Origin of the sequence: Micromonospora sp. NPDC049240, assembly GCF_040647835.1 — a bacterium.
GTDB lineage: Bacteria > Actinomycetota > Actinomycetes > Mycobacteriales > Micromonosporaceae > Micromonospora.
In genome coordinates this window covers 1,302-92,695 of the sequence record NZ_JBEZCX010000026.1, presented here as the reverse complement: position 1 = coordinate 92,695, position 91,394 = coordinate 1,302, and the positions used below count along the sequence as shown (strand labels likewise).

The following is a 91,394-nucleotide window of genomic DNA, read 5'->3' as shown; positions in this document are numbered from 1 at the left end:
GGCCCAGGTCGTACGCGCGTCCACTCGCTGGTGGGCGGATCAGGTGCCCCGCCGCGCGGGCCACCCCACCGAGGGCTGGCTCATGGCCCCGTGACCTCCCGGCCGCAGCCGAACTGAGCATGCGGCGGGCGGGCCGGGAAAATCCCATCGCTGGCTCAGCATGTCTACGACACCGCGTTGCGCGCCTACACCACCGGCGACGTCGTCCTCGTCGACGGCATCGAGGCGCTTCCCGCGGTGGCGGACGTCAACCGGGTTCGCCGGCGCCAGCGGCGCCGCGCTCCCCCGAATCATCGACGGCGTCGTCCTGGGCACCCTTGGACTCAACCGCTGCCATATACGAAGCAGATTACTTGCTTTTTGTTTCGCGTATACGTTATCGTAAATCTTCTCCCTTCCACCTGGTACCGCCGAACCTGCGGGTCATCCCGTCGTCATCCCCACGGCACAGGCCAAAGAAGATCAACGACCTCAACCATCCGCAGACCCTCCCCGAGAGGATCCGACCAGAGGACGACCGAATGGCGAAGCGGATACTGCACAAACTCATCGACGACCTGACCGGTGACGACGCTGACGAGACCGTGCGTTTCGCCTTGGACAACGCCAGGTACGAGATCGACCTCTCCGCGGACAACGCCCGGAGGTTCCGCGAAACCCTGGCACCGTACGTCGCGTGCGGCAGGAGGACCGGCCGGAACAGCCGCACGGCCCGGCGCGCCGGCGGAGGTCGTCGATGAGCCTGCGCCCGGACGCCGGTGCGAAGCGATCATGTGCGACGGCGTGGGCGCGTCAGGGCGCCGGCGGCAGTGCGGAGATCCGGGCGAGGTTGGTCCGGGTCCCTCCGCGACCAGCCAGGCGAAGCGGCGTCCGACATCGACGGGTACCCGATGCGGGTGCCACGCCACCAGCACCGGCTGGCTGATCGGGTTCACCAGGGGATCGTCAGGAGGTCCTGGTTGGCCAGTCCGGCAGGAGCGCCAAGGGTGACTGCGTGGAACTCGCGCAGGCAGACGTCGTACGCCTCCCGGCTGAGTCCGACGTAGTGGATCAGCGGGTGACCCGCGGCCTGCCCGCAGATCAGCTCCGGGTGTCGGCGGGCGCTGATGCCTGGCGGACGGGAGATCCACGGGTGCGCGCAGAGCTCGCAGAGGCTGACCTGCTTCCGCTGGGCCAGCGAATGGGTCCTCCAGAGCACCGCCACAGCGGGCTCGTCGGTCGAAGTTCCCCGAGGCAGGTGAAGTTGGGCTTGCTTGGCTCAGGTGGTCGCCGCCACAGGTGACTCCGACCAGGCAAGAGACAGCGGCGATCCTGCACGCTGACGCGTACGGCGAAGCGGGCACCCAGGGGCACGGCCGGATTCTTACGGGCTGGATCGCATCGCCGCGTGGGCGACGCGGGTGAGGCCAGCTCGTATCCGTTGTTCGCCGAGTTCCGGCAGGAGTGTGCCTACGTGTTCGGCGGCCATGGCGGCGAGCAGGGCGTGGGCGGTGTGTTCGGGGTCGGGTGTGTGGCCGAGCAAGATTGACATGTGGCGGTGCCAGAACCGGTAGGCGCCAATCCGGTACCGCGCACCGGGTGTCGAGGTCTCTGACATTCGGACCAGGGCCAGGTGTTCCAGCAGGTAATCGAGGTAGGCCTCGATGAAGGCGGTCAGGCGTTCCTCGGCCGGCGCGCCGGGGCCGAGGGGTGGCGGCCCGTGCAGGATCGTCTCCTGCAGCACGGACTCCCGGGAGTCCAGCAGCGCCGCGGCCAGCCCTGACTTGTCGCCGAAGCGGCGGAACAAGGTGCCCTTGCCGACACCGGCGGCTGCCGCCACCTGGTCCATGGACACCGCTTCGACGCCGTGTTGGGCGAACAACCTGCCCGCGGCCTTCAGCACGGCGGCGCGGTTACGTGCCGCGTCCGCGCGCTCCTTGGCTGGTGGGGTGCGCAGGAGCTCCAGGGGCGTTGCGGAAACGGACTGCGGTCCGCTATCGTGGTGAGGCACAACCGGACTATAGTCCATATCTCTCGGAAGGTAGCGACATGACCGCACTCATCACCCGCGACGAACTGAAGGCGGCGATCGACGCCGGCTCCGTGACTGTGCTGGACACGTTGGGCGGCGAGTACTACGCCAAGCAGCACCTGCCCGGCGCCATCGAGCTGGTCCTGGCCGACGTGGAAGCCGAGGTGGCCACCCTGCTTCCCGACCGCGGCGCCGCGGTCGTCACCTACTGCTCCAACCCGGCCTGCCCCAATAGCGGACAGGTCGCCGACCGCCTCACCGCTTTCGGTTACACCAACGTGCGGAAGTACCGCGAGGGCATCCAGGATTGGGTGGAGGCCGGGCTCCCCACCGAGTCCGCCTGAGCTCTGCCGAGGGAGGAGCAAGGTCGAGCGCCTGCCCTCCCTCGGCAGTCACGCACACGCGCATCGTCGGTCGCACGAAGCCCGTCAGGCACTCAGGGGCACGAACCGCACGGATGGCGAGCCCGCCCCGCCGCGGCAGGCCACGGATCCGCGGCCTCGACGTTCCCGACCTCGACATGGAGTTCCGCGGCGGCCTCGTCATCGAGAAAGTCGGCGACCGCGCCCTACGTCCATTGGGAGACCTCGACCGCCCGACTGCCGGCCGGGCGCACCACCGGGCCGGTGTCCTCGCCGACAGGCGCGCACCCGCCGCCGGGCGCACACCGGCACGGGGCCAAGGGCCGCAGCGCCGCCGAACGACAAGCCAGATCCCGCCACCGGCGGCACCGCCGTTGACCTCGCCTCCCACCTACCGGGAGACCACGAGAAACGACGAAGTGGCGCCCCTGTAACCCGCTCCCGTGCGGCAGCCGCCCAGGTACGGTCCTAGATCAACTCCCTGGTGCTGCTCGTGGTCTGGAACTACGGACGGGCCAGATCGGCTGGGCAGGGCTCAACGTCGGCCGTCGGGTCGGTGCACGGTGAGTTCGCCGTACGCCTTGAGTCGCGCGGCGAGGTCGCCCGGCGCGTTGCGCAGCGTGGCGTCCAGGAAGGCGACCGTGGTGGCGAGGGTCATGCGCAGCGCGCCGGTGCGACTCTGGGTGCCCACGAGCGAGGGGACCGGCGGCAGGAAGAGTGGCGCGTCGGTGAACGTCAAGTGCGCCGATCCGGGAACGACGAGCAGGTAGCCAGTCGAGGTGCCGAGGTTCAGCACGTGTGTCAATTGGGGAAGGTAGGTGGGGTTCACCGCCGGGTCGACCGGGTGGGCAAGCGCCAGTACGGGCTGGTGGAACGGCTGCGGGTGGGGATCGTGGGGGGCGCCGTCGATGTCGATGACGGCTGCGAACCGGGCATCGTGCCGGGCGGCCAGCAGGGCGGCGGCTCCGCCGACGGAGTGGCCGGTCACCGCGGCCCGGTCGGTGTCGAGGCGGTCGGTGAACGGCCCCCGGATCTCGCCGCGGTCGAGGCGGCCCAGTTGGGTCAGCACGAAGCGCAGGTCGGCGGCGCGGATTGCCGTCCAATCGTCCACGCTCCGTCGGTCCACGGCATCGTCACCGGTGGCACCGACCCGGGTACGGACGGTCGTGCCGTCGGCGAGGACGACAGCGGCGGAGTCGTACGGATGGTCGACGCCCACGACGACATAGCCCCGGCTGGCCAGTTCCTCGGCCCACGCGGTGTTCTGGGTGCGCACACCGCCGAGCCCTGGCGAGAACAGCACGACGGGGAACCGCCCGCCGGTGTCGGCCACGGCCGCTTCGGGCACCGACCAGGTCCGGGCGTCCGCGGCACCATCGAGCAGGAAGCCGGGCGCGCCGAGATAGTCCGCCAGGGCACCGAACACGACGTGCGCCTCGTGCGCGGTGCGACCGCCGTACCGGGCCCGCTCAGCGCCCACGGCGCTCGGGCGCGCCGGATACCACAGCTGCACCACGACAGCGCGGCGGTCGTCTGGCGCGGGTGTGGCGGTCTCCGGGCGGTCCGGGTCGGTCCACTGCAGCACCGTGGTGCCGACCGCGAGCTGCCCCGACGGTCGCGGGAAAACCGGCACGGGCAGCGCCCACACCGCAGCTGGCCCCGTGGCGATGAGCCCCAGACACACCACCGTTCCCGGTAGCGCCAGCCACCAGCGAGCCCGCCACGCCGGCCGTCCGTCACGCCCTCGCACCAGCGCGGGCACGGCGAGCGACAGCATCACGGCCGCACAAACAAGAACCGGCACCAGTTGCCACCGCACCCCGACGACGGCGAGCACCACGGTGGACGCCGCCACCACCGCCGCGGCACCGATCGTGGTCGGGCGGCGGCAAGCGGGCGGCAGCCAGCGGGCAAGCACCAGCCCGACAGCACCGAGCACCGCGATGATTTCCGGCAGCGACATTCCGGGGCCCTGGATCGATTCGGTCACCCCGCAACCTTCGGCCCAACGGCCCGGCGGCCACATCCGTCTCAGGTCCCCGGTCCGCGTACGACTCAGGTCGCACCCCGACCGGGGACCGTCGTTCAGAGGTCACACCTGAGCCCGGCTCGGCTGGGCCCCGAGGGCTGTCTCACTGGGCAAGCCTCGGGCCGATGACCGACGGGTGCCAACGGGATCGTGAGGAGGCTGCGGGGCCCGGCGCGGCGTGACGGACGTACCGGCCCGTTATGGGTCCGGGCAGTCGAGCCAAGCGCGTTTCCGTAGGGCAACTGCCCTGCGTGCGTGAGCAGCACAGGTCGGCGAGACCTGGAAACCGAAACGCCACGCCGGCTTGCCTCCCTCACGAAGCGGCAGCGTGCGGCCTGGTCAGGCGTCCTCCCGGTGCTGCCGGTTGGACGAGACGGCCGACCGGAACATCACGGAACGCCATACCGGCAGTTCAGCCGCCCGCTATCAGACTCGGGAGTGACCGTGCCCACCCACCATTCAGTGACGACCTCGCGTTTGAGCGCCCTCGCGCTGCCGTTGATCTGCCTGGCGCAGCTCATGGCGACGCTGGACGTCACGATCGTCAACCTGGCCCTGCCGGCCGTGCAGACCGAATTCGCCTTGTCCAACGCGTCGCTCGCCTGGGTCATCGACGCCTACACGCTCACCTACGGCGGGCTGCTGCTGCTCGGTGGCCGCGCCGGTGACCTCTTCGGGCACCGGCGGACTCTGGTCGTCGGGGTGCTGCTGTTCACCGCGTCGTCTCTGCTCGGCGGCCTGGCGCGGGACGAGTCGGTGCTGCTGGCGGCGCGCGCGATTCAGGGCCTCGGCGCCGCCCTCGCGACGCCGACGACGCTGTCGTTGATAACCACGCTCCATCCGCCCGGGCCGCGTCGGAACAAGGCGATGATCGCGTACGGTGCGATGGCGGGACTCGGCATCACGCTCGGGCTCGTCCTTGGCGGCATCCTCACGGAGGCGGCGTCGTGGCGTTGGGTCTTCCTGGTCAACGTGCCGATCGGCCTGCTTCTCGCCGTCGCCGCACCGAAGGTGCTGCCCGACACCGCGGGACGCCGGCGGCGACTCGACCTCCTCGGCGCTCTGTCGGGCACCGCCGCCTTGACCTCGCTGGTGTACGGAGTGATCCGGGCCGGTGGCGAAGGCTGGGACGACCGCGCCGCGCACGCCGCGCTCGTGCTGTCGGTCCTGCTGGTCGGCGTGTTCGTGAAGGTCGAGCGAGCAGTCGCAGAGCCGATGCTCCCGCTGAGCCTGCTACGACACCGCACACGCCTCGGCGCCTACCTGATCGCCATGCTGCTCTTCGCCTGCCTCTACCCTTCCTTCTTCTTCCTCACCCGCGCGCTGCAGGACGTCTTCGCGCGACGGCCCATGGAAACCGGACTCCAATTCCTCCCCATTGGGGTGGGCGTGCTCATCTTCGCCGTGGCCACTCGCCGTTTCGTGCCGGTCTACGGCGCGCGCCGGATGGTCGTCGGCGGTACGGCAGCCGCCATGCTCGCCGCGCTGTGGCTCGCCCAGCTGGATGCGGGCGACGCCTACGTGACCATGCTGCTGCCCTGTCTCGTCGGGCTGGGCGCCGGGGTGGGCACGACCTTCGTGGCCAACGCCGCTGCCGCGATGACCGACGTGCCCGAACACGAGACGGGCATCGCGTCAGGGCTGCTGAGCACGTTCCAGGCGGTCGGCGGCACGGTCGGAGTCGCGGTGCTGGCGTCCGTGGCGGCCAGGGTCACCGAGGACCAGGTCGCTGATGCCACCGCCCTGGGCCTTCCCTCTACGGCAGTGATCCAGGATGCGGTGATGTCGGGCTTCGCCCGTGGGTTCGTACTGGCCGCCGTGCTCGCCGGGCTCGCCTGCGCCGTCGCGATCTATACCTCTCCCGGACGCTCGACAGGTCTCCGCGGTCCGGCACCTCGGCGACAGCCCGTCGCGGTGCTCGACGACGACCGAGGTTAGGTCAACGCCGCCGGTAGGACGAGGAGGGCGAACCGGATCACTCGCCCGGCCAGGCATGCGGCGGCGAACTCGCGGCGCCGGAGGCCCGCGGTGCCGGCAGCGAGGCTGACGACGGCCAGCGGTGGGACGCCGACCGTGGCGGAGGCGAGCACCGTCGGTAGGGCGGTGCGTCGGCGGGAGAGCCAGCGCTGGATCCGCCCGGCCCAACGGGCGCTCCCGGCCGCCGCGCGACCTGATCGGCTCCGATGTGCGAGTTTCTGGGCGAGCCGTCCTGTTCCGCGACGCACGGCTTCGAACAGGAGTAGCTTGCCGGCGGTCTGCCCGAGCGCCAGGGCGAGAACGGCGACCAGGGCGTGGCTGCCACGGTGTCCGGCGACGACGGCGTAGGCCTCGGCGTTGACGACCGGGACGAGGGCCGAGGCGAGACCGTACCCGAGCGCCAGCACCGCCTCGACGAGGACGCTCATGACCGGCCGTCCCGGTCGAGCAGCCGGACCATCGCCGCGGCCGACCACAGCTTGACCGCGACGACGGCGACGGCGACCGCCAGCGCGAGCCGGTACTGCCCGAACGCGACGGCGCCGATGACCCCGGCGGTGTTGGCGGCCTTCGCCACGGGCGACCAGTTCACCGCCCACACCCGCCGGTCGATCAGGTGGAAGTAGTTGGGGCTGAGCACGGGCCAGCACAGAAACGCCAGCGACAGCATGGTGTCCAGCACCAGGAACGAGAGCAGAAACACCACGGCCACGACCGCGACATCGGGCACGAGTGAGACCAGGCCCGCGCCGAGCACGGCGGCGCAGGCGCGGTCGCTCACGATGTCCAGGACCGCCCCCGCCCGGGTCTCCTGCCCGAGCCTGCGTGCGGCCCAACCGTCGAGCACGTCGCCGAACCAGTAGATGCCGTACGCCACCGACAGCAGGACGGCGGAGCCGGCGACGACGGCGGCGACACCGACGGCGACAGAGACGACCGTGCGGATGGCCGTGATGTAGTTGGGAACCGTACGGAGCGGGCCGACGGTGACAGCGGTGCGGGGCTCGACAAGCGTCACCTCCGCAGCGTCGTACGGTGAGCGTTCCGGACGGAACGTGCCGCGGTGCCGATCCGGCCGCGGGAGCGGCACCGGGGTACCGGCCGGTCTGGTACCGGGGTACCTGGTCGGATTCGGGCCGGATCGTCGAAACTATGCAGGTGAGGACCAGGAATCGGGAAGGCTTGCGCGACCCTGGACGAGTACGCTGGCTCGCGTACGGCGCGGCGGGCTCGATCATCGCCGTCGTGGTCACCACCGTCGAGGGGGGCTTGGCCGTGCCGGCGGGTTGGGCGCGGCTGGTGCTGCCCATCGGCCTTGTGGCCATGGCGCTGCGGCCCCGGTACCGGGCCCTGGTGTTCGCGGTCTGCGCCGCGTTCGTGGTGGTGGTGAGCACCGGGGAGTCGGTGCAGTTGGGCCTCGCGGCCGCCGGCCTCGTGTTCGTCTCGACCTGTGAGGACCCGGCCCGGCGTCCGTGGCTGGGGTGGGCGGGGGGCCTGGCCGGCGCCTTCGGCGCCCTGGCTGTCGCGCTGCTTGACCAGCGTGGGCTGTACGAGCAACCGATCGGCTTCGTGACGGCCGGATACCTCCTGGCGATTCTGTTCCGGTCGTGGTCACGCGGCTATACCCTGACCCGGGAGGCGGGCGAGCTACGCGGCCAGGCAGCCTGGCTCGAGCAGCGGACGAACCTGGCCCGCGAGTTGCACGACGTGGTCGGCCATCACGTCACCGCGATGGTGGTGCAAGCCGAGGCGGGCCAGTTCGGTGCCGACCCGGGGGCGGCGCTGCGGGCGATCGCGGACAGTGGCCGTACCGCACTGAGCGAGCTCGACACGCTCGTCGTGCACCTGCGCGATCCGGACGCGGCGATCGCGGTGAGCGCGCCGCCACGCCTGTCCGACATCGACGAGCTGCTCGCGCAGCCGCTGCGTCAGCAGGGCGTGACGGTGCGGGTACGTCTGGATCCCGAGCCAGGACTGGACGAGCTCGGCGTGCTGACCATCTACCGCATCGCCCAGGAGGCCCTCACCAATATCGTCCGCCACGCGAAGGCCACGACCGCCTGCGTCGAGTTGGTCCGCATCGGCGACCGCGCCCGCCTGCGGGTCAGCGACGACGGCATCGGGCCGCCCCCTGCGCCCACGCGCGGCTCGGGCCTACTCGGCATCGAGGAGCGCGTGCGAGCCCGCGGTGGGAGCTGGGAGCTGGGCCGACGACCGGGCGGCGGCACCATCGTTGAGGCCACCCTGCCGGTGGCGAAACCGTGATCCGGGTGGCGATCGCCGACGACCAGCAGCTGATCCGGGACGGCTTCAGCCTTATCCTGCGTTCCCAACCCGACATCCAGGTGGCCGCCGAGGCCGCCGACGGCCGGCAGTTCCTCGACGCCGTACGCCGCGACTCCCGCATCGACGTCGCCCTGGTCGACATCCGCATGCCCGTGCTCGACGGTCTGCAAGCCACCCGCGAGCTGGCCACGATCCCGCACGCCCCGGCCGTGATCGTCGTCACCACCTTCGACGACGACGCCTATGTCCTGGACGCCATCGCCGCCGGCGCGCGGGGCTTCCTGCTCAAGCGGGGCAGCGCCCGCGACCTCATCGCCGCGGTGCGCACCGTCGCGGCCGGGGAGGCGATCCTCTCCGCCGAGGTCACCGGCGCGGTCCTCGACCGGGTACGCACGACCGGGCCGGCCACCCGAGTGGAACTGGCGGCCTACCACCTGACCGCCCGGGAGACCGACGTGCTCGCCCTGATCGGTGCCGGACTCAACAACACCGAGATCGCCGAACGCCTACACCTCTCCATGAGCACCGTCAAGACCCACGTCACCAACGTGCTGGCCAAAACCGGCAGCCGCGATCGCGTACGAGCCGCCATCCTGGCGATCCAGGCCGGCCTCTTGCCCTGAGAACCAGCAGCGGCCCCGCTCGGCGCCACAACGCCCCGGCCGTTCGTCGCTGGCTGGCCACGCCGCTCCGCTTCTACCGCCTTCTCACCCCGCTATCGGCATCGTGGCTCGACCTCGGAGCGCACCGGTTCGCCGAACTGGCAACTGCAAACGCCGCCGATCCGGCCACCGCGGACTGACGAGTCTCAAGCCGAGTCACCGAGACTCAGGACTCGAGGTGGGCGCGGCTGCTTTCGTCCAACATCGGGCACCTCCTCTGGAGCGGAATCGTAGACGAAGACCGCGCCCCTTCTGTCGCACGACACCTCATGGGTACTCGACTCTTCTCTGGATGGGGTGTTCGTACACCCGCGACCGGGCATCAGTCCTACAACCCGATCGGGTACCACGTCGGCACGGTCTGGCCGTTCGACAACTCCATCATCGCGTGGGGGCTCAGACGATATGGGTTCAAGCATGAGGCGGCGGAGATCGCGAAGGCAATAATTGATGCGGCACCCCTTCTTCAAAGGTCGGCTTCCTGAAGCGTTCGCCGGTTACGAACGTAGCCTCACCACCTATCCCGTTGAATACCCGACGGCATGCAGCCCTCAGGCATGGTCAGCAGGAGCCCCACTGCTCCTGATCCGCGCGATTCTCGGCATGGAACCGGATGGTGAGGTCCTGACGGTTGATCCCGTGCTGCCACCGGGCTTCGGCAGCCTGGAACTCGGTGGAGCCCCGGGCAGATGGGGCCGAGTTGATGTCCGGGCGTGATGCAGTCCGCGCCGTATTGGCGTTGGCGTAGCTTCCTCCCGCGACACGTGGTCGTCTCAGTGCGGGCGACAGGCGCCGCGGCACCCGACACGTCGTCAGGTACCGCGTCGCCCGGCAGAGGTGAGCCTCAGCCTCCGATGATCTGGTGGCCTACGGGGCCGCTGACGTTGCCGAGCACGTACCTCTTGTCCAGTGCCGAGCACGAGGAGTTGCCGTCGGGGATGTCCGGGCAGCCGGCGGCCTCGATCGTCACCGCCTTGATGTCGTAGTAGTGGTTGGTCTCCATGGTGAACGTGTAGGGCGTGCCCGTGTAGCCGTTGGGTCCGCACGTCCCGCCGGAGGTCCATTGCGGGTCGAGGCTCGTCTTTCTCTGCCACGCGCCACCCGTGGTGAGGTCGCGGGTCCAGATGCTGACGGTCCACTCCGACGGCGTGCAGTTGTAGAGCACCACCGACTTGTAGCCGGCGCCGGGTGTCGGGGTCGGGGTCGGCGTCGGCGTCGGCGTCGGGTTCGGCGTCGGCGTGGGCTCACCGGTGCTCGGGAAGCCGGAGCAGCTCAGGTTGTCGCAGTGGGCGAGCTTCGGGCGATCGGTGTCGCCGTCCTGGTAACTGATGATCGGCAGTCCGTCCGCCCCGATGAGGATCGAGTTGAGACTGCCCTGGTCTCCGCCGTTCTCCACCGTGTAGGTGTTGGCCGAGGTGCATCCCTGGTCGGCGCACTTGACGACCTTCAGGTCGTTCCCGGGAGCCTTGAACGAGGCGATGACCGTCCGGTCGTCGCCGAACGCAAGGCCGATCTCCCCGGTGACCTCGCCGCTGGGCACGAGCACCTTGCGGTCACCGCTGACGCAGAATCGGAAGTTGCAGCGGCGGATGACGAGTTCCGACAAGCCACCGGCGCCGCGCTGCGTCCACGCGACATAGGTGAGGTCACTCGCGTTGTCCCGGGCGACGGCGACATTGTCCACACCGCCGGTCGGGCCCGCTTCCGCCTGGATGTTCTCGAAGGTGTTGCACGCGACAGTCTTGCATCGCGCGAGAATGAGGTTGAACTTGCCCTTGTAGAAGAAGTTCGGGAGCCCGTCGACACCGTTCTCGACCTTCAGCGACGGAATGTAACCGCTGGCAAGCCCGGTGTTGGTGACCGTCGCGCCGGTGCAGGAGGCGTTGTTGCACCGCGCGACCTTGAGAAGCTTGTCACCGCTGCCGGGGGCGTTGGTGTACACCACGACCGGCAAGCCGTCGCCGCTGATGGTGAGGCCGACCTCCTCCGCCAACGGTTCGCTGTCGTCGATCACCGAGATCGTGCTGGCGGTGCAGGCCACGTTGTGGCACTTGGCGACCTTGAGCACCACCGGCTGCGTGCTGCTGAGCCACTGCGTGAAGGCGATGACGGGCAGCCCGTCCCAGCCGGTCTTCACCGCCACCCACCGCAGACCGGTCACACCCCCGACAGCGGTGCTGGTGCTCGTGGTACAGGCGGCATCGTTGCAATGCGTGGCACGGAGGGCGCTACTGGCATTCTGCACGGTCAGTGGCAGGCCGTCGAAACCGATGGTGCTGGCGACCCTCGACACGGTCTGCGGCGAGTCGACGGCGCGGACGCTGCCCCCGGCGCGGAAGGGCGGGGTCACGCCTGCGGGCATCTGGGTCCACGTCGACCATCCCCCACCGGTCAACTGCTGCCGGTAGAACGCGTCGCCGTTCGTGCTCACGCCGACGACCATCACCCGACCGTCGATGCTGGCGTCCGCGCCGACGGACCGCAACCGGGTGGAGTGACTGATGTTGGCCCAGCGTGACCAGCCGCCGTCAATCTGGTAGCGGTGGAAGACGTCGCCCTGCACCGAGGTCGCGAACAGCTCCAGACGTCCCGCCCCGTTGCGGGCCACGGCGACGGAACTCATGTTCCCGTCGAACAACGCCCAGCCCGACCACCTGCCGTCGGTCTGCTTCCACTGGTGGTACACCATGCCCTGCTTGTTGACGCCGAACACCTCGAGGCGTCCGTCGGCGTTGGTCTCGGCGGCGACCGAGACGAGTTGGCCGTCGAACGTCTCCCACGGGGCCCACTCGTTCGCGTTCAGCCTCTCCTGCGAGCGGTGGAACACCGTGCCTGACGCGTTGGTGCCGAACACCTCGAGGAGCCCGTTGCCGGCGCGCGCGACCGCGATCGAGTTCAGGTTGCCATCCAACTGGGCCCAGTTGGTCCACCCGCCGTCTCGCTGCCACCGGTGCCAGATGTCACCGTCCTTGTTCAGGCCGAACAGTTCCAGCGCCTTGTCCTGACGGGCCTCCACCGCCAGGGATCGAACCTGCCCGTTGAAGGCGTTCCAGCCGGTCCACTGGCTACTGCCCGGGGTGGACTGCCAGCGGTTCAGCGCGGTGTCGTAGGCGTCGGTGAGGAAGAACTCCATCCGGCTGTCGGAGTTGGCCGCCAAGGCGGGTGTCCTCGACGCAAAGCTGGTCGACAGGTCACCGCTCACCGCGCCGGCCTGCGACGGCGGGAGCAGCGACAGTGCCGGAACCGCCGCCAGAATGCCGACGGCGGCGGCGACGACGCTGCGCCACTTGGGCATTCGCCAGCGGTCCCCGCTGACGTTTCCTCTTTTCATGCTTTCCCAATCTCTCAGGGTCTGTCATGCGGTCTCGCGTTCCGCCTGGTTCCGGTGACGTTCCACTACCACGCGGTGTGGGACTGCCCGGTCCGCCGGTGAGACGCCGCAGACGGGCCCGTCCGCTGGCCGGCTGGTGGGGAAAGCACGAGGCAGGCGCGGGTCGCGGCAGAGGTTCGGCGAGTGTGCGTGCTCTCACCGCTCACCCGGGAGCCACTTCACGTCGCGCAAACCGCTCTCAGGGACGCTCTTGCGTCAGCACCCTTGCCAGCTCGGTCCGCGTGGTGACGCCCAGCTTGCGAAAGGCAGAAGTGAGGTGAAGTTCGACCGTCCTGGTCGTCACGTACAGCTTCTGCGCGATCTCCTTGTCGGTGAGACCGTGCACCGCCAGGTCGGCCACTCTCGCCTCACTCGGAGTGAGACCGCGTCTGCCCGTGACGTCGCCCTTGCGGGGGCGGACGCCCACCTCGTGCAACCGTTCCGCGAGTGCGTCACGCAGTGGGATCGCCCCGCATCCGGCAGCGAGCCGGTGACCCTGCTGAAGTCGTTCGCGGGCGTCATCCGTGTACCCCAGATGCAACAGCGCGCTGCCGAGTGCGGACAACGTCTGAGCGCGGTCGAGGCGGGCTTCCGTACTGCCGAGCAGCTCCGCTGCTTCCGACAGGAGTTCTGGTCGCTTCCGGAGGGGCGCCACGGTGGCGCTCAGACGCAGGCTGCGTGCGACGGCCCGGGGCGTACCCCACGCTCGCGCCACGTCGATGAACTGCGCGGAGACATCCTCCGCCGCACGCCGCCTGCCGAGGGCACCCAGGGTGATGATCATCGGCGAGCGCCAGTCGGCAAGGATCGGGTTCTCGATGGCGAGGTTGTCACACTCGTCCCGCAGGGCGCCGGCGAGGCGGTACGCCTCGGGGATGTCGTCCTCGGCCAGCGCCAGGGCGATCAGTGCCTCACCGAACAGCCGGGTGCTGATGTCCGCGGGGCAGCGGTCCTGGACCTCGGCGAGGACCACCCGCGCGCCGGTGACGTCGCCGCTGTGCAGCAGGGCAAGAGCGAGATAGTTCCCGATGTAGGGAAGACCGACATGAATCGACGAGGTGGTCACGGCTTCCCAGCCGGCCCGGCCATCGGAGACGGCCTCGGCGAGGTGGCCTCGGCTGAGCATCAGGGCCGAGCGGAAGCACATGGCCGGTGCGAGGGCGCGCAGTGAACCGGAGCGCCGGGCGTGCGCGATGGCGGCATCCACGCTGGGCAGCGCCTGCGGTGCGTCACACACGTCCAGCACCTGCCACGCGCAGGCCAGGGTGCTCTCCGCCAGCGGATGGCGGATGAGCACATCGCCGGCAACGGCGCGCTCGGCGCGTCGCTGAGCCGACCGACGGTCGTTGCGGCAGGCATCCCAGACCGACAGTGCGGCGTCGCGCATCAGCCCGCCGTCGCTGTCGTCACCGGACAGGTGACGTTGCGCTTCGATCATCTGCGCCAGGCCGAGAGCATCGCGGGCCGGGTAGGCGGCGTCGATCATGCAGGATTCCAGCCCCTGCCGCGCGGACGTCGAGATGCTGCCGTCTGCCAGCGCCTCCCGGCAGACGGTGACCGCCTGCGCCGCGTGGCCCGCGAAGAACTGGGCTCCGGCCAATGCCAGGGCGGTTCGCGCTCGTGTCTCGGGATCGGTCTCCAACGCCAACCCGGCAGCCAAATGCCCCACCGCCGCACCCGTATCCACCAGAAACTCCGCCATCCCCAACCGCGTCAGCACACCACCCCGACCCTCACCCAGATCCTCCTCCAACAACCGCCGCAAAAACGCCACCGCAGAATCCACCGCACCCCGCACCAGACACACCCGCGCCGCCTCACCCAACACCCCCACCGCATCCACCTCACCCCCCCACCCCGCCGGCACCCGCAACAACTGCGAACCCGCACCCACCACATCCCCCACCCGCAACGCCACCCCCGCCGCACGCACATGCAACCCCGCCCGCACCCCCGACCCCACCCCCTCATACACCGCCTCACAAATCAACGGGTGAGCGAACCCGAAGCCGCCTGCCGTCTCAGTGACGTAGGCGCTGTCGCGAAGGATGCTCAGCCCTTCCACGACCTCCTGCGGCCGGGCCTGCGCGACCTGGGCCAGGGCGTCGACCGAGGCGCCGTCGCCCACCACCGACAGGGCCTGGGCCGCTACCGCGGCAGCGGACGGGAAGTAGTCCAACTGGGTCCTGACCAGCATCGAGATGACCGGCAAGCCGGCCTCCAGTGCCGACGCCGGGTCCTGTCCGCTGGCCACGGCGCCGTTGATACGTTTGGCGAGTTGCCGCAGCAACAGCGGGTTTCCGCTGCTGAGCCGACGGCATTGGGCTGTCACGGGATCGTCGGGAGGCATGCCCGTCAGCGCGTTCAGAAGGCGCGCCGAGCCAGGGGCGGTCAGCGGCGCGAGGATGTGGGTGACCGAGGCGAAAGCCGACAGCAGAGGCTGAACCCGATGGTCGTCGCCCTTGCGGAGGCCCATGACCAAGATAATCGGTAGCGCTTCCAACCGGGCGCTCAGATAGGCCAGGAAACGCACCGACGGCACATCCAGCCATTGGAGATCATCCACGATGAGCGCGACCGGAGCGTGTTCTGCCACGTCGGTGACCAGCCAGTAGAGCGAGTCGAGCAGGGCGTACTCGCCGACGGCGCGCTCTCCACCTACCTGGTCCCAGCCCAGCAGCGCCTCGCGCGCCAGCGCGCTGCCGGCCGATGCGGAACGGCCAGACTCGCGAGAGGCACGCGTCTCGCCGTGGAGTAGGTGCCGGACCCCGGCCCAGGCGGCGTCGCTCTCCCCCGGCCATCCACCGACACTCATGACGGTGAAACCGCGCTGCCGGGCCCGCCCCTCGGCGTACTCCAGCAGAGAGGTCTTCCCCATTCCCGGGGGCCCCTCGAAGAGCAGAACAGTGCCGGCAGAGGCAGCCGCGGCCCGCATCGCCTCATCGATCAGACCAGTCTCATGATCACGGTCGACGAGTTCGTCCCGGCCCTCCCCGCCTGCGTCCGGTGCGGCTGCCAGCTTCCCACTGAGGGAGGCTGTGGTGCCCGCGGCGGTGAGGTCGAGTTCGGGTGCGTGCCGGAGTATCGCCGTGTACAGCTCGTTCGTCGCCACCTGCGGCCCGGTATCCAGGTCCGCCGCGAGAGTTCGTTTGAGGCGCTGGTAGACCGACAGCGCGTCGCTCTGCCGTCCGCTGCGGTAGAGGGCGGTCATGAACTGCCGGTGCAGTTCCTCGTCGAGCGGCTGCTGCTCGATCGCGTGTGCCAGCTCGGCCACGAGTTGATGGTGCTCGCCCAGTGCGAGCCGGGCCTCGACGAGAGCGTTGGTGGCGGCCCGGCGGATGCCGTCGAGGCGTACGGCCTGGTCGTTGAACCAGGTGAGGTCCCGCAGATCACTGAGGGAGGGGCCGCGCCAGGCGGCGAGCGCGTCCCGCAGCTCGCCGACGACCTTCGCGGGATCATCGGCGAGCATCGCGTCGTGGATCCGCCGCTCGGCGAGTTGCAGGTCGGTGAACTCATCGCCGAGCTGGAGTACGTATCCGGAGTCTCTCGCGAGGATCAGACCGCGTAGCGCGTACTCCCGGCGCAGATGCGTCAGGTGGCTCTGCAGCGTGTTCATCCTGGTCGCGGTGGTCCGACCCGGCCAGGCGATTTTCAACAGCCGCCGTGAGCTGACGACGTCACCGGGTTGCAGGGCGAGCGCCGCCAGCAGGGCGCGTCGCCGTAGGCCACCGACGGGACGAGGCGCGCCGTCGACGACTACCTCCAGGGTGCCGAGAAGTCTGACTCGACTTACCGGTGGTTTGAGCACCTCCACCACCTCACAGCTGTCGCGGCGTCAGGAATGATGGCTCGCCTCGGCGTCGGTGATATGCGGGTCCACATCAGGCCTACTGGTATCGCCTGTCGTCAATTCCGGCAGGAGCCGAGGTTTCCGAGTCCGACGCGCGTGATACCTGGGCCAGTTGCCCACGGCCGGAGACGCCGAGCTTCCGGTATGCACTCGTGAGGTGCGTCTCGACCGTCTTCAGCCTGATGAACAGGCTGTGTGCGATCTCGCGGTTGCGGTGGCCCGCCGTCGCCAGTTCGACGACACGCCTCTCGGCCGGCGTCAGGCGCTCCGAGCGGCCTCCCTGCTCCGTACGAACGCGGGTGCCCAGCAGGCGCAGACTGCCCGCGGCATCGCGAGCCAACGCTTCGGCGCCGCACGCGACGGCGATCTCGTGTGCTCGGCGCAGGTGCTCACGCGCCTCCATCGGCGACCCCGTCTGGCGCATCGACTCACCCAGCCGGTGGAGGGACTGGGCCAGTTCCCATCGGGCTTCAGCAGCCTGGAAATGCTTCGCCGCCTCGTGCAGGAGTTCCGTACGCCGCCGCGCGTGCTCCACGTCAGCCATGGCCGCCAAGGACCGCCCGATGGCCCGGGCGGTGCCCCAGGTGGTAGCCGAACCGATAAACTCCTGGGCCGTCTCCAACGCCTCGTCTCCCCGGCCGAGATCGGTGAGGCAGCGGATCATCAAAGTACGCCAGTCCGGATCCACCGCGTTGGTGATGCCGCTGACGCGGCACTGGTCCCGCAGGGCGATGGCCCTGGCCAGGGCGAGGGTCGTCCTGCCCTGCGCAAGCAGCAGGCTTGCCTCCGCGTACGTCCTCAGTCCGTTCGTGACATCAAGCGCCGGGCCATCCTCCAGCTGGGATCGGATGGTGTCGGCGGCGTCCACATCACCTCGCCGCAGGAGGGCGATCATCAGATGGCTGCCGGCGAGGATCTTGCCGAGTCGCAGTTCGTGCCGCACTGCCTGTGCCCAACTGAGGCGCAGGTCGTCGACAGCCTCGCGTACGTCGCCATGGGCCAGCAGGACGGCGCCCCGATGGCACCTGGCCAGCGTCTGCCCCCACCGGGAGCCGATCGTCTCGACGTGGGTGAGGAACGCGTCGATGGCGGGTAGAGCCTCCGGGGCGTCGCACGTCGTGAGTACCTGCCAGGCTCGCGCGGCAGCGTGCACGGCGAAGGGCTGTCGGCCCAGATCGGCTGCCGTCGCCACCGCGCTCGCCCGCCTCAGGGCCGAGACGCGGTCGTTTCGAAGGGCAGCGTGGACAGCCAGCGCGGCCTGCAACATCAGGTCGCCGGCCGTCGAGCCCGGCGGACGGTCCCGCCACTCCTGCACAAGCGGCTGGATGTGCGGAAGGTGACGAGCGGCGATGGCGGTGTCGACGATCATGGCCTGTAGTGCGCGGTGTGTGCTGCTGAGCGGGTCAGGGCTGTGGGGCAGGGCGTCCTGTGCCACGTGCATCGCCTCGGCGGGCTGACCGTCGGCGTGCAGCGCCGCAGCCAGTGTCAGGGCGGTTCGCGCTCGTGTCTCGGGATCGGTCTCCAACGCCAACCCGGCAGCCAAATGCCCCACCGCCGCACCCGTATCCACCAGAAACTCCGCCATCCCCAACCGCGTCAGCACACCACCCCGACCCTCACCCAGATCCTCCTCCAACAACCGCCGCAAAAACGCCACCGCAGAATCCACCGCACCCCGCACCAGACACACCCGCGCCGCCTCACCCAACACCCCCACCGCATCCACCTCACCCCCCCACCCCGCCGGCACCCGCAACAACTGCGAACCCGCACCCACCACATCCCCCACCCGCAACGCCACCCCCGCCGCACGCACATGCAACCCCGCCCGCACCCCCGACCCCACCCCCTCATACACCGCCTCACAAATCAACGGACGCGCCAGCGCGAACCGCCGACCACCGTCGCTGGCAGCCACCAGCTGATTCGCTCGCAGCGCAGCCAGGTGGTGCATCGCCTCCGCGACATCGATCCGAGCCGTCGCCGCCACCGCCTCGGCCCCGGCCGGGCCCCGCCACACCGCCAGGGCCTGCGCCACACCGGCTGCTCCCGGCGGCAACTGGCGCACCTGCGCCTGAACCAGGCGTCGTACGCTCGCTGCGCCCCGCTCCACCCCACGTTCGTCACCGAGGTGACGGCCGAACTCCCGGACCAGAAGCGGGCTACCGCCTGTCAACTCATGACACTGCTGCGCCAACTCTTCACCTCCATGGCCCAGCACAGCAGCACAACCATTCACCGACAGGGGCGCCAAGACCCGCGTGAACCGGGCAAGCCCAGTCAGGGCCTGATCGATCTCCGCCGCGCCCGGCCGCGATGTCCCCAGCAAGACCATCGGCAGGCCGCAGGCCCGCGCGGCGAGGTAGGCCATCAACCGCACCGAAGGAAGGTCGCACCACTGCAGGTCGTCAAGGGTCACCAACAACGGCCCCCGCTCACACGACTTGACCATCAGCCGATAGAGCGCATGGATTTCCGAGCGTTCCAGGTCCGACTCGGGCTGACGTCCCGGCGGTGTCGGCAGCTCGCCGTGCGCATCGGAAGCAGGTGTTTCCGCGGAGAAGCTGAGGGGGCCGAACAGCGGGCCTTCGAACAGTTGACGCGCGCATCCCCAGTCATAGGTTGTCTCCAACTGCCGACCGACGGCGGCGGCGAGGTTGAACCCCAGCTCTCGGGCCCGAGCCCGCGCGTGTCCCAGCAGCGCCGACTTGCCGATACCGGCTGGACCCTCGAACAACACGACCGAACCGGTTCCCGCGCGCGCCTCCGCGAGCGCCCGCTCCAGCAGGCTCATCTCCGCCGCGCGCTCCACCAACGCCCCTTCCCGCGCCGCGGGTCGCGCCACTACGCGCCCCGCACCGGCAGGCTCGGTCGTCCCCGGAAGAGTCAACGCCTCGTCATGACGAAGGATCGACGACTGCAGCCCACGTAGCACCGGCCCGGGATCCACTCCCAACTCGTCGGCCAGCCGACGTCGCAGCCTGCCGAACACGGTGAGCGCGTCACCGGGCCGACCGCACCGGTACAACGCCACCATCAGCTGTCGATGCAGTTCCTCGTCGAAGGGATAGCGTTCCGCGAGGTGCTCCAGTTCTCCCACCAGAGCGCCGTGCTCGCCCAGCACCAGACGCGCCTCCGTCAACGACGACAGAGCCCCCCGCCTCACCCCGTCCAGCCGCGCCGCCTGATCCGCGAACCAGGTCAGATCCGCCAGCCCGGCCAGGGCGGGACCACGCCACCAGCCCAGTGCCGACCTCAGCAACCCGGCCCGGCGCGCCGGATCCGCCTCCTCCGCGGCGCGTCGAAGCAGCTCTTCCATCACCTCCACGTCCGTACATGCGGTGCCCAGGTCGAACAGGTAACCCGGAGCACGGGCCAGGATCGCCTCCCGTAGACCCGGCTCGCGACGCAACGACGAGACGTGACTCTGCAGTGCGTTCAGGGCGGTGACGGGACCGCCGCCGTTCCAGACGACATCGATGAGGTCGTCCGCGGAGACGACCTGCCGGACCTGCAGCGCCAACGCCGCCAAGACCGCACGTTTGCGTAGCCCGGCGACAGGCCGGTGCAGCCCGGCCGCAACCACCTCGATCGGGCCCAACAGCCGGACCCGGACGTCAGCGCGCATGTCCGTCCTCGGCTTCGGCCGCCAACCGCGGCCACGGCCACGCGGTCGGTTCGCGCCTCTCCATGCCCCATCTGCCCTGACGCCGACAACCGCGGTGCGCGACCTCGCCGCGCCGACAGACCGGCCCCGTCGAGGGCGACATCATCCGGCTCGTATCCATCAGTCAAACCGCCGAACCCGCTTGCGTCTGGAGGAGATCAATACCACTTAGCCCGCCGTCCCGGCGTTGACGCCATGGAAATTCTACGCCCGATCTGCGTCTGCCCATTCGACGCAGAACCTTTCGGACAGTATTCAAAGGGTCGAACGAACATCAAAAGCCCGTCGACTACCGGCCGGTCACGAAAGGCCGTCAGGTGCTGCCGTCAGCCAGCGACCGCATACCTACCGGCGTCGGCCAACTGTTCGGCCGACAGCACGTCACCCCTGCCATCCTTCAGCACGACCATGTTCATGAGATGGGCCAGTGCCCTGCCCCGCCGCGCCGAACCCGCCTCGGCGGAGGCCGCCGACGGCGCCTCCGGACCGGACTCCGCGGACTCGCCGAACGGTCCGTCGAAGCCCTGTTCTGCGGCGATGACATCGAGCAGCATCTCGGCCTCGGTTCGTCTGGCGATCGCCGCCCGCAGCACCGCATCGACGTCGTCCTCCGCGATGTCCTCGGCTGCCAGGTAGTCCTCGAGGGCCACCCCGAGGGCACCCAGCGAGTGCGAGATGTGCCGCTTCTGTTCGTCCAGCAGCCGCTGCACGAGGTCGTCCGGTGCCGTGATGCCGGCCCTCGCGGCCGCCAACGCCACCGCCTTGTCGTAGGTTGCCGCCCGGTGCCGGGCGGCGGCCCGCGCCGCCAGCCGCCGCGCCAGCGCCGAGCGCAGCTCGTCGAGGGTCTGAAAGTCACCCATCACGCCGGCGAAGGCGTCGTTCAGCTCCGGCAGGGTCCGGCTGGACACCTGCGTGACCGTGACGGCCAGCTCGGCAGCCTGCCCGCGGTACCGGCCACCGACAAGCGTCGTCGTGAAGGTGGTGGCCTCACCGGCACTCATGCCCAGCAGCGTGTCGTCCAGCCCTTCGAGCGCATGCCCCGCACCGACCTCGTGCACCACACCACGCCACTCACCCCGCTCGATGTCGCGCCCACCCACGGTGGCGTGGAGGTCGACGGTCACGAAGTCGCCACTGCGGGCCGCTCGGTCCAGCGGCGTCAGGATCGCCGCGTGCTCGCGAAGATGGGCCAGATACCCCTCGACGGTCCTGTCGTCGGGTACCGCATCGACGGTGACCTCGAGCCCCGTCAGTTCAGTCACCGTGACGGCCATCCGAACCTCGGCCGTCACGGCGCCCTGCCCGGCCTCGTGCACGTGGATGTCGGGCGGACGGCACAACGTGAGGCGATGGGTGCCGAGCAGGTCGCTCAGGTGAGCGCGGATCGCTTCGGGATCGGAGCAGGGCACCACGACCCGGATCGCCCTCGCGGAGAGCCATTCGATGGTGCTCATGGAATACATGTCCTCTCGTGAGATCCGTCGACGCTGTGCCGTTCGCGCGTCGCCTCAGTGGACGCGTTCCCTCACGTTCCATCGCGGAGGCACGATCTCGGGCGCTGTCCGCCGGCTCGGATCCCGTGGAGGAGCCCGAGGATGATGAGAATCGCGGTGACTACGCCGGTGCCGGCGAAAGCGCGGGCGAGACCGACCTCGAGCAGCATCACCTCACCCGAGGCAGCCGCGACGGCGATCGCAGCCGGTCCGGGGGTTCCACCGGCCGCCGTCGCCACCCGCGCGAGAGTCGGGTGGGGTGGCGTGTCCGTGACCAGCCACATCTGCTGCTCGTCGTACAGGCAGTCGACAACCTTGACCAGTCCCGGGACGCGAAGGGCGAAGGTCGGGCCGGCCGGCGGCACCCCGCTGACCAGCAGACCCTCGTGCATTGAGCCGGAGGTGCTGGCGAGCGGATACCACGACCCGATGCGGCTCTCGCGCGGCGGTCCCACGGGCGAACAGCGCTGCTCGGTGATCCAGTTCAGTCGAACTGTTGGTGATTCGTGCGTCTGCATTGTTGCTCCTCACAAAAGAGTCCTGGACGGACGACGGTCATCTGCGCGCACGGGTCGTCGTAGGGGTGTGTGGGGCCTCAGCGACCCGTCAGCTGAACTTCAGCGGGCTCTGGGACCGTTCTTGCAACCCGCAAGAACGCGGCGCAGCGGTCGATGACGGTTGCGCGACGGCGTCTCGACCGGGAGATGGCGAACGGCGAGCAACTCCCCCCGTGTTCTCGCCGTTTCCGCCAGGAGCGTGAGACGCCGAACGACGGCATATTCGACCCTCACGCTCCTGGCGACCTGTCACCTCGGCATGTAGCAACAGCGCATGCCGGTCCGCACATAGGAACGAAGATGGTCACCGATCACCGGATCCACGGCGGTCGCCTGCGCGACCGCACGCCTGATCGCCTTGCCGACCGAGATGCGCGCACGCTCGGCGGCATCGGCGAAGTTACGGGTACGCCCGCCCAACCCGGTCACGGCCGCAAGTTCGTCGATGAGCCAGCTACGCTCCGCCCTGGCCCGCTCGGCTCGGACGAGGTCGTTGTTCGCCTCGTGTTCCTCGATGGCATCGTCGAGTTGGGACAACCTGGCCTTGTAGGCGCGCTTCGCGGCCTCGTCCAGGACAGGCTGCGACGAGCCGGCCGTCAGGCTGCCGTTGACCGACTCTGCTGCGGTGCCCGGGCCGGCGGCCAGCTCCACCGCCGAGATCTCGAACCCCGGGTTGGCGATCAGACTGGCAAGGTAGATCATCCCCTTGCTGCCGTCCAGCACGGCGAGGTGGTCGCCGAGCCGCAGATGCCAGCGCAGTCCGCGCCGCTCACAGCTGAGCACTCCGGCTGCTCTCCCGACGGCTGTCACCGGTCGCTGCGCTATGTGCTCCACCGATCGAGGCAGCGCCATCGCCAGCCGCTCAGCCTCCTCACGGGCCAGGGTGAGCAGCTCATGGGCCCGCGTGTGCTCGCTCTGTCGCCATAGCACCTCGGCCAGCCGGGCGCGCGACAGCAGCACTGCAGGCCAGTGCTGAAGCGCGTGGTTGGCGTGCACGGCGGCCTCGAGGTGTGCGACGGCCTGATCGTCGCGCCCCATCGTCAGTGACGCGACGCCGAGCGCGTGTTCGGCCGATCCGAAGCACGCGATCCCCATGCTCGCCATGATCGGCAGATGCGCGAACGGCCGTAGCTGGTCGTAGGCGGCGGCTGCCGTCTTCGTGTCGCCGAGCAGATTCGCCGCCTCGATGACGCCGTACATGGTGGCGAGCCAACTGCTGGTCATCGGTAGCTGGCTCCATGAGGCGCCCGCGAGCCGGGCCAGCGAGCCACGGGCGAGCCGCTCGTCGCCGGCGCTGGCAGCCGCGACGGCGAGCGCCGCCAGGTGTGAATTGTCGACGGTGCTCAGCAGCGGCGAGTTGACCAGTTCGCGCAGAGTGGGGATCAGCTCCGCCAGGTTGCCCCGATACCAGTTGATCGCGATCATGTGGGCTCCGAACCAGCCGATCGAGTCGATGTCGCCCACCGCCTGCCCAGCTTTCGCGCAGGCGTTGGCGTGTTCCTCCGCGGCCGCGAGGTCGCCGGAGCGAATCGTTCGCATCACCTCCATGGCCTGCACGATGAACCCGACCGCCGCATGTGGCCTCTCCTGCAGCATGCCCTGCAACTCCCGCAGCGAGCGCTCGGCGTGGCTGTCGGCAGCGAGCAGCAGGTTCGACGTACGCCACAGCAGGCCGATCAGCAGGTCGCCGCGTCGCCCGGTGCGCAGGCTCGTCTCGATCAGTTCCTCGACGAGCCGCATGCGCAGGTGGGCCTCATGGGGACCCATCACACAGTGATGGGCAAGGCTCAGCGCCTCCGCCAGCGCCACCGGATCCTGCAACCGTCTCGCATGCTCCACCGCAGCGAACACCCGCTCGTGCGCTCCTGCGCGGTAGTCGGCTTCGGCGGCCAGCCGGGCGCGCAGCCGAACCGCGAGCGGCGAGTCGTCGTCCACCAGGTTCAGTGCGCGGCGCAGGCGCAGCTCGGTCAGCGCCGCCGTGGCCGCGCCGCGGTGCTCGTGCACCCAGAGGCCCCCGTAACCCACGGCGGCCAACGCCTGACTCGGACCGTCCTGCTCGCGTTCGGCCGCGGTGAACGCCCGGTCGAACCATTCCCGGCTGGCCTGGAGGTTGCCGTCGTGGTACAGGGCACGAGTCCCGTTGACAAGCGTCGCGTGCAGCTCATCAACGACGGGACGGGGTTGTGTCGGGAGATGGCCGGGCGCCGCGGCGAGGGCCAGACGGCTGCGGTCGGCCAGCTGGGACGACGGCAGACGGGCGATCACCGGAGGTCCTCCTGCAAGTGAGGGTGATACATCAACAGTCCGTTCGGATGGTGCGGGCGATCGGCAGACGCGGAGCGAAAGCCCAACCCGGGGGCCAATGAGGAGGCTGCGGACAACCGCTTCAGGGCGCAGCCGCGGGGACCCGGCCCGCGCGGGTCACCGGGCCGGAGACGCGGCAACCGTCGCGCCGGCCAGATCGACGTCAAACAGCTCTTGCGCTCACGGTTGTTGGCCGCTGGCAGTCATGACGTGTGCGCGCGCCGGGCTGAGGCCGAGGTGATGGGACGTCTGCGGTGGTGCCATGAGGATCTTCTCCAGCGGTGGAGTCGCGGCCGCCCTCACGAAATCCCAGAGGAAGGGATCTTGCCGGGCCGGCCCACGATCATTATTTCAATGCACCCTTGCTCAGCACGCTGAAGTCGCGCTGACGTACCGCTGAGGGGAATTCGACCCTGATGGGCGCTTCATGTCCGGCTGTCCCGAAGTCGGGGCAGCGCGCCGTGCCGCTCCGCCCGGGACAGGGGGCGACCTGGAACCGATGAGCTCTGGGCGTTCCGACTCGTTCCGGCCGCAACCTCGGACGCCCCATCCGCCACCGCCCTACAATCCCGGGCAGTTGCCCGTCAGACCGGAGGATCGACATGACCCCCCACGTATCGCCGCAGCCCGATCCGTCCGGTCCGACCGACCTCGACCTCGTACGTCGGATCTACGCCATGCTCGGCTCGGCGGGGGCCGCGGCCGCGGGCGCGACGACAGCCCACCCGGACATCAGCGTGTACCAGTCCGAGCAGTTGCCGTGGGGCGGCCGCTACACCGGCCGCGAGGGCTTCCAGCGCTTCGCGCAGGCTCTGGGCAGCGCGCTCGACAGCCGCGTGGAGATCGAGGAGCTCTACCAGGCGGGCGACCGCGTCGTGCAGAGCGGTCGGGCTCGCGGTGTGGTGCGAGCGACCGGCAAGCCGTTCGAGGCGCGTGAGGTGCACGTCTGGCAGATCCGCGACGGCCTCGTGATCAGCCTGGACATGTACGTCGAAACCGAGCCGATTCTCGAAGCGCTGCGCACCGACTGATCACCCACCGCCCCGCTCAGCGGAACAGGTTGGAACGCACTCCGAGCCGACGCATCGGCAACACTCGGAGGAAAACGTGCCCCTGTCCCGTCGGAATCTGCTCGCCGCTGGCGGCCTGGGGGTGATCGCGGCCGCGCTGGACCCCCTGGGAATCCTGCGCCACAATGGCGCCCCGGCTACCGCCGCGAGCACCCACGAGGTCGTCACGACCCTCACCCGGACCGTCTCGTACCTCGTCACCGAGGATTACCACCCTGTCGCCGAAGGTCCCGGAGAACCTCACGTCGTCCGCGACGATCTCGCCCTCTACCCGCAGCCCGGCTACAAGCGACCACTCATCGCGTTCGCGCAGATGAGCGACATGCACATCATCGACGACAAGTCGCCGGTGCGGGTCGAGTTCCTGGACGCCCCCGACGACGGTCACCAGTGGGGCACCGCCAGCGCGTACCGGCCGCAGGAGATGCTCTCGGCACACATGAGCGACGCCGCGATCCGTGCGGTGCAGAAGTTCGGCATGGGTCCGGTGACGAACCTGCCGTTGGCCTTCACCGTCGTCACGGGCGACTCGATCGACAACTCCCAGTACAACGAGCTCCGCTGGTACATCGACCTGATGGACGGCAACCCCGTCCGTGCGAACTCGGGCTCCCCCACCAAGGAGGAGGGCGTCTCCGGCGACCAGTGGCCGCCGCTGCTCGACTACTGGCACCCCACCATGCGCGAGTACGAGGATGCCAACGGCACGCTCGACCGCTACTACATGGGTCACGCTCCCGGCTACACGCGCGTTTTTCCCAGCCTGCCCAGCCTCTTCGCCAACGCGCGTCGGGAGTTCCAGGCGCACGGCATACGCATGCCGTGGTACGCCGCCTACGGCAACCACGATGCCCTGGTCCAGGGCAACGCGCCGAAGGACGCCCCGGGTCTCGGCTTCCTGAGCGCCATGGCGGTCGGTGACCGGAAGCCGACCAAGCCCCGTGCACCGCTGCCGAGCGAACCCAGTATCGGGTTCGGCGTCCAACTCCTGTGGGACGGCCTCGAGAGCGAGGGGGTGACGCCTGATCCCGACCGGCGCCTCCTGGAGCGGGCACAGTTCGTGCAGGAGCACTTCCACACCACCGGCCTACCTATCGGACACGGCTTCACGCAGGGCAGCGACCTGACGTACTACGAAATTCCAGCCCTCGCCGACGACCGACTGCGATTCCTGTGCCTGGACACCAGCCGGACGCAGTGGCCCGGCCCGGACGGCGCTATCGACGGCGACCAGTGGCAGTGGCTCGTCTCGAAGCTGGAGTCCTACAGCTCGCGCAATCTGAAGTTGTGGCTCCCCTTCCAGCCCATCGACGGTCCCGGCCAGCGGATCACGGTGCAGACGCGCCCGAACGTGGACGACAAACTGATCGTCGTCTACTGCCACCACACGCTGGACACCATCTCCAACGACTTCGACTATCCGACCGGCACCCCGTTCATGAACGGCGACCAGCTGCGAAGTCTGCTCCTGTGTTACCCGAACGTCATCCTGATGGTGGACGGGCACACGCACACGAACCGCATCCTCGCCCACTCCCGGCCGCAGGCGGCTCGCCCGGACAGCAGTTGGCGAGGTGGCTTCTGGGAGGTGACCACCGCCTCCCACATCGACTGGCCCATCCAGAGCCGCCTCATCGAGGTCGCCGAACAGGCCGGCACCATCTCGATCTTCACCACGATGATCGACATCGACGCGCCGCTGCAAAACGGTGGCGATCTCAGCAGCCCGGCCGGTCTGGCCTCGCTGGGTCGGGAGCTGGCCGCCAACGACCCGCAGGCCAAGCTGGAAGACGGCAAGCTCGCCCGGGAGGGCACGCCCGCGGACCGCAACACCGAGCTGCTGGTGCAGGCACCGTTCCCGATGACTCCCGCCTACGGATCCCCACTGGCGGCCGCGCCCAACACCTCCGGCGTGCTGGAACTGGTCGCGGTCAACCGGCGGGACGAGGTCGTGCGTGCCACCCAGACCCCCGGCGGGTGGTCCCCGTGGGCTCAGTTCGACGGGGCGCTCCGCTCGGTCACCGCCGTGCAGACAGCCGCGCTCACCACCCAGATCTTCGGCATCAACCGAGGCGGTGAGCTGTTCAGCCGCGCCCAGCGCACGACCGGCGGCTGGAACGGCTGGGTGAGGATCGACAGCGCGCCGCTGACCTCGGTCGCCGCAGGCTGCAACGGCGACGGTCGGCTCGAACTCATCGCCACCGACGCCGACGGCCAGATCTGGCAGACCACCCACACGAGTCCCACCGACACCACCTGGAAGCCGTGGGTCCGGTTCGACGGCGAACTGCGTCAGGTCACCCTGACCCGGCTCAAGGACAAGCGGCTGGCACTGTTCGGCGTGAACGCGGCGGGCAAGGTGTGGCACCGCTGGCAGCAGCCGACCGGCGGGTGGTCGAGCTGGATGGATCTGAGTCTGGGCACCCCGGTGGCCTCGGTCGCCGCCGCCACCAACGGCGACGGACGTCTCGAACTGTTCGGCGTCGACCGGACGGGCGCCATCCTCCACCGCTACCACACCAGCGCCACCAACCCGACCTGGACGAGCTGGGAGCCCTTCGGCGGTGTGATCGGCACCATGAGTCACCTGGCCGCGACGACCACGACGGCCGGGATGATGGAGGTGTACGCGACGGAACGCACCCGAGTGGAGGGCACCGGCCAACTCGGGACGCTGTGGCGGCGTTACCAGACCGGCTCGGGGTGGTCCGCCTGGACCCGGATGGCCGAGCCGGTGGGACAGTCGGTCACGGTGCCGAACATCGTCGGAAAGATGCTCATCGACGGGAAGAACGCCCTGCTGAGCGCAGGCCTGCTGTTGGGCGCGCAGGCGCCGTCGTCGGTGCCGGACCGGTACGACAGCGGTCGGGTCCTGTCCCAGAACCCGAGGGCCGGCGAGCAGGTCCCGGGCGGCACGGCGGTGAGCGTCGTCTACGGCGAGTACTCGGGCGGAAGCCGCTAGACCTCACGCAAGTCCGACCGCGGGCCGCTCCCCTCCGGGGAAGCGGCCCGCGGTGCGTGACACCGAGATGAGGGCGGTGGGGTCCTCTCGGCCCCACCGCCCTCGGATCCTCAGCTGCTACAGGCCGCTGCCGGAGTTGTAGAACCTGACCTCGACGTCGTCCTCACTCACGATGTCGTTATCGAGCACCAGCACGGCGACGTCCGATTCGGCTCCGCTGTCCCACTCGTAGCGGCCCAGCGTCAGACCTTCGATCTCGTCGTCGTCGGACGGGTCGAAGTCGACCACGCGACGTCCGCCGTACGCGCCGTTGGCCAGGTCGTAGGCGCTGATGTCGAAGGTCGCGTTCGACGTCAGGTACAGGTGGCCGCCGGCGGAGATGTGGCCGCCCTGCACCTCCTTGATCTCCCGAGACAGCGGGATCGACCGCAGCCAGCGGTATCCGTTGGCCGGGTCGTACACGTTGATCCGGTCGACGGCCTTGATGGGCTGGTCGCTGCGCCCGAACGCCGAGCTGTAGAGCAGACCGTCCCGTGGATTGATCGCGACCCAGGGAATCGAGGTGCCCTGCGGCCGGTACCCGTCCGCGCCGAGCGGGCCGATGAAGTCCGTACGCATCGTCTCCGGATCGACCACCCACACGTTCGCCGGTTCCACGGCCACCACGATCCGCCGTCGCACGGGATCCCAGACCGGGGGACCCAGGTGGTTACCGCCGTTGGCGGGCAGCGCCAGGTAGCCGACGACCCGATCGTCACCCTGGGGGAAACCCGGCCCGAACTTGTAGAGCCGGCGGTGATCGGAGTCGTTGCTGCCGACGTACCAGTTCACACCGTCCGTGGTCAGGCCCTGCGCCTCCTCGGTCCAGTCCTCGTTGCTGAAGTCCACCGTCGTGGTCGCGCGCCAGTTCGACGGGTTCGACATCGGCGGCGCCGGCGGTAGGTCGCCCTCCAGGGCAGCCCACGCCGACCAACCGCCGGCATCGCTCTGCCATCGGTGCCGGACGTCGCCCTGGGCGTTGACCCCGATCAGCTCGATGCGACCGTCGTCGCGGCGATCGGCGGCCACCGACTGCAGGCTTCCGTCGAGCGTCGCCCACGCCGACCAGTTGTTCGCCCCGGCGGTCGTCTGCCTGCGCTGCCACAGCTCGTCGCGGCTGTTGGTGCCGATCAGCACCAGCGAGCCGGCGCGGTCGCGCGCGACCGCCAGCGACGCCAGCGTGCCATCGAGTGAGGCCCAGGCCGACCAGCCGGCGGCCTGCTGCCAGCGGTGCCAGATCTGGCCCTCGGCGTTCAGCCCGAACAGCTCCAGGCGGCCGTCCGCGTTGGCCTCCACCGCCACGGACCGCAGCCCACCGTCCAACCGGGCCCAGGGCGACCACGTCGTCGACCCGGCCGCAGTCTGCCACCGGTGCCACACCTGGTCGTTGGTGTCGGTGCCGAACAACTCCAGGCGGCCGTCGGCGTTGCGGCCCAGGGCCAGCGAGCGGTACGTGCCGTCGAGCCCGGACCAGCCCGACCAGCCGTTGCCCGCCTGCCGCCGGTGCCAGACCCGGCCCTCGGCGTTGACACCGAAAAGCTCGACGCTGCCGTCCTGGTTCGCCTCCGCCGCCATCGAACGCAGTGTGCCGTCCAGCGACGACCACGCGGTCCAGGTCTGCGCGTCCGAGGCGGACTGCGTGCGCACGCCGAGGTGGTCGGCGCCGTCCCTCCCGAACAACGTCAGCCGGCCGCTCGCGTCCCGGGCCACGGCCAGCGTGCCGTGCCCGAGAACCCGGTCGGTAGCGGCGTGCGTGGCAGCCGGCACCATGGTCACCGCAGCGGCCAGGACGGTTACCGCGCCCAGGACCAGCGACCCGAGGCGACACGACCCTCGGATGGACTTCCTCACCCTGTCTCCCTTTCTAGAAACGCATGGAGAGCTGACCCGGAGCCACCCCCGGCGGTTCCGGCGCGGCTCCGGGCCAGCCCGGAAAGTGGTCAGCCCACGGTGGGGTGCACGGTTCCGTTCGCCGTCACGTCGCAACGGCCGTCACCGTTGCGGTCACCGAATGCCGTCACCTTGTCGGCCGTGATGGTGGACTGGCGCAGGTGGTGCCAGCCGAGGGTCGCGGACTGGTACCACCAGTTCGCGCCGGACGCCAGGAAGGTGTCGTTGGTGCCGTCGCCGTCGAAGTCGCAGACATTGGACCTGGTGCCGGTCGTCGCGCTGAACCCGAAGGTGTTGGCCGAAGCCTGCAGTCCGGTTTCGTTCTGCACCATCGCCGCGTCGTCGAGCGCGTTGCCGAACTCCTGCCGGTGCGTGAAGACGTTGTTCGACACGTACATGCCGATGCTCGGCGTACCGCGCAGCTTGATGCCGGTGCCCGCGCTGTAGAGGATCGTGTTGTACCTGATGTCCATGAACTCACCGGCGAGTCCGCAGTTGTAGCTACTCAGGCCGCACGAGTCCCGGGCGTGCATGTCGATCATGTGGGTGTGGTAGACGTCGGTGTTCCAGCCGCCGTTGGGCAGGACCAGGTTGTTGTACATGCGGTAGCCGCTGCCCTCGCGGCCGTCGCCGGCCACCGCGTGCCGGTTCCAGTCGAACACGTTGCGTTCGATGAGGGCGAACCCGCCATTGCGCACCGCGACGCCGTACCCGCCCCCGTGACCGCCGCCAAGAATGTCGCCGGTCTGGTGCTGGTTGTGGTGCATGTAGTTGTCCACCACCCGGACCATGCTGGCGGGGTCGTCGTCCTTGCCGAGCCGCCCCTGGCCGTCGTCGACCAGGACGGTCGAGCCGCGCCAGCCGTACAGCTCGCTGTGGTCGATCTGCACATTGCGGCTGGAGAAGATCCGGATGGCGTCGCTGTCCTCCTCCTCGGTCTCCGCGGGCTCCTCACCCTGCCCGCCGTCGAGGCGGATGCCGCTGATGCGGACGTTGTCGGAGGTCACCTGGGCCGGGTCGTGCCCCAGTTGGAACAGCACCCGGGGGAAGGACGTGGTGAACAGGCGGGGACCGCGTGGGTGCACCGAGGTGTCACCGAGGATCTGCACGCCGGCCGCGATACGGATGAACTCGCGGCCGCTGAGGTCCAGGTTCACGTCGCCGACGATCTTGATGATCGCATGGGGAACGGTCACCGCGTTCGCGAACAGCTCGGCCTGGGTGTTGTGGGTGATCCAGTACAGCGGGGCGAGGTCACCCCCGAGCGTGGTGAAGTCCGACCAACCGTCCTGCTGCTGCACGCGCACCAGGCTCTCGCCCGCGCCGTTCATGACGACGTGCGCGATCCGCCCGTTCGCGTCCGCCTCCGCCGCCATGGCGCGCGCCTGGCCGGGCACCGAATCCCAGCCCGTCCATCCGGCGCCGCCCCTGTCGATCTGCCGGCGGTGCCACATCTGCTCGGCCGCGTTGGCCCCGAACAGCTCCAGGCGGCCGTCCGCCGCCTTCGCCACGGCCAGCGACTTCAGCGTGCCGTCGAGCTTGGCCCACGCCGACCAGCCGGCGGGGCGGGTCTGCGCGCGGTGGAAGATCTCACCCGCGTCGTTCAGGGCGAACAGCTCGACCCGGCCGTCCTCGTTGGTCTCCGCTGCGACGGTCCGCATCAGGCCGTCGTTGAACAGCGCCCACGGTCCGAACGTGTGCGACCCGGCGGTCGTCTCGGCCCGATGCCAGACCTGGCCCAGGTTGTTGGTGCCGAAGAGTTCCATCCGGTTGTCCTGGTTGCGGGCCACGGCCAGGGACGTCAGCTCGCCCTCGATCGAGGTCCAGGGCGACCAGCCGCCCGCGGGAAGCTGCCACCGGTGCCAGATCAGGCCCTGGTCGTTGATGCCGAACAACTCGACGTGGTTGGCGCCGTTGCTCTGGGCAGCGACCGAGCGCAGTGACCCGTCGAGCTGGCTCCAGCCGCTCCAGGCCGAACTGGGCCCGGACTGCCAGCGGTGCCACACCCGGTCGGCACCGTCGGTGGCGAACAACTCCATGGCGCCCAACGCGTTCCTGGTCAGCGCCGGCGTACCGAGGTCGAAGCTGATCGGCTCGGCGAGGGCCGGCGAGGCGGGCGCGGCGACCACCGACACGGCGGTCGCCACCACCATCACCGCAACCGCGGCCCAGCCCGTACACCGTCTTGCCGAACGTGCCGAGCCACGGACCCTTGCCCGCAGACTTGTCATCATTGCCTCCTTGAGCCCGGCGGGCGTCCACGCGCCCCCGGCTGTTGTGCCTGTCTCAGGGACGGCGTGACGAGGCCCTCGGAACAGTGTTCCGAGGGCCTCGTCACGGTTGTCCTCGCTCACCCAACCGACGTTCCATCGCGTTCCTCGGCGGCGGGTGCCCAGACGGGCGTCGGGCGTCGCCCATCGAGGAAGGTCAGGCGGTCGGGCCCGGCCTAAGGCCTGATCTTGAGACCGTTGTCCAGCGCGGCCCAGCCACTCCAACCGGAGGCGGTCTGGTGGCTACCGGACACCTTGCCCGCAGCGTCCACCGCGAACAGTTCCATCCGGCCGTCGGCGTTGGACCCGGCCGCGACGCCGTAGTAGGTCCCGTTCAGCTGGCTCCAGGACGACCAGCCGTTGCCATCGGCGCGCTGCGCCCTGGTCCACAGCATCCCCTGCGCATTGGTGCCGAAGATCTCCAACCGCTGCTGCGCGTTGCGAGCCACCGCGACGGTCTTCAGTGTGCCGTCGAGCCGGTCCCAGTTCGACCAGCCGCTGGGAAGCATCTGCCAGCGGTGCCAGACTTCGCCCGCCGCGTTGAGCGCGAAGACCTCCACGCGGCCGTCGCCGTTCGCCTCGGCGGCCACGAAGCGAGCGGTCATCCCCAGGGTCGACCAGTTGGACCAGTCGCTGGTCGTGTTCTTGGTGTTCTGCCAGCGGTGGCTGACCTGGCTGTCCTGGTTCGTGGCGAACAGCTCGAGGCGACCCGCGCCGTTGCGTGCCACGGCGACGGACGTGAACGGACCACCCAGCGACGCCCAGGCCGACCATCCGCTCGCGGTCTGCCAGCGGTGCCAGAGGGTGCCCTCCTTGTTCACGCCGAACAGTTCGAGCCGCCCGTCGTCGTTCTTCTCCACGGCCATGGACCTGAGCTGTCCGTCGAGCTGAGACCAGGCGTTCCAGGTCGCCGATCCGGGCTGCTGCTGCGCGCGGCAGTGCACCGAGTCGTGGATCGAGGCGCCGCACAGCCGGACGAGGCCGTCGCCGCCGGCCGCCGCCGCGATCGAGGATCCGTTGGCCGGGCCGGGGCCCCGCAGCGAGGCCAACGCCGCACGCGAGGTCGGGTAGCTGCTGACCTCGATGGCGCGGTCCCGTGCCTTGCTGTAGTCGAACGCCGGAAGCGGGTCGCCGCGTCGCAACTCCGTGGTGACGAAGTCGTAGCCGTCGTGGTTGAAGGCGGTGCAGCGCAGTTGCACCTCCACCGGCTGCGGATTCGGGTCGACGGGCCGGTCACCCCACAGCGGCGTCGCCCCGCACGTCGGTTCCAGCCGCTCCATGTTGCGCTGGTTCGCCGCGATGAGTTCGTCCTTGAGCAGGTTGGTGCTGAAGCCGGCGTTCGCCCGGGCGAACAGGGCGATCGGTCCGACCGTGTTCACCGCGAATCCCATGACATCGACAGCGGCCCGGTTGTCCACCACGTTGATGTACGCCCTGGCCTTGGCCACACAGTCGGTCGCCTGGACAGCGAACGCCTGGGCGTTGTCGGGGCTGAGCGCCTCGAGGTCGGCGAACGTGATCACCGCGTTGCGGGTGCAGGTCTCCACGTCGGCCGCCGCGATCTCACCGATCTCGTCGAGCACCTCGGCCACCTGCTCGCCGACCTGGGCGATCGATGCCTGCAGCTCGTTGACCGCCTGCTCGAGCGTCATCTCGTTGCCCAGCAGGGTCTTGTAGACGTCGTACGCGGTCTTCGCGTAGCCGGCGTACTTGCCGTACTCCTCAAGCTTGTCCAGGGTGTCCGCCCGGGCGGGCTGAGCCACCGTGAGCGCCACCATCGTGGCGACCACCGCCGTGGTGACGCGACGTGCGCCTCTTCGCACTTCCGACGATTTCACGTGTACCTTTCCATGGTTTCTGCATGGGTGATGCCGGTGACTGACGTCCGTCACGCGGTGTTCGGTCGTGGACGACGCGTTCCATGGCGTTCCTCTTCTGCCGGGACCTCGGCTGGCAGCTGGGCCAGTTTCCGCACGCATGCGACGTAGGTCGCCTGCGACGACTGCACCTGGGGTCGCAGGATCGACACGGCCCAGGTGAGCAGGGGACGCACGCCGGCGAGGTCGCCCATCGCCTCACGACAGAGGGCAAGGTTGTAGAGGGTGGGAGCGAGGTCAGGATGGTCTTCACCCAGGCAGGTCACCTTGATGCTCAGCGACTCCTGCAGAGCGTTGCTCGCCGCCGCCACGTCGCCCTCGCGGAACATCAGGGACCCCAGGTTGTGCAGCGTGACGGCAACCTCGTGATGCGCGGGACCGTACTCGCGGCGGTGGTGGTCGAGGCAGCTTTCGAGCAGCCGTCTCGCCTCGTTCCACGAGCCGCGATCGATGAGGATCGCCGCCAGTGCCGCGTCGTCCGCGGCCAACGCCCGCCTGTCGACCTGCGTCTGGCCGGTCCGGACGGCGATGCCCAGCCGCGCCAGCCGCTCGGCGCGTCCCAGGTCCCCTCTGGCGTGCGCCACTCCGGCCTGATTGTGCAGCACCGCGGCGAGGTCACCCGCCCTCGTCGGCGTCCTGGACAGGAGTGCGAGCGACCGGTCGTAGAGGTGCTCCGCCTCGTCCAGACGACCGAGATACTTGAAGAGCATGCCCAGCTCGTTGAGCAGCACCACAAGCATGTCGCGGTCACCGGAACCGGCCTCGAGTGCCTCGATCGCGGTGGACGCCGTCGAGGCCGCCGAGGCGTAGTCGCCCTCGGCCGCCTGGCGACGGACGGCGCGCAGCGCGTTGTCTGCCTTCTGGTCCACTGCTGTCTCCTCGGCAGGCCGCGTATGACGACGTGCCGGCGGACCAGGTCCACCGGCACGTCGACGTTCACGGTGCTTGGGCCGCTAGGCCTGTCCGGGTGGCCCGGCCGGGTGCGGGCCGATATAGAGCCCACCGGCGGCGGTCGGCACGGCTTCGGTGGCATCGCCGGCGGATACGGCTACCGCGCCGATCGCCAGGGCCAGGGCGGCGACGCCGGTCAGCACCGCCAGGTACATCCTCGTCATGACTTCACCTCTCCTCTGCTGTCGGAATCGGTTACAGCAGGACCTGGTTGTGGTTCTGACCGCACGCCCAATCCGGGCACGAGTCTCGGAGGGCCTGCGTCCCCGCCTCGACGGGAGAGGTGTCACCCACATAGGCCGCGACTGCGCTCGCTCCGAGCAGCGCCGCGAGAATCAGGAGGCGGGGGAACCGCCTCACCCTGTCTTCGGCGGAGTGCGGTGGCGTCTTCACTAACGGCTCCTTCCAGGCACGTTGCGTCTCGCGGGTATGCCGTGCCGGTCCGTTCCAGCTGGTTCCCACCAGCGTCCGGTCCGCCGGTGCGCGGATGCGCTACGGCCCGGCCCCGGTCATCCCGAGCGGCGATCGCCGAGCTGCGTCACAGCAGCGCGCAGCGGAGCGGACGCCCCGTGGGTCAGCGGCTCCCCATGCCCGAAGCAGGCGATCTCGACATCCAGGTCGGCCTGCCGCCTCATGGATTCGGCCGCCTGCTCCGGATCGACGTTGAACACCCCGAGGATCACCGTCCCGTCGGGTAGTCGCGCGATCGTGTCGCCGGTGAACAGGACCCTTGACCGGGGCAGATGGAAGGAGACGCTGCCCGCGGTGTGCCCGGGCACCGCCACCGCGACGGCCGGCTCCCCACCGAGATCGATGACGTCACCGTCGTGAAGCCGGTGGTCAACCACCACCGGGGCGGCGGGTTGCGGGGGCTTCCCGCCGTGGACCTCGTCCCAGAGGCGCTGTTCCCAGTCGGTCAACAGCGGCGGCCGGACCTGCTCATGACCCTCGAGCACCGGGGTGTCCGCCTGATGTGCGTAGACCGTCACGTCCGTCCACGTCGTGATCTCCGCCGCCGAGCCGGCGTGGTCGACGTGATGATGCGTCAGTAGGAGGCGCCGCACGTCGGCAGGTCGGTGACCGAGGCTCCCGATCCCCGCCGCGATGGCGGGTGCCGACCCCGGAACCCCGGAGTCGATCAGCGTCAGCCCGTCCGCACCACGCCACAGGTACGCGTGACCCACGGGAAAGCGGAACATGTAGAGATTCGGTAGCAGTTGCATGACGTCCACAACCGGCGACGATATCTATACGGACCCTTACCGACAAATGCGAGTACCCTTTCTCGGCTTACAGCGAACGAAAGCATCGATCGGCGGTAGCCGAACCCGTCGGACGGAACGGCGTGGAACAGGATGGAACGCGGCAAGGACAGGGCTCGTGTCGATCATTGCGATCGGGATGATGCGTCGGCCCCCGTTGTGGGCGGGCGCCCGACGACAATCAGTGGACTGCGGTCATCCCCGCGATACGCGAAATTGCCCGGCTCCCCGTCTTGCCATTAGCGGAATCGCATGTACCATCTGGTACATGAATTATGGAGAGACGATCATCACCACGGCGACGACCGCGGCCGCCTGGGCGGCGGTGGCGGACGTGACGGGCTGGCCCGAATGGACGGCCTCCATGACGGAGGTGGTGCCGCTCGACCGGCCGACACTGGGCCTGGGCAGCCGGTTCCGCATCCGCCAACCCGGCTTCCCCACGACCGTGTGGCGGGTCTACGACCTGCAACCGGGTGTGTCGTTCGCCTGGGAGACGCACGCGCCGGGGGTGCACACCTTCGCCTATCACCGGGTGGAGGCCCAGCCCGACGGAACGACCCGGATCAGCATCGGCATCGAGCAGAGCGGGGCCCTCGCCTGGCTGGTCGCCCTGCTGACCGCGTCGCGGACGCGACGGTACCTGCGGATGGAGGCGGCCGCGCTGAAGGCGGCCGCGGAGTCAGGGACCATCCCGTCGCCCGCCCCTACCGACGAGGCCGCCGGGGACACCATGACCGAAGGGGTGCGCCGCGCCGGTGGCTGGTGATGCCCGGGAGTCGCTGCTCGACCGCTGCGTCAATCTTCTGAAGGAGGGCGGGTTCAGCCAGCTCAGCCTCCGCGAGATCGCTTCCGGCGCGGGCACGAGCCATCGCATGCTGCTCTATCACTTCGGCAGCCGGGAGGGCCTGCTCACCGAAGTCGTCCGACGGGTCGAGGCGGAGCAGCGCGCCGCGCTGGCGGCCCTCGCCGCGGAGCTTGACGACCCGGTCGAGGTGAGCCACCGCTTTTGGCGGCGCCTGGCCGACCCGGCCCTGGCGCCGGCGGAACGGCTGTTCTTCGAGATCTACGCGCACGCCCTGTTCGAGAAGTCCTGGACCGACTCATTCCGCGCCTCGGTCATCGCCGCCTGGGCGGGCCCCGTCGAGGAGTTGTTCACCCACTTCGGCTGGGCCGGCCCGGAGGCCAGGCGGCGGGCCCGGTTGAGTCTCGCCGCGACACGTGGCCTGTTGTTGGATCTGCTGATCACCGGCGACCGAGACGTCCTGGATGCCGCCGCCGAACTGTTCGCCGAGCTCATCACGGCCCGGCCGCCGACCGGGGCGTGAGCCCGCAGGTTCCGGTGAGCGTCCGCTCACGCCCGTGCCGGTTACGGCGCCGCGAGCCTCGGCACTCCGACCGGTGCTTCATCCCCATCTCGTTGCCGATGGATGACCTGCCGAATCGTGCCCTCAGCGGCTGCCCGCGTACAGGTTCTGCCACCGCCACAGCCTGACCCGCGAGATGGGCATCCGCCGGGGCGGACGCCCATCCACCGCAGTTGCCTGACCATCCTGGCGATCGAGGGCAGCCAGAGCGCTAGCCGAACGACGATGCGGCCAGGCAGTACACAGGGAGCCGCACGGCACAGACGGCCGTGGTCAGCCCTCCCACTCCTCGAATTGTCCCCAGCCCCAGTCGACGCCGTACTGCATCTGACCGACCAGGTAGGCACCCCTCGTCAGGTTGAGAATCCGCTGACCACACTCGTGGGGCACGATCCGCCACTCATACACAGGCGTGGCCGACCACACCAGATTGATGCCCCACTCGCGCACGCCGTACTTCAGGTAGCCTCCCCCCGGCATGTAGATCGCGGCATTCGTCTCCGGGGTGACCCAGCCGTCATCAGGCAGGCCCTGGCCGAGCACGGTTACCCGCGACTGAGGCCACTCGGTCGGGATGATGTTGATTCCCTTGGGCTGGCTGCCGTACTTGTAGGCGTTGTCGCCGGGTCCCTCGCTTATTCTCATGGGCCCGTAGCCCCCACTCCAGGTGGGAAGGCCGTGCCAGTACTTGCCATCTGCCGCCTCGCAATAACCGGGGCCGTAGCTGCCGGCCGCCTTCGCAGGCACGGCGGGCAGTGCGGCGATCACGGCAACCACCGCCACGGCACCCCACCGCTTCAGCGCCATCATCACGCTTTCGCTCCTATAGTTCCGTCACCATCCGACGAGCTGCCGGTGGACAAACACGCCGCTCCTAGTACCGGACGGGCCCGGGACCCCACCGCAGCATCGGCCCCTCGCCGGTGTCCGGACCCATCGCCAGATACGCATCAATGGACGCATCAGGCGTGCCGATGTTGTGAACCAGTTGATCGCCGGACGATCCGGCCGGCTCGATCAGCCACTCGTACACGGGGGTGCTGGACCAGACCAGCCCGATGCCCCACTCCCGGGCGCCGTGCTTCAGATATCCGCCGCCGGGGAAGTACAGGGCGACCCTGGTCGTCGGCGTGATCGGCGCATCACGGGCAAGCCCCTCGCCGTACACATAGATCTGCGACCTCGGCCAGTCGGTCCACCCGATGTTGATCCCGTATCTACGGGTCTCATAGTGCAGAGAGTCGTCGTTCTTGTATGCCTGTCGGGCAAGGTTTCTCATCGGCCCGTAGCCCTGGCTCCAGGTGGGAAGGCCGCGCCAGTGGTAGTCCAGGTCCGAGGCCGTCCAGGCCGGCCCGACCACTGGCGCTTCGGCTGCCGTGGCTGCCGGCTGCGTCACCGCGAGCAGGACCACTGCAACAGCCGCGGCCAAGCCCAGTCGCATTCTTCTCATAAGATCCTTTCAAGGTTTCGTCACCCTGCTCCGAGGACGTTCCAGGCCGTTCCGTGACGCGCCCGGTGGTCCTCATCGACACCGCTGCGCCGAGAACGGCCGACCGGGCTCGAGAATCGCCGCCGCCGACCCCGCACCCGAGGTCGTCCTGCCGATCAGACGGACACCCCGCCGGAGGTTTCCTCACCCGCTGCCAAGTGCCTCGGTGGGAGGCATGCGGGCTGCTCGGACCGCTGGGTAGATGCCGGCGACCGCACCGATGGTGATCGTCGAGCCGATGCCCGCGACGATCGCCCACCCGGGTGTGACGGGAGGCCACTGCTGGAGGGAGGCGTAGGTGATGGTGATGGCGGCTCCGAGCACGGCGCCGGCGCTGCCACTGAGGGTGGACAGCAGCAGAGACTCCGTCAGGAACTGGAGGCGGATCTGGCCGCGGGTGGCACCCAGCGCGCGGCGTAGGCCGATCTCGGCCCGTCGTTCGAGCACAGAGATGATCATGATGTTCGCGATGCCAACGCCGCCGACGAGCAGTGCCACCGCGCCGAGGCCGAGCAGGAGCCCGTTGAAGGCTCGTTCGGTGGCACGTTTCGCGGTGAGGGCATCGGACGGTCGGGAGACGACGACCTCGTACGGTGCGGCCGGGTTGGCGGTCACGGCGAGCACATCGCGCACCGCGGTGGTCCCGGCGGTGTTCAGTTCCCGCAGCAGAGAGGCGATCCCTTCGCCCGCCGCAGTGTCCAGATTGCCGGTGGGTTCGTCGGCCGCCCTCAGATCTGTATTTCCACACCACCCCAACCGAGTTCCCGCCAGATCGAGCAGCTCCCCATGCCGGGTCGTCCGCACCACCGGCGACAGTCATCGGGACGCCTTCGCGGCAGCCTGGCCAGCCTCCCCACCGCGCACGACAGCCGGTGAGCAGATCATCCACCCCTGCTCACCGGCCCTCACCAGCCGTTGGTGTCGCTATGGTCGGCGATTCGCGAAAGCAGAGAACGTGTAGCGTGCGGCCGACCCTGGGGGGCCCAAGGCAGGTGCCGGCCCGGAAGGCGGTGAGCCCGTACGGCTGGCGAAGGGCGGTGACCGGTCGATAGCCCGCTCGTCGACCAGCATCCACTTGAAGAACCGCTGTGGTCCCTTGTGCTTGTTCAACACGGTCGACGCGGATCCCGGCCTCGATCATCCACCCCCTGGAACCGCCTCCACCTGCGCCCGCGTGCGCGGCAGCGAGGAGGTAGTCGTAGCGAGTGGTCTCCGGGTAGTTCCCGGCCCGCAGCGACCGGTCCCGGTCGCGGAGGAACCCGGCCCAGGCCCGGGACAGTCCCGAAGTCCAGGATCCATGCCGAGCAACAAAACGAGGGTTACCGCAGGTCGCTGACCTGTGGAAACCCTCTCGCTGTCGGGACGGCCGGATTCGAACCGACGACCCCTTGACCCCCAGTAGTCCGGTGGCCCAGCGGCTTGCTCACTCACGTTTGTCCAGGTCGCTGCAAGCATAAAACAGCCGAGTAAAGGAGCCGTCGTAGCGCTCCCACCACGTTTGCCTTCGGGTCTGCTGCACCGATGGGTGACAGTCGTAGTCACGCGGCCTGACTGGCCGGCGGGTTCATGATGGTCTCGTACTCGATAGGGGTCAACCGGGACAGGGATCGTTGGCGTGTGCAGCAGACCCGTATTCAGGACCCTGCTGCTCTGATCCCTTGACGTCAAGGAGACGTGCTGCTCTCCGCCCGTCCTCAGCCTCGCCGACGCACGGAGCCCGGCATCCGGTGCCGGATCCACACTCCCGCCGTACACGCCGTCATTCCCGTTCCCGGGCACCGCCGGGTGTGGATACCCCATGAGCTCAGATGGCGATGTGGGTCAACCGCTCGGTTATCTCGGCGCCGGCGACCTGGATGAGGGCTCGCGCAGCCGCCTCCGCGCGGTCCGGGTCCGCACCGGCGATGGCGTCGACGATGTGCCGGTGGGAGGAGACGGCCTCGTGACCGAGATGGTCCGGCATGAGATGCAACGACTCGCGGGCCTTCAGCGCGGCTTCGATGGCCCCGCTGATCTGGGCCAGCACCCGGTTACCGGCGCCGGCCAGCAGCAGGGTGTGAAACTCGATGTCGGCTCGGGTGAAAGCTTGCGAATCGTTGCTCCGGACGGCCTGCTCCATCTCGTCGCAGCGGTCGGCAAGTCCCTTCGCCCGCGTGTCGTCGCTGCTCTCGGCGCAGCGGCGGGCGGCCATCGGCTCGACCGCCGCCCGCAGGTCGAGCAGGTCCCGCAGTTGCGACTCCCAGCCCGGGCCCTGTACCCGCCAGAGGATGACATCGTGGTCGAGCAGGTTCCAGCGCTCGACCGGCAGCACCCGCGTCCCGGTCTTGGGGCGGGCCGCCACCATGCCCTTGGACTCGAGCACGCGGAGGGCCTCCCGGACGACCGGGCGGGACACCCCGTAGCGGGCACCGATCTCCTCGGGAACGATCTGCTCGCCCGCGGCCAGGTCGCCGGAGACGATGCTCAACCCGATCGTGTGCACGACCTGTCCGTGCAGGCCACGCGGAACCGCTGGTTCCACCGACATCAGTCACTCCCCTGGGTGGTTGTACGTCCATCGTCCGGCATCACTCGCCGGCGTTGGCAGCGGCCCCGCCGTGGCCCGTCGACGAACCTCACGCGAACCTCACCCCGAGACCGCCGTCGACCGCCCAGTTCGCGCCGGTGACGAACGCGGCCTCCGGGGAGAGCAGGAACGCCACCACCGTCGCGACGTCGTGCGGCGTGCCCAGCCGCCCGAGGGGTTGCACGGCGAGCGCCTTCTCCTCGGCCTGCGGATCGGCGTGCTGGGCGAAGTACTCGTCGACGAGGGCGGTGCGGATGTAGCCGGGTGACACGGCGTTGACCCGTACCCCTCGCGCCGCCACGTCGAGCGCGAGGCTGCGGGTCATGCCGACCAGGCCCGCCTTCGCGGCCGCGTACGGGAACATGCCCGCGCAGGTGAGTTCGGCGTGCAGCGAGGCGATGTTCACGATGGATCCGCCGCCGGCGGTGAGCAGGCTCGGCAGCACGGCCCGGGACATCAGCCACGCACCCTTGAGATCGACGTCGAACACCCCGTCCCAGTCGGCGACGGTCATGGCGACAGCATCGGCGTAGGAGTTACGTCCGGCGTTGTTGACCAGACCGGTGACCGGTCCGAGGGCATCGGTGACCGCGTCGACCGCCCGGGCGACGGCCTTCTCGTCGGTGATGTCGGCCGTCACCGCGTGGACGAGGTCCGGGTGACGTCCGGCAAGGACGGCGGTGGTGTCGGCCAGTTCGTCGGTGGACACGTCGACCAGGCCGACGGCTCCACCATCGTCCAGCACCACCTCGGTGATGGCGCGGCCGATGCCGCGGGCCGCGCCGGTCACGATCACCACCTGCCCGGCCAGTCGTCCCTCACGCATCGTGGCTGCCTTCCTGTGCGGCACGGAGCGCGGTGCGCAGGGTGGCGACCCGGTTCTTCGCCTGCTCGGCGCCGCCGGTGGTCAGCGCGGAGCCAACACCGACGGCGACCGCACCGGCGCGAATCCAGGCGGCGGCGTCGGCCGGCGCGATCCCACCGGTGGGGACGAGCGGCAGGTGCGGCAGGGCGACCCGCAGTTGGGAGATGTCCTCGGGACGCCACCGCGACGCCGGGAAGACCTTGATGAGGTCGGCTCCGGCGGTCAGCGCGGTCAGCATCTCGGTGGGCGTCGAACAGCCGGGAACGGCGAGCACCCCGTGCCGGCGGGCGGTCGCCACCACGTCGTCGGCCAGAGCGGGACTGACCAGGAGTTGGGCGCCGGCTGCCACGGCGGACCGGGCGCCCGCCGCGTCGAGCACGGTGCCGGCACCGATCAGCCGGTCAGGGTACGCGGCACGCAGCCGGGCGATGACCTCCAGCGCACCGGGCGTGGTCAGCGAGACCTCCAGCACGCCCAGGCCGGCGTCCAGGATGGTCCGGGCTGCCGCGAGCGCGGAGTCCGGGTCGCTGTCGCGGACGATGGCGATCACCCGTTCGTCGGCGACGCGGGACAACAACTGCCAGGTGTACGGCACGGGCGCTCCTATCGGTTCACGGTGCTGGTCGGGTCGGCGAGCAGCCGTTCCACGGTGGCGGGGTCGGGCAGCCCGGGCAGGTCGCCGTGCGCGGCGACCACGCAGGAGGCGACGGTGTTGGCGTAGGTGAGGCTCTGCTCCGGGGACCGGCCGCGCAGGGTCGCGGAGATCCAGCCGGCGGCGAAGGCGTCACCGGCGCCGACCGGGTCGACGGCGGCCACGGCACGCGCCGGCGCGTGCCGCCATCGGGCGCCGTCCGTGACGCGGGCACCCCTGACGCCTTCCTTGATCACCACGAGGCGGGGGGCGGCTGCACGTAGCCAGTCGGCGTCGAGGCCGATGTCGTGCAGTTCCTCTTCGCCGGCCAGCACGGTGTCCGCCCGGGGTACGAGTTGGGTGACCAGGTCACGCCACACCGGTGCCGGAGCGAGACGCAAGCGGACGTTGGGGTCCAGCACGACCGGCACACCGTGGGCGTGAGCGATGTCGACGGCCTTCTCCACGGCCGCGCGCGCGTCCGGGGAGAGCGCCGCGGTCAGTGCGGTGACGAAGAGCATGCCGGCGGCGCGAACGAGGGCGGCGTCGACGTCGGCGGGGCGCAGCGCGGCGCCGGCGCTGCCCGCGCGGTGGTAGGAGACGGTCACCGGCCGGCCGGTGGGGGCGTCGCGCACCAGTAGGCCGGTGGGGCGGTCGTGGTCGGTGCGTAGCGCGCTGACGTCGACGCCCTCGCCGCGCAGGGTGGTGGTCACCCACCTGCCGGGGGCGTCGGCGCCGACGCGGCCGAACAGGGTCACCGGGTGACCGAGCCGGGCCAGCCCGACGGCGACGTTGCCCTCGCTGCCGGCGACGTGCCGGTGGAAGCGCACCGCGTCGGCGAGCGGCACCTGTGGTTCGGCGAGGAACAGGGCCATCACCTCGCCGAGGGTGACGACGGCTTTCACCGGACCGGCGGCAGCAGGTCCGCGAACTCCGCGAGGAACCGGTCCACCGTTGTCACCTCCTCGGCGTCCAGGCGGCGGGCGGGGTCGCGGCAGGTGGGGTGGTCGATCAGGCCTCGGCGGGCGGAGATGAGTTTCTCGGCGGCGACGATGAGTTCCACCCCCTGCATCCAGTACGACAGGTACGGCAGCATCCGGGTGTGCAGCGCGAGCGCCTCGTCGACGGCCCCGCCGTGCCAGTGCCGCCAGATCGCGACGTAGAGCTCGGTGAACGAGCAGCCGGGCTGGACGCCGGCCGCGCCGCGGCGCAGCGCGTCGGGCAGGTGCAGGCCGGCGTAACCGACGAAGGCGGGCAGCGCCGGGTCGGTGGCGCCGAGGGCGGTGATGAACGGTCCGGGTGGCACCGCCTCGACCTTGACGTAGCGCAGGTTCGGGTGGCGGCGGGCCAGGGCGGCCACCACGGCGGGATCGAGGCTGGTGCCGGTCTGCGCCGGGGCGACCTGCAGCACGACCGGTAGCGGCGCGACGGCGTCGGCGACCGCGCCGATGTGGGCGCGCACGGCGTCCGGCGCGGGGCCGAGCAGGTGCGGTGGGAGCAGGTTGATCGCGGCTGCGCCGGCGTGAGCCGCGTCCACCGCCCGTCGCACGGCCACGACAGTGGCGTGGTCCGGGACCGAGATGATCGCGGGTACGCCGTGGGCGCTGGTCGTGGCGAGCAGCACGTCCCGCAGGTCGACGCGTTCGTCGTCGGTGAGTTTGTGGAACTCGGAGGCGTAGCCGGGGAACATGACGCTGTCCACTCCGGTGCCCAGGACGTGGGCGACGACCCGGTGGAAGCTGTCGACGTCGACGCGTCCGGCGGGGTCGAAGGGCACTTCGAGCACGGGGCTGACGCCGGTGAGGCGGGGTGAGTTGTCGGTCATGGGACTCCTAGAAGGGTGCCCGGCCGGGCTCGTCGCCGCTGCCCCCGACGAGGAAGTCGAGGTCGGCGCCGGTGTCGGCCTGCTGCACGTGGTCGACGTAGAGGCGCAGCCAGCCGCGGCCGGTCGGTGGCGGTGGCGACTGCCAGGCGTGGCGGCGGGCGACCAGTTCCTGGTCGGGGACGAGGAGTTCCAGCCGGCGGGCCGGCACGTCGAGCTGGATCAGGTCGCCGGTGCGCACCAGCGCGAGCGGGCCCCCGACGGCTGCCTCCGGTGCCACGTGCAGCACGCAGGTGCCGTACGCGGTGCCGCTCATGCGGGCGTCGGAGATGCGGACCATGTCGAGCACACCGGCGGTCAGCATGGTCTTGGGCAGCGGCAGGTTGCCGACCTCGGGCATCCCGGGGTAGCCGCGGGGGCCGGCGCCGCGGACCACGAGCACCGTGTCGGGGGTGACCGGCAGGTCGGTGTCGACGACGGCGAGGTACTCCTCGATGGAGTCGAAGACCAGCGCCGGTCCGGTGTGTCGCAGCAGCCGAGGGTCGGCGGCGGCGACCTTGAGGACCGCCCCGGAGGGCGCCAGGTTGCCGCGGAGCACGGCGATGCCGGCGCCGGGGGGCAGCACCGGCTTGTCCGGCGTGCGGATGACCTCCCGGTCGTGGGACCGCACGTCGGCGCAGCCGTCGCCGAGTGGTTGGCCGGTGACGGTGGTGGTTGTCAGGTCGAGCACGTCGGCGAGTTCGGCCAGGAGCGCCGGCACGCCTCCGGCGTACGCGAATTCCTCCATCAGGAACCGGCCGCTGGGCATCAGGTCGACCAGCAGCGGGATGTCCCGGGCGAGGGTGTCGAAGTCGTCGAGGGTCAGCGGCACTCCGACCCTGCCGGCGATGGCGAGCAGATGCAGGACGGCGTTGGTGGACCCGCCGATCGCGGCGTTCACCTTGATCGCGTTGGCGAAGGCGGCGGGGGTGAGGATGTGTGAGGGTCGCAGCCCGGCGACAGCCAGGGCTACGGCGCGCTCACCGGTCTCCTCCGCGAGCGCCGCCCGGCGGGAGTCGACCGCCGGCAGTGCGGCGGCCCCGGGTAGCTGCATGCCGAGCGTCTCGACGAGGCAGGCCATGGTGGAGGCGGTGCCCATCGTCATGCAGTGTCCGGCCGACCGGTTCAGGCACTGCTCGAACTCCAGGAACTCGCTCTGCGTGACGACGCCGCCGCGTAGGCCCTCGGTCATCCGCCAGATGTCGGTGCCGGAGCCGACGTCGCGGCCCTGGAACTTGCCGTTGAGCATCGGCCCGCCGGTCAGCATGATCGCCGGCAGGTCGACGCTGGCCGCGCCCATCAGCGCCGCCGGCGTGGTCTTGTCGCAGCCGGTGAGCAGGACCACGGCATCGAGCGGGTTCGCCCGAATGAGTTCCTCGGTTTCCATGGCCATCAGGTTGCGGTAGGCCATGGTGCTGGGCCGCATGAACGGCTCGCCGAGCGACATGATCGGGAATTCGAGCGCGACGCCGCCGGCGGCGACCACGCCACGACGGACGGCCTCGGCGAGTTGCCGCAGGTGGGCGTTGCAGGGGGTCAGCTCGCTCCAGCTGTTCGCGATGCCGATCACCGGTTTTCCGGTGAGCTGCCGGCTGGTCAGGCCCATGGCCCGCAGGTGGTGTCGGGCGATGAAGCCGTTCTTGCCGGCGTCTCCGAGCCAGGTACGGCTGCGGGCCTGTCGGGTGTCGGTCATCCCTTCACCGCCCCGGCGGACATGCCGGCCACGAACGAGCGTTGCGCGAAGACGAACAGCGCGACGACCGGCACCATGGACAGCACCGACGCGGCGATCAGCAGGTGCGTCACGGGGATCGCCGGGAAGGTGCGCAGTGCGTTGATGAACACCGGGTAGGTGCGCTGGTCCTGCAGGTAGGTCAGGGGCAGCAGCAGTTGGGTCCAGCTCGACAGGAACAGCCAGATCATCAGCCCGGCCACGCCGGGCCGCAGGATGGGCAGCACCACCTTGCGGAAGGTGACGATCTCGCCGGCGCCGTCGATGCGGGCGGCTTCGAGGATCTCCTCGGGGACGGCGCTGATGACGTACTGGCGCATCCAGAAGATGCCGAAGGCGGGGGTCAACTGCGGCAGGATCACCGCCCACAGCGAGTTGAGCAGTCCGAGCTTGCTCATCACCACGTAGTTGGTGGTGAGCGACACCATGAGCGGGATCATCATGGTGACCAGCAGCAGCCGGAACAGTCCGTCCCGGCCGCGGAACCGCAGCTTGGCGAAGGCGTATCCGGCCATCGTGGCCAGGTACGCGCCGCCGACCGTGACCACGACGGACACGATCAGGCTGTTGTTCACGGCCGGCCAGAAGTCGGGGTTGGCCAGCAGGAGGCGGTAGTTCTCCAGGGTTAGCTTGTCCGGGACGAAACGCTGCTCGTTCTGCAGGATGTCGTCCTTCGGCAGGAACGACGTACTGACCAGCCAGTAGATCGGGAAGACGCTGAGCAGGGCGAGCAGCCAGAGCCACCCGTTGGCCAACACGGCGGCGGCGCCGGCCCGGCGGCGTCCGGTGGGTCGTCGGGCCGGCGCGGTGACGCTAGTCATCACGGCTCGCTTTCAGCTGGATGAGCGACGCGACGAAGACCAGCGCCGCGATGGAGTACGAGATGGCCGAGGCGTAGCCGAGGTTGAAGAACTCAAAGCCCTGCTTGTACATGTAGACGCCGAGGGTGAGCCCGGCCTGCGCCGGTCCGGCCTCTGAGCCGAACAGCACGTACGGCTCGTCGAACAGGTTGAAGATGCCGATCGTGGACATGATCGTGACGAAGACGAGGGTGGGCTTGCTCATCGGCACGAGCACCCGCCAGAAGGTCTGCCAGGCGTTGGCGCCGTCGACGCGGGCCGATTCGAAGACGTCGCGGGGTAGCGCTTGGAGGCCGGCGAGGTGAATGGTCACGTTGTAGCCGAGCCATCGCCAGATGACCACGAGCGACAGCACCGGTAGCGCCGTCGACGGGTCGTTGCGGAGGTCGACGATGGGCAGGCCGAGCCGCGCGAGGATGATGTTCGGCAGGCCGAACACCGGGTCGAGCAGCAGCAGGAAGACCACGCCGACGACGACCAGCGACGGCAGGACCGGCAGGAAGAGCAGCACCCGCAGCAAAGGCTTGGCCTTCACCATGGCGCCGTTGAGCAGGTGGGCCAGGAACAGCCCACCGAAGGTGAGCACCGGCACGGTCAGGACCCAGATGACCAGGGTGTGCCACAGAGCCTTGAGGAACGCGGGGTCACCGAACAGCGCGGCGTAGTTGCCCAGGCCGACGAACTGCCCGCCGATCGCGCCCTTCCAGTCGGTCAGGCTCATGCCCAGGGAGACGACCATGGCGGCCAGCTGGAAGGCCACGAAAACGACGAAGAACGGGGCGATGAACAGGTACGCGACGCGTTGGCGGCGTCCGGGGCCACGGCGTCGGTCCGAGACGGGGAGGGGGACCCCGCCGCGCTGCGGGGTCCTCTTCACCGTGACCGGAGCGGTCACTGTGCCTTCTTCGTGTCGTCGGCGACCTGATCGAGCATCGTCTTCGCGTCCACCTTGCCGGCGAGGAAGTCCCGCAGCCGGGTCTTGAACGCCGATTCGAGCTGGTTGGTCTTCAGGTTCTCGTTGAAGACCGGTGCCGCCTCGGCGGAGGTGATGACCGTCTTGAGGAACGGCTGGTTGGTGAAGTAGGGGTCGCCCTGGTTGAACCGCTGGTCCTGCGCGGCGGGCAGGAACAGGTTCTCGACCAGCTTGCCGACCTGGTAGCTCTCCCAGCGGGAGTCCACACGCATCAGCCAGAACTGGAGGAACTTCCACGCCGCCTCGGGGTTCTTGGACTGGGTGGTGATGGCGAGGCTGGTGCCGCCGCGGATGGCGCCCCGGTTGCCGCCGGCGGTGAACGCCGGCAGTTGCATGACGCCCCACTTGCCGGACTGGTCCTTGAGGGCGCCGTTGAGGGCGAAGGAGACCGAGGCCTGCTGGAGGATGGTGGCCACCTTGTCGCCCTGGAACGCCTGCTGCTCCGCTTTGCCCGAGGAGAGGTCGTTGAGGGTGATGTTCTCGTCACGGAACCGCTTGATCATTTGCAGTGCGGCGAGACCCTTGTCGGAGTTGACCTCGACCGTGCCGTCGGTGCCGAAGTACTGGCCGCTTTCCTCGTTGAGCAGCATGTTGAAGTCGCTCATGATGTGCCCGGCGATGCCGTTGTCGTTGGCGACCGGCAGGGACATCACCATCTTGGTCTTGCCGCCGGAGGCCTGGTCGATCTTCTTGCCGGCGGCGATGTAGTCGTCCCAGGTGCTGATCGCGGCAGCGTCGATGCCGTACTTGGCGAACAGGTCGGTGCGGTAGGCGACGATGGCGGCGTCGGCCTCCCAGGGCACGGCCTGGAGTTGACCGCTGGGGCGCTTGATCTTGTCCCACTTGAAGCTGGGGAAGGACTTCTCGTAGGGCTTCAGGCAGTTGGTCAGGTCGTAGAGCGGCAGGCTGTGGAACCGTGGTGCGTCCCGGTCCTGGATCATCGACATGTCCGGCGCCCCGGCGCCACCAGCCAGCGCGGTGGCCAGCTTGGTGTGGGTGTCGGAGGTGGAGAAGTCGGTGAACGTGATGCGCACGTTCGGGTAGATCTTGTTGAAGTCGTCCAGCACGGACTTGGGCACGATGTTGTACCAGCCCCAGAAGGTGAGGTCGGCCTTCAGGTTGGGGTCGGGGGTCAGCGTTGCCGCGCCGGTGGGGTCGGCCTGCTGCTTGTCGCAGAAGGAGGCGGCTTTGGCCTTGGTGCCGGCCGAGCTGCCGCCCGGGCCACCGCCGTTGGCGCAACCACCGGCGGCGAGGGCGAGGATCGCGCCGACGGCTGTCAGCCGCAGCCGGGTGGGGGTGAGGTGCCTCATGGGTGCTCCTTGGGGGAAGGGCATCAGACTTACGAAATTACAGTATGACTATTAGGGGTGAGTCAACAGCTGGCCGGTAACGGATTGGCCGACGAACGGTCGGTCGGTCGCCCCCGACAGCAGCTCACGGGTCAGTTCCACGCCTGGCCCGTCCAGGGCGGTCAGCCGATCGGACGAGATCCGGGCGCCACTGACCGCCGCCACCACCGCCGCCCATTCGCGTCGGCGTGGGATCTCCGGACGCACGATCAGACAATCGGCGTCGTTGACCCAGAACCGACCCTGGGTGAAGGCACGACCGATGCTGGTCGCCGCGGCCGGGGCCAGCCCCGGACGGGACATGTCCCCACCGGCCGGCTCCCAGTCCAGCGCCACGTCGGGGCCGACCCGCATCGAGTCCACCAGACCCACCGAGGGGAACATCGGAGCCCCACAGCCCTGGAGGTACGTCTCCGGCCCGATCGCGTCGCGGATCAGCCGCAGCCCGTCCCGGTACGCCTGCAGTCCGTCGACGTCCGCACGGTGTCGCCGCCCGTCGAGCGCCCCGGCGAACATGAAGTCCACCATGAGGTACGAGGCGCCGTGGGCGACCCAGGTCTCCAGTACGGTCCGCAGGTACGCCGCGGCGGCCGGATGGGTGACATCCAGCGGAAAGCAGTCCTGACCCCAGTTGTGCAGGGCGACCAACGGACTGCCGTCGGGCGCCCGGACCACCCAGTCCGGATGATCATGGAACAACCTGCTCTCCGCGCCCACCAGCAGCGGTGCGATCCACAGACCGGCTCGCCGGCCGGTGTCCCGGATCCGTCCCACGAACCCCGGCAGCGAGTCGAATCCGTCGGAGAGCTCGAGCCAGTCCCCGATACCGGCCTGGAAGGCGTCGTCCACCCGGACCACCTCGATGGGCAACGCCAGGTCGTCCATCGCCCGCAGGTTCTCCACCAGGTCCGCATGGGTGAACTCGGTGAAGTAGTGGTACCAGCTCGCCCAGGCGGGCGGACAGGGCCGGATCTGCCCTACCCCGGCCCGCACGGCGTACCGGTCGGCGAAGCGGGACAACGCCCCGTACAGCCCACCGGGCCCGGGGTCCACCGTCACCTCCACCGGGCCGTCGGCGCTGACCAGCAGCCGGTCCCCGGTGGCCTCGGCACGGATGGTCGGCACGGCTCCGCCGTGGTCGGGCAGAGCCACGAGATGCACCGGAGCGTCCGGGTCCGCCTGCACGGCGAGCAGACCCTCGCCCTGGAAACCCGCCGGCGGTGCGGGCCGACCCGGCCGGTAGCCGCTGGTCTGCCGCCACGCCTGCGGCGGACGGGGCGAGCGGGCCGACGCCGGATACACCCCGGTGGGGCTCCACGACTGCCAGCCGAACTCGTAGACCCGGGCCCGACGCAGATCGGCGGGCACCTCGGTCACCACCGCGAACCGGTTCACCGGTCCGCCCCGTACCGCAGCGCGCGCGACAGGACGGTCAGTGTGGCCGAGGTGGTGGAGACGTGCGGCGAGAGCCGGACGGCGTCACCGCGCACCGCGACAGTGAGTCCGGCGGCCGTCAACCGCGCCTGCGTCACCTCGGGCGTCTCGCCCGGCATCCGGAACGCCACGATCGGACCTCGCTCGACGCGCGGCCACGAGGCGCCGCGGACCTCGGCGCCGGCCGCGAGCAGAAGGGTACGGACCTCGTCGACCACCGCCCTGAGCCGGCTGGTCAGCGCCGACAGCCCGGCCCTGGACGCCAACGCCAGAGCGGCGCCCAACCCGGCCACCGCCTCGGGATCGGTGTTGCTCATGAGCAGACGGCCCGTCTCGTCGGTCGTCTCGGCGGGCCAGTGCTCGCCGTACGGGTCGATCAGCCCCGGCCAACCGCCCAGGACTGCCGACACCCGGTCGGCCGCCTCGGGTCGGACGGCCAGCACCGCCGCCCCCCAGCCGGCGCGGAGCCACTTCTGGCCGCCGGACACCACGACGTCCGCCACGGCGAGGTCCAGTTCGTCGACGCCGTACCCCTGGATCGCGTCGACCACCAGCAGCCGCTCGGGGCCCAGGAGCGCCCGCAGCGCGGCCAGGTCACGGCGGTGCCCGGTGGCGTAGTCGACGGCACTGACGGTGAGCCCCACGACCCCGCCGTCGAGCCGCTCCCGGACCGCCGCCGGGACCAGCCGGCCGTCGCCCGACCGAGGAACCCGCCGCACCCGGGGACCGCCCCGGTCGGCGGCCCGCAGCCACGGCACCACGTTGGCCGGGAACTCCCCCTCGGGCACGAGCATGGTGCCGTTTCCCGGCAGACCGAAGGCGACGGCGAAGAGCCCCGCCGTGGTGGACGGGACCAACGCGACCGCTGACGCCGGCACGCCACACAGTGCGCCCGCCCGGTGACGGGTATCGACCGCGGTGGCGTCGAGGCGCTCCAGCCAGCCGGGCGCGGCCCGGGTGGCGTCCGTCAACGCTCGCGCGCGTGCCGCCCGGACGGCGACCAGCGGCGGCCCGATCCGGGCGAAGTCCAGGTAGCCGGTCGGCTCGTCGCACTCGGCGAGCCAGCCAGCCAGCGGGTCACCACCGGTGATGGCGGGCGTCGCGTGATCGCCGACGGTCACGCCGGGACCAGCGGGGTGGCCGTCGAGCGGACGAGCAGCTCCCGGGTGGTCCGCAGGCCCCAGTCGTCGAGGCCGCGCAGGCGGTCGCTGGCCGCCCGTACGCCGCTGTGGCGACGGATGTGCTCCGCCCACTCCTCCCGGCGCTCCACCTCCGGCCGGACGATGATGCAGTCGGGGTCGTTGTGCCAGAACCGGCCGTGCATGAACGCCCGGGACCGGCCGGACAGCAGCGCGCCGGCCTGGGACGGCTGGCTGATGTCCCCACTGGCCGGCGCGTAGTGGCTGTCCACGTCGCAGCTGACCCGCATGGCGTCCACCAGTCCGATGCTGGGCAGCAGCGGCGCGCCGCAGCCGAGCAGGGTGGCGTCCGCGCCGACCGCCTCGCGGATCATCCGCAGCGCCAGCCGGTAGTGCTCGAGCGCGCCGATCTCGGCGTGCCGTCGACCGCCCACCGCGCCCGCGAAGAGGAAATCCGCCTTGAAGTAGTCGAAGCCGTAGCCGCGCCAGGTCTCGAAGACCTCCGTCAGGTAGGCGGCGGCACCGGGATGCGTCACGTCGAGGGCGTAGAGATCCTGATCCCAGTTGTTGCCGCACCAGAGCGGTTCGCCGTCGGCACCCTGGACCAACCAGTCCCGGTGGTCGCGGTAGAGGTCGGAGCGAGCCCCCACCCACAGCGGGGCGATCCACACCCCGGCACGGCGACCGCTGGCGTGGATGCGGTCGACCAGACGGGGCAGGGAACTGAACCGGTCCGACAGGGCGAGCCAGTCGCCGATCTCCTTCTGGAAGGCATCGTCGACGGCGACCACGTCGACCGCCAGGTCGAGCTCGTCGATCGCGTCGATGTTCTCGTACATGTCAGCTTCGGTGAGCTTGGTGAAGTACTGGTACCAGGGGCACCAGACGGTCGGGTACTCCGGCTGGAAGGCGGCGCCGTGGCGGGCGGCGTAGGTCTGCGCCCAGCGAGCGAGGGCAGGCTCGATGCCGCCCACGCCGGCGTCCACGGTGTGCTCGACGGGACCGTCGGCGGTGACCCGCACGGCGGCGCCGTCCAGCTCGGCCCGGATCGACGGCATCGTGGTCAGGTCGCCGGCGGAGAAGATGTGCACCGGCCCGTCGGGGTGCGGCGCAACGGCGAGCAGGCCCTCCCCCTGCATGCCGCGCTCCGGGCCCGGCCGCCCAGGCCGGTAGGAGGTCATCTGCCACAGGGCTGTCTTGGCCCTGGGAGAGGTGTCTGACGCAGCGTAGAAACCGGATGGGCTGAAGGAGCTCCAGCCATTCTCGAACACCCGGGCGCTGCCGGGATCGACGGGAATTCGAGCAAGCTCGTCGAACGTTCCGAAGCCGTCGAGCACAGCGGTCACCACCTTCGTTGGGCCCACAGGACGGGCAGCTCGTGCCACAAGAACCGTACTGTATGACTATTGGGGTGGGATGGGCCGTTCGGGGGAGACGCCGATGACCAAACGGCCCCTCCGCGTTACGCGTCGGCGCAGGTCAGCGCCATCCAGCTCGCCGCCTTGCCCGTGAGCAACCGCGAGCAGAACCCGAGCCCCGAAGGGCGCCACCGACAGCGGGTAGCCGACCCCTTGCGGCACGGGGTCGAGCACGCATGCCACCACGTCCACCGAGGTGAACGGCCACGCCCAACCGGCTCATCGCCGACCCGGCCGGCAGCCGCACCGTCGAACGGTCCAGCGTACTGGTAAACGACAATGTCCAATTACAATTAACTGTTGACGAATTGTTTCGTTGCCCGGCGGCTATGAAGCTTGGTAAATTTGGGGTCACAAACGTTGGAAGCGAGTAGGAACGGCGTATCTAAGCACTCGGCGGCGCAAGCCCGCATTTGCAGGAACGCTCGTTTCGTGCTCACCAGATCGAGGAGTCCACCATGCCCCGCAACCGACTGCGCCAAGCGGGCCGGATTGGCATTGCCAGCCTGGCTGCCGGTGCCATGTCCCTCGCGATTGCCGCGCCCGCCTCCGCCTACTCGGTGCCGTCCAACAACTCCCGCCCCGGCTGGTACACGTTGGGCACCTACTTCGAGTCCGGGGTGTGCCTGAGCGAGATGCGTGACTTCGCGTCTCGCCCTCAGTACACCGCGTACTGGAACTACTCGACCTGCACCAATGCGTACGGCAACTTCTGGGCACTCATTTCCTACAAGTACCGGTAGCGCTCCCCGCGCTACCGGGGTTTCGGCATTGCTCAGGGCTCGACCGGGTCGGGGCCCTGAGCAATGCCGGGCTACACGCCTCCTGCGATGATCAGGTCCGGTGGTGCGACAGCCCGCTCTCCGAGGACTCCGTGTTTCGGACTCCTCGTACGCGTCTTCGACTGGCGCCTCTGATATCTGGATCAGAGGGCCGTTTTTCGTCATGCGTGCGGTGCTGAGCTGTCGTCGGGTGGACCGGTTTTCCCACATCGGTCTTCGACAAGCTCGCCCATATCTCCCTGGCAGCGCGGCGGTTGGCGATACGTCGGCCGGGTCCAGGGCCCCGCGCGACCGGGAGGCGGTCCCGCCGTACCGGCGACCGTAACCGCCGCTGGCATCCGCGGGGTGGCGACCCTGTTCGCGCGCACGGTCGCAATGACCGCTCGCACTGCCCGTACCGCTTGGCGACCGGTCAGGCTGCTACGTACGTTGCTCCCAGCCGCCGGCAGGTCGTTCCTGGTCCCACGGTCACGTGTCGGATGGCCTCCGATGTGTTGAAGCTCGTCACGGGGGCGACTGCTGGTCGGTCAGAAACCGTCGCACCGTGAGCCCGAGGGTGTTCTCGTGAGCGGCGTTCCAGACGAGCATCCGCGTGGCGGGGGCGAGATCCCGGATGGGGACGGCGGCGTGGCGCGCGTCCCCCGAGTCGGCCAACGGTGCGGGGGCGACGGCGAGGGCGACGCCCGCCCCGACCAACTCGTAATGCTCGTCAAGGTGCCGACTGCGACAACGCAGCAGCTCCGCGCCCGAGCGTGTCGTTCTGCGTCGTTGCCGGCCAAGCGTCCAATAGTGGGCCGCCCGGTCACCCACCTTCGCGTCGAACCCGAGCAGCGGCTGGTCCTTCAGCTGGGAGATCAGGCAGCTCGCCCCGGCGATGATGGAGTGACCGCTGGGCGCCAGGACCATGCGGGGAAAGCGCCCCCACGCCACGGCTCGCAGGCCACGCAGGGCGGAACGGCGGGTAGGTGACCACCCCACCGCCAATTCACACCGACCGTCGCGAACGGTCTCCAGCAGGTCGGCGTACGGATAGCGGCGGAACGCGACCCGGTCAGCCAGACCGGGCATGGTGAGGGCAGCACCCAGAGCCGTCAGCTCGTGCGAGATCCGGTCGTCCAGAATGGCGATCCCCAGGGTTCTCGGCATCCTGGTGAATCGGGTGGCGGCACGGCGGGCGCGGTTGAGCGCCCGGGCGCTGTGCTCGTGCATACGCTCGGCCTCGGACACCAGGATCTGCGCTGCGGGGGTCAAGGTGAGCTCGCCGGTGCCTCGGTGAACGAGTTCGATCCCCAGCCGGCTCTCAAGCAGGGACAGACGGCGACCGACGACTGTCCGGTGAACGTGCAGCGACGCGGCGGCGCGAGGCACCGACCGCTCTCGCTTCACGGTGCGGAGGGTCGTCAGCAGCACGGCGTCGATCTCCATAGCGCTCCCCCATCGACGTGCGGCACAGCCTGTCCGAACGGTCCCACCCATGACTGCCGGTGATAGGTCGCCGAGCCCGCAGATGGTGGCGTGCCGCCCCGCCGAGGGCGGGGCGGCACGCCAGTCACGGTGAGCCGACCTCAGAGCCGGCAGATGACCCAGTACTTGACATAGACAAAGTTCGGCCCACTGGTGTTACGGGTGCCATCGGTGGACCAGTACAGCCGGCAGGTCATGCCCTCCCGCTCCTTGCGGACCTTCAGGTCGTACGCCGGCGGGTATGCCATGTTCGTCGCCCGCTGGGCGTCGCTCGCGGTGCAGATCGTCGGCATCGAGCAGACGGCCACGCCCTCGAAGGTCCCCTCGATCGTCTCGCCCGCGCCGAGGAACGGCGACCTCGACCTGGCCAGCAAACGCGCACGCATGGTGTCCAAGGGCGGCAAGACCGAGTGGGCGTCCTGGCAGACCGGCGCCGCCATGCTGCCGCCCCGGCTACTCGCCGGCCGCGCTCGCGGACCGGTGTTCCTCGCCGACCGCAAGCCGACCCGGCCCGTGGCCACCGTCGACCGACGCGGAGCACGCCGCACTCGGCCGGCTGGCCGGACGACTGCCGCTCGCGCTGGGCTGACCGCCCGGCCGTCAGCCGGGTCGGCGACCACGAAGCCGGTCCCGGTCACGACCGCGGGCTCGTTGGGACACCGCCCCCGGGGATCACGGCGTGATGCTGAAGGTGGCGACCACCCCGTTGTGGTCGGAATTGGTGCCGCCCACGATGGCATAGTCGGTCATCCACATCTCGCGGTATTCCTCGACACGCTTCCAGAAGTAGATGTAGTCGATGTGCCGGTTGCCGTGCGTCCCGGTCCCCTTCTCGCCGTAGAGGTTGTAGCAGGACCGCAGGTTGGGCAGTTCGTTGGCCTCGAAGACCTGCCACGGGAACTTCGCGTACCCGTAGGCGCGGTCGGCGCTGAAGTCGACGTTGAGGTCACCGCTGACGATGACCTGGCCGGCGTCCTTCTTGCTGGCCGCCAGGTCCTTGAGGGCCTGGAACTGCTGTTCGGCGCAGCGGGTACGCGGCAGGTCCTCGGGCCGCCCGCCGCTCTCGATGCTGGCGTTGGCGTGCGCGTTGAGGTGGAAGACGCTGCGCCCGGTCGGCTTGTGCCGGTAGCGGACCCAGTTGTTGTACCGGGCCGGTGGCACCTCGCCCGGTCCGTTGGTGTCGCACACGAAGTCTGACCCCTTGTCGAGCACATCGAACATGCTCTTGCGGGCCAGCAGCGCCTCGTTGGCCGCCTGGGTCGGCTCGGGCGCGTACAGCCACCAGCCGTTCGCGGCGGCCCAGTCCTGCAGGAACGCCCGGCGGTTGCCCACCTCGTTGAGGCCGACCAGGTCCGCCCGGGACGTGATCAGTTGCAGGTCCTGGGTGAACTGGGCCTGGTTGAGCTCGTAGAGGATGTTCAGCGTCGCCGCCCTGAAGGTGGCGTTCGCGGCGGCGGCGGGAGCCGCCGGCACCAGGCTCACCAGTAGCACGGCCGTGCCGACGAGGGCGCCCGCGCTGCGTGCCGACCACCGTCTTCTGTGTTGCATGGGGCAATCCCTTCCCGAGGGGTGCGGACCGGCGCGTCGCGGCTCGGAAGGGGAATCGCCCGGATCGCCGCAGGCCGGGCAGCTCGGCTACCGCAGCTGCACATTAGCACCACATTGGCCGGACTGAATGGCGATTGTTGACAGCCGGGCGGTGCTACCGGCACGCTCGGCGGTGCCCACCGACACCACCCGCCGCACCGCTGTCGCGCTGAGGAGACCCATGCGTCCACGAGGGACCCGACGCCCGTTCCTGGCCGCCGTCCTGGCGGCGGTGGTCGCGGTAGGCGTCGCCGCCGCGCCCGCCGCGGCCGCCACCCCGCAACCGGTGTACGCGCCAGCCGGCGGGATCGCCGATCCCGGAGTGGTCAGACAGGGCGACGCCTTCGTCGTGTTCGCCACCGGCGGCCGGGCCCCGGCGTACCGGGCTGACACCGCGTCGGGACCGTGGACCGACCTGGGCGCGGTGCTCGGTTCGGTGCCCGACTGGGCCGAGAGCGGTGCGGTGTGGGCGCCGGACGCGGTCCATACCGCCACCGGGTGGGTGCTCTACTACTCGGCGCCGGCCAAGGGCAAGGACGGGCAGCGGTGCATCGGCGCCGCTACCGCCGACACCGCCACCGGGTCGTACACCCCGGTCGGCGCCGCGCCCCTGATCTGCCCGGGTGGCGCGCACGACGCCGACGACGCGGTGCCCGGACGGCCGGTCGCCGCCGCCGGCGTGATCGACCCGTCGCCCTTCGAGGACGCCGACGGCCACCGGTTCGTGCTCTACAAGACGCAGCAGACACCCTCGTCGATCCGGATGCTGCGGGTCGACGACACCGGCACCCGCGGGGTCGGCACCGTCAGCCGCGAACTGGTCCGCAGCGACGGGATCATCGAGAACCCGGTGCTGCGCCAACGCGGCTCCACATTCGTGCTGTTCGCCTCCCGGTACGGCTACCAGAACTGCAGCTACGCCACCGTCTATCTCACCTCCACCGACCGGTGGGACTTCCACGGCAGGACGGAGCGCCCGCTGCTCACCACCGGCGGCACCGGGATCTGCGGCCCGGGCGGCGCCGACCTCGTCCCCGCGTTGGTCGACGACGAGCAGCGGATCTTCCTGCACGGTTGGATCTGCGCCGGCACCGCGCCGTGCCGACAGCAGGCCGACGGCTCGCTGCCCAGCACCGCCCGCCGCGCGCTGTACGCCGCGATCTTCCGCTGGGACGGCGCGACGCCGCGCGTCGGCGCGTTCCTGTGACAGCCCGGCTCGACACCGCGCGGGGCACCTTTCGGTGTGCGGACGACGCGACACCGCGCGTCGGCGCGTTCCGCTGACGGCCCGGCCCGACGCCGCACGTCGGCACCTCGCGCTGACGGCCCGGCCCGACGCCAGGCGTCGGCACGTCGCGGTGATCGGGCCGCCGGGGCCGGCCCCCTTGACGGCCGCCGGCGGCCCGACCGGTGTCACTCGTCGCCCGGCCGGCCCGACCGGCGGCCCGGCCGGGCAACCACGACCGCGGCGAGGCTGAGCGCGGCAGTACCCAGTTGCAGCAGGCCGCTGAGCAGGTCGACCAGGTGGGTGAGGGGGACGGCGTCCATACTGGCCTCCGGGGTCGGTCCGCGCCGTCCGCATGGTGCGGAGGCGTCCCCCCAGGCCGGTGGCATCCACCAGCGCCACTGCCGAGTATGGCAGCACCCGCCCAGCGCCGGAATCCCGCTACGATGACCGCCGGTGGTCAGCCTCGACCGGGATGCGGCTGCGAATTCCCCCACAGCCGCCGACTGGTCCGGCCACAGAACTAGCGCTGGTCCGACAGCCGGACAAACCTGGTCCGACCACCGGACCGGATTCAAACACCAAACGTCGCCCCACCGCGCGAGGATCAACGACCACTAGCCGACGTCACCCCTACATCCAGGGAGCTAACGGCTATTGCGCCTTTCCCGACTGCGGCAAGTCCACGCCACTTCATTGACAGTCTGACCTCGACACTCCCCTAATAGGCGCCTAGGGCCTGTTTCAGGTCAGTGACCTCCAGCGTGAGGTCGGCTCCCGTCCACGCCCGGGTGGCCACCGAAGACACCTCGGGAGCCCGCTCGGCCACCACTCCCATCGACATTTATCAACCCCGTCGGTAGGGTTTCCGGTAGGAAAGTTTCGCCGTACGGGAGGTGGGCATGCCCCGACGAAAGCGCGCGAGGGCCGCCGCTTTGGCCATCGGAGCGACAACGATCGCCCTGGGCGCCACGCCGGCCCAGGCCGACCCGGTGGTGCCACGGCACGCCATCGTGCTCTGCCAAAGCGCCAGCTTCTACGCCAACTACGACTCCGCCGGCGGTCCGAGCGGCCTGAAGCGCACCCTGGTCTACGGCAACAAGATCGGCCACACGCCGGGGGCGCACCCGGTCTACAACGGGTGGGCGGCTTCCTTCGACTTCGGCCCCAACGACTGGGGCTACCTGCGCGTCGAGTGTATCGGTGGGTACGACTCGTGGTGAGCCGGCGTAGCACCCGGGTGACCGCCGGCCTGCTGGTAGCAGGCGTCGCCGCGACACTCGCCATGCCGACCCCGGCGCAGGCCGCCAACGGCACGATCGGGGACCGGGAAACGGTGTGCGCGAGTGACCTGTTCGTCCGCACTCAGCCCGTCGGCGCCTGGATGGGCACCCTCTATCAGGGTCAGACGTTCCTGGTCGAGGGTCCCCGCAGCGGCGGCTACGTCTACGGGTTTGCCTACGGTCACATCAACCGGCGTGGCTGGGTGCAGGACGGCTGGTTCTGCTGACCGTGCCTCGTGGCGGGACAGGGGTGTCCTGATCGGGCCGTGACGGCCTAGTACTCCGGCCGCACCTGCCTGATCTGAAGTCTCCGCAGTTCATCGCCATGGTTGACGCCATCCCGGTGTCGGCCGGATAGCTGCCCGCAGCAGACGTAGTAGGCGATCTCGCCGGTGCTGATGCTGCGAGGGGCGAGCAGCCAGAGCTCGCAGCCGGGCTGCCAGCCGATACGCACCGGCACCCGCGCCCACCAGTACTCACGGGGACCGTGGGCGCCGGCGCCATGCCCGAGCCGGCACAGCAGCGATCAGATCGTCGACCCGGACGATGCCCATCGCGTGGTGATCATGTCGTCGTTGCCGCGGGTCGCGACCACATGACCCACAAGAGTGGCACAGAAAATCACGCCCTTTCTGTCCGAAATCGCCTGCCGTTTAGTGATCCAGCAGCGACTACGCCACGCCGATGCAGCGCGCATACCAGCCGGTGCACAGAGAGACAGCCAAAATCGGCTCGCAAAACTACCCGAGTCAAGGGTTTCAGCAGCGCCTTAAACGGCGACAGGTTGCGCCAGGCCAATGAAAAGAGGGCTCCCGCAAGGCTGACCTGCGGGAACCCTCTCGCTGTCGGGACGGCCGGATTCGAACCGACGACCCCTTGACCCCCAGGACGATCCGCCACACGTCCACGCACGTCACGCACGCTATCCCCAAGATCAGGCCGTGCGGTCGACGTCGTGCCGCGTACCATCGCGCAGGCCGTGTGGTCCCCACTTGGTCCCCGTCGTTGCGGCCGTCCCCCAGGACCCTGCGGGTAACACTGCTGGATCCGGTGTCCCATCCCTTCCTTGGCCGGCCTCTCGACGGTGCTGGCACGAACCCAAGGGTCAAGCCTCCGCTCGGAGCCAAGTCTTGCCTGCGCGGAGCCACAGCGAGCCCTCGCGGCCCTGGCCGCACCGCATGACGACCCGTCCCGGCACCCGAACCTTCTCTCGTTCCGTAACGGCCCATGAATCCTCCACCAACTGGGCACGGATGACCTCGGTGGACCGCTTGTTGTGCTCGCGCCGGGTCAGAATCGCCTGATTCCCGCGTACGGCCAGCCCGTCGGGGGAACGAACTGGGCTCTGCCAGGTGGTTGCCTCGCCCGTTCGCGGCGTGATCCGGGTAAGGAACGTATGGCCCTCGCGGGAGCTGGCATACCACGCCAGCCAGACATAGCCGGATTCCGTGGCGGCTGCGCACCCGGCCAATGGCCATTCGGGGAGACGTCCGTCCGGCGTCCAGATGCTGCGACCTCGGCCGCTCCAGCCGGCTAGGCCTCCAGACGACTGCGGATGCCCGCCGTAGATGCCCTCATCGCCGTAGGCAGTCCAGATCGCCCCAGCGGCGTCGGTCACCAGGACGTCGATGTCGTCGCCCATGCAGAAAGAATCTTCCAGCCGCCCATCCGGTGAGTACACGACGGCGTTCGGGGCCCATGCCCCGTGCTCGTCCTTAGGGGCGCGGCCACTCACGATCAGAAGCCGGCCATCCGGCAAGAGCCCGATGTGACTGGGGCGCATCGTGATCTGGTTGATCGGCTGGCGTCGGACCGATCCGTCGACATCCCGTACCACCAAGGCCGCATCGAACGGAACGTCCGCTCCCCAACCGACCCAGCCCGCGATGTAAGGGGTATGGGTCAGGTGCCGACGGCGAACGAACAGAACCGCGAGTTCTCCTGCCGGGCCGACAGTCCACCACAGAGGCTGGCCCTTCGGGTGGGGCGCACCCGCAGATGGCCTCCACACTTGTTGCATCGCGATCGACACTTAAGCCTTGCCTCCTGGACAACCTCAGTCGATTCCGAGCAGCAGCGTACGGAACGGAGCGCCGTTGCGACAGGTGATCAACGAGGGGCCGGTGTGCCGGCCGTGCCGCGCTTGCGCGGCACCTTGATCCAGAAAACGAAAAGCTCGACAGATGACCCGGTTCGTCACCTGAAACTTGACCAGCGGTCAAGGAGCGCTACCGGGTGGCCCACTTGACCGGCGTGGTCCCCAGAACGCCAGAAAGGGCCGACCCGGTATCCGGATCAGCCCTTTGACCTGCGTCGGGACGGCCGGATTCGAACCGACGACCCCTTGACCCCCAGTCAAGTGCGCTACCAAGCTGCGCCACGTCCCGATGCCCCCGCGCGTCGTTCCCCGCGGCAGCCGGTACAGCTTAGCGCAAGATCTTCGCACCGTACGCACAGGGCCCCTCGGCGACGCACGGGCCGGCGTCACTCCCCCTAAAGCGTCCTAGGAAAGAAGCCGCCGGGGCGGGCCCCGGCGGCTTCTCCATGGCACCGCTCAGCCGTGCGCCTTGCCGCGACCGCCCGGGCCCAACTTCTTGCGCGGGCGCACCGAGATGTCGATCGGGCTGCCCTCGAAGCCGAACTCCTCGCGCAGCTTGCGCTCCACGAACCGCTGGTAGCCGGCGTCCAGCGGGCCGGTGGTGAACAGCACGAACCGCGGCGGCGCCACCCCGGCCTGGGTGGCGAACAGGATGCGCGGGGCGCGCCCGCCACGTACCGGGTGCGGGGTGGCCTGGACCAGCGCGGTGAGCCACTGGTTGAGCTGCGCGGTGGGGATCCGCGTCTCCCAGCTCGCGAGCGCCTTGCGCAACGCCGGGGCGAGCTTGTCCACCGCCCGGCCGGTCTGCGCGGACAGGTTCAGCCGGATCGCCCACGGGATCCGCCGCAGCTCCCGGTCGATCTCCTTGTCCAGGTAGTAGCGGCGGTCGGCGTCGACCAGGTCCCACTTGTTGAACGCGATGACCAGGGCCCGGCCGGCCTCCACCACCATGGTGAGGATCCGCTGGTCCTGCTCGCTGATCACCTCGCTGGAGTCCAGCAGCACCACCGCCACCTCGGCCGCCTCGATCGCCGAGGCGGTACGCAGGCTGGCGTAGTATTCCGTGCCGCTGGCCTTGCCGACCCGCTTGCGCAGGCCGGCGGTGTCCACCAACTGCCAGGTCTCGCCGCCGATCTCGACCAGGCTGTCCACCGGGTCGACGGTGGTGCCGGCGACCGAGTCGACCACCGCCCGCTCCTCGCCGGAGAACCGGTTGAGCAGGCTGGACTTGCCGACGTTGGGTCGGCCGACCAGGGCCACCCGACGCGGCCCGCGCGGCCGGTTCTCCACGATCGGCGGCGCCTCGGGCAGCGCGGCCATGATGGCGTCGAGCAGTTCGCCGGAGCCGCGGCCGTGCAGCGCCGACACCGGGAACGGCTCACCGAGGCCGAGCGACCACAGCGCGGTCGCCTCCATCTCGATGGTGGTGTTGTCGGCCTTGTTGCCCACCAGGATCACCGGCTTGGCGCTGCGCCGCAGCATCTTCACCGCGGCCTCGTCCACGTCGGTCGAGCCGACCATGGCGTCCACCACGAACAGCACCACGTCGGCGGTGGCCACGGCCGCCTCGGCCTGGGCCGCGATGGCGGCGGCCCGGTCCTTGGCGTCGGGCTCCCAGCCGCCGGTGTCCACCACGGTGAACGCCCGACCGTTCCACTGCGCGTCGTACGGCACCCGGTCCCGGGTCACGCCGGGGATGTCCTCGACGACCGCCTGGCGGCGGCCGATGATGCGGTTCACCAGCGTGGACTTGCCCACGTTGGGGCGGCCGACCACGGCCACCACGGGCTGCGGGCCGGTCGGCTCGTCGGCCTCGACCTCCGGCTCACGCAACTCCACCCAGCCACCGAAGTCGTCGGTCATGCCGAGTCACCCTTCGTGCGCGCCTGCGGCGCCCGCGAGAACCCGTTCATGCCACACCCCGCTCGGTGAGCAGGTCACGCAGGCGGGCGACGACCTCGTCGATGCCCAGTTCGGTGGTGTCCAGCACCACGGCGTCGGGAGCCTGCTGGAGCGGGTTGACGGTGCGGGTCGAGTCGAGCCGGTCCCGGCGGGCCAGGTCGGCGGCGGTCGCCGAGACGTCGGCGGCGTCCTCGGCGCTGCGCCGCTGGGCACGCGCCGACTCGGAGGCGGTCAGGTAGACCTTCAGGTCGGCGTCGGGCGTCACCACCGAGCCGATGTCGCGGCCCTCCACCACGATCCGGCCCGCCTCGGCGACCAGCCGCCGCTGCCGGTCCACCAGCAGCTCCCGGACCGCGCCCACGGCGGCCACCGCGGAGACCGCGCCGGTCACCTCCGGGCCGCGGATGTCGGTGGACACGTCGGTGCCGTCGACGGTGACCGCGTACCCCTGGGGGTCGGTGCCGATGCGCAGGTCGGCCTCGCCGGCGACCTTGGCCACCGACTCGGTGTCGGTCAGCTCGACGCCGGAGCGCAGGACCGCCCAGGTCAGCGCCCGGTACATGGCGCCGGTGTCGAGGTAGCGGGCGCCGAGGCTCACCGCCAGTCGCCGCGACACGGTGGACTTGCCCGAACCGGACGGCCCGTCCACCGCGACCACGCAACGCCCGGCCGGTACCTTTTCCTCCACCGTTGTCCTCCTCAGCCCGTACCTCGCAGGTCGTCACGGAGCGACGCCGTTGAGCGGATGGTTTCTCGTCGTCAATCATGCCCGCGCCGCGCGGGCGACCGTCGGGGGCGCGTGCGCGCCGGCCCGCGGACCGCGTCGAAGCCTACCGGTCGCCCTACCCCGGTCGTCTCCGGTCAGTCACCCACGGCCTTGAACAGGGCGGCGACCTCCGCGTTGGTCAGCCGCCGCAGCCGCCCGGTGCGCAGGTCGCCAAGCTTGACCGGACCGATCGAGGTACGGATCAGCCGGGACACCGGATGTCCCACCTCGGCCATCAGGCGTCGGACGATGTGCTTGCGTCCCTCGTGCAGGGTCAGCTCCACCTGAGCGGTTTTGCCCAGCGTGTCGACCACCTTGAACCCGTCGACCTTCACCGGCCCGTCCTCCAGCTCGACGCCGCCGGTCAGCCGCTTGCCCAGGTTGCGCGGGATCGGGCCGGCCACCTCGGCGAGGTAGGTCTTGAGCACCTCGTACGACGGGTGCATGAGCTTGTGGGCGAGGGTGCCGTCGTTGGTGAGCAGGAGCAAGCCCTCACTGTCGGCGTCCAGTCGCCCGACGTGGTAGACCCGCTGCTCCAGCCGCGCGCCGATGAAGTCGGCGAGCTCGGTGCGGCCCTTCTCGTCAGCCATGGTGGTGACCACCCCGCGCGGCTTGTTCATCGCCACGTAGACCAGGCGGACGTCGGCCTGGAGCCGCTCGCCGTCGACGTGGATCACGTCGCGTTGCGGGTCGGCCTTGTCACCGAGCTGCGCGACCCGGCCGTTGACCGTGACCCGCCGCCGGAAGATCAGGTCCTCGCAGGCCCGCCGCGAGCCCACCCCCGCGGCGGCGAGCACCTTCTGGAGGCGCTCGGCGCTCTCGTACACGGGGGCGTCGGGCTTCGGGGCACGGTCATCGCGTCGCATCGGCAAGCTCTTCTACGTCGTCGGGCAGGAACGGGGCCAGGGGCGGCAGGTCGTCCACCGAGTTGAGCCCCAGCTTCTCCAGGAACATGGTGGTGGTCCGGTAGAGGAACGCACCGCTGTCCGCTTCGGTGCCGCACTCCTCGACCAGGCCGCGACCCACCAGGGTACGGAGCACCCCGTCGCAGTTGACACCCCGGATGGCCGAGATGCGCGACCGGGTCACCGGCTGGCGGTAGGCGACCACGGCGAGTGTCTCCAGCGCGGCCTGGGTCAGCCGGACCGACTGCCCGTCCAGCACGAACCGCTCGACGTAGGTGGCGTATTCCGGCCGGGTGTAGAGACGCCAGCCACCCGCGGCGCGGCGCAGCTCGAACCCGTGCCCGGCCGAGGTGTAGCCGGCGGCGATCTCGTCGAGCATCGCGCCGACCCGTTCCGGGGCCTGCTCCAGCACCTCGGCCAGGACCAGCTCGCTGACCGGCTGGTCCACCACCAGCAGGATCGCCTCCAGCGCGCCACGCAGCTCCGCGTCGTCCAGGACGGGCGCGGGCGCCGGCTCCGGCGCCGCCCGCCGCCGCCCCCGCCTCTGGGGTACGCCGCCCCCGTCGCCGCCAGGGCCGACACCGCGGTCGACAGCCGGCCCGACGCCTGCGCCGGCAGCCGCATGAACGCCGCAGTCGACAGCCGCGTCGGCGCCGGCTCCGGGGGAGAGATCACCGTCGTCCGTCCCGCCCAAGCCCGAGATCTTGGTACGCTCGCGCCCCTCAGAGGGCGCCCCCGTACCAAGATCCGACCCAGTCGCGGCGATCTTGGAAGAATTCGGCCCCTCTGGGGGCCCGTTGCTTCCAAGATCTGCTTCGGGGGTCTCCTGCTCGGCGACGGAGGCGTCGTCCGGGGCGGGATCGGGCGGGGTGGGGCGCGCCCACGGAGGCACCCAGGCGGCAGCCTGGTCGGCCAGGGAGTCCCGGCGTTCCTCGTCGCTCATCAGGTCACTCCTGCGTCGGTGCGGACTAGCCCGCGGGCTCAGCGGCGGCAGCGGATGGTGCGACGTCAGCCGGTCCGTCGCCGCTGTTCTGGGCGACGTCGGCGGGTTCGGGGGTGTTGGTGGGTTCGGGTGCGCCCGCGTACTCGTCGACGGTCAACTCGGCGTCGCCTTCGGCCGCGCCGGTCCAGCGGACCGTCAGCTCCTCCAGCGCCTGCTCCTGCACGAACGCGACGAGGCCCTGCCGGTACAGCTCCAGCAGCGCCAGGAACCGGGCGACCACCTCCAGCGTGATCTCGCAGTCGGCGCAGAGCTGCGAGAAGGTGGCGACACCGGCCCGGCGCAGCCGCTCGGCGATGATGCCGGCGTGTTCCCGGACGCTGACCCGGACCATGTGCACGTGCGCGATGGACACCTCGGGCACCGGCTTCGGGCTCATCGCCTTGACCGCGAGCCGGAGCAGCCGCTGCGGGCCGATGCCGAGCACCAGGTCGGGCAGCGCCTCGGCGTACCGGGGTTCCAGGGTGACCGCCCGGGGGTAGCGCCGACCGCCGACCGCCTCCAACCCGGCGATGTGCGCCGCCGCCTCCTTGTACGCCTTGTACTGCAACAGTCGGGCGAAAAGCAGGTCCCGTGCCTCCAGCAGCGCCAGGTCCGCCTCGTCCTCCACCTCCGCCGAGGGCAGCAGCCGGGCCGCCTTCAGGTCGAGCAGGGTAGCGGCGACCAGCAGGAACTCGCTGGTCTCGTCCAGGTCCCACTGGTCGCCCATGGCGCGCAGGTACGCGATGAACTCGTCGGTGACCTTGTGCAGCGCGACCTCGGTGACGTCCAGCTTGTGCTTGCTGATCAGCTGGAGCAGCAGGTCGAACGGGCCGGTGAAGTTGTCCAGCCGGACCGTGAAACCGCTGGTCTCGGCGGGCCCGGTGTCGACCTCGGCGGGGTCGCCAGCGCCGTGCGGCGGGTCGAGGGGCAGCGCGGTCACCGGGAAACCGTAGTCGACGCGGTGGGCGGGTGGCGGACGCCCTACCGGTCCGTCTCGGCGGCGATCACCTCTCGGGCGAGCTGCCGGTAGTTGCGCGCGCCGGAGGAGGCCGGGTCGAGCGTGGTGATCGGCGCGCCGGCCACCGTCGACTCGGGGAACTTCACCGTCTTGGTGATGACGGTCTGGTAGACCTTGTCGCCGAACGCCTCGACCACCCGTTGCAGCACCTGACGGCAGTGGGTGGTGCGGCTGTCGTACATGGTGGCGAGGATGCCTTCGAGTTCGAGGTCGAAGTTGAGCCGCTCGCGCACCTTGTCGATGGTGTCCAGCAGCAGCGCGACGCCGCGCAGGCTGAAGAACTCGCACTCCAGCGGGATGAGCACGCCGTGCGCCACGGTCAACGCGTTGATCGCCAGCAGGCCCAGCGAGGGCTGGCAGTCGATCAGGATGAAGTCGTACTCCTTGCGGATGGTGCGCAGCACCCGGGCCAGGGCCATCTCCCGGGCGACCTCGTTGACCAGTTGGATCTCGGCGGCGGAGAGGTCGATGTTGGCCGGGAGCAGGTGCAGCCCGGCCACGTCGGTCTTGATCAGGACGTCCTCGGCGGTGACGTCGTCCTGCATGAGCAGGTTGTAGACCGACAGGTCGAGGTTGTGCGGGTTGACGCCCAGGCCGACGGAGAGGGCACCTTGCGGGTCGAAGTCGACGAGCAGCACCTTGCGGCCGTACTCGGCGAGCGCGGCGCCCAGGTTGATGGTGGTCGTGGTCTTGCCGACGCCACCCTTCTGGTTGGCCATCGCGATGATCCGCGCCGGGCCGTGCCGGTCGGTCGGCATCGGTTCCGGGATCGGCTTGCGCATCGTGTACGCGGCCGGGTCGGCGGGGCCGAGGTCGGCGCCGAGCGTCGCCTGCTGCTCACGGAGCTCCGACGTCCAGGTCTCGGCACGGTCACCGTTTCCTGCCATGTCCTCGTTGCCCCCTCCCGACGACCAACCCGGCGTCGGAGCCGTCCGACGTCCCTCGCGGCGCCGCTGCGCACCCCCGGTCCGTCGCACCTGGAGGCCCGCGCCGATGCCGACTGTACGCCACGGGCGAGCAGCACGTTCGGCAGCGGGTCGGCGTGTCGGCCGGCCGTCAGGCTGAGCCACCTTCTGTTCGCGACTGCGGGGCTCGCAACCCCGGCTCACTCCTCGCGCTCACGCGGAGCCACCTTCCGTTCGCGACTGCGGGGCTCGCAACCCCGGCTCACTCCTCGCGCTCACCCGATGGCGCGCGGATGCGCGGTGGCGTACACCTCGCGCAGCCGTTCCACGGTGACCAACGTGTACACCTGGGTGGTGGTCACCGACGCGTGGCCGAGCAGTTCCTGCACCACGCGCACGTCCGCGCCGCCGTCGAGCAGGTGGGTGGCGTACGAGTGGCGCAGCGTGTGCGGGGAGACCGCGTCCGGCCCGTCGACCGGCAGGCCGGCCCGGTCGGCGGCGGCGCGCAGCACACCCCAGGCGCCCTGCCGGGTGAGCGGCCCGCCCCGGGCGTTGACGAACAGCGCCGGGGTGCCCCGCCCGGCGGCGAGCAGCGCCGGTCGGCCCCGGGTCAGCCAGGCGCGCACCGCGTCGGCGGCGTACCCGCCGACCGGCACGAGGCGCGCCTTGCCGCCCTTGCCGCGCAGCAGCACGGCGCCGGCGTCCAGGTCGAGGTCGTCGACGACCGCGCCGACCGCCTCGGAGACGCGCGCGCCGGTGCCGTACAGGAATTCCAGCAGCGCCCGGTCGCGCAGCGCGCGGGGCGCGTCGTCGCCGGTGGCGGTCGCCGGGCCGGCGGCGTCGATCAGCCGGAGCACGGCGTCGAGCGGCAGCGCCCGGGGCAGCCGGCGCGGCGGGGTCGGCGGGCGGACGTCGCGGCCGGGGTCGGCGCCGGCCAGGCCCTCGCGCAGCGCGAAGCGGTGCAGGCCGCGTACCGCGCTGGCGGCGCGGGCGGTGGACGAGACGGCGAGCGGCGGGTGGTCGTCGTCGCCGGCCCGCAGCCGGGCCAGGTGGGACTCGACCTCGCCCGGACCGGCGGCGGCCAGGTCGGTCACCCCGGCGGCGGCCAGCGTGTCGAGGTAGCGGTCCAGGTCCCGGCGGTACGAGGCGAGCGTGTTCCCGGACAGGCCACGCTCGACGGTGAGGTGGTCCAGGTAGCTCCGGACCGCGCGGCGCAGGGCCGGCGCGGGTGTCGCGCCGGCCCGGTGCGCCTCGGGGTCGGTCAGCTCAGCACCTCGGCCAGCGGCAGCACGTCCATGCCGTGCGCCTCGGCGACCGGGCCGTAGACGACCCGGCCGTCGTGGGTGTTCAGGCCCAGCGCCAGCGCCGGGTCGCCGCGCAGCGCCTTGCGCCAGCCCTGGTTGGCCAGTTCGAGCGCGTACGGCAGGGTGACGTTGGTCAGCGCGTAGGTGCTGGTGTTCGGCACCGCGCCGGGCATGTTCGCCACGCAGTAGAAGATCGAGTCGTGCACCTTGTAGACCGGGTCGGCGTGCGTGGTGGGGCGCGAGTCCTCGAAGCAGCCACCCTGGTCGATGGCGATGTCGACGAGCACGCTGCCCGGCTTCATCCGGGAGACCAGCTCGTTGGAGATCAGCTTCGGGGCCTTCGCGCCGGGCACCAGCACCGCGCCGATGACCAGGTCCGCGTCGAGCACGGCCCGCTCGATCTCGTACGCGTTGGAGGCCACGGTCTGCAGGTGGCCCCGGTAGATGGCGTCGGCGGAACGCAGCCGGGCCACGTTCTTGTCCAGCAGCAGCACCTCGGACTGGAGGCCCAGCGCGATGGCGGCGGCGTTCAGGCCGGACACGCCGGCGCCGATGACCACGGTCTTGGCCGCGTACACACCGGAGACGCCGCCGGGCAGCACGCCCCGACCGCCGCCGGTACGCATCATGTAGAACGCGCCGACCTGCGGGGCGAGCCGGCCGGCCACCTCGGACATCGGGGCGAGCAGCGGCAGCGACCGGTCCGGCAGCTCGACCGTCTCGTACGCGATGCCGGTGACCTTGCGGTCCACGAGCGCGTCGGTGCACTCACGGGAGGCGGCCAGGTGCAGGTAGGTGAAGAGCACCTGCCCCTCGCGCATGCGGGGGTACTCCTCGGCGATCGGCTCCTTGACCTTGAGTACCAGCTCGGCGGTGTCCCAGACCTCGTCGGCGGTGGCCAGGATCTTCGCGCCGGCGGCGGCGAACTCCTCGTCGGTGATGCTGGAGCCGACCCCGGCGCCCGCCTCGACGAAGACCTCGTGACCGTGGCGGGTGAACTCGTTGACGCCCGCCGGCGTGATCGCCACCCGGTACTCGTGGTTCTTGACCTCGCGGGGGATTCCGACCTTCACGATGCAGACACCTTCCTCCGGGGCGCGGCTCACCCCCGACAGCGCGGCGCCGCGACGGCTCCGTTGCCGACGCGGTCAGGTCCCGCCGGCGGCAGTCTAGGCGCGCGGACGGCGCGGGGACGCCGACACTGTGACATCTGGTGCCCGGTGGTGCTGACGGAGTGTCAGGCATGGACCGGGCTGGCCGGTGGAGACGCCATCAGCCGACAGGACAGACTTCGGTAGATATCTTCCCACCGGTGGGGTGCCGGCGCGCGCGGAACGCGAGTGGATCACTATGGTGTCCGCTCATGACCACTCCTTACCAGCAGCACCCGTACGGCGTCTCGGACAAGAGCAAGGTCGTCGCGGGCATCCTCCAGATCCTCCTCGGCGGCTTCGGCATCGGCCGGTTCTACATGGGCGACACCAAGACCGGCGTCATCCAGCTCGTGGTCACACTCGTGACCTGTGGCTTCGGCGCGATCTGGGGCCTCGTCGACGGCATCCTGATCCTGGTCAACGGCGGCGTCGACGGCCAGGGCCGCCCGCTGCGCGACTGAGCGGCGAACCGGAAAGGGGCCGTGCGGCGTCTGCCGCGCGGCCCCTTCGTCGTCAGTTCCGATCAGCGCGGCAGCGGCGCCTGCGGGCGACGCAGCTCGGTGAAGCCGGTCTCCCGGGCCCGGGCGGCGGCCAGCAGCCCGGCCACGCAGGCCGCGTTGGTGATCTCCCCGGCCAGGACCATCCGGACCGCCTCGTCGAGGTCGACCCGGACCACCTGGAGGTCGGCCTCCTCCTCGCGGCGGTCGTGCCGCTGTGCCGCCGGCACGTCGGCGAGGTCACGGGCCAGGAAGACGCGCACCACCTCGTCCGAGAAACCGGGCGAGCTGTGCAGGTCCACGAGCACGTCGACGCGCCCCGCGGTCAGGTCGGCCTCCTCGGCCAGCTCCCGCGCCGCCGCGGCGGCCAGATCCTCGCCGCTGACGTCCATCAGCCCGGCGGGCAGCTCCCACAGGTGCCGGCCGACCGGGTGCCGGTACTGGCGGATCAGCACCACCTGACCGGCGTCGTCGAGCGCCACCACCGCCACCGCGCCCACGTGCCGGACGTAGTCGCGGGCCGCGGTGCCGCCGCCGGGCATGGTCACGTCGTCGCTGACCACCGAGAAGATCCGGCCGGACCAGACGTCCCGGCGCGCGGTCACCTCGTACCGGTGCTCGACGCCGCTCACTTCGCCGCCGCCTTCGTGCCACCGTTGCGGCCGGCCTTCTTCGCCGCGGCGGCGTCCGCCGGGCCGTCCAGGTCGACCGGGAGCTGGTCGGACTCGGAGTACGCGACCGCGGCGTCCACGAACGCGGCGAACAGCGGGTGCGGGCGGGTCGGGCGGCTCTTCAGCTCCGGGTGCGCCTGGGTGGCCACGAAGAACGGGTGCAGTTCCCGGTCCAGCTCGACGAACTCGACCAGCCGGCCGTCCGGCGAGGTGCCGGAGATGGTCAGGCCCGCCTTGGTGAGCTGGTCGCGGTAGGCGTTGTTCACCTCGTACCGGTGCCGGTGCCGCTCGCTGACCTCGGTGCTGCCGTACGCCTGGGCGACGATCGACCCCTCGGCCAGCGTCGCCGGGTACGCCCCGAGCCGCATGGTGCCGCCCAGGTCGCCGCGGCCGGCCACGATGTCCTCCTGGTCGGCCATGGTGGCGATGACCGGGTGTACGGCCTCCTCGTCGAACTCCAGCGAGTTCGCCCCGTCCAGACCGGCCAGGTGGCGGGCCACCTCGATGGTCATGCACTGGAGGCCGAGGCAGAGGCCGAGCAGCGGAACACCGTTCTCCCGGGCGTACCGGGCGGTGCCCACCTTGCCCTCGATGCCACGCACCCCGAACCCGCCGGGGATCACGATGCCGTCCACGCCGGCCAGCGCGGCGGCGGCGCCGGCCGGGGTGACGCACTCGTCGCTCGGCACCCACTTGAGCTGCACCCGGGCGCGGTGGCCGAACCCGGCCGCCCGGATCGCCTCGCTCACCGACAGGTACGCGTCGGGCAGGTCGACGTACTTGCCGACGAGCGCCACGGTGATGGTGTGGCGCGGCTGGTGCACCCGCTCCAGCAGGTCGTCCCAGCGGGTCCAGTCGACGTCGCGGAACGACAGGCCGAGCCGGCGCACAACGTACGCGTCCAGGCCCTCGCGGTGCAGCACCTTCGGGATGTCGTAGATGCTCGGCGCGTCCGGGGCGGCGGTGACCGCCTCCCGGTCCACGTCGCAGTAGAGCGAGAGCTTCTCCTTGACCTTGTCCGGGATCTCCCGGTCGCAGCGCAGCACCAGCGCGTCGGGCTGGATGCCGATGCTGCGCAGTTGCGCCACCGAGTGCTGGGTCGGCTTGGTCTTCAGCTCGCCCGACGGCGCCAGGTAGGGCACCAGCGACACGTGCAGGTAGAAGCAGTTGTCCCGGCCCAGGTCGTGCCGGATCTGGCGGATCGACTCCAGGAACGGCAGCGACTCGATGTCGCCGACCGTGCCGCCGACCTCGGTGATCACCACGTCGGGGACCTGACCGTCGGCGTCCGGGTCGGCCATGCCGAGGATCCGGGCCTTGATCTCGTTGGTGATGTGCGGGATGACCTGGACCGTGTCGCCGAGGTATTCCCCGCGCCGTTCCTTGGCGATCACCGCCGAGTAGATCTGCCCGGTGGTGACGTTCGCCTTGCCGGAGAGGTCACGGTCGAGGAACCGCTCGTAGTGGCCGACGTCGAGGTCGGTCTCCGCCCCGTCCTCGGTGATGAACACCTCGCCGTGCTGGAACGGGTTCATCGTGCCGGGATCGACGTTCAGGTACGGGTCGAGCTTCTGCATCACCACGCGCAGCCCGCGCGCGGTCAGCAGGTTGCCGAGGCTGGAGGCGGTGAGGCCCTTGCCCAGCGAGGAGGCGACTCCCCCGGTGACGAAAATGTGCCTGGTCGTCCGTGCTGAAGGGGCCAAGGCCTGCTCCCGTGTCGTCCGTAGCGGTCGTGCGAACCGCCGTGCCGATCAGACAAGTGATCACGCGATCCACGGGATTCCACGGTAACACCATCCGGACCGTGAGCCGGCGTCGCACCCGCTGTCGGCGCACGTGGGGCCCCGTCGCCCGTGATCAACTCCGGTGTGCGGGGGTGGCTGCCCCCGGCGCCGTGGCCACCGCGGTCGCCCCCGGACCCGCCGGGCCCGCGCCACCCGGACCGGATCCGTCCGACGACGCCGCGCCGCCCTCTCCCCCAGGCCGGCCGCTGTCCGGCAGCGTGCGGTCGGTGGAGTGGTCGAGCACCCGCAGCGCGGCCAACGCCGCCATCGGCACCACCAGCGCGCCGGCCGCGCCGGCCACGTCCAGCGCGGAGCCGCCCAGCACGCCGCCGAGCCCGGCGGCCACCCCGGTGCCGGCCATCGCCGCCCGGATCGCCGGATAGATGCCGAACAGCCGCATCAGCCCGCCCCACGGCTGGAGCAGCGCCAGCCAGACCAGCGCGGCCCCGGCCAGGGCCAGCACGGTCAGCGGGCTGTTCACAAGCGTCTGGAAGTTCGAGGTGCTGGACCGGTGCACGGTCAGGCCGCCGGTGCCGTCCCCGAGCGCCGCCAGGAAACGACCCAGGCTGCCCCGCTCGGCCGCCGGCCGGCCCAGGTCGACGAGCGCGAAGCCGATGGTGACGGCCAGCCCGGCCATGGTGGCCCAGGCGAGGCGGCTGACGGTCAGCCAGCCACCGCCGCAGATCGCCGCGGCCACGCTCACCCCGGCGGTGAGGGCGATCGCGCCGATCGAGTCCGCGCCCAGGTAGGGGCTGCCCACGATCACCACCGCGGTGCCGGCCACGGCCACCATCACGGTCGGCCGCCAGGTACGGCGGACCCGCTGGGCCAGCCAGCCCCCGCAGAGCAGCGACCCGGCGACGAACACGCCCAGACCGACCGTGCCCAGGCCGGCGTACCGGCCGCCCTCCAGCGCGGAGTAACCCACCACGCCGTTGAGTTGCAGCCGGGAACCGGTCAGCACGTCCACGCCGACCACCAGCGTGGCCAGCCCGGCCACCGCGCCGAGCGGCCCGAGCGTGCGGTCGTGCCCGGGAGCGAACCGGACCAGCGCCGTGCCGCCGACGATGAGCAGGGCGGTCACCGAGGCGAACCACCAGCCCGCGTGGGTCCCGCGCCACCAGGGCACCGCGTCGGCCAGCAGCGCCGCCGGCACCGCCAACGCGGCGGCGACCAGCAGCAGCTCCACCACCGCGACCACCCGCCGGGACACCGGCTCCGGCCCGTGCGGCCCGGCGAGGCGGCGGGCCCGCCGCAGCAGCGGCAGCACCGCCACCGCGAGCGCCATCTGGGCGGCGGCGAGCAGCGTGAAGAACCAGCCGGCGACCCGGCGTTGGGCCGCCGCCTCCCGGTCGGCGTCGGCCGGCGCCGTGATCGCCTCCGGCAGGTCGTCCGGCCGGTCGTCGACGGTCACCGCGGGCCGGCCGAGGAACAACCGCTCCGGCATCGGGCGGCCGAGCGCGGCGAGCGCGGTCGGGGCCAGGTCGACCAGTTGCAGGTAGCCGGCCCGGGCGGTGCTCGGCGACGTCAGCCAGCCACCGTCCCAGCCGGGACCGTCCGCGACGGCGACGTGCAGCCGCGCCGGCGTGTCGGTGTCGGAGACGCCGGCCACCAGCACCAGCGAGCGCGGCGGCCGGGCGGCGAGCACCCGGGCGAGCCGGGCGTCGGCCTGGCGCGCCTGCGCGGCCCGGACGGCCGGGTCGTCGTCGTCGACCGTGCCCACGTCGACGATGCTCAGCACGCAGGAGCCGAGCAGCTCCGCCGGGTCGTCGGGCAGCGCCGGCTCGTACCTGTCGACGCGGCCGAACGGGCGGGCGGCGGCCACCGCCGCGCCCGGCCCGACCGCCACCGAACAGCGCACCGACTCGGCCAGCGCGCCCGGCACCGCGCCCCAGGCGAGCTTCTCCTGGTTGTGGGCGACGACGCCCGGCTGGTCGGGCAGGTTCGCGCCGATCCCGTCGGGCTGCTCGACGGTCACCCCGGTGGCCGGGCAGCCGCCGGGGCGGCTGCCGTTCCAGGCCGCGAAGTTGCCCGCGCCGAGCGTCAACCAGCCGTCCACCGGGCAGGTGGGGCGGTGCGCGGAACGCACCGAGAGGGAACCGATCGCGCCCTGCTCGGCCATCCGCCACAGCGTCGGCGTGTTCCGCGGATCCACGTCGTCCCAGCGCAGGCCCGCCGCGCCGACCAGCACCACGAAGTCGGCGCTGCGCCGGGGCCCGCCGTCGTCCGGTCGGGCGGCCAACGCGGTGATGCCCAGGGCCACCACCACCAAAGTCAGCAGCACCGGGGTCAGTCTGCGCAGCATCAGCGGTTCTCCGGGGAATGCTGCGGCGTCAGCTCGGCGTACAGGTCGGCGAGCGAGGCCACGGTGTCCGCCTCGGTGGGCCAGGTCGCGGCGCGGGCCGCGCCCCGGCGGCCCAGGTCGGCGCGGCGGGCCGCGTCGTCGAGCAGTTCCCGCACCGCCGCGTCGACCGCGTCCACGTCGCCGGCCGGGACCAGCACCGCCGCGTCGCCGACCAGCTCCGGCAGGCCACCGACCGCGGTCGCCACCAGCGGCACACCGGCACGCAGCGCCTCCTGCGCGAACAGTTGGCGGGCCTCCCAGTCGCTGGTGACCACCGCCAGGTCGGCGCCGGCCAGCAGGTCCGCCACGTCCGTGCGGTGCCCGAGCAGGGTCACCGGTGCCCGGGCGGCCGAGATCCGCGCCGCCAGCGGCAGGTAGGCGGGTCCGCTGCCGGCGATCACCACCACCGGGGCGGGGACCCGGGTCCGCCACCGGGCGGCGGCGTCGATCAGCACGTCGTACCGCTTCTGCGGGTGCAGCCGGCCCACCGACAGGATCAGCGGGCGGTCGGCGGTGACGCCGAACTCGGCCCGCACCGCGGCGCGACGGCGTCCCGGCGGGGGCAGCGTCGGCGCGGCGACCGGCGCCAGCCGGGCGTCGGCGGCGCCCAGCGCGGCGGCCCGCTCGACCAGGTCGGCGGAGGCGCCCAGCGCGACCCGTACGGAACGGGCGACGACGCGCTCCACCAGCCGGGACGCCGCGCCGCGCAACCCGCCGGCGAGCACCGCGTTGTGCCAGGTGACCACCAGCGGGACGGTGGGCCGGGCGAGCGCGGCCACCAGGCCGGCGCGCAGGCCGTGCGCGTGCACCACGTCGACGGGCGTCTCCGCCAGCGCCCGGCGCAGCGCGCCGACCGCGCGCGCGTCCCCGGGGGTGGGGCTGGCCGGGATCTCCACCGGCGTGAACCGGGCGCCCGTCTGAGTGAAGTCGAACTGCTGTTGGGTGGCGGCCGGTCCGCAGACCAGCACCGACGCGCCGGCCCCGGTCAGCCCGCGGGCGACCGAGCGGACGTGCTGCCCCACCCCGCCGGTGCTGGAGGCGAGCACCAGCGCGACCGACCCGGGCCAGCGCGGTGCCGGCGAGGCGTCCGTCATGAGGAAACGATCTCCTTTCCGTCGCCCCGCTCGCCGGGGTGCTGGTCCGCCGGCGGGTCGTCGGCCGGTCGCCGGCGACGCAGCCGGCGGGTCACGGCCGCGAGCAGCGGCCGCAGGTCGCGGGCGTCGGTCAGCCAGGCGACGGCGAGGAACAGGACGCCCACCACGACCCCGGACAGCATGCCCTGCGCGAGGGCCGCGAGCGTCGTCGGGGTCCCGTCCCCCAGCCGCTCCAGCCAGCGGGCGGTGGCCACCCCACCCGCGGCGGCGACCGCGGCGGCCAGCAGCCCGGCCACGCCGGCCCGGCCGATGCCGGCCAGCGCCTGCGGGCCGGCGGCGCGCCGTACGGCGGCGACCAGCAGCGCGCCGAGCAGCAGCATGCCGGCGGAAGTGGCAAGCGTCACCGCCGGCACCCGGTCGGCCAGCGGCAACGCCTGGCCGGCCAGGACCGCCAGGGCGGGCACACTCAGCCAGCCGAGCGCGGTGGCGACCGTGGCCGAGCGGGTCTCGCCGCGCGCGTAGAGCGCCCGGGTGAGCACCGCGAACAGGCCGTAGCCGAGCAGGCCGGGGGCGAAGCCGGCGATGCCGGCCGCGGCGGTCCGCGCGTCCACCGGGTCGGGGAAGAAGAAGTGCCCGACCGGGATCGCGGTGCCGGCGAGCGCGGCGGCGCCGAGCAGGCTGAACAGCACCACCCCGCGCGCGGCCGGGGCGAGGGTGTCCCGGTAGGCGCGTTCGTCGCCGCCGGCCCGGGCCGCCACCAGCGTCGGGTACGCGGCCACCGCGAGCGGCACCGCCAGCACCGACCAGGGCAGGAAGTAGACGGTCTGGGCCAGGTTGTAGACCCCGACGTCGGCGACCCGGCCGTAGGTGACCTGGTTGAGCGTGACGACCAGGGCGATCTGCTGGGCGGTCACGGTGACCACCCCGGCGGCCACCAGGCCACCGACCCGGGCCCGGGCGTCGACCGGGAAGCGGTAGCCCCAACGGGGTCGCAGCCGCAGGCGGCGCAGCGGGATCAGCAGGGACAGCGAGAGCACCACCACGCCGAGCGTGGTGCCGCCGGAGAGCAGCAGTTCCCCGCCGCGGCCCACCTCGCCGATGCCGGCCCGCCGCCCCTCGGCGGCGGTGAAGGCGAGGTAGACCGCGATGACGGTGACGCTGGACAGCAGCGGCGCGAGCACCGGCCAGGCGAACCGGCGGTGTGCCTGGAGCACCCCGGTGAGCACGATGCCGACGCCGTAGAGCGGCAACTGGGGCGCGAAGACCCGCAGCATCCGCGCCCCGGCCGCCTGCTGGACCGGGTCCAGGCCGTGCCCGAGCAGGCCGGTCAGCGGCTCGGCGAGCAGCGCCACCAGCACCGCCAGCGGGACCAGCAGGCTCAGCGTCCAGGTCAGCAGCGCCCCGGTGGTGGCGGCCACCGCCCGCCGGTCACCCGCGGCGACGGCGCCGGCCAGCAGCGGTACGACCAGACTGGCCAGCGCCCCACCGGCGACGATCTCGAAGATGACGTTCGGGACGTAGTTCGCCACCAGGTAGGCGCCACCGAGGTCGGTGGGGGCGAGCGTCCAGGTGAACACCGCGGTGCGACCGAAGCCGGCGAGCCGGCTGACCACGGTGAGCACGGCGATGAGGGCAGCCGCCCCGGCGACACGGCCGACGGCGGCGAGGGGTGCCGGTTTCGTCACGTCAGTCGGCGAGCCGGCCCAGCTCGTCGAGGTGCCGCAACCCCGGTGTCCGGTGGATCACCTGGGTGAAGCTGACCTTCTCGCTGGCGGCGGTGAGCGCGGCGAGCACGGCCAGCACCCCGGCCCGCCCGAGCGGCCCGGTACGCGCGGCGAGGCTCACGCCGAGCAGCGCGCCGAGCGCGTTGGCGCCGCTGTCGCCGACCATCACCCGCTCGCCCAGGTCGTCGCGCAGCAGGCCGGCGGCGGCGCCGAGCGCGCCGGCCGCGATGCCGCCGTGCGGGCCGGTGGACAGCGGCGCGCCGAGCAGCAGGCCGGACTTCAGCGCCCGGCCGGGGCGCAGGTCGAGCAGGTTGACCAGGTTGGCGGTGCCGGCCACCACGCCGGCGCCGAGCAGCACGTCGACCCCGCGGCCGAACGCGCCGGCCCGCTGGCGGCGCGGATGGGCGGCGACCCGCCGGTCGGCGGCGAGCAGCGCCGCGGCGCCGAGCCCGGCGGCGCCCACCCCGGCGACCTTGACCAGCCCGGCGGTGACCCGGCCCTCGCGCAGCGCGGCGAGGTGACCGGCGAAGCCCTTGGCGGCCTTCTGCTCCGGGCGCGCGCCGACCACGTCGTCGTAGAGCCCGACCGCGCCCGCGCCGACGCCGGCCAGCAGCGCGGCGGCGCCGGCCGGCGCGCTGCCGGCGCCGAGCGCGCCCGCGGTGGCGGCGCCCACGGCCAGGGCCGGGCCGGCGGCCAGGGTCACCGTGCGGCCCCGGTAGTTGGTGCGCTCCAGCGCCGGCGCGCTCGGTGACGTGCGCACCTCCCGAAGCGCGTAGCGGGCGGCCAGCACCCCCGCGCCCACGGTCAGCAGCCGACCCAGTCTCACGCGACCCCTCCGATCCGGATCTCCCACGCGGCGCGGCACGGACCGGACGGCCCGGGCGCGATCACTCGGGCAGTTTAGGCAGCCGGGAGGCGGCGTTGTCGCCCACGCCGTACTGGCCGGCCTTCTTCCCGGTGAGCTGCTCGGCCAGGGCGAGGCTGGTGACCAGCTGTCCCTGCACGGTGTTGGCGTTGTCGACGGTGGAGATGGTCTGCGACAGCACCGGGTCGCCACGGACCACGGCCACCAGGTTGCCGCCGGTCGAGCCCATGCCGGCGACCACGACCGCGCCGGCGCGGTCGAACTGCTCGGCGACCTTCACCACCGACTCGTCCTTCTTCGCCGAGTCCTTGTCCACGTACGGCTGGCCGGTGACCAGCACCACCGCCTCGGCGGGGCCGGTGATCCGGTCCTCCGGGGTGAGGTAGCCGGCCTCCGCGTACTTCTGGAGCACGCTGCGCCGGTCGGCCTCGCCGACCGTCGGACTGCCCGCCGGGCGCTCCAGCAGGACGTTGGCCAGCAACGCGCTGGAGGTCTCCACGCCGTGCCCGTTGCCGGGCAGGTTGGCGGTGGGGGCGCTGTTCGGGCGGGCGGCGGTGACGGCCAGCTCCAGCAGGTTGTTGTTGCTGTCCGGGTTGACGAACTTGTCCTGCACGGTGACCCGGCCGGTGACGTCCGCGCCGGCGCTGCGGAGCATCTTCACCACGCCCTCGGTCTGGTCCCGGCCGCTGGGCAGCGTCAGCACCACCACCCGCCGGCCGGCCAGCTTGCCGGTCAGGACCAGCGGGGCCATCTCGCCGACGAAGTCCTCCTCGGTCTCCAGCTGCTTCTGCATGTCGTTGACCGACTGACGCATCAGCGAGTTGTCCTTGCGCAGGCCGTTGACGTTCTCCCGGAGCGAGTCGGCCACCGGGCCGTTGAGGGCGGCTGTGCCGACCACCAGGCCGATCGCCAGCGCGAGGAAGACCGCGGTCAGGGACACCACGTGGTAGCGGAAGTTGATCACGCTTGCAGCCTCTTGATCGTCGGGGGAGCTAGAAGAGCTGGCCGAGCTGGAACACGAAATTGTCCCACCATTCGGAGACCACGCCCAAATACGCCTTCCCGACGGTGGAGACGGCCACCGCGGAGGCCATCGCGGCGACCGCGGAGAGGACCAGCAGCAGCAGCGAGGATCCGGAGATGCTCTGCCGGTAGAGCCGGCTGACGCCCTTGGCGTCGACCAGCTTGCCGCCCACCTTCAGCCGGGTGAGGAACGTCGACGCCATGCCGCCGCGGCCCTTGTCGAGGAACTCCACCAGGGTGGCGTGGGTGCCGACGGCCACCAGCAGCGAGGCGCCCTTCTCGTCGGCCAGCAGCATGGCCAGGTCCTCGCTGGTGGCCGCCGCCGGGAACGTGATCGCGGGCACGCCCAGGCCGTTGACCCGGGCCAGCCCGGGGGCCCGCCCGTCCGGGTAGGCGTGCACGATCACCTCGGCGCCGCAGCGCAGCACGTCGTCGGTGACCGAGTCCATGTCGCCGATGATCATGTCGGGGGTGTAGCCGGCCTCGACCAGCGCGTCGGCCCCGCCGTCCACGCCGATCAGCACCGGCTTGAACTCGCGGATGTAGGGCCGCAGCACGTCCAGGTCGGCCTTGTAGTCGTAGCCCCGGACCACGATCAGGCAGTGCCGGCCCTGCATCTGGGTCTGGATCTCCGGCACACCGACGCCGTCGAGCAGCAGGTCGCGTTCCTGCCGGAGGTAGTCCATCGTGTTGGCGGCGAACGCCTCCAACTGCACCGACAGGCCCTCCCGGGCGTCGGCCATCGACTTGCCGACCGTCTCCGCGTCCTGGAGCGCGCCGTGCGCGACCGGCTCCGTGCCCACGAAGACGGTGTTGCCCTCGATGCGCACCAGATCGCCCTCGCGAACCTGCTCGAAGACGCCCTCGCCGAGATCGTCCAGGAGCGGGATGCCGGCCGAGACCAGCACCTCGGGGCCGAGGTTGGGATAGCGCCCGGACACCGACGGCTTGGCGTTCAGCACCGCGGCCACGCCGACCGCGACGAGCGAGTCGGCCGCCACCCGGTCCAGGTCGACGTGGTCGATGACCGCGATGTCACCCGGACGCAGGCGGCCGACCAGCCGTTTCGTCCGGCGGTCGAGGCGCGCGGTGCCGAGGATCGAGCCCGGTTCCGCGTTCCGGGTCCGGCGCAGTGTGGGTAGACGCATCGTGACCATCCTGGCATGTGGGGCAGGTTCTGCTGTCGCGACATGCCTGAGCAGGGCCGCCTACCCAGGGAAGCACACCGGGACGCGCCCCGGTGTGCTTGCGCTCACAATCGGGGTATCACGGACGCCGTTCCTTGGCCGCCACGGCCAGGAGTTCCTCGGCGTGGGCGATACCCAGATCGGAGTCCGGCAAACCGGCGAGCATCCGGGCCAGCTCCCGGGCCCGCTCGGTGTCCTCCACCACGCGGACGCCGCTGGTGGTCACCGCGCCCCCGGTGTCCTTCGCCACCACCAGGTGCCGGTCCGCGAACGCGGCCACCTGGGGCAGGTGGGTCACCACGAGCACCTGGTGGCTGCGCGCCAACCGGGCCAGCCGCCGGCCGATCTCCACCGCGGCCTGCCCGCCGACACCGGCGTCGACCTCGTCGAAGACCAGCGTGGGCGGACCGCCGGAACCGGCGAAGACCACCTCGATGGCGAGCATCACCCGGGACAGCTCACCGCCGGAGGCGCCCCGCTGCAACGGCAACGACGGCGCGCCGGGATGCGCCAACAGCCGCAGCTCGACCTCGTCGGCGCCGTCTGCGCCGACGCCCGCCTCGACGCCGTTGACCGGCAGGCTCGGCTCGGACCGCCCGGCCGCCCGCGGCAGCACCGCCACCTCGATCCGGGCGTGCGGCATGGCCAGCCCGGCCAGCTCGACGGTGACCTGCTCGGCGAAGCGACCGGCGGCCTCCTGCCGGGAGGCGGAGACCCGACCGGCGAGGTCGGCCACCTCACCGGCGAGGCGGGCCGCCTCCCGGTCCAGTTCGTCCAGCAGCTCGTCGGAGGTGTCCAGTTCGGACAGCCGGACGCGGGCCCGCTCGGCCCAGGCCACCACGCCGTCCACGTCGTCGGCGTACTTGCGGGTGAGCCCGCGCAGCGCGGCCCGTCGCTCGTAGATCGTCTCGAGCCGGGCCGGATCGGCGTCCAGCGCGGTCAGGTAGGTGGACAGCTCGGCGGCCACGTCGGTGACCAGCGTGGCGACCTCCTCCAGCCGGGCCGCCAGCTCACCGAGCGCCGGGTCGGTGCCGGCCTGCGCCTCCAGCGTGCGGCGGGCGGTGCCGAGCAGCACGGCCACGTCGGGCGTGTCGTCGGTCGCCTCCACACCGCCGGCCACGCACTGCTGCGCCACCTGCGCCGCGGTGCGCAGCCCCTCGGCGTGCTCCAGCCGCTGCGCCTCCGCCTTCAGCTCGTCGTCCTCCCCCGGCTGCGGGTCGACCCGGGTGATCTCGTCGAGGCCGAGCCGGAGCAGGTCGGCCTCCTGGTTGCGCTCCCGGGCGTTGCGCCGCCGGTCGGCTAGGTCGTCGACCACCGCCCGCCACCGCGCGTACGTCTCGCGCAGCGCGTCCAGCAGCTTCTCGTGCTCGGCGCCGGCGAACCGGTCGAGCGCGGCGCGCTGCTCGGCCGGACGCAGCAGGCGCAGCTGGTCGGACTGGCCGTGCACCGCCAGCGCCTGCTCGCCGACCTCGCCGAGCGTCGCCACCGGCATGCTGCGCCCGCCCAGGTGGGCCCGCGAGCGCCCCTCGATCGTGACGGTGCGGCTGAGCAGCAGTGAGCCGTCCTCGTCGGGCTCGCCGCCGGCGTCGATGATGCGGGCGTGCACCGCCTCGGCCACCCGGCCGCGCAGCCGCAACCGCCCCTCCACCACCGCGCGGCCCGGCTGCGCCCGCACCCGACCGGCGTCGGCCCGGCCGCCGAAGAGCAGGCCGAGGCCGGTCACCACCATGGTCTTGCCGGCACCGGTCTCGCCGGTGATGACGTTCATCCCCCCGGCCAGCGGCAGCGTGGTGTCCTCGATGACGCCTAGTCCGGTGATGCGCAGCTCTTCCAGCACAGCACCCGACAGTAGCCCCGCCGGGTGACAGTTGACCAGCCGGCACGGTGACCGGCGACGGTCGCTCTGCGCTTTCCCGGAACGAGTGGCTGTCCGGCGCCGGATAGCCACTCGTTCCGGGAAACAGCGCGCTCGGCAATGGGGGGTGGGTGTGGAGTCGGGGCGCCGGGCGTCGGCCAGCTCGTGCGCCGCCGCTTCCTCCGGCGGCGGCTCAACGACCTGTCGGCCCGACCGGGGTCGACACCCGACCGGGCCGGACGTGCCGGTCCGCCCGCCGCGGCCGGCCACGGCGCTCCGGCACCCCGACCGTCGCGGCTCCGACCACCCCCTGGCCGAACCCGCGACCCGTCGGGCCACGCCACCTCCGAGTCGGCGGGCCTCACCGCCGCGCCCGGACTCACCTCGACGCGGCCCGTCCCGCCCACCGTAACGCGCCGCGGCCCACCGGGCACCGAAGCTGAGCCGTCGATCAGCGGCGGTTGCCGCGCCAGCCCTGCACGGGCAGGTCGAACTTGGCCACCAGCCGATCGGTGAACGGGCGGTCCCGCAAACGCACGATGCGCACCGGCAACGCGCCCCGACGCACCGTGACCCGGGCGCCGGGTGGCAGGTCGTAGACCCGCCGGCCGTCGCAGCAGAGCACCGCGAGCGTGGTGAACGGATCGACGGTGATGACGAACGTGGAGGTCGGCGCCGTGACCAGTGGGCGGCTGAACAACGCGTGCGCGCTGATCGGCACCAGCAACAGCGCCTCCACCTCGGGCCAGACCACCGGCCCGCCGCCGGAGAACGCGTACGCGGTGGAGCCGGTCGGGGTCGCGCAGACCACGCCGTCGCACCCGTACCGGGACAGCGGCCGACCGTCGACGTCGACGAGCAGCTCCAGCATCTGGGCCCGCTCGCCCTTCTCCACGCTGATCTCGTTGAGCGCCCACGACTCGATGGTCGGCCCGCCGTCGAACTCGGCGGTCACGTCGAGGGTCAACCGCTCGTCCACCGTGTAGTTACGCGCGACCACGTCCCGCACCGCGGCGTCCAGGTCGTTCATCTCCGCCTCGGCCAGGAAGCCGACCTTGCCGAGGTTGATGCCGAGCAGCGGCGCCTTGGCCGGACGGGCCAACTCGGCGGCGCGCAGGAACGTGCCGTCCCCGCCCAGCGCGAACACGATCTCCGCGCCCTCGGCCGCCTCCGGACCGGTCACCGGCACCACGCCCGGCAGGTCGAGGTCGTCGGCCTCCTCGGCCACCACCCGGACCTCGAACCCGTTCGCGATCAGGTCGGCGGCGACCGCCCGGGCGTGCTCGGTGCTGCGTCGACGGCCGGTGTGCGTCACCAGCAGCGCGGTGCGACTCACCCGGACACCTCCTCGGTCGTGGCCGCCGTCGCGGCGGCTCCCTGCGGACCCGCGGCCACCACCGCGCGTACCCGGTCGGGGTCGGCGGCGGGCGCGTCCCGGCGCAACCATACGAAGAACTCGACGTTGCCGCTCGGCCCGGGCAGCGGGCTGGCCGCCACGTCGGCCAGGCCGAGATTGAGTCGCGCGGCGGCGGCGGCCACGTCGAGCACCGCCTCGGCGCGCAGCGCCGGGTCCCGCACCACACCGCCGGCGCCCACCCGCTCCTTGCCCACCTCGAACTGCGGCTTGACCATCAGCGCCAGGTCGCCGTCGGGCCCGGTGCAGCCGGCCAGCGCCGGCAGCACCAGACGCAGCGAGATGAACGACAGGTCGGCCACCGTCAGGTCGACCGGACCGCCGATCGTCTCCGGCGTGAGGGTACGCACATTGGTGCGCTCGAGGACCCGGACCCGCTCGTCGGTGCGCAGCGGCCAGGCGAGCTGCCCGTAGCCGACGTCCACGGCCACCACCTCGGCCGCGCCGGCGCGCAGCAGCACGTCGGTGAAGCCGCCGGTGGAGGCGCCCGCGTCCAGGCAGCGCCGGCCGGTCACCACCAGCCCGCCCGGCGCGAACGCGGCCAGCGCGCCGGCCAGCTTGTGGCCGCCCCGGGAGACGTACTCCTCGGCCGGGTCCTCGCCGGTGACAAGCAGCGGATCGGCCGGGTCGACCATGGCGGCGGGCTTGCGGGCCGGCACCCCGCGCAACTGGACGCGACCGGCCTCCACCAGCGCGGCGGCCTGCTCCCGGGAGCGGGCCAGACCGCGGCGGACGAGTTCGGCGTCCAGTCGGGTACGACGAGCCATCGGTGTCCGTTCTCCGCCTCTGCTCAGGCCTGGTCGATGCCGGCCAGGGTCTCGCGCAGCGTCTCGTACGCCGCCTCGTACTGGGCGATCTGGTCCGCCGGGGCGAGCGCCTCCGCGTTCGCCATGCCGCGCACCGCGGCGTCCACCGCCGGGTGCCGCGCCTCGCCGACCTCCTCGACCGGCGCGGAGCGTACCCCCGGGGGCGGACCGGGCCGTGGACCCGGCGGCGGACCGGGCCGGAACGGCGCGCTCACGAGCCGTCCGCCCGACGGCCGGTGGCCTTCCGCGCCGGCCGGGCGGACGCGGCCGGCGACTCGTCGGCCGGTGTGCGCGCCACCGTGGCCGCGGGCTTGCGCGCGACCGCCTTCCTGGCCACCGCCTTCTTCGCGACCGCCTTGTTCGCCGTGGTCCCGCCCGGCCCGGCCGCGGCAGGCGTGGCCGCAGTCGGCGTGGCCGCGGCCGGCTCGGTCCCGCTCGACGCCGAAGCGGTCGGCTCTGATGCGGTCGAGTCTGGTGCGGGCGAAGCCGATGCGGACGTGGTCGTCGGCTCGACGGGCGTGCGCGCCTCGCGCAACTGCCGTTCCAGGTCGTGCACGCGCCGGGTCAGCTCGGCGACCTCGTCGGCGGTGGCCAGCCCGACCGCGCCCAGCGCCCGGTCGACCTCGAAGCGGACCAGTTTGGTCAGCGCCTCCCGGTTCGCCAGGCCGGTGGCGACCAGTTCCTCGGCCAGCGACTGGAGCTGACCGGCCGTCGCGCCGCCCTGACCGACGACGCGCATCACCGCGTCCTGCGCCTTCTTCCGGGGCGCCTCCGTCAGGCCCATGGCCAGCGAGAGGTAGGCGCGCCACGCGTCCTGCATGCCTGAGTCCTTCCACGGGGCGAGGTGTGCAGGTGCCACGCTACCGGGCACCGGGGACGAACCATTGCGGTACGGTGCCGGGGAACGGCATGGCTCATGGTGAGGAGACGATGTGGCCAGCGTGGACGAATGCCGCCAGGCGTTGCAGGACCTGGCCGACCGGCTGGACCGGCACGCCGAGGCGCAGGGCAGGATCGATCTCGACCGCACCCTGGCCTGCCGGATCACCGACCTCGGCACCGCGTTCCACGGTCGGCTGGAAGGCGGCCGGCTGGTCGGGCTGACCGACGGCGACGACCCGAAGGCCAAGATCGCGCTGAGCATCGCCGGCGACGACCTGATCGCCCTGGTGCACGGCAAGCTCGACATCATGTCGGCGGTGGCGTCCCGCCGGGTCTCCGTCAAGGCGAACCCGTTCGACCTGATGAAACTCCGCAAACTGCTCTGACCGACGCCGTCGCCGGGCGCTCGCCCGCAGCGGGGCCCCGGTCGCCCGGCTCAGCCGTCGACGCGGTCGAGCCCGAACGCGGCGAGCGCCTCCGCCGCCGCCGGGGACGCGGCCCGCACCCGCGGGTCGGCCGCCGTCGCCCAGGCCACCGCGCAGAGCGCCGCGAGCGCGTCCAACGGCCGTCCCGCGCCGTCGAGAACCAGCTCCCCGTCGGTCGCCGTCACCGACCAGCCGCCGGTCCCGGGTCGGCCGGGCACCGCCACCACGGCCGCCGCGTCGAAGAGCCCCGCCAGGTCGAAGGAGACGTACGCCGGCCGGCGCGACTCGGGCGCCGCCAGCAACTCGGCCGCGTCGCTCACCCCGGTCAGCACCAGCAGGCTGTCCAGCCCGGCCCGGCGGGCCCCCTCGATGTCGGTGTCCAGCCGGTCGCCCACCACGAGCGTGCGCCCGGATCCGGCGCGGCGCGCGGCGGTGGCGAACAGCGCCGGTTCCGGCTTTCCCACCACCACGTCGGGATCCCGGCCCAGCGCGGTACGCAGCACCGCCACCAGGGAGCCGTTCCCGGGCAACGGCCCACGCGGGCTGGGCAGCGTGCGGTCGGTGTTCGTGGCGTACCAGGGCGCGCCCGCCCGCACCGCCAGGGACGCCTCGGCCAGCTCGGACCAACCGACCTGCGGACCGTAGCCCTGGGCCACGGCGGCCGGCTCCTCGTCGACCGTCGACACCGGCCGCAGGCCCACCGCACGCAGTTCCGCCCGTAGCGCCTCCGCGCCGACCACCAGCACCGGCGCGCCGGCCGGCAACCGGTCCCGGAGCAGCTCGGCGGTGGCGGCCGCGGAGGTCAGCACCTCCACCGGCTCGGCCGGCACACCCATGCCGGTGAGCAGGTCGGCCACCTCGCTGGACCGGCGCGAGGCGTTGTTCGTCGCGTACGCGACCGCCCGCCCCTCGGCCCGCAGCCGGCCGACCGCCTCGACTGCCCCGGGAATGGGCCGGTCGATCAGGTAGATGACCCCGTCCAGGTCGAAGACCACCAGGGCGTACCCGTCGACCAGCCGCCCGTCCGCCCCGGCGCGGTCGGCACGAGCCGGCTCCACCCCGGCACCGGTGTCGGTGTCCCCGGCGTGCCCGCTCACCGGCGCTCCGCCGCCTCGTCCCCGCCCGGCGCGTGCCCGCCGGCCGTCGGCCGGTTCTCCGCCTGGTCGGCGGGGGCGTCGTCGGTGGCGGCGAGCGAGCCGGCCTCGTCGTCGGTCAGCTCGTCGTCGTTCAGGTCGGCGGCGTCGCGGTCCCGGTACCCGGCCCGAGCCGCGTCGCCCGCACCGGACGTGTCGGCGCGGTCGCCGTTCGGGCCGGCGTCCTCGTCGAGGTCGTCGTCCTCGTCACCGTCCCGGTCGAGGTCGTCGTCTTCGTCGTCGTCCTCTTCGTCCTCGTCGAGGACGTCGCCGTCTTCGTCGTCCTCGTCGAGGACGTCCTCATCGTCTTCGTCTTCGTCCTCGTCGAGGTCGTCCTCGTCGTCGGAGTCGCCGTGCGTGGCCGAGGAGTCGGCGCCGGTCGGACCGTCGTCCGACTCGTCGTCCTCGTCGTCGCCCTCGATGACCACGCCGTCGAGCTCCAGCAGCCGCTCGGCGGCGTCGGTCTCACCGTCGGAGTCGATGTCGGAGGCGCGGGAGAACCACTCGCGCGCCTCCTCGCGCCGACCCACCGCGAGCAGCGCGTCCGCGTACGCGTAGCGCAGCCGGGCCGCCCACGGCTCGGCCGACTCGGCGGTCAGCTCGCGGACCTGGAGCATCGCCACGGCCGCGTCCTTCTGGCCCAGGTCGCCACGCGCGCCGGCGGCCACGATCAGCAGCTCGATGGCGACGGCCTGGTCGAGCTTGGCCTGATCCGCCCCACGGAACAGGTCGATCGCCCGCTCCGGCCGGCCCAGCGCCCGCTCACAGTCGGCCAGCACCGCGAGGTGGCTCTGCAGGCCGGTCATCCGGTGGTACGTCCGCAGCTCGGCGATGGCCGTCTGCCACTCCCCCGAGTGGTACGCGGCCAGCCCGACCGCCTCACGCACCGCGGCGATCCGCGAGGCCAGCCGTCGGGCCGCCATCGCGTGCGCCAGCGCCAGCGTCGGGTCCTCGTCGATCAGCAGGCCGGTCGCGACCAGGTGCCGGGCGACGGTCTCCGCCACCGGCTTGGCGAGCGAGAGAAGCTCCGCCCGTACGGTCGAGTCGAGGTCGCTCGCGACCACGTCGTCCGGCAGCTCCGGCGCCTCTCCGGTACGTCCCTCGCCCCGCTCGTCCTGACGCTCGCGCTGCGGGCCGAAGCTGCCCGGCCGACGGTCGTCCCGGTCCGGCCGGTCGCCGTAGCCACGGCGCTCCCCGTCCCGCTCGGTACGCCCACCGCGGTAACCGCCCTCACGGCGGTCACCCCCACGGTCGTCACGGCGGAAGCCACCCTCGCGACGCTCGCCACCGCCGAAGCCGCCGGCACGGTCGTCGCGGCGGAAGCCACCCTCACGACGCTCGCCGCTCGGCGCACCACCGGAACGGTCGTCTCGACGGAAACCGCCCTCACGGCGGTCCCCGCCCCGGAAACCACCGTCACGGTCCCCACCTCGGAAACCACCGGAGCGCTCGCCGCCCCGGAAACCACCCTCACGGTCACCACCACGGAAGCCACCCTCGCCACGGTCCCCACCGCGGAAACCGCTCTCGCGGCGGTCGCCACCGGAGGTACCGCCGGCACGATCGTCACGGCGGAAGCCGCCCTCACGACGCTCGCCGCCCCGGAAACCACCCTCACGGTCACCACCACGGAAGCCACCCTCGCGACGGTCCCCACCGCGGAAACCGCTCTCGCGGCGGTCGCCACCGGAGGTACCGCCGGCACGATCGTCACGGCGGAAGCCGCCCTCACGACGCTCGCC

The 91,394-nt window shown here is 71.2% G+C and carries 74 protein-coding genes, 1 tRNA gene and 3 pseudogenes; 17 read left to right on the top strand and 61 right to left on the bottom strand.

Features of this window, described 5'->3' with window-relative positions; all coding sequences use genetic code 11:
* The first annotated feature begins 521 nt into the window (after positions 1-521).
* Positions 522-740 carry an Lsr2 family protein gene (locus tag AB0B02_RS29145; RefSeq protein WP_281939990.1) on the top strand — a complete coding sequence of 73 codons (219 nt, stop codon included), beginning with the start codon at positions 522-524 and terminating at the stop codon, positions 738-740.
* A gap of 191 nt (positions 741-931) precedes the next feature.
* On the opposite strand, the gene AB0B02_RS29140 is transcribed toward AB0B02_RS29145, so the two are convergent.
* Together AB0B02_RS29140 and AB0B02_RS29135 are read right to left on the bottom strand one after the other, a co-directional pair.
* A complete protein-coding gene (locus AB0B02_RS29140) occupies positions 932-1,198 on the bottom strand; it encodes a hypothetical protein (protein ID WP_357305657.1) in 267 nt (88 codons plus the stop codon).
* A 165-nt stretch (positions 1,199-1,363) separates the two neighbouring features.
* Positions 1,364-1,990 carry a TetR/AcrR family transcriptional regulator gene (locus AB0B02_RS29135; RefSeq protein WP_281939986.1) on the bottom strand — a complete coding sequence of 209 codons (627 nt, stop codon included), beginning with the start codon at positions 1,988-1,990 and terminating at the stop codon, positions 1,364-1,366.
* Between the two features lie 38 nt (positions 1,991-2,028).
* On the opposite strand from AB0B02_RS29135, the gene AB0B02_RS29130 reads away from it, so the two are divergent.
* Positions 2,029-2,355 (top strand): rhodanese-like domain-containing protein, encoded by a 327-nt coding sequence (locus AB0B02_RS29130; protein WP_357305653.1) that lies wholly within the window; start codon positions 2,029-2,031, stop codon positions 2,353-2,355.
* Positions 2,356-2,908: 553 nt separating this feature from the next.
* Here the strand turns inward: AB0B02_RS29130 and AB0B02_RS29125 are convergent.
* On the bottom strand, positions 2,909-4,363 hold the full coding sequence (locus tag AB0B02_RS29125; protein WP_357305650.1) for a hypothetical protein: 1,455 nt from the start codon (positions 4,361-4,363) through the stop codon (positions 2,909-2,911).
* 477 nt (positions 4,364-4,840) lie between these two features.
* Here AB0B02_RS29125 and AB0B02_RS29120 point away from each other — a divergent pair, with 477 nt between their 5' ends.
* On the top strand, positions 4,841-6,340 hold the full coding sequence (locus AB0B02_RS29120) for an MFS transporter (RefSeq protein ID WP_281939980.1): 1,500 nt from the start codon (positions 4,841-4,843) through the stop codon (positions 6,338-6,340).
* On the opposite strand, the gene AB0B02_RS29115 is transcribed toward AB0B02_RS29120, so the two are convergent.
* Positions 6,337-6,807: a VTT domain-containing protein gene (locus AB0B02_RS29115; RefSeq protein WP_281939978.1), complete on the bottom strand. Its 471-nt coding sequence runs from the start codon at positions 6,805-6,807 to the stop codon at positions 6,337-6,339. The genes AB0B02_RS29120 and AB0B02_RS29115 overlap by 4 nt on opposite strands.
* Positions 6,804-7,397 (bottom strand): CDP-alcohol phosphatidyltransferase family protein, encoded by a 594-nt coding sequence (locus AB0B02_RS29110; protein ID WP_281939976.1) that lies wholly within the window; start codon positions 7,395-7,397, stop codon positions 6,804-6,806. The genes AB0B02_RS29115 and AB0B02_RS29110 overlap by 4 nt, the downstream gene beginning before the upstream one ends.
* A 17-nt stretch (positions 7,398-7,414) precedes the next feature.
* Here AB0B02_RS29110 and AB0B02_RS29105 point away from each other — a divergent pair, with 17 nt between their 5' ends.
* The 3 genes and pseudogenes from AB0B02_RS29105 to AB0B02_RS29095 form a co-directional block, all read left to right on the top strand.
* Entirely contained in the window at positions 7,415-8,644 is a 1,230-nt protein-coding gene (locus tag AB0B02_RS29105) for a sensor histidine kinase (protein ID WP_357305645.1), read from the top strand.
* Between the two features lie 5 nt (positions 8,645-8,649).
* Complete coding sequence (locus AB0B02_RS29100) at positions 8,650-9,288, top strand: response regulator transcription factor (protein WP_308447838.1); 639 nt, start codon at positions 8,650-8,652, stop codon at positions 9,286-9,288.
* A 227-nt stretch (positions 9,289-9,515) separates the two neighbouring features.
* Positions 9,516-10,044: pseudogene (locus AB0B02_RS29095) on the top strand (amylo-alpha-1,6-glucosidase); the annotation flags it as partial.
* A gap of 127 nt (positions 10,045-10,171) precedes the next feature.
* Here the strand turns inward: AB0B02_RS29095 and AB0B02_RS29090 are convergent.
* The 6 genes from AB0B02_RS29090 to AB0B02_RS29065 all read right to left on the bottom strand — a co-directional run bounded on the left by AB0B02_RS29090 (position 10,172) and on the right by AB0B02_RS29065 (position 24,529).
* Positions 10,172-12,658, bottom strand: coding sequence for a tectonin domain-containing protein (locus AB0B02_RS29090; RefSeq protein ID WP_357305641.1), 2,487 nt, complete (start codon positions 12,656-12,658; stop codon positions 10,172-10,174).
* A 238-nt stretch (positions 12,659-12,896) separates the two neighbouring features.
* On the bottom strand, positions 12,897-16,505 hold the full coding sequence (locus tag AB0B02_RS29085; protein WP_357305638.1) for a BTAD domain-containing putative transcriptional regulator: 3,609 nt from the start codon (positions 16,503-16,505) through the stop codon (positions 12,897-12,899).
* A gap of 79 nt (positions 16,506-16,584) precedes the next feature.
* Positions 16,585-20,175: a BTAD domain-containing putative transcriptional regulator gene (locus AB0B02_RS29080; protein ID WP_357305635.1), complete on the bottom strand. Its 3,591-nt coding sequence runs from the start codon at positions 20,173-20,175 to the stop codon at positions 16,585-16,587.
* Between the two features lie 365 nt (positions 20,176-20,540).
* A complete protein-coding gene (locus AB0B02_RS29075) occupies positions 20,541-21,668 on the bottom strand; it encodes an FKBP-type peptidyl-prolyl cis-trans isomerase (protein WP_357305632.1) in 1,128 nt (375 codons plus the stop codon).
* A gap of 71 nt (positions 21,669-21,739) precedes the next feature.
* Positions 21,740-22,225 (bottom strand): hypothetical protein, encoded by a 486-nt coding sequence (locus AB0B02_RS29070; protein ID WP_281939964.1) that lies wholly within the window; start codon positions 22,223-22,225, stop codon positions 21,740-21,742.
* A 288-nt stretch (positions 22,226-22,513) separates the two neighbouring features.
* Positions 22,514-24,529 carry a hypothetical protein gene (locus tag AB0B02_RS29065; RefSeq protein ID WP_281939962.1) on the bottom strand — a complete coding sequence of 672 codons (2,016 nt, stop codon included), beginning with the start codon at positions 24,527-24,529 and terminating at the stop codon, positions 22,514-22,516.
* A 641-nt stretch (positions 24,530-25,170) separates the two neighbouring features.
* On the opposite strand from AB0B02_RS29065, the gene AB0B02_RS29060 reads away from it, so the two are divergent.
* Entirely contained in the window at positions 25,171-25,599 is a 429-nt protein-coding gene (locus tag AB0B02_RS29060; RefSeq protein WP_357305627.1) for a nuclear transport factor 2 family protein, read from the top strand.
* A 76-nt stretch (positions 25,600-25,675) separates the two neighbouring features.
* Positions 25,676-28,600 (top strand): TIGR03767 family metallophosphoesterase, encoded by a 2,925-nt coding sequence (locus tag AB0B02_RS29055; RefSeq protein WP_357305624.1) that lies wholly within the window; start codon positions 25,676-25,678, stop codon positions 28,598-28,600.
* 117 nt (positions 28,601-28,717) lie between these two features.
* Here the strand turns inward: AB0B02_RS29055 and AB0B02_RS29050 are convergent, their stop codons facing one another.
* The 6 genes from AB0B02_RS29050 to AB0B02_RS29025 all read right to left on the bottom strand — a co-directional run bounded on the left by AB0B02_RS29050 (position 28,718) and on the right by AB0B02_RS29025 (position 36,850).
* Entirely contained in the window at positions 28,718-30,490 is a 1,773-nt protein-coding gene (locus tag AB0B02_RS29050; protein ID WP_357305621.1) for a tectonin domain-containing protein, read from the bottom strand.
* A gap of 89 nt (positions 30,491-30,579) precedes the next feature.
* Positions 30,580-32,676 carry a tectonin domain-containing protein gene (locus AB0B02_RS29045; protein WP_357305618.1) on the bottom strand — a complete coding sequence of 699 codons (2,097 nt, stop codon included), beginning with the start codon at positions 32,674-32,676 and terminating at the stop codon, positions 30,580-30,582.
* Positions 32,677-32,975: 299 nt separating this feature from the next.
* A complete protein-coding gene (locus AB0B02_RS29040; protein ID WP_357305615.1) occupies positions 32,976-34,622 on the bottom strand; it encodes a hypothetical protein in 1,647 nt (548 codons plus the stop codon).
* A 65-nt stretch (positions 34,623-34,687) separates the two neighbouring features.
* On the bottom strand, positions 34,688-35,545 hold the full coding sequence (locus AB0B02_RS29035; RefSeq protein WP_357305612.1) for a tetratricopeptide repeat protein: 858 nt from the start codon (positions 35,543-35,545) through the stop codon (positions 34,688-34,690).
* A gap of 84 nt (positions 35,546-35,629) precedes the next feature.
* Positions 35,630-35,791 (bottom strand): hypothetical protein, encoded by a 162-nt coding sequence (locus AB0B02_RS29030; protein ID WP_281939948.1) that lies wholly within the window; start codon positions 35,789-35,791, stop codon positions 35,630-35,632.
* 345 nt (positions 35,792-36,136) lie between these two features.
* Positions 36,137-36,850 carry an MBL fold metallo-hydrolase gene (locus AB0B02_RS29025; RefSeq protein ID WP_357305667.1) on the bottom strand — a complete coding sequence of 238 codons (714 nt, stop codon included), beginning with the start codon at positions 36,848-36,850 and terminating at the stop codon, positions 36,137-36,139.
* Between the two features lie 307 nt (positions 36,851-37,157).
* Between AB0B02_RS29025 and AB0B02_RS29020 the strand changes: the two genes are divergently transcribed.
* Positions 37,158-37,658, top strand: coding sequence for an SRPBCC family protein (locus AB0B02_RS29020; protein ID WP_281939946.1), 501 nt, complete (start codon positions 37,158-37,160; stop codon positions 37,656-37,658).
* The gene (locus tag AB0B02_RS29015; protein WP_281939944.1) at positions 37,648-38,217 is read left to right on the top strand and encodes a TetR/AcrR family transcriptional regulator; all 570 of its coding nucleotides are present in this window, start codon (positions 37,648-37,650) and stop codon (positions 38,215-38,217) included. The genes AB0B02_RS29020 and AB0B02_RS29015 overlap by 11 nt, the downstream gene beginning before the upstream one ends.
* A 312-nt stretch (positions 38,218-38,529) precedes the next feature.
* On the opposite strand, the gene AB0B02_RS29010 is transcribed toward AB0B02_RS29015, so the two are convergent.
* From AB0B02_RS29010 to AB0B02_RS28940, 15 genes and pseudogenes are all read right to left on the bottom strand, one after another.
* Positions 38,530-39,069: a hypothetical protein gene (locus tag AB0B02_RS29010; RefSeq protein ID WP_281939942.1), complete on the bottom strand. Its 540-nt coding sequence runs from the start codon at positions 39,067-39,069 to the stop codon at positions 38,530-38,532.
* Positions 39,070-39,130: 61 nt separating this feature from the next.
* On the bottom strand, positions 39,131-39,697 hold the full coding sequence (locus AB0B02_RS29005) for a hypothetical protein (RefSeq protein ID WP_281939940.1): 567 nt from the start codon (positions 39,695-39,697) through the stop codon (positions 39,131-39,133).
* A 192-nt stretch (positions 39,698-39,889) separates the two neighbouring features.
* Positions 39,890-40,369 (bottom strand): annotated as a pseudogene (locus AB0B02_RS29000) (ABC transporter permease); the annotation flags it as partial.
* A gap of 1,180 nt (positions 40,370-41,549) precedes the next feature.
* Positions 41,550-42,272, bottom strand: coding sequence for a FadR/GntR family transcriptional regulator (locus AB0B02_RS28995; protein WP_357305607.1), 723 nt, complete (start codon positions 42,270-42,272; stop codon positions 41,550-41,552).
* A gap of 88 nt (positions 42,273-42,360) precedes the next feature.
* Positions 42,361-43,137: an SDR family oxidoreductase gene (locus tag AB0B02_RS28990; RefSeq protein WP_357305604.1), complete on the bottom strand. Its 777-nt coding sequence runs from the start codon at positions 43,135-43,137 to the stop codon at positions 42,361-42,363.
* The gene (locus tag AB0B02_RS28985) at positions 43,130-43,771 is read right to left on the bottom strand and encodes a bifunctional 4-hydroxy-2-oxoglutarate aldolase/2-dehydro-3-deoxy-phosphogluconate aldolase (protein WP_357305601.1); all 642 of its coding nucleotides are present in this window, start codon (positions 43,769-43,771) and stop codon (positions 43,130-43,132) included. Before AB0B02_RS28985 ends, AB0B02_RS28990 begins: the two co-directional genes overlap by 8 nt.
* Positions 43,772-43,779: 8 nt before the next feature.
* A complete protein-coding gene (locus AB0B02_RS28980) occupies positions 43,780-44,712 on the bottom strand; it encodes a sugar kinase (protein ID WP_281939933.1) in 933 nt (310 codons plus the stop codon).
* Positions 44,709-45,632 carry a dihydrodipicolinate synthase family protein gene (locus tag AB0B02_RS28975; protein WP_357305598.1) on the bottom strand — a complete coding sequence of 308 codons (924 nt, stop codon included), beginning with the start codon at positions 45,630-45,632 and terminating at the stop codon, positions 44,709-44,711. The genes AB0B02_RS28980 and AB0B02_RS28975 overlap by 4 nt, the downstream gene beginning before the upstream one ends.
* A gap of 7 nt (positions 45,633-45,639) precedes the next feature.
* A complete protein-coding gene (locus AB0B02_RS28970; protein WP_281939929.1) occupies positions 45,640-47,361 on the bottom strand; it encodes an IlvD/Edd family dehydratase in 1,722 nt (573 codons plus the stop codon).
* Positions 47,358-48,221 carry a carbohydrate ABC transporter permease gene (locus AB0B02_RS28965; RefSeq protein WP_281939926.1) on the bottom strand — a complete coding sequence of 288 codons (864 nt, stop codon included), beginning with the start codon at positions 48,219-48,221 and terminating at the stop codon, positions 47,358-47,360. Before AB0B02_RS28965 ends, AB0B02_RS28970 begins: the two co-directional genes overlap by 4 nt.
* Positions 48,214-49,155, bottom strand: a complete 942-nt coding sequence (locus AB0B02_RS28960) for a sugar ABC transporter permease (RefSeq protein WP_281939924.1) — start codon at positions 49,153-49,155, stop codon at positions 48,214-48,216. Before AB0B02_RS28960 ends, AB0B02_RS28965 begins: the two co-directional genes overlap by 8 nt.
* Positions 49,152-50,543, bottom strand: a complete 1,392-nt coding sequence (locus AB0B02_RS28955) for an extracellular solute-binding protein (RefSeq protein ID WP_281939922.1) — start codon at positions 50,541-50,543, stop codon at positions 49,152-49,154. The genes AB0B02_RS28960 and AB0B02_RS28955 overlap by 4 nt, the downstream gene beginning before the upstream one ends.
* A 51-nt stretch (positions 50,544-50,594) precedes the next feature.
* A complete protein-coding gene (locus tag AB0B02_RS28950) occupies positions 50,595-51,977 on the bottom strand; it encodes a glycoside hydrolase family 36 protein (protein ID WP_281939920.1) in 1,383 nt (460 codons plus the stop codon).
* Positions 51,974-53,137: an aminotransferase class V-fold PLP-dependent enzyme gene (locus tag AB0B02_RS28945; RefSeq protein ID WP_357305591.1), complete on the bottom strand. Its 1,164-nt coding sequence runs from the start codon at positions 53,135-53,137 to the stop codon at positions 51,974-51,976. Before AB0B02_RS28945 ends, AB0B02_RS28950 begins: the two co-directional genes overlap by 4 nt.
* The gene (locus AB0B02_RS28940; RefSeq protein ID WP_281939916.1) at positions 53,134-54,294 is read right to left on the bottom strand and encodes a glycoside hydrolase family 36 protein; all 1,161 of its coding nucleotides are present in this window, start codon (positions 54,292-54,294) and stop codon (positions 53,134-53,136) included. The genes AB0B02_RS28945 and AB0B02_RS28940 overlap by 4 nt, the downstream gene beginning before the upstream one ends.
* Before the next feature lie 800 nt (positions 54,295-55,094).
* On the opposite strand from AB0B02_RS28940, the gene AB0B02_RS28935 reads away from it, so the two are divergent.
* Entirely contained in the window at positions 55,095-55,316 is a 222-nt protein-coding gene (locus AB0B02_RS28935) for a hypothetical protein (RefSeq protein ID WP_281939914.1), read from the top strand.
* 543 nt (positions 55,317-55,859) lie between these two features.
* Here the strand turns inward: AB0B02_RS28935 and AB0B02_RS28930 are convergent.
* The 3 genes from AB0B02_RS28930 to AB0B02_RS28920 form a co-directional block, all read right to left on the bottom strand.
* Complete coding sequence (locus AB0B02_RS28930; protein WP_357305587.1) at positions 55,860-56,780, bottom strand: LysR family transcriptional regulator; 921 nt, start codon at positions 56,778-56,780, stop codon at positions 55,860-55,862.
* 140 nt (positions 56,781-56,920) lie between these two features.
* Positions 56,921-57,259 carry a hypothetical protein gene (locus AB0B02_RS28925; protein WP_357305584.1) on the bottom strand — a complete coding sequence of 113 codons (339 nt, stop codon included), beginning with the start codon at positions 57,257-57,259 and terminating at the stop codon, positions 56,921-56,923.
* A gap of 232 nt (positions 57,260-57,491) precedes the next feature.
* Entirely contained in the window at positions 57,492-58,367 is an 876-nt protein-coding gene (locus AB0B02_RS28920) for an endonuclease/exonuclease/phosphatase family protein (protein WP_357305581.1), read from the bottom strand.
* 220 nt (positions 58,368-58,587) lie between these two features.
* Here AB0B02_RS28920 and AB0B02_RS28915 point away from each other — a divergent pair, with 220 nt between their 5' ends.
* Positions 58,588-59,613 carry a family 43 glycosylhydrolase gene (locus tag AB0B02_RS28915; protein WP_357305578.1) on the top strand — a complete coding sequence of 342 codons (1,026 nt, stop codon included), beginning with the start codon at positions 58,588-58,590 and terminating at the stop codon, positions 59,611-59,613.
* 206 nt (positions 59,614-59,819) lie between these two features.
* Here AB0B02_RS28915 and AB0B02_RS28910 read toward each other — a convergent pair whose 3' ends face one another.
* Entirely contained in the window at positions 59,820-59,954 is a 135-nt protein-coding gene (locus AB0B02_RS28910; RefSeq protein ID WP_357305575.1) for a hypothetical protein, read from the bottom strand.
* Positions 59,955-60,533: 579 nt separating this feature from the next.
* Between AB0B02_RS28910 and AB0B02_RS28905 the strand changes: the two genes are divergently transcribed.
* Both AB0B02_RS28905 and AB0B02_RS28900 read left to right on the top strand, forming a co-directional pair.
* On the top strand, positions 60,534-60,854 hold the full coding sequence (locus AB0B02_RS28905; protein WP_357305572.1) for a hypothetical protein: 321 nt from the start codon (positions 60,534-60,536) through the stop codon (positions 60,852-60,854).
* Complete coding sequence (locus AB0B02_RS28900) at positions 60,851-61,141, top strand: hypothetical protein (protein WP_357305569.1); 291 nt, start codon at positions 60,851-60,853, stop codon at positions 61,139-61,141. The genes AB0B02_RS28905 and AB0B02_RS28900 overlap by 4 nt, the downstream gene beginning before the upstream one ends.
* Positions 61,142-62,019: 878 nt before the next feature.
* Here AB0B02_RS28900 and AB0B02_RS28895 read toward each other — a convergent pair.
* The 10 genes from AB0B02_RS28895 to ald form a co-directional block, all read right to left on the bottom strand.
* Positions 62,020-62,946: a hypothetical protein gene (locus tag AB0B02_RS28895; protein WP_357305566.1), complete on the bottom strand. Its 927-nt coding sequence runs from the start codon at positions 62,944-62,946 to the stop codon at positions 62,020-62,022.
* Between the two features lie 281 nt (positions 62,947-63,227).
* Positions 63,228-63,301: transfer RNA gene (locus AB0B02_RS28890), tRNA-Pro, on the bottom strand.
* A 167-nt stretch (positions 63,302-63,468) separates the two neighbouring features.
* Positions 63,469-64,875, bottom strand: coding sequence for a ribosome biogenesis GTPase Der (der, locus tag AB0B02_RS28885; protein WP_357305563.1), 1,407 nt, complete (start codon positions 64,873-64,875; stop codon positions 63,469-63,471).
* Positions 64,876-64,921: 46 nt separating this feature from the next.
* A complete protein-coding gene (gene cmk, locus AB0B02_RS28880; protein ID WP_281939862.1) occupies positions 64,922-65,602 on the bottom strand; it encodes a (d)CMP kinase in 681 nt (226 codons plus the stop codon).
* Between the two features lie 173 nt (positions 65,603-65,775).
* Positions 65,776-66,546 carry a pseudouridine synthase gene (locus tag AB0B02_RS28875; RefSeq protein WP_281939860.1) on the bottom strand — a complete coding sequence of 257 codons (771 nt, stop codon included), beginning with the start codon at positions 66,544-66,546 and terminating at the stop codon, positions 65,776-65,778.
* Complete coding sequence (gene scpB, locus AB0B02_RS28870) at positions 66,533-67,528, bottom strand: SMC-Scp complex subunit ScpB (RefSeq protein WP_357305560.1); 996 nt, start codon at positions 67,526-67,528, stop codon at positions 66,533-66,535. The genes AB0B02_RS28875 and scpB overlap by 14 nt, the downstream gene beginning before the upstream one ends.
* Positions 67,529-67,553: 25 nt before the next feature.
* The gene (locus AB0B02_RS28865; protein WP_357305557.1) at positions 67,554-68,507 is read right to left on the bottom strand and encodes a ScpA family protein; all 954 of its coding nucleotides are present in this window, start codon (positions 68,505-68,507) and stop codon (positions 67,554-67,556) included.
* A gap of 41 nt (positions 68,508-68,548) precedes the next feature.
* A complete protein-coding gene (locus AB0B02_RS28860; protein WP_091657002.1) occupies positions 68,549-69,472 on the bottom strand; it encodes an AAA family ATPase in 924 nt (307 codons plus the stop codon).
* A 293-nt stretch (positions 69,473-69,765) separates the two neighbouring features.
* The gene (locus AB0B02_RS28855; protein ID WP_281942621.1) at positions 69,766-70,755 is read right to left on the bottom strand and encodes a site-specific tyrosine recombinase XerD; all 990 of its coding nucleotides are present in this window, start codon (positions 70,753-70,755) and stop codon (positions 69,766-69,768) included.
* On the bottom strand, positions 70,752-71,867 hold the full coding sequence (gene ald / locus AB0B02_RS28850; RefSeq protein WP_281939851.1) for an alanine dehydrogenase: 1,116 nt from the start codon (positions 71,865-71,867) through the stop codon (positions 70,752-70,754). Before ald ends, AB0B02_RS28855 begins: the two co-directional genes overlap by 4 nt.
* 170 nt (positions 71,868-72,037) lie before the next feature.
* On the opposite strand from ald, the gene AB0B02_RS28845 reads away from it, so the two are divergent.
* A complete protein-coding gene (locus tag AB0B02_RS28845; protein WP_357305552.1) occupies positions 72,038-72,409 on the top strand; it encodes a TM2 domain-containing protein in 372 nt (123 codons plus the stop codon).
* A gap of 62 nt (positions 72,410-72,471) precedes the next feature.
* Here the strand turns inward: AB0B02_RS28845 and AB0B02_RS28840 are convergent, their stop codons facing one another.
* The 13 genes from AB0B02_RS28840 to AB0B02_RS28780 form a co-directional block, all read right to left on the bottom strand.
* Positions 72,472-73,077 carry an NUDIX hydrolase gene (locus AB0B02_RS28840; RefSeq protein ID WP_357305550.1) on the bottom strand — a complete coding sequence of 202 codons (606 nt, stop codon included), beginning with the start codon at positions 73,075-73,077 and terminating at the stop codon, positions 72,472-72,474.
* Entirely contained in the window at positions 73,074-74,819 is a 1,746-nt protein-coding gene (locus AB0B02_RS28835) for a CTP synthase (protein ID WP_357305547.1), read from the bottom strand. The genes AB0B02_RS28840 and AB0B02_RS28835 overlap by 4 nt, the downstream gene beginning before the upstream one ends.
* A 154-nt stretch (positions 74,820-74,973) precedes the next feature.
* Positions 74,974-77,205 carry a hypothetical protein gene (locus tag AB0B02_RS28830; RefSeq protein WP_357305544.1) on the bottom strand — a complete coding sequence of 744 codons (2,232 nt, stop codon included), beginning with the start codon at positions 77,203-77,205 and terminating at the stop codon, positions 74,974-74,976.
* Positions 77,205-78,338: a glycosyltransferase family 4 protein gene (locus AB0B02_RS28825; RefSeq protein ID WP_357305541.1), complete on the bottom strand. Its 1,134-nt coding sequence runs from the start codon at positions 78,336-78,338 to the stop codon at positions 77,205-77,207. The genes AB0B02_RS28830 and AB0B02_RS28825 overlap by 1 nt, the downstream gene beginning before the upstream one ends.
* A complete protein-coding gene (locus AB0B02_RS28820) occupies positions 78,335-80,023 on the bottom strand; it encodes a lipid II flippase MurJ (RefSeq protein WP_357305538.1) in 1,689 nt (562 codons plus the stop codon). The genes AB0B02_RS28825 and AB0B02_RS28820 overlap by 4 nt, the downstream gene beginning before the upstream one ends.
* A gap of 1 nt (position 80,024) precedes the next feature.
* On the bottom strand, positions 80,025-80,888 hold the full coding sequence (locus tag AB0B02_RS28815; RefSeq protein ID WP_357305535.1) for a hypothetical protein: 864 nt from the start codon (positions 80,886-80,888) through the stop codon (positions 80,025-80,027).
* 61 nt (positions 80,889-80,949) lie between these two features.
* On the bottom strand, positions 80,950-81,891 hold the full coding sequence (locus tag AB0B02_RS28810; RefSeq protein ID WP_357305532.1) for a copper transporter: 942 nt from the start codon (positions 81,889-81,891) through the stop codon (positions 80,950-80,952).
* A 28-nt stretch (positions 81,892-81,919) separates the two neighbouring features.
* Positions 81,920-83,098, bottom strand: a complete 1,179-nt coding sequence (gene steA, locus AB0B02_RS28805) for a putative cytokinetic ring protein SteA (protein ID WP_107160788.1) — start codon at positions 83,096-83,098, stop codon at positions 81,920-81,922.
* A 118-nt stretch (positions 83,099-83,216) separates the two neighbouring features.
* Positions 83,217-84,974: a DNA repair protein RecN gene (recN, locus tag AB0B02_RS28800; protein ID WP_281939836.1), complete on the bottom strand. Its 1,758-nt coding sequence runs from the start codon at positions 84,972-84,974 to the stop codon at positions 83,217-83,219.
* Positions 84,975-85,443: 469 nt separating this feature from the next.
* On the bottom strand, positions 85,444-86,328 hold the full coding sequence (locus AB0B02_RS28795; RefSeq protein ID WP_281939834.1) for an NAD kinase: 885 nt from the start codon (positions 86,326-86,328) through the stop codon (positions 85,444-85,446).
* Entirely contained in the window at positions 86,325-87,173 is an 849-nt protein-coding gene (locus AB0B02_RS28790; RefSeq protein ID WP_357305527.1) for a TlyA family RNA methyltransferase, read from the bottom strand. Before AB0B02_RS28790 ends, AB0B02_RS28795 begins: the two co-directional genes overlap by 4 nt.
* Before the next feature lie 23 nt (positions 87,174-87,196).
* Positions 87,197-87,427: a hypothetical protein gene (locus AB0B02_RS28785; RefSeq protein ID WP_107160780.1), complete on the bottom strand. Its 231-nt coding sequence runs from the start codon at positions 87,425-87,427 to the stop codon at positions 87,197-87,199.
* Complete coding sequence (locus AB0B02_RS28780) at positions 87,424-88,032, bottom strand: hypothetical protein (protein WP_357305524.1); 609 nt, start codon at positions 88,030-88,032, stop codon at positions 87,424-87,426. The genes AB0B02_RS28785 and AB0B02_RS28780 overlap by 4 nt, the downstream gene beginning before the upstream one ends.
* A gap of 112 nt (positions 88,033-88,144) precedes the next feature.
* Between AB0B02_RS28780 and AB0B02_RS28775 the strand changes: the two genes are divergently transcribed.
* Positions 88,145-88,480, top strand: a complete 336-nt coding sequence (locus AB0B02_RS28775) for an SCP2 sterol-binding domain-containing protein (RefSeq protein ID WP_281939827.1) — start codon at positions 88,145-88,147, stop codon at positions 88,478-88,480.
* 50 nt (positions 88,481-88,530) lie between these two features.
* Here the strand turns inward: AB0B02_RS28775 and AB0B02_RS28770 are convergent, their stop codons facing one another.
* Complete coding sequence (locus AB0B02_RS28770; protein WP_357305663.1) at positions 88,531-89,577, bottom strand: HAD-IIA family hydrolase; 1,047 nt, start codon at positions 89,575-89,577, stop codon at positions 88,531-88,533.
* A 35-nt stretch (positions 89,578-89,612) separates the two neighbouring features.
* A complete protein-coding gene (locus tag AB0B02_RS28765) occupies positions 89,613-90,575 on the bottom strand; it encodes a Replicase polyprotein 1ab (protein WP_357305660.1) in 963 nt (320 codons plus the stop codon).
* Positions 90,576-90,632: 57 nt separating this feature from the next.
* Between AB0B02_RS28765 and AB0B02_RS28760 the strand changes: the two are divergent.
* Positions 90,633-91,394 (top strand): annotated as a pseudogene (locus AB0B02_RS28760) (hypothetical protein); the annotation flags it as partial.

Excerpts from the sequence above, each read along its gene's own strand:
- AB0B02_RS29145 (WP_281939990.1), top strand. The coding sequence starts at position 522 with ATGGCGAAGCGGATACTGCACAAACTCATCGACGACCTGACCGGTGAC.
- AB0B02_RS29130 (WP_357305653.1), top strand. The coding sequence starts at position 2,029 with ATGACCGCACTCATCACCCGCGACGAACTGAAGGCGGCGATCGACGCC.
- AB0B02_RS29115 (WP_281939978.1), bottom strand. The coding sequence starts at position 6,807 with ATGAGCGTCCTCGTCGAGGCGGTGCTGGCGCTCGGGTACGGTCTCGCC.
- AB0B02_RS29090 (WP_357305641.1), bottom strand. The coding sequence starts at position 12,658 with ATGAAAAGAGGAAACGTCAGCGGGGACCGCTGGCGAATGCCCAAGTGG.
- AB0B02_RS29080 (WP_357305635.1), bottom strand. The coding sequence starts at position 20,175 with ATGCGCGCTGACGTCCGGGTCCGGCTGTTGGGCCCGATCGAGGTGGTT.
- AB0B02_RS29075 (WP_357305632.1), bottom strand. The coding sequence starts at position 21,668 with ATGAGCACCATCGAATGGCTCTCCGCGAGGGCGATCCGGGTCGTGGTG.
- AB0B02_RS29070 (WP_281939964.1), bottom strand. The coding sequence starts at position 22,225 with ATGCAGACGCACGAATCACCAACAGTTCGACTGAACTGGATCACCGAG.
- AB0B02_RS29060 (WP_357305627.1), top strand. The coding sequence starts at position 25,171 with ATGACCCCCCACGTATCGCCGCAGCCCGATCCGTCCGGTCCGACCGAC.
- AB0B02_RS29030 (WP_281939948.1), bottom strand. The coding sequence starts at position 35,791 with ATGACGAGGATGTACCTGGCGGTGCTGACCGGCGTCGCCGCCCTGGCC.
- AB0B02_RS29025 (WP_357305667.1), bottom strand. The coding sequence starts at position 36,850 with ATGCAACTGCTACCGAATCTCTACATGTTCCGCTTTCCCGTGGGTCAC.
- AB0B02_RS29020 (WP_281939946.1), top strand. The coding sequence starts at position 37,158 with ATGAATTATGGAGAGACGATCATCACCACGGCGACGACCGCGGCCGCC.
- AB0B02_RS29005 (WP_281939940.1), bottom strand. The coding sequence starts at position 39,697 with ATGCGACTGGGCTTGGCCGCGGCTGTTGCAGTGGTCCTGCTCGCGGTG.
- AB0B02_RS28995 (WP_357305607.1), bottom strand. The coding sequence starts at position 42,272 with ATGTCGGTGGAACCAGCGGTTCCGCGTGGCCTGCACGGACAGGTCGTG.
- AB0B02_RS28990 (WP_357305604.1), bottom strand. The coding sequence starts at position 43,137 with ATGCGTGAGGGACGACTGGCCGGGCAGGTGGTGATCGTGACCGGCGCG.
- AB0B02_RS28975 (WP_357305598.1), bottom strand. The coding sequence starts at position 45,632 with ATGACCGACAACTCACCCCGCCTCACCGGCGTCAGCCCCGTGCTCGAA.
- AB0B02_RS28970 (WP_281939929.1), bottom strand. The coding sequence starts at position 47,361 with ATGACCGACACCCGACAGGCCCGCAGCCGTACCTGGCTCGGAGACGCC.
- AB0B02_RS28965 (WP_281939926.1), bottom strand. The coding sequence starts at position 48,221 with ATGACTAGCGTCACCGCGCCGGCCCGACGACCCACCGGACGCCGCCGG.
- AB0B02_RS28955 (WP_281939922.1), bottom strand. The coding sequence starts at position 50,543 with ATGAGGCACCTCACCCCCACCCGGCTGCGGCTGACAGCCGTCGGCGCG.
- AB0B02_RS28940 (WP_281939916.1), bottom strand. The coding sequence starts at position 54,294 with ATGCAGGGGGAGGGCCTGCTCGCCGTTGCGCCGCACCCCGACGGGCCG.
- AB0B02_RS28935 (WP_281939914.1), top strand. The coding sequence starts at position 55,095 with ATGTCCCTCGCGATTGCCGCGCCCGCCTCCGCCTACTCGGTGCCGTCC.
- AB0B02_RS28930 (WP_357305587.1), bottom strand. The coding sequence starts at position 56,780 with ATGGAGATCGACGCCGTGCTGCTGACGACCCTCCGCACCGTGAAGCGA.
- AB0B02_RS28925 (WP_357305584.1), bottom strand. The coding sequence starts at position 57,259 with ATGGCGGCGCCGGTCTGCCAGGACGCCCACTCGGTCTTGCCGCCCTTG.
- AB0B02_RS28920 (WP_357305581.1), bottom strand. The coding sequence starts at position 58,367 with ATGCAACACAGAAGACGGTGGTCGGCACGCAGCGCGGGCGCCCTCGTC.
- AB0B02_RS28915 (WP_357305578.1), top strand. The coding sequence starts at position 58,588 with ATGCGTCCACGAGGGACCCGACGCCCGTTCCTGGCCGCCGTCCTGGCG.
- AB0B02_RS28910 (WP_357305575.1), bottom strand. The coding sequence starts at position 59,954 with ATGGACGCCGTCCCCCTCACCCACCTGGTCGACCTGCTCAGCGGCCTG.
- AB0B02_RS28905 (WP_357305572.1), top strand. The coding sequence starts at position 60,534 with ATGCCCCGACGAAAGCGCGCGAGGGCCGCCGCTTTGGCCATCGGAGCG.
- der (WP_357305563.1), bottom strand. The coding sequence starts at position 64,875 with ATGACCGACGACTTCGGTGGCTGGGTGGAGTTGCGTGAGCCGGAGGTC.
- AB0B02_RS28875 (WP_281939860.1), bottom strand. The coding sequence starts at position 66,546 with ATGCGACGCGATGACCGTGCCCCGAAGCCCGACGCCCCCGTGTACGAG.
- scpB (WP_357305560.1), bottom strand. The coding sequence starts at position 67,528 with ATGAGCGACGAGGAACGCCGGGACTCCCTGGCCGACCAGGCTGCCGCC.
- AB0B02_RS28860 (WP_091657002.1), bottom strand. The coding sequence starts at position 69,472 with ATGGCAGGAAACGGTGACCGTGCCGAGACCTGGACGTCGGAGCTCCGT.
- AB0B02_RS28845 (WP_357305552.1), top strand. The coding sequence starts at position 72,038 with ATGGACCGGGCTGGCCGGTGGAGACGCCATCAGCCGACAGGACAGACT.
- AB0B02_RS28830 (WP_357305544.1), bottom strand. The coding sequence starts at position 77,205 with ATGCTGCGCAGACTGACCCCGGTGCTGCTGACTTTGGTGGTGGTGGCC.
- AB0B02_RS28825 (WP_357305541.1), bottom strand. The coding sequence starts at position 78,338 with ATGACGGACGCCTCGCCGGCACCGCGCTGGCCCGGGTCGGTCGCGCTG.
- steA (WP_107160788.1), bottom strand. The coding sequence starts at position 83,098 with ATGCGTCTACCCACACTGCGCCGGACCCGGAACGCGGAACCGGGCTCG.
- AB0B02_RS28790 (WP_357305527.1), bottom strand. The coding sequence starts at position 87,173 with ATGGCTCGTCGTACCCGACTGGACGCCGAACTCGTCCGCCGCGGTCTG.
- AB0B02_RS28780 (WP_357305524.1), bottom strand. The coding sequence starts at position 88,032 with ATGCAGGACGCGTGGCGCGCCTACCTCTCGCTGGCCATGGGCCTGACG.
- AB0B02_RS28765 (WP_357305660.1), bottom strand. The coding sequence starts at position 90,575 with ATGGCGGCCCGACGGCTGGCCTCGCGGATCGCCGCGGTGCGTGAGGCG.